Consider the following 115,343-nt stretch of genomic DNA (forward strand, 5'->3'; position numbering starts at 1 on the left):
CGAAGTTTTGCACTTTTTCAGGGCGACGCTTCTTAACCTGTAGGATGCTGTAACCAAGGAACATACCAAACAATACCGTTGATAGCGTTGAAGTTCTTTCAGAACCCGTCAGCATATCGAATATGTTGGTAGGAATGATGGATAGCGCTAGTGCTGCCAAACCATTGCTTGACATGGATTCTTGAGTAGAAATCAGACGGTCGCCACGAGCTTCAATCGCACCGTTGGAACCGATTGAACTCACCATTGCATTCGCATCAATACCAAAGATATAGATACTCGCTATGCCAATAATTGCAGATATTGCACACGTAAACAGCAAGATTCCGATGATTTTTGGAGCAATCTTGGAGAGTGCGCCGGCACCATCTACGTTCATGACTGATGAAACCATAGCCACAAACACTAATGGAATAACAATCATCTGTAGTAACTTGATATAACCTTTACCGAATACAGAGATAAATTCACCAAAACTCGCTATAGCACTGTGGTCAACACCGAGTGAAAGTTGAATAACACCACCAAATAAAAGCCCCCCTACTAATGCGCTTAATACTCGATAGTTAAATGTTTTCTTTTGCTTTTTGAAATTGGAAAGTACTGCGTAAAAACCCAAAAACAGTACAGAAAGTACAATAAATTGGAAACTCATGATTAAATCCTATTTAGTCTATTATTATTTGCGAAACGCTATAGCTTCGACTTCTACAAGGGCATCTTTAGGCAGGCGAGCTGCTTCTACACAAGAACGAGCCGGAGGGTTAGCAGTGCCAAACACTTCGGTATACACTTCGTTAAATTCAGCAAAATTCTCCATATCTGATAGGAAGCAGGTGGTTTTTAAAACGGTTTCAATACTGGCTCCACCGGCTTCTAACACTTCTTTAAGATTGAGTAGCGACTGTCTCGCTTGTTCTTTGATTCCGCCTTCCACAAATTCCATCGTCTCAGGATTTAAGGGCAATTGGCCCGAAGTTAGTACTAACTCTGAATATGCAGTACCTTGAGCATACGGTCCAATTGCTGCTGGAGCATTAGGGGTTGAGATAAGTTGTTTCACGACTTTTCCTTAATTTTATATTTCAATTGTTTCTGATTTGAATTCTCTGAGGAATTTATAAATTGCCTGACGAGTGATTCCAAGCTTCTCTGCTACTTGTGTTGTAGTCTCTTTCAGCTCAAAAATCCCATTATCAAACAGGTGCTTAGTAATGGCTTTATTACGTCCTTTCGAAGTGATGCTTGAATCACCATCCACTTCACGAATGGCTTGTTCAAGTGCTTGATAAATCACGTCACCAGCAGAGGTACTAAAGTGTTCGTTCTCTAAAAAATTGCTTACTGACACATCTGGCATCAGTGTTTTCATGATCTCAGGGAAGGGATGAGACAAGTTCATATTGATACACAGCATGCCAATAGCTTTGCCATTCTCACCAGCCAACACACATGTAGTCGATTTCATCATTGCGCCATCACTTCTCTTAGTGAAGTAGCATTTAGGTGAAACCTCTCCGGTTCGCTCAAACTCGCTCCACATTCGCAGACCGAGATCCGTAATTGGAGAACCGATTTCTCGCCCGGTATGATGCCCATTAACAATTTTTACGACTGAGTTTTCGAGGCTCTCAAAAGAGTGAATCAATACTTCGCAATGTGGACCTATCAAATCTGCAATGGTGTCGGCAATGCGAAAATAGTGTAGAAGGCTATTCTTGTCTTCTTTTGTAAACTGAACTTGTTGTACATTCATTGCTTAGGTTTACTTTCATTAACTCGATAGAAAAAGAATACTCCTATAGTAGTAGATAGCAAAACTCACGAAATATCATTAAGCGCATGATAAATATAGATTTAATTCGATTTATTGATCTAAGACAAAAAATATTAGCGAGTTACCTCACATAAAGCAGCCTCTTTAGGTTTAATTTTATTAACTTCGTCAAGGTTTAAAAATGTAAACTAAGGTTGTGCTAATTGAAATGAAGCAAGCGAAATGTGACCGTGTTCAACGTTGCTTAAATTTAGGGCAGAAAATACGTTAATCAATAACACTCAGTAGGTAACTTTGACAATAAAATAGCTATCAAAGTCATATCGTTAGCCAATTTTCGCCTAAAATAAGGCTACACAGTCAGTTTTTGCCTAGAGGCAAGGAGTTTCAATTAAATGCGCAACAAGCCGTTAGCCTACATCGGTATTGCAACGATCGTTGTTTCCAGCGCCGCGGTGTACTTATTAAGGCAACCCACTTCGCCAGAAACGTACCGTGACGCAGCCACGACGGTAAAGCAAACGTATGAACAGGCACTGTTTACTCTATCTCCCTACAAGCAAGGTCATTTTGGTCTGCGAATGTTTCGTCAAACGCAAGACCCTAAGTACCTAGTCGTAATTCAAGAAGACATCGGCATCATGTCTATCAGACTTAATCAGTTACATTCTGACTTGGATTCTCAGAAAGCGATGAGTCAATACGCTGAGCAGCGACTAGCACAATACCGTAAAGGCAAAGATGAACGTAGCAAAAGGCGACTCGTTGCAACAGAGGATAAACCTGAATATTTTTACTTAGGATTGGACTTGTTGCGATATATGGCTCGAGTTGACGACTACGGTTTAAAGTACAAAGACGATAGGACCCTTCGAAACTACCTTGAACGCTACCCCTTTAACACCCTTTTCACGGACAAAACCATGATAAGAGCATGGGCTGCGCAACTGGCCAATCAAGTATACTGGCTAAAGCAACTAGGAATGGGTGACTACGTCAGTGAATTTACTGCAGCACTGCGCGAAACCTATCCAGATCATGATGACTATCGACTGTCGTTACAGCAATATGAGAACAAACTGTACGGCATGACACATGTCATCATTGCAGACTCTGGTTATTATCAGCGGCTAGTGAACGTTGCAGATCACGCTTGGATATACGACTATTTTAGAAAAAACATCGAAGATATCATCACTTATACCAAGCAAGATGTTATCGCAGAGGTAGGCATCAGTTTTCTTCTTGCAGGACTGGACGATGACCCCGTAGTCTACAAAACACGAGAGGCCATCAGACAGTCTATCGATGAAACTGCAGGGCGCATTCCCTCTGCATCAGGAAACCTCGATTTTAGTTACGGTGAGCATCGAAATGTTTTGGCGATCATGCTACTCGACTGGCAATCTCCAAACCCTGGGCCAAACACAATAACTCACCCGAAAATGTTTGAATCTACGCCTTTTGGCTTGATTAAAGCAACTGAACAATAATACCCATCGTAGTAAATAGTTACGCATAATAAGTGTTGTTTATCAGTGATATATCATTTAGTGATTATTGCTTATATTTTAATTACCGTATAAAGGCTCGGAACAACTGCATGTGTTTACTGATGTGCAGCTTTCTTACATCATTCATTGTTGAGAGCCAAGATGAAACGTTTATTAAGCATACTTCTTTTCACCTCCTTAGTAGGGTGTAATTCTTCTAGTAACGATAACGCGTCACAACAAATCCCACCGACTCACCTGCCCGAGTCCTCTGTTCCAGAAAGACCGACTCCAGATGTCGATTATCCAGAGCACTTACCTGGTGATATGGTTCCAGATAGATTACCGATTGACTGGTATGGAGAGGCATCGTCGCGCTACGGAATGACCATTGAAGATCTAGATGCAGTATGTCGATACAATAACTTCCATCCGCAATTGGCCATTCACATATCCTGTCTTTGGGATAATGAACAACTGACTATCATTTACTATGTATCTCGCCACACTAGCGAACCAGAGCTGCTGTTCGAGCATTCCTTCATTTGGGTAATTAATGACGCTCGAATTGATCATGGCCTAATTTGGCCAATGACCAACCACACAGCAACAGGTTTAGAAGGACGTAATTTACGCGTGAGTTACGATGATGTGAGCCTAAACATTAGAACGGGTTGTGAAGCGGGAGAGTGCACTATCATTAATCATGTGTTGACGCACTTAACAGAAGACAATCGTATTCTATCCAATGGAATTCCGTACAATTACACTACTGATTTTGTTATGGATTCCTACCAAGAGTCAGAGCGCTTTTACTATCGCGCTAACTTTACTGACAGAGAGAATGGTGAGACGTTCAACAATACATTGCATTTGCACGATGATTTCCCACGCCTAATGCATAAGGTGTTGGCCCCTGCATTTGGTTATTAAACGTCTATAAGCTCCAATCAGATAGTGCCGATGGTCATCGGCACTATCTCAGTTCTAAAACTCGATTCTATTACTCAACTCCCCGACTTTCTCTATTGAAACTGTCACCACATCCCCATCATTGAGAGCTTTCGTTCTTCCCGGTGTTCCCATAAAGACAAGATCACCCGGCTTTAGCGTAAAATACTGGCTAAGGTAACTGACAACCTTCGCAGGACTATGAATCATATTCTTAGTCGATTCCTGCTGTACAACCTCTCCATTTAAACGAGTAGTAAGAACGACGTTGTTGTAGTCTACTCCACGCGTTATGGTGGCCCCTATTGGACCAAATCCATCGGACGCTTTCGAACGTAGCCATTGCAAGTCTTTCCCCTGCCAACCTCGCTCAGTAATATCGTTACCAACCGTCACACCAAAGATCGCATCACGAGCTTCTTTCTCAGTGGCGTAACGAATTTCTTTTCCTATCACAAGAACAAGTTCCCCTTCAAAATGCACATTACTGGCACCTTTGGGTACAACAACTGGTTCACCAGACAGTACTAGAGAAGACGGTAACTTAAGAAAAAGTGGTGGTGGCTTGTTCGAAGGTGAGGATAGATGACTGGCAAAATTCATTCCCACCGCGAACACTTTCTCCGGCTCGACGGGCAGCAATAATCTGACGTCCTTTTTCTTTATAGATTGTGTCGACAGGCTGTATTGACCGAAAACATCCCCCTCAATAGGGTAGATATCTTGTTGTTTCAGCTGTCCATAACTAGCTTCATCTTGATACTCATAACGCACAAATTGCTCACTAGTGGCAAATGCCGCTGTGGCGAAACAAAGCCCACTGACAAATAAAATCCAGTTCATATATACCCTCCTATAGACCTCAACTCTACGCAACAACGAAGAATATCGATCATAGTCGAGAATGATAGCGGCTGAGATTATTCACTCGCCAATAAGGTTACCGGTGTTTCGTCCATCAGTTCGTTTACATCACCAAAGGCCAATATTGTTTGATTTATATCGTGAGATACATACAAGAATGCACCCAATATTAACAACACAACAAGTAGTATCGCTATTCCTTGTTTAAACACCAAAATGAAATCTGATTCATAACGCATAAGCACCTCAATCCTTTGAATTTGCTAATGAATACACATGTAATACTAAGCGCTTTTATATTGATGGATTAGCGATGAAAAAAGGTTTTGTGAGGTTCGAGGTGAGCGTAAATAAAAACTGAAGACTGAGTCACTTTTAGCGCAATAAATAAGCCAGTTTGCGTGATCTAGGTATATGCAAACTGGCCAATAAATCCAAGGTTTATTTCTAATCTCTACTATCCAGGTTACTTCGCCGTAACAGGGGTGTAGTTAGATATGACACTACAATCTATAAGTAAGCATGAGTAGTGGAAGGTACTCAGTAACCAAATAACCACCAATACCTGCAAATGCAGCACCAGCGTAATTTAAATATTCTGTTGTACGTTCATTTCTTTCCGCTAATTTGCCTAGTATTACACCAACGAAGTGAATCAATGCAGTTCCAAGTAAAAATCCGGATACGAATAGCTCAGGGTTAGCGATTCGAGGTAGTTCAGAACCATGAGCATAACCATGGAAGATACCGAAGAAACAGCTTCCCAATAACCCTATAATGATAGCCGGCTTATAGCGTGTGAAAATAGCAATACCCAACACAAATACTGAAAGAGCAATGGCGAACTCTGATAAAATAAGTCGCACGCCCATCAATGCAAAGCCAGCGCCACAAACCATCGCTAACATGAAGCAGGCAGGAATTGTCCAAACGTATCGCCCACCCAACCGAGCACTGACAATGCCAACAGATAACATTGCCATCAAGTGATCAATCCCAACAACAGGGTGTAAAATACCCTCAAAAAAGCCCGCATCCATCACACGAACATGCGCATATGCAGGTGCTGATGCCAACAGCAGTAAAGTAGCTAATATTTTCATGTTAATTGGCTGCCAATAAATGGCAGCCATCTCCTTAATTATTTTTGTTGGTTGTGGATAGCTTTGATTTCTTTGTCGCTCAAGGCACGATCCCAAACCATGGCATCAGACATATAACCTTGGAAGTAACGTTCGTTATTGTTGCTACTGTCAGACCACCCCGAAGCAATATTGAATAGGTTTCCGTTGCCATCTGAGTTCCACTTCAGTTCAGCTCCTTTCTCTTCTTCGGCAATTAACTCACCATTTAGATATAGACGAACCATTCGATTGTCATAGGTAGTCACAAGGTGTGACCAAACATCTACATCAGCTGAGTAGTCTGTTGCTCGTAAATAGGTAAACCCTTCATGATCGCCAGCTTCAGCGCGCTCTGCAGCGATACCTGTAGCCCACATGGTTCTTTGGCGAGAGCCTAAACAGAATCCGCTCTTAGTTCTTTCTCCGTTACCCATATAGCAGCCCCAATCACCAATAGAGTCAGGCTTTAGCCACACAGAGAAGGTGATCTGGTCATCGCCTAGCCATTGGTTTGGAGTATCCAATTCCGAGTCCACGGGAGTATATGAAATCTTCGTTTCTTGGTTGTAGCCAGTATGCAGTACAGAACCACGTTCGCTGTCATTAACAAACTCATAGTCACCCTCTACGGTAACAGTCAGTCCATGCTTAGCAATTGTAGGCTCTAGATCGTCTGCTAATGGCAGTTCAATGGTGGCATGCAAGTGTTTAGCTTCAACATCACTGTTGTACACTTCAAATTCTTCTGGATTAGACCAAGCAGACCAACGTTGCATCTCATCTCTGTAGCGACCAATGACGCAGAAGTTGCCCTCTGGAAGTTCGTAGTCTTTGTAAAAGGTATGCTCAGTTCCGATATATAGCTTAGATATATCTTGGTCTTCGTTGCGGTCAATGCCTCTTAGATCTGCATCGCTCTCCGCACCAAAAATGTTCTCAATATCGCGCTTAACATTAAGCTCAGCAGTATTGATCTCACAAGAACTGGTGTATGGGTTTGGCTTTCCAATAACAAACTCAGTACTGAACATATCAGTACCAGCAGTGCTGTAATACTCTGACAGAGCCAATTCCAAAGTATCGTTTTGCATATCAAGCTGTGAAGTCGACAATGATATAGAAGGTTTATCTGGCAATATGCCACTCTTATTCAAACGGAATTCATCCTTTAAAATTGGCGTTGTTAATGGATTAACAACATTGCCAGTAGACCAGGTTTGAATAACTACTTCATCGGTCTCCAAATTAATATCAACCAATTGGAAATTGTGTAATTGCTGAGTTCTGGAAACGTCCGGATAATCGTTTACTGAACCGTGAGCGACCAATTTGTCATAATCAGAAGGGTCATCGACGCGCTTAGTCCAATATTCATCGAAGGATGCGCCACCACTGATCAAGTGATAACCACTATGGTCACGGAAAGTACCTCGAGCATAGTTGTGAGTGTGCGCACCAATGTACATAGCAAACTTATCTGATTTATTCAGCTCCGCGGTATACACACGTTCTACAAGCTCTTCAGCATCACCCTGACCAAGCTCGGAAAGAAGTGGGTGATGTCCTACTGCAAAAATCCAATCAATAGCATCATCTTGATCCGCTGTTTCAACTAGCTCTTTCACCCACTGACCTTGACGAACCATTTCGTCACCAGTCATATTGCTGAGTTTTACTTCAGTGTTCAGCATGACAAACAGAGCGCGCCCTTTTTTGAATGCATAGTATTCTTCAACATGATCGGGAAGTGGCTGGATACCCTGATAATCTAGATGGTCGTACTTAAAGTGTGCGAAATAAAGTGATGCTGTAGGGTCTTGATAATATTCATGATTCCCCAAAGCGGTATAAAAAGGTAATTCACCTGACAAGTACTTCATTTTGCCAAAATGGGTATCCTGATAATCTTGCAAAGTACTTCTATCAACCTGATCACCATTGTTGAGGACCATAGTGGCTGCATGAACTCCCTCTTCTGGGTATTCAGTTTCCAGAACATAACGTGCGCCTTTTACTAGACGGTCTATACGGTCGTCCTCAGCGTATTGGTGGTCTCCAATCACAAGAAAGCGCAGATTTCCTTGTTTATCGTCGCTTGGTGCAGCTACAAAGCTAAATTCTTCAGAGGCGGTATGATCTGTAATTACTCGATAATAATAGGTAGTACCAGGGGTTAGGCCTTCAATGCTCGCTGTATGATAATGATATTGGTAACCAAGGCGCTGTGAATCACCGTATATCTCATTGGTATACAAACCAGGCTTAGGTCCAAACAAAACTTTTGATTCGTTGCCAGCGTCAGTGCGCCAACTCACCACAATACTGTCGTCTTGTGCCGACATTAAATAAGGGTCGTTAATCAGTACATAATTACTCGGGTCAAAAGGGATTCCACTCCCATCCTGAGAATCATTACTTGAACTCGATTTACAGCCTGTTAACGCCAAAGCTAGGGTAACGCTTACTGCCAATACCTTTAAATTGGGGGTTTTCATCATTTCTCCAAAATCCATAGAAACCAATCTGATATAGACCAGATGAATTTAGATGATAATAATTGAAGATTTCATATTGATTGCGCGAATGTGGAATTCATTTAATATTCATACACACACATAAACTGTCACTTACCAGTAACACAAGTCCAGTTTAGCTAAGGCAATAAGATAGGTGTAATACCTCTGTCTATGGTTAAGAAATTCAAACTGACACCCACAAAAAAGGAGCGCCAATGCGCCCCTTACTGAGAGTTTTGACCGAATAGCTTAACTCAATGCATCGCCAGCCTGCTGCAGACTAAATGCGGTCAATGGATCTATTTCACCGACGAGTTTCTCAACTTGTTTAATCGCTTCAATAGAGGTGCTCGATCTTCGATAGCTTAAATATATAGGTCTGTTCCAGTCTTCAATTTGATCTACTTTATGAAGTTGACCGCTGGCTATGAACGGCTCCACAACAGACTTTGGTAGATACGCTGTACCACCTTTTTCTAAGATAAAATCCAAAGCAATACGGCCTGTAGAGGTGCGTAAATACGGGGCTGGTATCTGTGGATGTCGCTCAGCGTGCTCTGATGCGAATTTGGTTCCCCAATCAACATAAACATAGTTCTGTTGGAACACATCTTGTTCTTTGCTAGGTAAGGTTGAAACCATGGTTAATACCAGATCAGCAATTTTACTGCATTCCAACTCGTCAGACTTTAGCGGATCTAATGCAAAGGCCATGTCTAAAGTACGCTCTAACAAGTTTCGGTTTAATTGCTCACGTGACAATGACTCAGCAATAAAGCCATATCCGGAGAAGGAATCAGTGATAACACTCAAGCCGTTTTGTAGATATGCATCCCAGATGTTAGGTGTGCCACCAATAGTCAATTGCAATGCTTTACCGCTGTCTAGAGAGAGTTCAAATTTTGCCTGTTGTAGAGTGTTTACCATAACCTCGGCATACCCTATTAAGCGCTCTCCAGCACTGGTCAATTTAATCGCATTACGGTCTCGAATAAACAGGGTAGTATCAAAGTAGGATTCAAGCTGTTTTATACGAGCACTCACCGCTGCCTGAGTAATATAAAGATTCTCAGACGCGCGGCCAAAATGTCTCTCTCTAGCCACTTCTAAAAAGGTTTTAAATACCTTTACATCCATAACGTTATTCTCTTATTAGGCCCTATATTGTTTTGATTCTGGGCAAGCACCTACTAACACTGTAGACCTACACAATACCGCTAACAAATAGCTTAAGTACATAGTGTTGCACCGTAAATATGAACTTATTCTTTACGACAAATTTCCCTTATCTTGTCGACAAAAATTATTCGCTTACGTTTAAAGAACAATACGACTACATTGCGCGCAAATTAACCGTAACTGTAGGAATCGAAACCATGCGTATTGCAATCTTATCTCGTAATGAATCTTTGTACTCCACTCGTCGCCTTAAAGAAGCAGGTGAAGCGAGGGGACATCAAGTAGATATTATTGATACTCTGCATTGTTATATGGACATTACGAGTAATAGTCCAAAGGTTCGCTACCAAGGTGAAGACTTGCCTCATTACGATGCAGTTATCCCAAGAATTGGATCTTCGATTACCTTTTACGGTACAGCAGTAGTTCGTCAGTTTGAAATGATGGGAACCTTTGCTGTCAACGAATCTGTAGCGATCAGTCGTTCTCGCGACAAATTACGCTCATTGCAGTTGTTATCACGCAAAGGCATTGGTCTACCTCGCACCGGATTTGCTAGCAAACCAGACAACATTCCTGATGTAATCAAGAACGTCGGTGGTGCTCCAGTAGTCATCAAACTTCTGGAAGGTACCCAAGGCATTGGCGTTGTATTAGCAGAAACTAACAAGGCTGCAGAGAGCGTTATTGAAGCGTTTATGGGCCTAAAAGCGAACATCTTAGTTCAAGAGTTCATTGAAGAAGCAAAAGGTGCTGACATTCGTTGCTTCGTAGTAGGCAACAAAGTAATAGCAGCGATGAAACGACAAGCAGGTGAAGGTGAATTCCGCTCGAACTTGCATCGTGGTGGCACAGCGCAACTTGTGCGCTTGACTAAAGAAGAGCGTCAAACTGCGATTAATGCTGCGAAGGTAATGGGACTTAATGTATGTGGTGTAGACATTTTACAATCTAAGAATGGTCCGGTAGTGATGGAAGTAAACTCCTCACCAGGCCTAGAAGGTATCGAAAAAGCAACTGAGCAAGATGTTGCTGGGATGATTTTCGATTTTATTGAAAAAAATGCCAAGCCAAACGCAAACAAAACCAAAGGGAAAGGCTGATGAGTAAGGCACTTACTATTGCCGGTGTAGATATTCTGCCTGGCGAGCAATGCCAGATTGATGTGCCTGTTGCGAAGTTGTATACCGATACAGAACTCTCGCTACCGGTACACATTCAGCGAGGTAAGCGCCAAGGACCAACCGTGTTTGTCAGTGCCGCAGTTCACGGTGATGAGCTAAATGGTATTGAAATCATTAGGCGCTTAATCTCGGCTAACTTAGATGTCATTCGAGGCACCTTAATCTTGGTACCTATGGTGAACGTCTATGGAGTATTAAGCCAGAGCCGTTATTTACCGGATCGCCGCGACCTCAACCGCTGTTTTCCGGGTTCAGAAAAGGGCTCAATGGCCGCGAGATTAGCGCATACTTTGATGGAAAATATTATCAAACACTGTGACTACGGCATTGACCTGCATACTGGTGCGATTCATCGGTCCAATTTGCCACAAATCCGTGCGGATCTCAGTGATGGTGAAACACGCGAACTTGCAGAAATATTTGGTGTCCCAGTACTGTTGAATTCAGTATTGAGAGATGGTTCTTTACGTGAAGCGGCTACTAACAATGGCACTCGAATCTTGCTGTATGAAGCAGGCGAAGCATTACGTTTTGATGACTTATCTATCAACGCCGGTTATCAGGGAGTGCAGAATGTACTCATGAAGCTAGGTTTGATTCGCAAGCGTCGAATCAAACGTAAAATTGAGCCATTTATTGCCAACAAAAGCGAATGGTTACGAGCAAGTGGCAGTGGCTTCGTTAACGAGATGTTCGAGCTTGGAGAGCAAGTTACTGAAGGGCAAACCTTGGCCGAGATACACTCTCCGCTTGGCGAGTTAATCCAAAAAGTGACTTCCACACGTTCTGGCATCATTATTGGCAAGCAGAACATTCCTTTAGTTCAAGAAGGTGATGCTATGTACCACATAGCTTACTTTGGGCAAAATGATGACGGTGTAGCAGAACATATAGAGCTGCTACAAGACACTTTAGGTGAAAGTGATAATGGATAGATTGATAATAGGTAATCTTGAACTGTGTAGCTTACCTGACTTAGGCATTGATGATCTTGAAGTGCGAGTAGATACTGGAGCTAAAACCTCATCGCTACACGCGGACAACATCCGTAAATTTCGTAAAAATGGTAAGCCATACGTAGAGTTTGATCTCCACCCAGACATCTACAACTTAGAGAAAATCATAACCTGTCAGGCTAAGGTAATTGACTCACGTAAGATCAAGTCTTCAAACGGAGAAGCAGAGCAGCGCTGTGTCATTAAGACTTCATTCTGCATTGCTGGCCACTGCTGGCCAATCGAAGTGACGCTAACCAACCGTAAAGATATGTCTTACTTGATGCTGCTAGGGCGTGAAGGTATGGGTAATAAGGTGTACGTTGACCCTAGTCGCGCATTTACGCTAGATACTGAAGATTAAAGCCTCTAATCCAAGATAAAAGAAGGAAGCCATCGCTTCCTTCTTTTGGTCATTAAATCTAAAGTATTTCCTTTGTTGTCATTAATACACTCATCTTTGGAAACACCTTCTCACAACTATGCTGATGGCAAGCAGAGTCCATGTCAGCGATAGCATCTTCTACAATCACGACGTTGTAATCTAATTCAAAGGCTTGTCTAGCCGTCGATTCAACGCCAACACTAGTAGCAATTCCAGTGAGATAGACGTGAGTAATTCCCTGTTGTTTAAGCTGCTCATCTAAGACAGTGTTGGTAAATGCGCCCCACGAGTATTTTGTCAGGCACTTGAATCTAGGCTTATTGCTAAAGCTTTCAATCACGGTTCCCCAAACAGTTTCAGGTGACGCTTGATCACTTTGGGACGCTCTTTGTTGCAACTCGGTGAGCCCCTTTGATCGACCTGCTACGTTAACTATGAAAACCGGCAACTTTGCTCGTTCAAATGCTCCACATAGTTCGAGGCTATTGTTAACCACTGGCGTTGCTACTTCTGTTGGCACTTTATCAACAATGCCTTCTTGTAGGTCGATGACGATAAGTGCTGAATGCTTCTTTATACCCATTAATCGATGCCTTATTGCTACGTATACTAAGAATTAGAATACACCCAGTTCGTGATTTTTGATTGTGAAGCATTCTAATACCAATCGTACTAAATAACTGGTCATCCTAACTTGTTAAATTACTCTATGATTGCGTTAGAATTTTTGATTGTAGAATAACTACTTATCAAAAAATTCCGTCTTGTCCTCGAGCATTTTTCCTACGCTATTTCAGATCACCTACTTAGTTTGATTGGTATAATCAGCTACCTTAACTCCCTATCCCGGTGCAATTGCACCAATTGGAAAATACGCAACTTTCATCTAGAAACACTTTAACCACAATCAGTTTCAAAGCTAATCTTGACTCTATAAAAACATGAATTACACGGCTTATTTTTCACTTAAACAGATGAAATAATCGTTTAATCGTAGAAGTGGCACCGATTGTGCAATGGGTTAGTGATACCCATTTAGTTCCAGAGGAACCCATGAAAAAACTTACTACAGCCCTAATCATTTCATCTCTATTTAGCTTGAACGCCATTGCCCAAGAACTGCCGAATATCACCATTCTAGGAACAGGTGGCACTATTGCGGGCTCTGCAGAGAAATCAACGGATGTAACCGGCTATAAAGCAGGAGAAATTGCGGTATCTACTCTCATTGAAGCGGTTCCGCAAATTGTTGATGTAGCTAACGTAGATGGTATTCAAGTTGCTAATACCAGTAGCTCTAACATCGATAGCAAGATATTGCTTGAGATGGCAAAGACGGCTAACTCTCTATTGCAAAAAGACACCTCAGGCGTGGTCATTACCCACGGCACTGATACCACAGAAGAAACCGCCTTTTTCATGGATCTAGTAAATCAAACCGACAAGCCAATTGTTGTTGTTGGTGCTATGCGCCCAGCAACCGCTATTAGTGCCGATGGCCCAATGAACCTATTGAATGCTGTTAAACTAGCTTCTGATGAGAGTGCTCATGGAAGAGGCACTATGGTGCTTTTGAACGATAATATTGGCGCGGCTTATTACACCTCTAAAACAAGCTCTATCTCTTTAGATACCTTCAAAGCACATGATCAAGGCTTCTTAGGAACCTTCGCCGGAGGCGAGCCTAAGTTCTATTACGAGCCAGCTAAGGTCATGGGGAAACCAACATTTGATGTATCCAAGTTAGAGAGCTTACCTAAAGTGGATATTGTATACAGCTACCAAAATATGGGACCTGAGATCATTGATGCTATCGTAGAATCTGGCGCAGATGGCATTGTGGTTGCGGGCAGTGGTAATGGGTCAGTTCCTTCTGCGGTTCGAGAGAAGATTAGCCAGCTAAACGAAGACGGTTACCCAGTGGTACTTTCTACACGCACAGGCTCTGGCTTTGTCACTGCAAAATCTCACGCTATCGGTTCTGGCGTACTAAATCCACAAAAAGCACGAATCATGTTAATGCTTGCACTGACTGAAACTCAAGATGTGAAAGAGTTACCTGTTTACTTTGGCACACAAAGCTAACCTTAATTATAATCCTCGCCAGCTCTAGGTTTATAGTTAGAGCTGGCTTATTAAGGTTGAGCGCCCTTTTCTCTATTTCACCAACTCAGATTAGTTTCAAATTTCAAAAATGATTGGGCTCTCGCAAAATTTGATGCCTATTCTCAATTGACTCTGTATGAAGGTGATGGCGAAGGTTACATCGATTATCCTAGAGACCAAACATAATGAATTCAACGACAGCCTTAAGGTTGCCGTTATTGTTTAAGAGGCTATATGGACGTTACCTTTACGAGAGTCACCAATCAACAACAAGTAGATGCTATTGTCGACCTAGCGAATATCATATGGACTGAGCACTACACACCCATCATAGGCGCAGAGCAAGTTCACTATATGCTCACTCACATCCACTCGCCTACGACAATCGCGACAGAAGTAAAAGATAAGAACATTCACTATTACCTAATTCATAAGGATGGAAAAACAGCCGGGTATGTTGGTGTAAAACTGCAATCTGACCAGCTGTTTTTAAGCAAGATTTATGTTCTCTCTAGTCAGCGGGGTAACGGTATTGGTGCCCTCTCGATTAGCTTTATCAAGGACCTAGCTAACTCCAACAATTTGAATAAGATTTTTCTTACCGTCAATAAATACAATGCCCACTCCATTGCAGCCTACCAGCGTATAGGTTTTGAAATAACAGAAGAAATCGTCGCCGATATTGGTGGGGGATATGTCATGGATGACTATAAGATGGAGCTAAATCTCTAAAAACTGCAATAAAATCGAAATAAAGAATCATTACTATCAGCGTACGCTGAGGCATAACTACGCCCTCATAGCTATATCATCACTAAGAACATCGTCAAAGAGAGCAAGAAATGGCAAAGCCCCTATATGTATTTGATATGGACGAAACGCTAATCAATGGCGATTGTGCAATGATCTGGAACGAATTTCTCCTTGAGAAAGGCATAGTACAAGACCCTAAGTTTTTGTCTGAAGATCAGCGACTGATGGAGCTCTATTCTCAAGGAAAACTTGATATGGACCAGTACCTTGAGTTTGCAATGGCACCACTGCTTGATATGCAAAAGGAAGATGTTGATACCTTAGTGGATGAATGCGTAGAAACTCAGATTTTGGATCGCCAGTTTGGCGAGTCTAGGGCTTTAATACAGCAGTTAGAAAACGATGGCATCGATATGCTGATCATCTCAGCCACGGTGACATTTATAGTGGAAGCGGTTGCCAGACGTATTGGTATCAAACATTGCTTAGGTATTGATCTTACAGAAAGTAATGGTAGATATACAGCAAAGATAGACGGGATTCCTAGCTACAGAGAAGGTAAGGTTGTCCGCCTTGAACAATGGCTGTCTCAAAACAATCACAGCTACTCAGGCATTCACTTCTATACAGACTCCATCAATGACCTTGCTCTGTGTGAGCATGCCGATTACACCTATCTCATAAACCCTTGCCCTCGCCTTGCAGCGATGCCACAACGAGACAACTGGTCGACTCTCAGCTGGAGTTAATCTAAGCATAAACAAAAACCCCAAGCGTATTGCTTGGGGTCGGTCAGTTAACTATCGGTTAGCTGTACTATTGTCGCTAAATTATCGGTCAACTCAGTCGCAGACACTCCTTGCAGTTCAATAGTGAACGACTCTTCACCTCTTTCGACCGTCAAGAAGGACTGCGTATCATCACCTGTGATAGTACTTTCTAGTTGAGTCAACAAAGCATCAAGATCAATGCTATCTGAAACATCTGAGAATACCTCGCTAAGGTCTAGCTTATCTCCATCGTCAATTGAAAAGTCTATGATAGTGTCAGTCTCATTGAAAACACGTAAATCAGATTGAGTCCATACAAAGGTGTCAGCACCTGTGCCTCCGGTCATAATGTCTTCACCCAAACCGCCAAACAGAATATCGTCCCCAGAGCCGCCAAGTAATAAGTCATCTCCAGAGCCACCGACTAAGATATCATTACCACCTTGTCCGAATAGGATATCGTCATCAGAGCCACCATCTAGAACATCGTCTTTATGTGAATCTAAAGATTGGTCAAATTCATCGGTATTTGCAGAGATGTAATCGAACATATCTTTTGCTTCAACATCAGTTTGGAAAGCACCGGTTTTATCCGCTACATACTGCTGAATGGCTGAGACACCCTGTCCCTGTATATCAGGAAAAGACACTGTATCGCCAAACAGGATGTCAACGCCGTCTCCTGAACTGATAGTGTCTGAACCAGGGTCTAGGGACGTTGCCTTACCTAAGATGGCATCTTTAAGATCATCTACGTCAACGTTAGCATCTACCTGCCCAAAACTATCAAATTTAAGCAATGTGTCTTGGTCAACACCATCACCAAGCCCAATCGCTTCAACCGCTGAGATTGCCGTCAAAATAGCAAAGTAATGCTGACCTTGTTTCACTACCTCGGTGCTATCACTCCAATTATCTTGGAATACAAACTTCTTGCCGTTGCTGTGCAGGCTAAGGTAGCCAACAGTCTCTCCAGTATACGGTGACACTACATTTACTTGGCCATTCTCTACCGAAGACTCGATGACTAGTCGTCCATCCCAACTAACTTCCTGTCCAAGAGCAAAATCGACTGGCAAGATATCAGCAAGGGTAATAACTTCCTTCGTATCTTGGTCATAGCCAATTAAAAACTCTTCAGGAGAAGCATTCTTAAGGCTAGTCGCTCTTGTTGGTTCACCATCTGTAATGAAAAAGGTTTGATTAGTCGCTTCGTTACCCGCCAAAGCTAATGATTCAAACCACTCAATAGCAGTCTCAAACCCTGCTTCGTAGTTAGTTGATGACTCCGCATTAAGTGCGCCAACTTTCTCAGCAAATTCATCTTTTGCGTCTTGGGCTGACATCGTAGACAGATCGATAGACACAACTTGCGTTGCACCGCTCGCAAACTCAGACAACATCACGTTGACCTGGCCAGAATTATCTTCCTTAGCAACATCCACTATTTCATTGAATGCAGCAATTATCTGGGCCTTCGCCTCATCAATAACACCTTTCATACTGCCTGAAGTGTCTAAAATAAATGCTATGTTGTAGTCTTCCCCGGCAACAACTTGGAAGTCTTGCACATCACCAACAATTAACTCATTCGCCTCTGTACCTTGAATGTCGTCGGCACCAAACGAAGCGGTTTGAACTTTGTATTCAGAACTTTCAATAATAAGAGGAAGAGTCGCGCTAGAGGATGCAGTATCTCCAGTGCTGGTTTCCGTGGCAGTAGCAGTAAAGACCACATCATAGTCTCCTGCTTCCGTCACATTCGCTTTTAGTGTGGCAATATCAAGGCCAGTGATATCCACCCAACCGTTAGAATCAACAACGACTTCGTTGCCGTTGATATCTTTAATAATTGTGCCTTCAGGAAGACCTTCTAAAGTTAGCGTTAGCGTCTCGCTGCCATCAGTGTCCGCAAGGCCGGCACTCAAGTCCCATAAGTCTACAAACTCCCCTTCTACACCTTTGGCATCAGACGATTCCAAGATTAGATTATCGACGATAGCACCGTAGCTGTCGGCATCTGTTGCTTGAAGGATCAATCGGTAATCACCCTCTTGATCAGACGGCAAAGTGACTTGGATATTACGCTCCCAAGAGTTGTCCGTTGGGCGGAACTCATACAGGGTCAACGCTTCTTCCATAATTGGATTACCTTGGTCGTCCAATCTCACCCACAATACGTTAAGGTCGCTGTCTCCATCTTCCCAACGACGAGCTGCTGCATCAAAGGTGAAGCTATAGTAACGCCCTTCTTCAACCGAAATATTGGTGTAGATAGAATCATCTCCATCATCGGCCTCTATCTCTAATACTAAATTGCTATCGCTAGCACCAGAACGGTAAGTAGACTCTTGTCCTATTTCAACTTTATTGTCATCGTTCGCGTACCATGTGCCTAATGTGTTGCCACCCAAAACAGCACTGACATCAATATCTGAACTCCAAGTTTTTCCATTAGGAAGAACTGTATCTTGGAAGTTAATTGAAGCCTCTGTACGATCTTGTAAAACTAAAAGGTCAGGCTCATCAACTTTAGGAGTAATATCAATTGTGATTGAAGCTTCTGTACTCTCAGAGCTTCCATCACTTATTGCAAAATCAAACTGTGCGTAATCAGATTTTTGATCGCCGACTCCTGATTCAGAGAAGCCGTCAAAGCCGGATTCATTGGCATCTGGAGTAAATCTCAAACTACCTGCGTCAATGTCCGCTTTTGAGATAGAGTCATTGACACTCACCTCCTGCCAGACATCGTTAATCAACACCTCCAACGTACCATCAGCAGGCAAAGTTTTAATGACAACTGATAGATCTGCATCAGCAGTATCAATATCGCTCGCATTGAACTGGCTCCAGTTGAAAACAATTGCAGTGTCTTCAGTACCGGTGATTGCATTGTTTGAGGTTGTTGGGCTGTCATCTTGCGGCTCAACCGTTACTGTTACTTCAGCGCTGGAGTATTCTTCATTGTCGTCAGTGATGGTATAGCTAATCGTTGCATCACCATTGAAATCTTTAGCAGGAGTGAACACCAACTTACCGTCGACGATTTCTACCGTACCTTGCTCTGCAGGCACTGACGCAGCGGTGATAGTCAACTTGTCGCCATCAATGTCTGTATCGTTCGCAAGAACATCAATCGTAACCGGAGTATCTTCATCCGTTGCCACAGAGTCATCGACTGCAACTGGGCCGTCGTTTTGAGGCGCAACTGCGACTGCCACTTCAGCGCTAGATTCTTTATCACCATCAGTGATGGTGTAGCTAATGGTAACCGTTGTATCTTCATCGGTTGATGTCTGTATCGTTCGCAAGAACATCAATCGTAACTGGAGTATCTTCATCGGTCGCAATACTGTCATTAACAGCAACTGGGCCGTCGTTTTGAGGCGCTACTGCGACTGCCACTTCGGCGCTGGATTCTTTGTTGCCATCAGTAATGGTGTAGCTGATGGTTGCATCACCGTTGAAGTCTTTGGCAGGTGTGAACACCAATTTACCGTCAACGATTTCAACCGTACCCTGGTCAGCCGGAACAGTGGCTGCGGTGATAGTTAAATCATCGCCATCTATGTCCGTATCGTTCACCAACACATCAATCGTAACCGGAGTATCTTCATCGGTCCCAACACTGTCATCAACAGCAATTGGGCCATCATTTTGAGGGGCTACCGCAACGCTCACTTCTGCGCTGGATTCTTTATTGCCATCGGTAATGGTGTAGCTGATGGTTGCATCACCATTGAAGTCTTTGGCTGGTGTGAACACTAACTTACCGTCAACAATCTCGACTGTACCTTGGTCAGCAGGGACAGTGGCCGCAGTGATCGTTAAATCATCGCCATCGATGTCAGTATCGTTCGCTAACACATCAATCGTAACCGGAGTATCTTCATCGGTCGCAATACTGTCATCAACAGCAATTGGACCATCATTTTGAGGTGCTACCGCTACGCTCACTTCGGCGCTAGATTCTTTATTTCCGTCAGTAATGGTGTAACTGATGGTTGCATCACCGTTGAAGTCTTTGGCCGGTGTGAACACCAATTTGCCGTCAACGATTTCAACCGTACCTTGTTCTGCAGGCACTGACGCTTCAGTAATGGTTAATGAGTCACCATCAATGTCCGTATCGTTCGCAAGAACATCAATCGTAACCGGAGTGTCTTCATCCGTTGCTACAGAGTCATCGACTGCAACTGGGCCGTCGTTTTGAGGCGCAACTGCGACTGCCACTTCAGCGCTAGATTCTTTATCACCATCAGTGATGGTGTAGCTGATCGTTGCATCACCATTGAAATCTTTGGCTGGGGTAAACACTAACTTACCGTCGACGATTTCAACCGTACCCTGGTCAGCCGGAACAGTGGCAGCGGTGATGGTCAGTGAGTCACCGTCAATGTCCGTATCGTTCGACAGAACATCAATGGTAACCGGTGTGTCTTCATCCGTTGCCACTGAGTCATCTACTGCAACTGGGCCGTCATTTTGAGGCGCTACCGCTACGCTCACTTCAGCGCTGGATTCTTTATTGCCGTCTGTAATGGTGTAGCTAATGGTTGCATCGCCATTGAAGTCTTTGGCAGGTGTGAACACTAATTTACCGTCTACGATTTCAACCGTACCTTGGTCAGCTGGCACGCTAGCTTCGGTGATAGTTAAATCATCGCCATCAATGTCCGTATCGTTCACTAATACATCAATCGTAACCGGAGTATCTTCATCGGTCCCAACACTGTCATCAACAGCGATTGGACCATCATTTTGAGGTGCTACCGCAACGCTCACTTCAGCGCTGGATTCTTTGTTGCCGTCAGTAATGGTGTAGCTAATGGTCGCATCACCGTTGAAGTCTTTCGCTGGTGTGAACACTAGCTTACCGTCGACGATTTCAACTGTACCTTGGTCAGCAGGGACAGTGGCCGCGGTGATAGTTAAATCATCGCCATCGATGTCTGTATCGTTCGCAAGAACATCAATCGTAACCGGAGTATCTTCATCGGTCGCAATACTGTCATTAACAGCAACTGGGCCGTCGTTTTGAGGCGCTACCGCTACGCTTACTTCAGCGCTAGATTCTTTGTTGCCATCAGTAATGGTGTAGCTGATAGTTGCATCGCCATTAAAGTCTTTGGCAGGAGTGAACACTAACTTGCCGTCGACGATTTCAACTGTACCTTGGTCAGCAGGCACTGATGCAGCCGTGATAGTCAGCTTGTCACCGTCAATGTCCGTATCATTAGCCAGCACATCAATCGTAACCGGAGTATCTTCATCGGTCCCAACACTGTCATCTACAGCAACTGGACCATCATTTTGAGGCGCAACTGCGACTGCCACTTCAGCGCTGGATTCTTTATTGCCATCGGTGATGGTGTAGCTAATGGTTGCATCACCGTTGAAGTCTTTGGCAGGAGTGAACACCAACTTACCGTCAACAATCTCGACTGTACCCTGGTCAGCAGGGACAGTGGCCGCAGTGATAGTTAAATCATCGCCATCAATGTCCGTATCGTTCGCCAGCACATCAATGGTAACCGGAGTATCTTCATCGGTCGCAATACTGTCATTAACAGCAACTGGGCCGTCATTTTGAGGCGCTACCGCTACACTCACTTCAGCGCTGGATTCTTTATTGCCGTCAGTAATGGTGTAGCTAATGGTTGCATCGCCATTGAAGTCTTTGGCAGGTGTAAACACCAACTTGCCGTCAACTATCTCGACCGTACCTTGCTCTGCAGGGACGCTAGCTTCTGTGATAGTCAGCTTGTCACCGTCAATGTCTGTATCATTAGCCAGAACATCAATCGTAACTGGAGTGTCTTCATCCGTTGCCACTGAGTCATCGACTGCAACTGGCCCGTCATTTTGAGGAGCTACCGCAACGCTCACTTCAGCGCTGGATTCTTTGTTGCCGTCAGTAATGGTGTAGCTGATAGTTGCATCGCCGTTGAAGTCTTTGGCTGGTGTGAACACCAACTTGCCGTCAACGATTTCAACTGTACCTTGGTCAGCCGGAACAGTGGCTGCAGTGATAGTTAAATCATCGCCATCAATGTCAGTATCGTTCGCCAGAACATCAATAGTTACCGGAGTGTCTTCATCCGTTGCTACAGCGTCATCTACTGCAACTGGACCATCATTTTGAGGTGCTACCGCTACATTTACTTCAGCGCTGGATTCTTTATTGCCGTCAGTAATGGTGTAGCTGATGGTTGCATCGCCATTGAAGTCTTTGGCAGGTGTGAACACCAACTTGCCGTCAACGATTTCAACTGTACCTTGGTCAGCCGGAACAGTGGCTGCGGTGATAGTTAAATCATCGCCATCAATGTCAGTATCGTTCGCCAGCACATCAATGGTAACCGGTGTGTCTTCATCCGTTGCTACAGAGTCATCGACTGCAACTGGACCATCATTTTGAGGCGCTACTTCGACTGCCACTTCAGCGCTGGATTCTTTGTTGCCGTCAGTAATGGTGTAGCTGATAGTTGCATCGCCATTGAAGTCTTTAGCAGGTGTGAACACTAACTTACCGTCAACGATTTCTACTATACCTTGCTCTACAGGAACAGAAGCATCTGTAATGGTTAGTGAGTCGCCGTCAATGTCCGTATCGTTCGCCAGCACATCAATGGTGATTGGGGTGTCTTCTTCGGTCGCAATATTGTCATCGACAGCCACTGGCGCATCGTTAACAGGAACAACGACTACAATGGCCGTTGCGCTGTCTTCGTTTCCGCTTCCATCTTTGATGGTGTACTCGATCTCGGCTTCACCATTGAAATCTGGAGCGGGCTTGAAATAATAACTACCGTCTGGGTTTTGATGGATGGTTCCCTGGTCTGCCGGCACTGAGATATCGACAATCTCAATATCATCGATATCAACAAAATCGTTTTCTAATAAATCTAGGGAGACGTTCTGATCTTCTAGTGTCTCTAAAAGGTCATCAACAGCAGTGGGTATAACGATTATGTCGTTTTGAGAACCAGAATCACTGTTGGGTGGGAGTATAGTGTTGGCATCAGTGATAAATTGCGTGAAGGCACTTTTTTGTTCTTCGGTAAAATTGTAACTTGAGAAGCCTTCTGTATCGAAAGTCGTCTGCGCAATAGTTTCTGCATTGTCACGTGCAACAGCACCCGTCGAAGTTAGGCTAGAACCCGACTGGTCGCCAGAACTCGGTTCTGAGCCTTCCAATTGGGAAGGGTCATCGCCTTGTTGAACATTATTGATAACACCTTCGGCATTAATATCATTCAAAGCGCCATCTTTGGCCTGAGATATTTTTAGTTCTCTTACAAGGTCCTCAGAGACGGTAATTGCGTTGTTACCCACAGAAAGAACAAGCTCTCCGTTTTGAGGAGTATATCCTTCCGATGCCAACTTTAAATTACCATTTGCGTCGATGATTAACCACGCGTCTCCAAGAATGACTTCTTGAGCAAATGAGATACTATCCATGTCTTCTCCCGCTAAACTTCTTCATTAGCTTTTGTGTATTTAATGTGCAAATCCTTCGCACCTTCGTGAAATTTACCATGCAAGTGTCAATAACTCTATTGTAAATTCTCATTAACAATCGATTTTTTATTAAAATACAGCATGGATACCGGTATTCGTATGAGAACAGGTTATGCGGGTTATAACAGGCTCTGTTAACCATAATTTTGACGAATATTACCTGCAATTACTCTATGGAAAGTTGTTACGAATATTTTGAAAAAAAGAGTCAAACCCATGGTTTTGTGGAGGGGGCAAAAGGAAAGGGAATTAGCTTCGCGAAGATCAAAAAAGCCAGCACTTAAAATGCTGGCTCAAGAAAAATTCCGTTTTGTGTTGTTACGCTAGACTAGCTTCATTTCTTGGATAATATCTGATGCTATTTCTGGCTTTGTGCTTGTGGGCTTTTCGTGAAGATCCGACTTTAATTGCCCTTTACGGTTTCGTAGACCGGCTTCTAGCTTCTTGAGTGCTCCTGCAATGGCTGGATACATTACGTCATTGTTTGACTTTGCTGAAACTCTGACGCCTTCGTAATTGGTAAAAATCTCTACTTCGTGTTCGCCATGTTCTTTAGTGATAATGATGTCGCAACTGATGAGCTGCGGAAAATGACTTGCTACTTTATCAAATTTCCCTTCAATCTCTTTACGTGAATCTTCGGTAATTGATACGTGATGCGTTTGAACATTTATTTTCATTGATTATACCTTTCTTATCACTCTGTAACTTAAACGTAGCAAACGACTGGCACTTCCACCAACAAAACTGAGAGACATCTGTGATTAGCTTCCCTGATATAAAATAATCTTAACTATACCCCTTGAATATCACTTCAATAGACGGAATATGTTTGTCACCGGATATTTTCACTCTCTTTACTTCTATCGATTTCCTTACAAATCACCACCAGTGAAAGTGTAACAAGATACAAATCATCGATACGCTTCACCGATCCTTTCTCTTAATGAGATAAAAATGCACTCGAAGCTCTTAAACTGATCACGCCCTGCAAATTTCGACTATCTTTTGACTCGGTTACTAAAAACTCCACCCCATAAAACCAAGTGAATAGTCATACTATATAAGGGAATCCAGTCACATTCTTGATCATAAAACACCTAAATCTAAATACCAAAATTAACATTGTTTCATCGAAAATAACTTTGTGAAAATACTCCGTAGGTTCATATAAACATTGCTATTTTTTAATCAATAGTTTGCATAGAGAAACGCTAGACCTGCGGAGGGCGTCACAAAATGAACAATTTTGTGAAATGACAATCGTGATTTTTGTGCAATTGTATTACAATAAGCTTTATAAGAATTTTATTTGTTCCCCCAAACACACTTTACGGGAGTTCGTATGAGCAACGACAAAGCGCTTGATGCTATCAGAAAGATGAAGCTTGAGAATGATACCTCAGCTGGCAACTTGGTAGACCTTTTACCAATCGAAGTTCAAAAAAGAGACTTTGACCTTTCTTTCCTAGAAAACCTATCTGAAGCACGTCCACGTCTTCTAGTACAAGGTGCAGACCTAGCTGAATTCAAAGCGAAGGTTAAAGAAGATTCTTCTTTCTGCATGTACAATGATTTCATCAAGAACTCTACTGAGAAGTTCTATGAAACAGCACCATTCGAAGAGCCACAGCCATACCCTGCAGAAACTGTAGGTAAAGCATCTCTTTGGCGTCCTTACTGGCGTCAAATGTACGTTGACTGCCAAATGGCACTTAACGCGACTCGTAACCTAGCAATCGCTGGTGTCGTTAATGAAGACGATGACCTAATTGCTAAAGCTAAAGCTTGGACTCTTAAGCTTGCTTCATACGATCCAGATGGCGTAACGTCTCGTGGCTACAACGATGAAGCGGCTTTCCGTGTAGTTGCTGCTATGGCTTGGGGCTACGACTGGTTAAACGCTCACTTCACTGATGAAGAGCGCGAAATCGTTAAGAATGCACTGATTACTCGTCTAGACGAAATCATGCATCACCTGAAAGTGACAGTTGATCTACTGAACAACCCACTAAACAGCCACGGTGTTCGTTCTATCTCTTCTGCTATCATCCCAACGTGTATCGCGCTTTACCACGATCACCCGAAAGCAGGTGAGTACATCGCATACGCACTAGAATACTACGCAGTACACTACCCACCATGGGGTGGTGAAGACGGCGGTTGGGCTGAAGGTCCTGACTACTGGAACACACAAACAGCATTCCTAGGCGAAGCATTTGACCTATTGAAAGCGTACTGTGGCGTAGACATGTTTAACAAAACATTCTACGAAAACACAGGTGACTTCCCACTATACTGCATGCCTGTTCACTCTAAGCGCGCAAGCTTCTGTGACCAGTCTTCAATCGGTGATTTCCCAGGCCTAAAACTGGCTTACAACATCAAGCACTACGCAGGTGTTAACCAGAAGCCTGAGTACGTTTGGTACTACAACCAACTTAAAGGTCGTGATACTGAAGCGCACACTAAATTCTACAACTTCGGTTGGTGGGACTTCGGCTACGACGATCTTCGCTTCAACATCCTTTGGGATGCGCCAGAAGAGCAAGCACCGTCAAACGATCCATTGTTGAAAGTATTCCCGATCACTGGTTGGGCTGCATTCCACAACAAGATGACTGAGCGTGATAACCATATCCACATGGTATTCAAATGTTCTCCGTTTGGCTCTATCAGCCACTCTCACGGTGACCAAAACGCGTTCACTCTACACGCATTTGGCGAAACTCTAGCTGCAATCACTGGTTACTACGGTGGTTTCGGTGTTGACATGCACACTAAGTGGCGTCGTCAAACGTTCTCTAAGAACCTGCCTCTATTCGGTGGCAAAGGTCAATACGGTGAGAACAAGAACACTGGCTACGAAGGTCACCAAGATCGCTTCTGTATAGAAGCTGGCGGTACAATCTCTGACTACGACACAGAATCTGATGTGAAGATGGTTGAAGGTGATGCAACGGCTTCTTACAAGTACTTCGTTCCTGAAATCGAGTCTTACAAGCGTAAGATCTGGTTCGTTCAAGGTAAAGTATTCGTAATGCAAGACAAGGCTACTCTTTCTGAAGAGAAAGACATGACTTGGCTAATGCATACTACTTTTGCTAACGAAGTCGCTGAGAAAGCATTCACTATCCGTGGTGAGAAAGCACACCTAGACGTGAACTTCATCAACGAGTCTGCTGACAACATCACTTCTGTGAAAAACGTTGAAGGCTTTGGCGAAGTTGACCCATACGAGTACAAGGATCTTGAAATCCACCGTCACGTTGAAGTGGAATTCAAGCCTTCTAAAGAGCACAACATCCTGACTCTTCTAGTTCCTAATAAGAACGAAGGCGAGCAAGTTGTAGTATCTCACAAGCTTGTTGGTAACACGTTAGAACTAACTGTTGATGGCGAGACAGTAACTATCGAGCTGTAATAGCTTGATATAATCCCCCCAAAAACATCTAAATCCCAGAGTGATTCCCCTCATTCTGGGATTTTTTATGCGTCATCTTAAATTCAAACAACTTATCATCTTACCTTCATATTCAATTCCATTATTGAGATTGTAGCTTCTAAAATTTTATATTTACGGAACCCATGGCGAGGAGTAATATTTTCCTATCGGCAGGGACTGCGGAATATCAACTTTAAATAAATTTATAAAGGTGAACGTATGAAAACCCTATCAACGCTATTAATCACAACCCTATTTATCACCCCTGCTGTATTTGCAGCTAATCAAGACGCAACTCAAATCACCGTTCAACAAACCAAAAGTTCATTCATGGACTACAGCAAAAAAACTGGTGGCGGATACACTTTGGAAGACCCTAGTGAAAAAAGCGGTGGTGGCTACACTTGGGAAGACCCAAGCGACAAAACCGGTGGCAACTTTGCTTGGATAGACCCTAGTGAGAAAAGCGGTGGCGGTTACACTTGGGAAGACCCTAGTGACAAAACCGGTGGGAACTTTGTCGGTGACGAAGAGGGTAAACGCAATGGCGGACGCTTCTCATAACCCTGTGTACACGCTTTTCTAAATAAATAAACTCGCACCCTCAGCGTCTGTAATGTATTTTTAAGACAGATACTTACAGACGTTGTATGGAACATGGCACGTAACCTAGATGACTTCTACCTATTCTGTCAGGTAGTAAAACTTGGCAGTATGAAAGCCGCAAGTGAAGAGCTCGAAATTCCACTTTCGACTATCAGTCGACGCATCGCCAACCTAGAAGAGCAGGTAAGATCTCCTCTATTTATCCGCTCTAAAGCTAGCCTCAAACCCACGAATACAGGCAGGCAGTACTACGAACGCCTTTCTTCTCATTTTACTAGCCTTTGTGATGAACTAGAAAACATCAATAGCGATAAAGACGACGTATCTGGGCGAGTAACGATTGATTGTACTGACTTTGTATATCAGTATTTCATTAAAGATAGAATGGAAAGCCTGCTTCGAAAATACCCAAAACTAAAACTAAAATTTATCCCAGCTTCTGATACCTCAGCCTTGGATCCAGATGCCGATATAGGCGTACTAGTGGGTGATCTTCCAGACAGCAACTTAGTTGCAAAAAAGCTAATGTCTATTAAAGTTAGGGTCGTTGCTTCACCCACGTTTTTGACATTGCCTCCCACAACATTATCTCAGCTCAAAGAGATCGACTATGTTGGGCACCTTCAGCATCAATTAATTACCGGCTACAACAAAAATACACATAATCTCGAAACCGTTAAACTTTACCCTAAGATATCCCTAGCCAGCGCAGAATCTGTAGTGCAGATGGCAGAAAATGGCTTAGGGTTCGCATTTGTATCTGAATACTTTGCAGCACAAGCCCTTAAAAATGGTAGCTTGGTAGAGTGGCTGCCAGATTATGATTTCTCTCACCGTGATATATCCTTGGTGTATCGACATAGAACCCGTAAAACTAATGCTCAGCAAGTGGTCATCGACGCTATTCTCGCTGAGTTTAAAGACTATCGGAATCGACTTACTCAACAATAACGACGTAACCATATTTGCCATCAAAAAACCTTAGTAAATGGAAGGATATTCTCTAATGTGAGAGATTTCCTACACTCTTTCTTTGCAAAAGTGTCTATTATTGAAAGTGTTACTAAAGAAACAGGGTGCCGTTATGAAATACAAACATATATTAGTCGCGCTGGAGCTTGCCGAAGACAGCAAGGTGCTTATTGATAGAGCCGCGATTTTGGCCAAAATATTCGATGCCGAGGTTTCGTTTATTCACATCGATGGTTCACATGGAGAGATTTATCCAGATTTGGTAGATATTCAGATGGATGAGCAAGAACCTCCGATAAAACGTGCTTCTCTAGAGCAGTTGAAACAACTCACCGAATATACTGATCAACCTATCAAGCACTTCCTAATTGGTACAGGGGATCTAAGCGATAAGCTACCTGAAACCATAGCAAGTTACGGCTGTGACCTTCTAATTTGTGGACACCACCATGACTTTTGGAGCCGAATTATCTCCTATTCCAAACACCTCATTCACAATTCACCGGTCGATATCTTAGTTGTTCCGTTAGGCCAGAGTAACTAGAGCGTGGTGACTCCACATGGAAAACATCTAACGTAATAGAAATGCTCAACGAATAAAAAGGTCCTCTGAAGCATAAAGCCTAAGAGGGCCTTTCTATTTACATCACATCCAAATTTCGAACTGAAAAACACACAATCACCTAGTGAGACGTCTAACTAGGTGATGAATTGCGCATCACATTGTTAATAACAGCTAAACTCTTTATTAGCAGAGCATTTTTCGCAGTAATCTAACTTTTACACCCAGTCATCGCTGCACTCACTTGTTATCTTGCTCCCCTCTCAGGGAATAATTGCGAGCAAAGGGTTTATACAATGAACTTTCTATTTAGGATGATCACCGGACAGTATCGGCTTATATGGTTATGTGCCATCGCCTACTCCGCACTCTTCAACTTTTCATTTTTTAAGCATTTCACTGATGCCTTTCCTACAAGTGACGGTAATACCGGGTTTTTAATCAGTATTGTCGTGTTTTTGATTGCTGCCCATGCCTTAGTACTTTCTATATTAGGTGGACGACTATTCACCAAGTTAGTGCTTATTATTGGGTTCTTAATTGGCTCAGCTGCAGCGTATTTCTCTTGGACTTACGGCATAGTGGTTGACACCGTCATGCTAAGAAACATCATCGAAACAGACACCAGTGAAGCTTTTGGTCTGCTCTCTGTAGAACTTATCATTGTCATGCTGTTAGGGGCTCTAGTGCCCGCATATCTTGTCTACAAAGCACCTGTCGGTTATCAAAGCATTTTAAAAGAAATTAGAGCGAAGCTTTTCTCTATCATGTTAGCTGTTGTGATGATAGTAGCGGCACTCGTGCCTTATAGCGCGAACTACGCCTCGTTCTTTCGTGAATACAAAAGTGTTAGATTTTACTCTGCTCCACTTTTCCCACTCTATTCCGTTGGTAAATATTTTGGTAAAAGTCATGTCAGTCCTCTAAAACCAGAATCTGAGATGATCAATGTTGCTCCAGATGCCAAAGTAGAACATAGCGATCCAAACCAACACGATCTCATTGTATTGATTGTGGGAGAAACAGGACGCGCCGACCATTTCTCACTTAATGGTTATAAACGCCAAACTAATCCTAGACTAAGCAAACGTAAGGGTGTCATTAGCTTCACACACATGACCAGTTGTGGTACCTCTACCGCTGTATCTGTACCTTGTATGTTCTCGCCTGATCCGAGAGATGAGTTTGACAGTAAGTCGATATACAACAAACTCAATGCTCTAGACACACTACATGAAAATAATGTGGCTGTACTTTGGAGAGATAACAACTCTAATTCTAAAGGTGTCGCTGAACGCGTTGACTATCAATCATTTAAGTCTTCAGATCTAAATACGATTTGCGATCCTGAGTGCCGAGATACCGGAATGTTAGTAGGCCTAGATGATTATGTGGATAAGCATCCAAATCAAGATATAGTTATTGTGCTTCATGCAATGGGCAGTCACGGTCCCGAGTACTTTAAACGCTACCCACAGGTCTTTGAGCAGTTCACTCCTGTATGCAAAAGCAATCAATTAGCTAAGTGTAAAACTGAAGAAATAATTAATGCCTATGACAACACCATGCTTTTTACTGATTTTTTCATCGACAGCAGTATTGATTGGCTAGATCAATATTCAAACCAATACAAAACAGCCCTACTTTACGTCAGCGATCACGGTGAATCTTTAGGAGAAAACGATGTTTACTTACACGGAATGCCGTTTTCCTTTGCTCCAGAAGTACAAAAACACGTCGCCGCAGTTGCTTGGTTAAATGATTCATCAACATTCAAATATCAAGATGTGGTCAAAAACAAAGAAGTCCCATTCACTCAAGACAATTTTTACTGTTCCGTGCTCTCTCTGCTCGACGTAAATACTAAATTTTGTCCTCACGAGAAATCTATTTTCTTTGAGCACTACAAAGCTCAATAGTCGCAGGGCTTCTTAATCTGCAGATTTCATTGAACTCTCAATAAGAGAAGATTAGAAATAGGATTTTTGATGGATTTGATCCGTCATATATGAGTTTATTGATAGCACAGCCTTGATTACACTCACTCGTGAACCTCGCCTAGTATTTGATTAAGCCACAAATATTAGGCAGTTCGACCTACAAAGTTAACGCCTTGAGCGTTTTTGGTTATTTTGACCACCATCTCTTATTGAAAAGTCCACACCTGAGACTCCCTTTGCCCTAGCTAGTTTGCTAGGGCTTTTTTTTGCTTATAGCCGATTTTAGGGGATAGTTTCGGTTAACCCTCCCTATAGAATAAATACAACTTATTCAAATTAAATCAGCAACTTATTAACAATAATCCATTACATATATTGCTTAGTAAATATGAGAGTTGATTTGCATTTTTACTCATCTAAATAAATATCCCGCCTTTCTATTCACTGCATGAATACACACTTACAATGAAATATTTCACTGTACATAAATAAAACTTGTGACAAAGGACTGCTATTACGGATAAAACAGCAATTAATCAGTCTTTGTGAGAGTTAGCTCGAAAATATCCGTTTATTTGTAATATAAGATGACATTGCTTTTACATTGACGGTGTGAATTATTCCACCGGATACACGAATAAAAATCCATAACGATAAGAAAGGAAATCGTAAATGAAAAAGACTCTCGTAACCCTAGTCGCTACCTCGGTTCTTGCCGCTTTCGGCGTTAACGCAAAAACCCTAACGTTAGGTCATGCAATGAACCTAGACAGTGCCGCTCACGCTGGCATGGTTATCTTCGCAGACAAAGTCAAAGAGAAGTCAGATGGAGATATCAATGTTAAGATCTTCCCTAATGGCATGCTAGGATCTGAACGCGACCAAGCAGAACAAGTGGTCACCGGTGCTTTAGACATGGCCAAAATCAATGGCTCATTAGCAGAATCGTTTGAACCAACGTACAAAGCAATTTCTATTCCCTATTTATTCCGCGATTCAAACCACATGCACACCTTCATGCGCAGTGAGTCTGCTGAAAAGTTACTGGCTTCAAGTGCAGGCAAAGGCTTTGTCGGCATTACTTTGTATGACTCTGGCTCACGTAGTTTCTACAGCTCAAAACCTATCAACACACCAGAAGATCTAGCTGGTCTTAAAATCCGCGTACCTGAATCACCAACGATGATGGAAATGGTTCGTCTTCTAGGTGCTCGCGCAACACCAGTGCCATTCACAGAAGTCTATACCGCTCTTCAGCAAGGCGTTATCGATGCTGCTGAGAACAACATTTCGAGCTTAGTTGAGATGAGACACTCTGAAGTAGCTAAATTCTATTCTATGGACCAGCATATGATGACGCCGGATCTCATCATGATCTCTGAAGCTACCTGGGCAAGTCTAAATCCTGAACAGCAAAAAATTGTTAAGGAAGCAGCGATCGAGTCTATGGAAGAAGAAATCAAAATCTGGGCGGCAACTGATGAAAAGAACATGAAGATTGCTAAAGAATCTGGCGTAACCTTCATTGACGTCGACACAAGCAAGTTCCGTGAAAAAGTGCTTCCTATGATTGAGGATGCAAAACAAGACCCTACATTGAAATACTACATCGATTCTATCGAAGCGATGTAATTACCTTTAGCTCTCATTTATTGCCCTCTTTAAAGAGGGCTTATTTTACAGATTTGACGTGGAGGGAAGATGTACTCAGTTTTACGTCAGTTTAAAACAATCCTAGACAAGAGCATTCTCACCTTCTGTGGAATAGCAATCGTCACACTCGTTGTTACCGTGACATGGCAAGTTTTTAGCCGCTATGTACTCAACGATCCAAGTTCTTTTACCGATGAATTAGCGCGCTACACCATGATTTGGTTTGGGCTTGCGGGAGCCAGTTACTTATTTGGTAAAAATGGTCACCTTGCTATCACCTTGTTCATTGGCTCAGTCAAAGCAAAGCATCGCAAATACTATCACGTACTAATTAACTTAGTTTCTGTGGCATTTATCAGCCTAGCTATGGTCAAAGGTGGTCTGCTGCTAATGAGTCGCACTATGATGCAATTCTCTCCAGCACTGCAAATCCCTATGGCTTATGTCTACCTAATCTTGCCGGTTTCAGGAGTCATTATGCTCATCTACCTTGCATTAAATACCGCTGAAGTCTTTGCGCCTACTCAAAATATCAAGGAAGGCCAATAGTATGGATATTTCAATCGGCTTTTGGCTACTGTGTTTATTTCTATTTCTGATCGCATTCAGTGTTCCTATCGCTATAGCCATCGCAATGTCTTCACTCGTGATCATGTGCACTATTTTGCCTACCAATGTCGCTTTCATGACCGCGGGACAAAAAATAGTTACCGGTATCGATAGCTTCAGTTTACTCGCGATTCCCTTTTTTATTCTCGCAGGTAACATTATGAACCGCGGCGGTATCGCATCGCGGCTCGTTCAGTTTGCCAAGATCTTGGTTGGCCGCTTACCGGGCGCATTGTCTCACGTGAACGTACTCGCTAATATGCTGTTTGGTTCAGTATCTGGCTCTGCGGTTGCGGCCGCGGCCGCAGTAGGCAAAACTCTTGAACCAGAGCTTGAAAAAGAAGGCTATGACAAGTCTTACTCAACCGCTGTGAACGTAGCCTCCTGTCCTGCAGGTTTGCTAATTCCACCAAGTAACTCACTCATTGTTTTCTCTGTTGTAAGCGGTGGAACATCAATCGCTGCTCTTTTTATCGCAGGTTATGTCCCGGGTATACTAATGGGCTTAAGCTGCATGGTAGTGGCTTACATCATTGCCAAAAGAAAGGGCTACAAAAGTTCTGCAGTCGAGCTTACGTTGCGTGAAAAGCTCACCATCACATGGCGAGCTATACCTAGCTTAGGCTTAGTTGTTGTAGTCATTGGGGGCATCATTGGCGGCGTCTTTACGGCAACAGAGGGCGCGTGTATCGCCGTACTCTACTCATTTGGTCTGTCTCTTTGTTATCGAACATTAGGTGTCAAAGAGCTCAAAACTATTTGTGTGGAAACGGCAGAAATTACAGGCATCATGCTGTTCTTGATTGGTGCTTCAACCATTATGTCTTGGGCAATGGCCTTTACTGGTCTCCCTAGCATGATCAGTGAGTGGATGCTGTCAATCTCAGACAATCCAATAATCATCTTTATCCTAATGAACATCATTTTGCTCATCGTCGGGATGTTTATGGATTTAACCCCTGCGGTATTGATCTTCACTCCAATATTTATGCCTATTGCAACACAGCTTGGCATGCACCCAATTCACTTTGCAATGATGATGATATTCAACTTGTGTATTGGTATTGCAACGCCGCCGGTGGGCACTGCACTGTTCGTTGGCTGTAGTGTTAGCGGGGCAAGAATCGAGAGTGTCATTCGCTCCATTCTGCCATTCTGCGCCGTGTTGATCGCCACTCTATTGCTAATCACTTTTGTACCAGCGATTAGCTTGGCACTACCGAAAGCATTTGGTTTAATTAACTAGTCTTCGTTTATAAAACCGCACTAACAAAAACGCCTCTTGGCTAAATTAGCCAAGAGGCGTTTTCATTGTCAGTAAGATTTAAGAAAGCAACTTCACTAAGGCTTTACCCACTGCGCTCGCACTAGTCGGGTTTTGCCCGGTGATCACTCGCTCATCAACAATCACCAACTCTTGCCAAGGCTGAACCTTGTTATAACGAGCTGCATTTCTCGCTAAAGATTCTTCTAATAAAAATGGAATATCATTGATAGTGCCAAAATCAATTTCCTCTTCTCGAGTAAAGCCTGTCACTGATTTCGACTGTAACAGTGTTTCACCATTACTTAGCTTAATTGGTAGTAGCGCTCCAGGGCCATGGCATACCGCCGAAATGATGCCGCCAGCTTCATAATGCTTTGCTGCAATGCTGGCAAAATCTTCATTCGTCGCAAGATCTGAAAGCAAACCAAATCCACCTGGATAGAAAATAGCGTCATAATCCTCGATATTCACTGCGGATACTGGAATAGTATTGTTGATGCGGTTCTGAAAGCCGCTGTTAGCTAAAATATCTGCATTCACGCTATCACCCTCAATATCAGTCCCATAAAGAGGAGCTTGACCACCTTGTATAGAGGCAATGTCATAGTCAATACCAGCGGCAAGAAGAACATGCAATGCATGAGTCAACTCTGGTGCGTAAGTGCCATTGGCTTGGTCGGTTTCGCCCAATGTAGCGTGGTTAGTAACGGGAATAAGTATTTTGGTCATTGTCTATCCTTTAGAGCTAGATGGAGTGCTATAGCATTAGAGAGTAGTTGCTAATTCATTGATGAGTCATTGAAATGTGTGTAATTACCCTCAACAATACGTGATCATATTCGTAGAATTGACAACTATTTCCTCTCGCCAATACCTTTAAACCTCAGTACCCTATAACGAAAGATTAGCCAAATGGAATTCTAGCGTGTCCCTACCTCCTTGCCCAAACTGCAGTTCAGAATATGTTTACAAAGATCAGAGCAATCTTGTTTGCCCTGAATGCGCCTATGAATGGAACCCCACTCAAGATGCTATAGAAGCAGAAGCCTCTGCTGTTCGCGATGTTAATGGAAACAAACTGGAGCAGGGTGACAAAGTTACTATCATCAAAGACCTAAAAGTAAAGGGGAGCTCTTCGGTAGTAAAAATTGGTGCGAAAGGAGTAATCAAACGAGTTACCGTTGCTAAAGATCATCAACTGGATTGTAAGATTGAAGGTTGGGGCGAAATATTAATAACGGCTAAATATGTGAAGAAGGCATCAGCAATATAGAAAGTGAATCCACATTAGAAGTGAATTCACTATAAAAGTCGCTAAATCGCTTTAAAAACCCAGTGTATGCTCGTATTTTCACCAAGATCACTTAGTTTGAAATGGCTTCCACAATTGTTTACCAAGCACATTGATTAAAGCCCCTGTCACGATCAAACTGCCACCGATATAAGTCCAAAACGATGGAATCTCATTAAAGACCCAAATACCAATCAGAGCAGAAAAGATAATTTGCACGTAGGAGTAAGCGGAGGCTTTTCCTGCATCTTGAGTTCTCATGGCTTTAGTTAAACCGTATTGACCAATTTGCGCAAAGATACCCACCAGCACGAGCATGGCTGTGATAAAGAGACTTGGCCATACAAAGTCCCCTCCAATCAGAAATATAGAGACGGGCAATGCAATCAATGGGAAATACATTATGATGACGGAACTGTCCTCGGTTTGACTGAGCTTTCTCACGATCACGTAAGCAATAGAACTGCCAAAGGCCCCACACAAAGCAATCATGACGCTAAACATCGGCAGTTCACTATGATCGCCCACTATACTTGGCTGAACCATCGCTACTAAACCAGCCAAGCAGAAAGCAATACATATCATGGTCGATTTCTGAACACGTTCTTTGAGTAGTAGTAAGCCAAGTAAAGCGGTAAATACGGGATGAACATATTGCAAAATGGTGACCTCAGCCAGAGGCAACGTTGTCACTGCGTAAAACACACACATCAAGGCACATGTACCAACAGCACCACGCACAAACAACAATGGTTTATTATTTCCCCATGGTGAAATACCCTTTCGTTTCACATCAATGTAGCTGATGACTAGAGAAACTAGCGCCCTAGCCGCTACAATTTCAAAAACAGGGATGCCATAGTTACCTACATATTTCACACAAGCAGACATCAGCGCAAAACCAAATGCAGATAAAAGCATAAATCTAACCCCAACAGGGATCAGAGAAAAAGTAGAAAAAGGCATAGTACTTACAGACCGAAAGAGAAAGTGAAGAATCATATACTAGATCATGAAAAGCAACCTAGGCGTTTGTGTTGAAAAAAGCACAACGTATAAAATCAGCACTAAATTTAGTCTAGTACTGATTTATTTATAATGGATCGCTACAGCGTTCGGTACAATCTAATGTAGAACCCACCGATAGCTAAACAGACCCCTACAACAGTCAACATTGTGATTGGAACAGTCAGTGAGTAGCTAGGTGTTAAGTACAAAGCACTCATTGTCATTACCATCAAAAAGTTTACACCTAATACTCTTTGAAGCGCCAATGACGGTTGTGACGTCACACGCCATATCAAAAATACATTAATGAAATAGAACGCCCCTAGTTGCCACAATTCTGTAAACGAAGGCATTATCAGTACATATTGAGCTAAGAAAATAGCCGCCCATACCAGAACGCCCATTACCATTTGCCCAAAAAGCTGATTGGGTAAGGTAACCAGTACATTCGCAAATACAGATACCATCATTGGCATCATATAAGAGCCAGGAATAGGGACGTACCACCAGACAGTAAAGCCGGTCAATAAAATACTTAGTGAACGAACAACATTGGCAATACGACCTTCTAATGGCAAATCAAACGCACTGTACTTAATTTTAGGAACCGAATATTTACATTCCATTCTTTCGACCCACAATTGCAATTGATTTCTACCATTCATCGGATTGGAAATCGTATGAGTAAGAATTTCCTCACCTATTTTAATATCGTCTCTTTGAATAGAACGACTGAGTTTCGGCGACTCCACTAAGACTTCCATGAGTTCCATCGCCTGAATGACAACTCGCCATGCGTTGCGTTCATACGACAGTCTGTGACTACCATTTAACGGAAGCTCAAGAATTGCTTTCAAATGACTTAGATTGTTCCTTAGTGATTTATTTGATTTTTCATCCGATACAGATTGGTTCCACGTTATTTCCGCGAGTTTTTGCTTCAGGTTATCCGCTGTCGGAGACAGTAGCTCAAAAAAACTATCTTCTGCTTTTCTCGGCCAAAGCACACTAAACACCAAGCCAAAAACAAATAAACCTAACATTGTTTCTTGGATACGCAGCACGGCAATGTGGAATGTCGTCGCACCATCAAACGACCCCATAGCCGCTATCAGCGCACACACCGTTGCGCCCATAGTGAATGCATAGCCGTATTTCTTATGCGAAGCCATATACACGCAAAAGCAAAGGAATATGGTATACAAAGAGATAAACAAAGCGTGATTTTGCGGAAAATACATCAGTAAGATCATCGCAAAACCAATACCAACAATCGTTCCAAGTAAACGATTCCGAGCTTTTCTAATAGAATGAGAGTAAGTTTCGTTGGCTGCTGCAACAATAACAGTAATTGCAGCCCAATAAGGTTTTTCCCATCCAAACCATAATGCCAAAACAACTGATATCGTTAATGCGAGCGCAACTTTAATCGAGTCCTGCGTTGACCGACTGAACATTGACGCCTCCATCATTTAGACTCACTGCCCTTCATGATCTTAACGGATGCAGTCATACCAATACGCAACTGAACATCATCTGGCACACTTGTCAGCTTTACTTTTACTGGAATTCTTTGTGCCAAGCGAATCCACTCAAAGTTAGGATTAACCACAGGGAGCAAGCTATTGCCTGTGCTTCCATCCTGCATAGAGATGCCATACCCAATACTTGTAATCTGACCTTCTAGAACGTACTCCGAGTGCGATAGCAAGGTCACCAAAGTCTGATTACTATCATCAACACCTTTCAGATCGGTTTCTTTAAAGAAACCTTCAATCCAGAAGCTATGTTCATCAATTAGTGCCACAACAGGTGTATTTGCTGTCACTTGAGAGCCCTGACGAAGCTGTAGATTAGTAATATAACCATCCGTCGGAGCATAGACCTTAGTGAATTGAAGATTCAAAGCAGCCTCTTCGACAGCTGCTTGCATCACTTCCACATTCGCTCTAGCGGTTTCCACCGCATTACCTAAGTTATTGAGAGTCAAAACAGGCACTGCACCCGGCGCTCTTTTTTCTAGGTTGACGGCTCTTCGCTCTTCATCACGAGCTTTTTTTAATAAAGCACTCGCTTGTTTCTGGCTCGCTTTCGCTTTGTTCAGGGCTGCCTGATAAACACTCTGGTCAATTTCAAATAGCAAATCTCCCTTTTTCACTTGGGAGTTGTCTTTGATAAGAACGTTAGTCACTTGCCCTGTCACTCTAGGAGTAACCTCTACGATATAAGCACGAACCTGTCCATCCCGCGTCCACGGATTTGAATCATAGGTAGAATAAAGTGAATAGCCGACACAACTAGCGACGACAACGAAGATTAGGGTTGTGATATAACGCATTACTATGCTTACCTTAAACTAAATACCAAAAACGACTGATGATCCCAGTAATGATCACTACTAGACTCAGTTCAAAAATCGCGGGCACAGCAATATACCGATAAAGACCGATACGATTACCCACATAAGAAAATAATGTTGTTGTGCAATAAGAAATCAGCACCGCCAACAACAAAGGAGGAAAGTACATCTCTCCTAGTACCACTTCACTTGGCATAGGTTTCGACCTCTAGCTCTGTTCAATGGCGCTAAGAATAAATGTCTTTAAGCAACTGCGTTAATCACGATTGACGGATAGAACCCATCATAAAATCAAATATAAGTGCGGGATTTACATTCTTTGAGGGAGGATTAGTGGTCAAGTTTGTTTTTAATTGTTAATGTTTATGTATGAATTTGACCGAATAGAACTCTGTATATGAATTTCAGTCTCGAACAACTGCTTGCCTTCGTCAACGTCTATGAACAACTCTCTTTTAGCAAAGCAGCCGTTAAATTAAACAAACACAGAACTACCATTGGACAGGTCATCACTAACTTGGAAGACCAGTTGGCGGTTACCCTTTTCAACAGAATTGGGCGTTCAGTAGAACCGACTGAAGATGGCCATCTACTTTATCACTACGCAAAGCAAGCCATTGAGCAGGCAAGGACCTTTGATAAGGTTGCACTTAGCCTTGCATACGGTCAGCTAGAAAGTATCAATATCGCCTACTCGAACATTCTGCCTCAAAAAGTACTGGCGGATATTCGCGTGCAATTGGCTAAAGACTTTCCGAATATGCGAGTGAACTTTGAATCTAAGACAAAATCTGAAGTTAAAGAAGGTTTTACCAGTGGTGAATTACACTTTGCCCTAGTGAATATTCACGAAAGTTCAGCAATACATAGCTTAGACTCTACCTTCTTAGGAAACCTTGAGTTTATGCCGTTTGTGAAAAAGGACAGTGAAATAGCAAAACTTCCATCGGACAAAATGCGAACCGCATTACGAAACCAGAGGCAGTTTATTTTAAAAGCGCTTATCCATGATGGGATGAAGGACAAAATATTACTCTCCGCAAATCACGAAGAAATCGACCAACTTTCTTTGATTGTTCAACTTGTACAAGAGGGAATGGGCTGGGCATTGCTTCCTAAATCTCTAATGTCTTCTGACTATGTCAACGCAGATATGCAGTACATTGCCATGGACGAAATGAAGCAAGGCTTTAAATTTGGCTTTTCTCTTTGGAGTCCTCACTCTAAGCAGATTGCAATAGTGAAGAAATCCATACTTGTGGCGATAAATAGCTTCATTGATGAACATATCAAATGAGCCTCAACAGCCTTGATGTGCTATCAAGGCTGTTTTATTTTTCATTTGTGACCTTTTAGAAAGATTCACCATCGCCTACAAAGTATTTCATTAAGATCAGTCTTTATTCCCGAGATATTTAATTCAAACCAACCGTCGTTCCCAAGGTCTTTTATTGGGAACCTTTTGACTTTTATCACTGAAGAGATCCCCGATACAAGACTTCGGGGATGACGATACACAGGCCATTGAGACACATAAGCTAGACTAAGCTCAGCTCAGCATTCAGTCTTCACTACTGCCATTCCACAGCAGCTAAACCCATCGTTGCTCCCAAAGCATTTAATTCAAACCAACCGTCGTTCCCAAGGTCTTTTATTGGGAACCTTTTAACTTCTACCGCTTAAGAGATCCTCGATACAAAACTTCGGGGATGACGATACGCAAACCATTGAGACGCATAAGCTAGACTAAGCTAAGCGAAGCATTCAGTCTTCACTAGTGCCATTCCACAGCAACTAAACCCATCGTTGCTCCCAAAGCATTTAATTCAAACCAACCGTCGTTCCCAAGGTCTTTTATTGGGAACCTTTTGGCTTCTACCGCTTAGGAGATTCCCGATACAAGACTTCGGGGATGACGATACGCAGATCATTGGGACGCATAAGCTAGACTAAGCTCAGCGAAGCATTCAGTCTTCACTACTGCCATTCCACAGCAGCTAAACCCATCGTTGCTCCCAAAGCATTTAATTCAAACCAACCGTCGTTCCCAAGGTCTTTTATTGGGAACCTTTTGGTTTCTACCGCTTAAGAGATCCCCGATACAAGAATTCGGGGATAACGATACGTAGGTCATTGAGCTTAAGGGGTTAAGTTATCGAAAATCACTGTCTAACCGGTAAATACAGGTTCTTCTGGGTACCTAACGAGTGTTTTCTCAGGCCTTGCAAGCATATAAGCTAGAGTCAAAGGTCCAATACGTCCGATGATCATCACCACTACCATAATCAGCTTACCGGGCTCTGAGAGTTGTGCCGTCAAGCCGGCACTAACACCAACGGTTGCAAATGCAGAGATCACCTCAAAAATGACCATTTTGAAAGGAGCCTCTTCGGTAATCATCAGTGCAAACATCGCCAAGAATAGAAGAATACCGCTGACCACGATAATGGCGAGCGAGCGAACAATGGTTTGTGCGCCAATGGTTCGATGAAACAGTACTACGTCTTTCTTCTGTCGCAAAAAGCTCCATGTGGCTACCGCTGCGACCACAAAGGTAGAAACCTTAATTCCTCCCCCCGTTGACGTTGATCCTGCGCCGACCAACATAAGTAACATCATAAACAGCATCGCCGGAGCGGTCAGAGAAGCAAGATCGATACTATTAAAGCCTGCAGTGCGAGCCGTTGCCGATTGGAAGAAAGCCGCTAGCCATTGTTCCGAGGTGGACAGATGACCCAGTGTTGCGCCGTTATTTCGTTCAAGGAGCCAAAACATCAACGTACCAACAATTAGCAAGGTTGGTGTGCCAATCAGCATGATCTTAGTATGCAATTGAAGTTGTCTAAACCCTTTGTGCAAATTAGTCGACAAATCCCCCACGACAGTAAAACCCAAGCCACCTAAAATGAATAATGCCGCCAAACTACTGATAATTACAGGGTCGCCCACAAAGCCAACTAAGCTATTGGAAAACAATGAAAACCCAGCATTATTAAAGGCGGATATAGAATGAAACAGAGCGTAGAACATCCCCGTACTCCATCCCATCTCTGGTACCCACCTAAAGCTCAAGACTAAGAATCCAACAAATTCCGCAACTAAAGCAAATATAATGATCTTTTTGACTAAGCCTCTAAGATTTATTCTTCTATCTTGTCCCAATGCTTCTTTTGCTAGTGCTTGTTGCTGCAAAGACAGCCGCACACCAAACATATATAGCAATACGGCAGACAATGTCATTTGCCCCAGCCCACCAATTTGCATCAGAATCATCAATAAAATCTTTCCATTGAGCGTAAAATGTTGGCCTGTATCCACTACGCCTAGGCCTGTCACGCTAATGGCTGAGGTTGCAGTAAATAGAGCATCTGTCATAGAGAGTCCTGAAACGGAAAAAACAGGTAATGTCAGCAGAACGGCAGAAGGAAGCAAGATCATTAAAAAAGTAAGTACAATTATCTTGGGTTCACCCCCTTTCCCTCCCTTTCTTTCAGGGCCTAGGGTATAAACTCGGCTTTGATGAATTCTTGGGATCATAATGCACGCAATTTTTGAGCAAGTTCAGCCTCAGGGCCGACCACAATGATGACATCACCTATCTCGAGGCTTTTTTCGAAACTAGGTGAAGGAATGACTTCAGGACCTCGTTTTAGAGCAATAACGCTGACCTCTTTTTCACGGCACAAAGACATGTCAGACAAGGACTTTCCAAGTAAGTTTGCGCTGACCACGAGTTCTGTCAATGCTAGGCCACTACCCAACGGGTGGAAGTCTTTAACGCGTTTATCGATCATCTGATTCGCAATACGAATGCCCATTTCCTTCTCCGGCATGATCACTCTATCCGCACCCACCTTAGTCAATATCTTGGCATGAAACTTATCATTGGCCTTTACCCAAACACTCTTACAATGAGCTTCTTTCAGAACCAAAGTAGTTAGGATACTGGCATTAATATCGCTACCTATTGCCACCATCACCATGTCATATTCTTCCAGCTTTAACTCAGCAACCGTTTCTTCTTGGGTACAGTTTGCAACGATCACTTCTGTTGAAAATTCTATTGCGCTCTTAACTCGATCTTCATTTAAATCGACAGCTAATACTTGTGCACCTGCTCGGCTTAATTCTTGACAGACCGATAAGCCGAAACGACCCAGACCTATCACGGCGTACTGCTTTTTCGCTGATCTCATTTATTCCCTCCAATGACAGTGTTTTGGTTAAACAAAAACCACTACGATTTGAAGTATAGTAAACATATGATTTACATAACGAAATATCGAAAAAATAAAATATAGTTATCAAAGTTAGAAGAGAAAAGAAGAAGGTATTTAAGGAGTATTTAAGGAGTATTTACAGTGTAAAGAAGATAAAGCCCCTGCATATAGTTGAACAGGGGGAATGCCTATTTTAGGTTAGACTCTCGCCAGTCTTGCCTGCTTGCCAATCAAGGAATCCAACGCACTTTTGCTAGTTTTAGCGATTTTTTGCATGAATGCGAACTCAGGCTCCATAACGCCCCTAGTTTGCAGCTCCTGCAACATAACCATCCATAGCTTAGCCGTCATCTCAGAGTCAGCCAACGCACGGTGAAAAACACCATCATGTTCAATATTTTTATATCGAACCAAATCACCGAGTTTATGCGTCGGTGCATCTTGATAAAGACGTCTTGCGATCAGCATAGAGCAGGCAAATTGCCCTTGGTATTCTATGCCCAAAGGCAAAAGCTCTGCGTCTAAAAAGCGTTTATCAAAAGAGGCATTGTGCGCCACCATATTGCTCTGGCCAACGAAAGAAGCAAACTCACGCATGACCTCTGCACAACTTGGCGCTGTACGGAGCATATTGTTGGAAATGCCGGTATACCTTTCAATAAAAGAACTAACACGAAAGCCAGGATTCATCAATTGTTGAAAAGTATCTGCAACTTCGCCATTTAGGAGCTTAACCGCACCGATCTCAATAGCTCTGTCGCCCATATTAGGAGACAAGCCTGTAGTTTCGAAATCGAGAACAACAACGGAATTAGCAGATAAAGGCATAAGAACTCTGAGATAGTAGAATGAAAACCGCGATATTCTAACACGTACAGAAACCAGTTTCTTGTGGCTGTTACTTGGAAAGTAAGTCAACAATCAGTAGGGTAGAGAAAAAATACACCCAAGGAAAACCAATGCACGGACATACTTTTATCAACGATGGTTGCTGCTATCAAAATTACACCTTCGAAGCGCCGCTTAATTACAGTGATTCTGAATCAGGAACACTATTTCTTTTCGCTAGAGAAGTTCGCTTAGTGGGTGACGAAAATAGCACTAAACCTTGGTTGATCTTTTTTCAAGGCGGACCCGGTTTCCCTTCCCCTCGCCCTAACGGTCACTCCGGTTGGTTAAAAGCCGCCTTACAGCGATACCGCGTTCTGCTACTCGATCAACGTGGCACCGGTTACAGCAGCGTTATCACCCACCAAACCTTGGCACACCTGAACAGTGAAGAACAAGCCCAGTATTTAACACACTTTAGGGCTGACAATATAGTTCGTGATGCTGAACTCATTCGTGAAAAACTAGGCATAGAAAAGTGGGCTACGCTAGGGCAAAGCTATGGCGGGTTCTGCACATTAGTTTATCTTTCCTTATTTCCAGAAAGCCTACTCCAGTGTTACGTAACCGGTGGGATCCCCTCTATTGATAGACCTATTGATGATGTTTATGAGGCGACATTCAAGCGCACGAAGGACAAAAATAATGCATTCTTCAGGCAGTTTCCATTGGCACAGCAGTTGTGCCAGAAAATCGCTAACCACCTGGTTAATAATGAGGAATTCCTACCTAACGGGCAAAAATTCACTGTTGAGCAATTTCAACAAGTTGGTATTAATTTTGGTGTCAGCGATACCTTCTTACCTATCTATTACCTACTAGAAAATGCATTTGTCACAGCCAATGGCAAAGAATTCCTTAGCTACGAGTTCCTAAATGCAATGCTTTCTGAGCAAGCATTCCAAACCAACCCTATTTATGCCATCTTGCATGAACCTATTTATTGCCAAGGGTTTGCCTCTCAATGGAGCGCGCATCGAGTTCGACAAAAGCATAAACAATTCAATTATCAACCGGGTCAGCCATTTTACTTCACTGGAGAAATGACCTTTCCTTGGATGTTTGAACAATATACCAACCTTCAACCACTTCAAGGCGCCGCTACTCTTCTTTCAGAGAAAAGTGACTGGGGAGATCTCTATAACCAAGGTGTGCTATCAACTAACAAAGTTCCTCTAAGCTGCGCCGTTTATGCCGACGACATGTTTGTTGAGATGGCACTGAGCTGTGAGACACTCAGCAAGATACCAAACTCACAGGCATGGATCACAAATGAATACGAGCACAACGGTTTACGTGCTGATGGAGAGCGTGTTTTAGAGCGATTATTTACCATTGGCGATCAAATCGAAGCGACCTTGGTGTAATTTCTTTTTCTTGGGTAGAAGACTTTATTGCGTTTTCTACCCAAAAATAAAGTAATACAAATTAACGTAAAACTGCGCCTAATTGCTGTAAACTCCTTTCATTCTGATGTTTACTTCGTCACGCAATTGCTACAAATCTAACGATATAAATTGCCCTCGTTCCCCAAAAACTTCTACTCTTACCTCGAATCCATTACCCCGTAGAATTATTTATGGCCTATGCATCTAAACGATTTCTTTTACTCAGTCAGGAGCAGCAGCAAGAAGCACAAAAACGAAAATTATTTATAGAAAAGTACCTTTCTTATGCAGAACCTAGCCAATTTTTAGAGTCTAGGAATTGGGAGCGATTTTGCGAAGATTATTGTCACTCCATGCAAATGAATAGGCCAGATAGAGAAGAATTTGCGAAGTGGTGCTTTGATTACAAAATGTGGCAAGGAGACCTGTTTGTTCTTGCTCCTCAAGTCGAGCAAACAAGTCCATATCAACGTGCAAACTCATAAGCTTTATAAAGGTATGACCCTATATGTCCATAATAGAGACTTATCAACCAATTTGTAACGTCATAGGAATCATGGTGGCGTTTGTTTTAATGTCAGGAATCATTTTAGATAGAGCGACGCGCGTGAGAACACGTAAAAGTAGTAATGAAAGGCAAGAAATAAAAATAGAACGAGATCCTAGAGATTAAAAACCTCATAAAATTAATAAAATACACATCGCCTATTTATCGCCTATAAACTAGTGAATCTAAAAATAACAGGAACAGTATTATTACCTTTGTTCCTGTTATTTTTATAATTGTAAAAAAACATATCACAATAAGAAAAAAAACGCTTCACTTTCGCAATAAAAACCCTTTTAAATCATACTGATGACTGAAAATTACATCAATGTGGACTTATTTGTAATTATTATTTTATTTTGTTAGTAAAGGTTATTTACCATTTTTAACAGTTATATTAATTAAGTTTTGCATTTAATATTAACCTCATCGAACAGCAACAAATTTAATATTAATATGGGATGGGTTAATCATGAAAAAAGTACTAATCGCTACAGCAATTGCAGCTTCAATGGCGTCTTCATTTGCTTTCGCTCAGACACCAGTGATGTTCTCTACCATCGATATGAACGCACCACAAGATAACTCAGTTCAGGGTGTTCGCTTATCAGTATTACACGGCAAGACATCAGAAGTGAAAGGTGTCGACGTTTCTCTATTGGGCATGTCTGAAACAGACCGTACAACAGGCCTAAACTTAAACCTTTGGTTTGGTGCTAACAAAGTGAACCAAGAAATGAAGGGGTTATCTTGGGGTTGGTTTAACTGGAACACAGGTAAAACGACAGGCGTAAACTTGGGTTTAGCAAACATTACTCACAATGTAGAAGGCTTAAACTGGTCAGCGGTTAACTACTCCGATGGTACAACCATGGCAGATGTTGGTTTAGTCAGTCTTTCTAATAAATCAAATATTCAAGTTGGTATCTTCAATAAAACGAAAGACATTGATGGCGTTCAAATTGGTTTGATCAACTGTGCTGACAATGGTTTCTTCAAGTGCTTCCCTATTGTTAACTTTGCTAAGTAGTTAATTAAACCTCTGAGATGATTGTCAAAGATCATCTCAGAACTCTCTCTTATATCTACCAAATTTCTTACTTTCTCAGCACTCATCATTGCCTGAAATATCTCTCCTGTTTCTTAAATATTTCTTTGATTTCATTATGCTTTTTCTTTGAAAAAGAATGATTTATCTACAACACTTATCTTGCTCACTCTGGAACTAGTCCATACAAGGAAGGTAATATGAAGAAAATAACTATTAGTGCAGTAGCAATTGGCTTAACGCTCTCTTTCAATGCCTTGGCAACAAGCGCGCTAGATTCTTTAAATATAGAATCTATCAAACAAAACATGACCACAGAGCAAATTCAAACTGTACTCGATGATTGGAAAACAGAACAACTCTCATTAGTCCCGAATCCAACATTTACACAATCCTCGTCAAAATAGAGAGTTATTATTCGGACAATAGTACGTAGTTTTGTGGGAATTTTCAGTATGAAACCTTAGTCAGTTAGTATACTGTCCTAAACTGATCGTGAAATTCTGATTTACAAAAACGCTTTATGGTGATTTAAACTCAAATACTGCCTAGTGCCTAATATTAACATTAGGCACTGAAAATAATCTAAACGTGGCAGTTTTATCTATCTGAAATAATTTAATTATATGCGCGTGCTAATCTACCTATACCAGTGTATCTGTAATGAGTTGTTTCATTACAAATAAATACTGAATCCCCCGGAGCTAAAATTGTTTGATGACCATTATTTTCAATAGTAACAGCACCATCTATACAGAAAACTATTTCAGCACTACGGGTGTATTCTTCATTCCATTCTTCTCCAGAAGTTAATATATCAAATCGAAAGTCATCAACCGGTATTGGATAGACAAGCTTATTTTTTCTAGAGATCGGCTCTAGTAGCAAACGTTCAGGAAGCATAGAACTAAAGTTTATATTTGCTATGAGTTCATCTCTATCAATATGCTTTTCTGTTAGCCCTGCACGCAAAACGTTATCTGAGTTAGCCATTATTTCTAGCCCTGTCCCTTTTATATATGCATGCGGAGTTTCTGCATGCAGAAACATAGCGTCTCCAGGACAAAGATGGAGAGTGTTTAAAAACAGTGGAGAAAAGACCCCAACATCAAATGGGTACTCAACATGAAATTCCGTACAAAATATCAGTGCGTCTGAGAGTGACTCATTTGTTTGGCTTTTCTCAGAAAATCTCAATAATTCATTGATTGCTTGGCGTCTTTTTTTTTCTTCTAAGTGCATAATAGTCTTAAAAAAATCTTTCAGACCATCATTGTTGGGCCTATTCCTGAAGTCTTTCAAACTTTCAGATAAAGAGGGTAAATCAATTAGAGTAAACATCTGTAAAATATTTTCAATGGGTCGAAAGCCATTGAGCGCTTTATACGGTGTTAAGGCATAAACCAGTTCTGGTTTGTGATTTCGATCTTTGTAGTTTCTATTGCTCGCCCCTAAAGGAATACCTAATGCATTCTCTCGATCATAGCCTGCTTCAGAGTTTATTTTGTTTGGATGCACTTGAATTGACAATGGGGATTTAGCTGATAACACTTTAAAGAGAAAAGGAAGTGTTCCAAATCGTGCTGTTGTATAAGTCCCCAAATTCGCCGTTTTATCTGTATCTATAAAAGTTGACAGTAAAGTATCTGTACCTGCTAATTTCGAGCACCCGTTAGGATGCACTCCCATCCATAATTCAGCTTGAGGTTTAGATTCTGGGTTTGCAATACCAAACAATTCTCGCATGTCATTCTTGCTTCCCCAAGCATAATTGTGAATTTTATTATCTAGAAGGTGTATAGTCATTAAGTTTTCCTGCCATTAAAATAAAGAAGTATTAGTCTTTATTTTAAATTTAATGATCACTGGCATTGCCTATTGTTCACTTGTTTCAAGATTACAAATTGAACCTCTTTCAATAAGTTCAACACCAAGATTTGATCTTATTGGCAGAGAGTGTTTATCTCTTGCTGATTGTATTAATAAGTGAATTGTTGATGCTGCCAGTGTTCGATAATTAGTACTAATGGTGGTGAGTGGCGGATTAGTCATTGATGCAATCTCAATATCATCAAAACCAATAACGGATATATCTTCAGGAACACGGATCCCTCTTGCTGACAGCTCATCTATTAATGAGATTGCCATCATATCGCAAATACAGAAAACAGCGGTGCAATCGTCAAACTCACCTTGTTCAATAAGATAAGGAAGTATTTGACGCGCACCAAAATCCATACCAGCGCTTCGCGACCTAATAGATGCTTGTAATCTTCCGGAAGGATCAACTTCATCTGCACGTTGAACAATATCCAATACATTTTTAGCATAATCAAACTGTAAACCTGATGTTAGAAGAGCTCTTCTAAAACCATCCGTTCTGTCATAGATTGAATGTTTGATTTCAGCTGTCATTATCTTAATGTTTCGATGATTATGCTTGTAGAGTTCACGTGTAGCCATATAGGCGCCTAGCTCATAGTCAGGGGATATACTAGAAACCTTCATTTCTTGGTCTACCCCATTCATTATCACTACTGGAAGATTATGTTTTTGTATCTGATGCAGAAGTTCATAGTTTTCCATTCCCAACATAATAACCGCTTCGCTATTGTTAAGCCTTTCCTCTAACACGCTTGGCGTTTTTATCTGGTTTTTTAGTATCCATTCGATTTGTAGTTCAAGTTTGTTGGCTTCATGCTTTAAACCGTCAACTATTGAACTAAAAAAGCTGCTTGGAGTTGATACATCTTCTTCATCGCTAATAATAGTGATCTTTCGAAAATCTAATGAGAACTCCATTTTTTGCGGTTTCTTCTGATACCCAGAATCTTCCAGCACTGCTTCTACTTTTTGACGAATAGTGTCACTAACCTGAGAGCTTGAGTTGAGAACTCGAGAGACTGTAGTCTTTGATACACCACTCAGTTTGGCTATATCGTCAAGTGTTGTTTTTTTCATGAGAGTTATTCCTTAGAGTGAGAAGCTGATTTATTAATCTAGCACGACACTCCTGATTGTAACGGGAGTCATTTTCAGAAATATTACACAACAAATGACACTGTTTCAATGAAGTGTAGAGCATAACATTAACAATGAGAGCTCTACGTTATTCTATGGAAACTAGTTAGCCAACTGATACCTAAAGCCTAAACGTATTTGATATTCAGTATCATCAAATCGCTCGTTATAGCCCAGATCACCTAGTTCAATAAATGGTTTGAACCGTTCCGTAGCATCATATTGAACGGTTACATTATGCTCTAAAATGTCGTTTTCGCCATTTCGATTATGGTAGTTATCTGTTTTGACATAATATGTCGGGTTGTATTTAATGTTGACACTATCCGTTAAATTATACGATATGTAGAGATCATAACGCTGAGTGCGGTCTCTATCCGTTTCACCGTAGATATCAGTAGAATCGTAAGTGTTAATATTGTAACGAGCTCGTATTGCAGTCGAAAAATCTTTTGTCCATCTACGATCAAATTCGACATACGGATCTACACGTAACCCACTACTATTCCAACTAAACACCGCTCCAGGTTTGATGGCATTCTTACCAAAATAGAAACCTTTGTTAAACTCAGCTTCGTTGTACGAAGATTTAAACTCGCTAAAATCATTACCCATAGAGGCATTAGTCTCTATGCTCCAGTACATACCGCGTAGCATACTATCCTGCTCTGTAACCACTCCCGCGATACGAAACATTTGAAGAAACTGATCACTAGCGGTTCGATATTGGGTACGAGTTACTAGTTGCACCTTTGAGTAATTATCTTGTACTACACCTTCAGTAGCTGCAACAGTAGTTATTGGAGCAAACATACATACAGCTGGAAGTGTTAAAAGTAATTTTTTCATTCTCTTGCTATCCTATATTTAATTTTGATTTTTATTGTTCTTAATTACTGAGTGTTAACTTATTGTCATTCAGCGTCAGTGTTCTAATCCAGTCAGGTCCCTTGACTACCCATTCGTTAATACCCGTCTGTTCAACGGATTGAATTTGCGATCCAACTTCTGAAATGTAAGGTTCATAAACCGCGACGAATGGTTCATCCCATGCATCACCTTTCTGGCGGACCATTAGGGATTTTGTTGGTTTGTTCCAAATATTCTCATCGTAGTAAAAACGTCCAGCTCTATTCGCAGGGCTATCAACAGTGAATACCGTTCTATTGGATGCCTTCGGCATTAGGATATTAATAGCAATATCATCTTCATTTATTTGGGATTGAAAAGTGACCAAAAGTGACTCGGTAATCTCAGTTGACTGTTCATTACTAAAATAGTCATAGCCTTTATGGTTGCCATTCTTGCTAGTTAAAACCTGGCTAGGCTTGAGTGCTCCAGACTTGAGCATACTTTTATCCGCCATGCTGTGGAAAAACCAATCGTGGTACTCGTTATTAGAAGGTTTTGTATTCTTAGATCTAAATACATCAAAGAAAAATGCGGTATCTTCATCTATTCGAACTTGAGCAAGGGTTCGATTTTGAATAGCTTCGGGATAAACCATGCTTGCGTTTACATAGTTGTATGGTGTGACCTCAAGAGAGCCAATATCCGGATATGTGGTATTAACAACCATCTCCTGCTTCTGACCTGTTGGTTCCAATGCGTTAGGTACAACAGCCTCATATCTCAGGTTACCATTTGGTATTACGGTATTGTGTGCAGGTAATTGTGCGTAAAAGTCTTGATGATCCCCCTGCCAATAACTACTTCCACGACCTGGGTCAATAGCTTGAACATGGCCGGCACCGAACAGTTCAATAGCTAAACCGTTAGCTTGCATATGCTTGCCCTTAGTGCCGTAGATAGCTGAACCCAATGATTTATATTTATCATTGTTGTCAACTAAACTACGCTGAAGCACTAAATTAAGCGGTTTAATAAAAGAAATGGTTGGATAGTCAACCTGATGTGTATCAGTTTCGTGAAGCTCACCAATATATTTAGTCAATGCAAAAATGCGGTTATCTATTGTATGCCTGTCGTAATAGCCGCCATCAATTTCACTACCAAGCACACTTGATACATACTTTGCTACTTGCGGGTTTCGTTCGTTATTCCAGGCTAAAATGTTTTCGAGAAGTTTTGCGTTAACTCTTTGGTATGTGCTATTCCCAAGACCATGAGATTGACCTGATGGATACGTTTGCTGCACCTGACTTTGAATTGCGGCAGAAATAGTCGGGCTATCTAAGACTGCAGCACCGCCATCAGTGCTAGATAAAAGTGATGCAATTTCAATAATGTTGCTCGTTGTATCAAATGCATAACTTGGAGCTTCTGGCCACACTCCACTGTCAAGATCATAGCCAGTCTTGATGACCTCATTAACGCCCATTTGATTAATTAAATCTGCATCAAGAACGATAGAAATATAGTACTCACGACCTTTCTTATCTTCATAGTGGTCATTTGGTTTCAATGCCAATCCACCATAAGCAATTTGAATCGCTTGATGTAAGTTCCAGTTACCGTGCGCTTCTCCACCAACAATCACTCTATCGATTATTCGCTTGATACCTTGTTCAACAACAACAGCTTCGTTTTGATCAACGTAATCCCTCAAATAATCGTAGGCAACTGCTATAGATTTAACTATGTCTTCATGAATAACTTCATGTGAAGTAACACCAATTATCCGTGCAGTGGTCTCATTATTATCGATGATCCTTGGCTCATTTTTTTGCGCAAGTCCGGCCATATAAGTCCACAAAATATCCTTTGAAAACTTAGCGTATTTTTCATCATTGGTGATCCAGTAAAGAAAGGCTGCCTCAGAAGCTACTTTCATTATGTTTCTATTAATGATTTCTATTGAGTGCCCTGATTTTTGCGGCTCTACGAGACTTTGAACTCCAGTCACCTTATGCTCAAGGTACAATTTTCCATCTACATCGTTATATGGCCTCAAATCTTCAATACTTGGGGCCTGGTATTCAGTGTTCCAGTCCCTTGAACCAGCAAATCGTGGTGTTGCTATCTCAGCAGAACCCTCCCCTGACACCATTTTTTGATCAGAGATAATTGGAGTCGTGTACTTAGTATCCCAGTTCATCGCTAGGCGAGAATACATCCAGTCTTCTTGTTCTTGAGTCTTCGCAACATATACGTCGACGTCAGACTTCATCTGCTCAAAAACAGAGGAAGCCCAACTGGCATCACTAATCTTGCTCAATACTGCAGGCTTGTCTGTGTCTGAACTTAAAAGCAATGGGCCTGAATTCGCAAAAGTAGTTTGGGAGGCGAGAATAGACGTGCCAAAAAGTAAGGTAACGAGTAGTTTTGGTTTCATGATAATCCTATTAGCTAGGTGACTATTATTGTGTTTTCGATGGGCATGCTATTGGTAGATGAGCTAGAAAACTGTGATATCGATGATAGTAATCAGAAATAGTTCCATTTAATGACTCTTTTTGCGCATCAAGCCTCATTATCCTGAAACGTTTCATCACAACAAGGTAGGAGGCGAGAGGAGATAAATTACAAAAAAGATAAAATCAAGATTTATCGTTGAATAAACCATGATGAACACCATAAAAAACTACATATATGCATAATTAAAACTATTTACAATTTGTTACGTTCAAAAAACCCTCACTCAAGCATGATGTTTTATTTCATAAAATAATGGAACGTTTCATTTATGTGAATCCAATCACGGTATAACAATCGCACTAAAGGCAATAATACTGGCAGTTGAACGCGGCTAGCTTTTAGTGCCGTGCCCATATTAGTTTTGGAGATAACATGCTTAAGCAACTTTTAGAAATTCAAGCTGACATCGTTAGCAACATTGAGCGAAACGCTCCAATTATCGGACTTCGCAATCCAATGATCGGCGCCGGTGCCGAAGACTTCACATGGCTTTATCCGGAGGATTACTTTTGGACCGATTCATTTTGGACCGGAAATCTATGGCTAGCTCACATGCTCACAGGAAAGGATGAACTCAAGAATCTAGCAAGAATGCGTTACGCCCACTTTAAAGACATTCTCGACAAACCTCTTTGGCTGAATCACGATTTAGGATTTGAGTACAGCCTCACAGCTGTTGCTGATTATAAGTTGACAGGAAATAGGAACGCCCGTGAATTGGCATTGAAAGCAGCTGATGCTCTGCGCAGTCGCTTTAATTGGCACGGAAAATACTTAGTCGCTTGGGAGGCTGGTGCTGAAGATACAGCTCATGCCGAGTCAGTGCAGGGAAAAATCATTATTGACTGCATGCAAAATCTATCATTACTAATGTGGGCATGGAAAGAAACCAATGTTCAAGCTTATAGGGATGTTGCTATTGCGCAAGCTGATACAACATTAAAATACATAGTAAGGGATGATTTTAGTACTTATCACACTTTTGATTTTGATACTTCAACTAATAAGCCAATCAAAGGATGCACCCATCAAGGTTATGCCGACGAATCTTGCTGGAGTCGTGGTCAAGCATGGGCTATTCATGGTTTTGCACAAATGGCTTTGTTAACTGGAGATGAGCGATACATCGAAGCAAGTATGAAGCTAGCTGATTATGTTTTTGAACATATAACTCCAGACTTAGTTCCGGTCTGGGATTATTTACTCCCAGAATATGAAATTCAATATAAAGATACCTCTGCTGGTTCGATTACCGCTGCTGGCCTATTTCTTTTAGGTGAAGTATTACGGTCTTCTAACCACATCGAAAAAGCCGTGCATTATGAATCTTTTGGTAGAGATATGCTTTTTGCACTGAGGAAAAAATTTGATATTTCAGCCGTTCCTGATTCGCAAGGCCTTTTGTCAAATGCAGCTTCGCATCTCCCTCAAGCTAATGAAAAAGATCTAGATTATATGGCCAATGCCATGCTTCCGTATGGTGACTATTACTATTTTGAAGCTGTCCTTAGAGCAATGGGACACAAGAAGCTTTTTTGGTAATTAACTCTAGAACTCTACAAGGATAATAATAAATGAATAAAATTACTTCTGCCCTACTCGTCGTTGGTTCACTCACTTTGCTATCTTTCAACGCAAATGCCCGAGTATATAAGTTAGCAACCAACGTACCTTCCGATGGAGCACCAGGGCAATTATTGACTCAATTTGCCGAAGCTGTTGACCATAGAACTGAAGGTCGAGTGTCATTTCGTATTTACTGGAACGGAACTCTGGGTGGCCAAGAGCAATACATTCAGCAAGTACAAAGTGGTGTTATTGATGCAGGCCTAATCAATAGTGGAACACTTGAGAATTTAGTCCCTCAGATTGGCGTATTGAATCTACCTTATATTTTTCGATCGACAGAGGAGTTTGAATCAACAATGACAAACCCAGAGGTGACGCAGTTAATTCAGGAAGCAACTTCCGATCGCAACCTCAACACTTTAGGTTTCCTCAACAATGGTTTTAGAAGCGTTTACACTACTAAAAACGTCCAAAATCTAGACGACCTTAAAGGTTTGAAAATCAGAACGGTTCCTAGTGATACTTATATAAAGACGTTTAGAGCGTTTGGTGCTGTTGCGACACCTATGGATTTTTCAGAAATTTACTCTGCGCTTCAACAAGGAGTAATTGATGGCGCAGAAGGTGGTTTAGGTGCGCTTTGGGAACTCAATTTTGGTGAAGTAACAAAGTATGCAATTCGAACAGAGCATACTCGTTTAACCGATTTTGTTTTGGCTAGTCCACGCTTTACAAAAAGAGTAGGCGAAGCGGACTATCAAATTCTACAAGAGGAATTCGATAAAGTAAGCATCAAGTCGATCAGCTTTATCGAAGAACAAATAACTGAATCTGAAAACATGGCAATGGAAAAAATGAACGTTAAGTTCACTTCCATCGACAAAGATGAACTCATCGAACGCATTGAGCCACTGTATGAAGAAGCGCAAGATGATTCGAACAAGAAAGAGCTGATCAATAAGATTTTAACAATCCAAAACCGAAGCTAACCATATATGACTTAACTGTTCTGTACTCCCTTATCCTTACATATTTAGGGTGAGGGAACACTTACTTCTATCTTGGTATTGAATTATGACTAACTATGCAAATGCATTAAAGCCAGCCCAAAAATTTAATTTTAAACCACTAAAGTTTATAGAAAGCACTGTTGGTCACCTTCTGACCTTATTGCTTGCTTTCATGAGTGTAATGATTGTATATCAGGTATTTTGCCGATATGTTATCGATTCCCCGAGTAATATATCGGAAGAGTTATTACGATATTCACTCATCGTTCTCGGGATTTTAGGTGCTGCGCTTTGCTTTATGAAAGATAAGCACCTTAATCTGCCAATTCTTTCTGATAGGTTGAGCGAACCTAAGAGATCAATGCTGGAAACTGTGAATATCATTCTAAACTTGGTATTAGCTATTACGATCATTGCTGGGGGGTGGTTCGCAGTTCAAAAAAACATAAACCTTACGACTCCTATATTAAAGATTTCAGTTGGTCTTGTTCAATCTGTTCTAGTTGTATCAGGCGTCATTATTGCAACCCATTTACTTCAAAAGTTATTCAAAAAAGTAACCAAATCCAAAGCAGATCTAATCACAGCCGTCACAACAGTCCTAGTATTGGGAGCAATCACTACAGTATTCTTATACTTAAAAGACGTGCCCGCCTTTGATGACTACCTGTATGACAACCTAGAAATGCTGTCATTTTTAGTGCTTTTTGTGACTTTTTTTACTTTTTTGTTTCTCGGTACGCCAATATCAGTCGGGTTAGCAATTTCGGGTCTAATGACTCTCGGACTTCAAATTGATGTGCATAACCTAGTTGCAACGACTGGCGAAAAGCTGTTCAGCGGATTAGACAGTTTTGGATTTCTAGCTTTACCTTTCTTCATTCTTGCTGGCAACATAATGAATCAGGGCGGTATTGCTGAACGTTTGATTACGTTAGCTATGTTATTCGGAAAACGAATTCCTGGTAACCTTTGGCAAACCAATATTGTTGCTAATATGATGTTTGGGTCTTTATCTGGGTCTGCAATTGCTTCCTCCTCTGCTATCGGTGGCATTATGACACCCATGGCTAAGGCCAAAAATTACAATATGCCATTTACTACCGCAGTCAATGCGGCCTCATCGATCTGTGGCATGCTTATCCCACCTACTGGTGTATTCATCGTTTACTCATTGATAACTGGCGGATCTGCATCAATCGCAGCTCTATTCTTAGCTGGTTATGTGCCAGGTATTATAATGGGTGTCAGCGTTATGATTGTTGCATATATTTACGCTCGCAAACATAACTACCCCGTCGACGACACCAACCATACTGCCTATGAGGTGGGCATTATTGTTTGGCGTGCAGTACCAAGCTTATTCCTTATTGTGGTTGTGATTGGAGGGATTATCGGGGGGATTTTTACAGCCATTGAAGCTTCAGGAATCGCAGTGGCTTACAGCTTGGTGCTTTCAATTGTTTATAAAAATATTACATGGAAAAGCCTAGTTAGCATTGTAAGCAACTCAGCAATCAACTCTTCTGTAATTTTGTTTCTGATCGCTTGCTCCGGGCTAATGAGTTGGAGTATGACTTTCGCAAGCATCCCAGACACTATAGGCAACTTTCTCATTCAGATAAGTGATAACAAATATACAATCCTTCTTTTAATAAACTTAACTCTATTGCTCGTCGGTGTATTCATGGATATGTCACCAGCTGTACTTATTTTTACACCGATTCTATATCCAGTAGTTACAGGGCTTGGTATAGACCCTGTTCACTTTGGCATCATTATTGTTTATAACTTATCTATGGGGATAGTAACCCCTCCGGTTGGAACAGTATTATTTGTATCTTGCAATATAGCGGGAGAGAAAATAACCAATGTAATCAAACCATTACTACCAATATTCCTTGTTCAGCTCATAGGTTTACTTCTGATTACTTTCTTCCCTGCCATTAGTTTGACATTACCAAAGTTCTTTGGGCTACTTTAACCCTTTAGGAGATTTATATGTATATTGGATTTGATATTGGCGGGACTAAAATAGAAGCATGTGTTTTAAATGATGCTACTGAAATATTATATAAAGAAAGAGTATCGACACCTCGTAACTATGATGAATTTATCCATACTATTGTCCACTTGGTACACAAAATAGAAACCGAGTTACATATCGATGCCAAAGTTGGCCTCGGCCTTCCGGGTTCCATAAGCCCCATTTCTGGATTGGTCAAGAATGCAAATTGTACATTTCTAAATGGCCATGACCTAAAAGGCGACTTAGAAAGATTCTTATCGCGAGTAATCTCAATCGAAAATGATGCAAATTGTTTCGCATTGTCTGAATCTGTAGACGGAGCAGCAGTCTCAGGGCGTCTAGTCTTTGGTGCTATTCTTGGAACTGGATGTGGTGGTGGATTAATAATAGATAAGCAAATTTGGAGAGGACGCAATGCAATCGCAGGCGAGTGGGGGCATAACTCTTTACCATCGTACAGTTTAGAAAAAGACGGTCCAAGTAGACAATGCTACTGCGGTAAAAGTGATTGTATAGAGCAGTATATTTCCGGAACTGGACTAGAGCTTAGCTATAAACTAGCGACAGGAATTACCTTAGGTGCCAAAGGAATAATTGAACTAGTCAAGCAAGATGAAGAACAAGCCGTACAATGTTATAAGCTGTTTATAGACCAAGCAGCACGAGCATTCTCTCAATTAATCAATGTGATGGACCCTGATGATATAATAATAGGCGGCGGTTTATCTAACTATGATGCAATCTATAACGATATTTCAGTCGCCATACAAAAGTACCTCTTTACTGATGTTGCTACGGTATCAATCAAAAAGGCTAAGTTTGGTGATAGTAGCGGAGTTCGAGGTGCTGCTTGGCTCTCTCGCTCGTAGTAAATTAGCGCAATCTAATCAACACTTTTGAGCTTTCCCTTCGAAAGAGAATAGAATGTAAATTGGCAAGGCGTTTAATTAATATAAAGCAACCGAGGAAAACCTCAGTTGCTTTATATCAGCACAACACAATTAGAATTTCACAAACTCATACAAAGGAAATGCATACGGCGAATTGGACAAAATCATAAGCAAAACGAGATTTTTTACATAGATTCATTCTGGTACGCCTTTAGACAGAAACGTGTCAGATGTTTTACTAAGATAGCAGTCTTTGGATTAGCTGAAGTATTGCCAAGCCTCTAATCGTCTGACCAAAATCACTCATACGTTACAATCCCCACTCTTTTTCGGTCATTGTGTCATCTCTATAATAATGAAATGAGCATGCTCGTCTTTCAGGGTAAACTTTAGTTTCCCTGGTTGAGTGAGCTCTAATGTATCTTGCTCTCCCAAAGAAGGATGACCTTCCACATGCACAGTCCCTTCGATATTGCTTATGTATGCTTGGCGTCCAGGCTTTAGCTCAAACTCTACTTCCGCTTTTTTATCGGTCATCTCTGAGGCGTAGAAATTCACGTCAGAATTAATATAAAGTGGCGATGTGTCCTTATTCTCTGGGTTGCCCACTATATGAAGAAGTTTGTTCTCTCTATCGGCAAGTTCAAAACGTTGGTGGTTGTATCGAACTGGACCTCCGGCTTTATTTGGCATCACCCAAATCTGCAAAAAGCGTACCCAGTCATCGTCCTTATTCAACTCGGAGTGCCAAACGCCAGAGCCAGCAGAAATCGCTTGAACGTGTCCACGGCCAATAGCTTCCTCTTTTTGTGTCACGCTGTCCCAATGAGTCAGTTGACCTCGAACGACATAACTTACAATCTCCATATCTCGGTGTGGATGACGGTCAAAGCCACTATGCGGTTTTACATCGTCATCATTGAATACTCGTAGTGCACCGAAATTCATACGATTAGGGTTGTAGTAGTTCGCGAACGAAAAATGAAAATAGGTATTCGCAGGGTGTAGATCACTGCTCGGTAAATAATGTAAATCAGATTTTTTAATTAGATTAAAGTGTGTGCTCATTTTTAACTCCTTAAACTAAGTTTGATTCGTAGTCTTATGCAAAACGGCATTTAATCTCATTATCTAAAGCCAAGTTACCTGCACCGCTAATGAACAATGAAACAGAGGCAGCCAATAGTGCTAATCCAAACTCATAACCGTTGTTCGCCATAAACAGGCCATTTTCAAAATGAACACTCAATATTGCGACCATCATAGTGAATGCCAATATCAATGCTGCTGGACGGGTTAGTAGGCCAATTAAAATAGCCAGACCACCGAAAAACTCAGCACTGCCCGCTAGTAACGCCATCAAAAAACCAGGGCCTAAGCCGATAGAATCCATCCATTGCCCCGTACCTTCTAATCCGTAACCACCAAACATTCCAAACAGTTTTTGTGCGCCGTGAGCCATAAAGATCAGACCAACAGGCAAGCGTAGAGCCATAGTTGACCAAGTTGCGTTTGACTCAAGTGTTTTATTAATAAGTGGCGTAGACATAATAAGCTCCAATATATTTAAATTTAATGGTCACTGTGTTTGACCAATGGAGCCATTGTATTTAAAGAGTACTACAAAAAATAACGCAAAAATTCGAAGATATAGAACAGTTATTTTGAACTATAGTATTCTTACGCTGTAACAAGCGAGTAGCTGATAAAAGCGATCGCACTTAAGCAATAAATTTGAAATAAGCATCGTTAAGAGCTTTTAAAAAAACTTAATTTGAAGTTGTGATTGTCAGATGAGTGAAAAACCTTAAACCTATGCATTTGCCATCAATGGAGTTGAACAGATGAATTCTCCAATTACGTTGGATGCACTTAAAGTGCTCGATGCCATCGACAGAAAAAAAAGCTTTGCCGGAGCGGCGGATGAGCTGTTTCGAGTCCCGTCGGCTATTTCCTATACCGTCAATAAGCTTGAAGAAGACTTAGGGGTCGCCCTGTATGATAGAACCAAGCGAAAGGCTGAGCTTACCGATATTGGTCGTATGGTATTAGAACAGGGACGGCTTATCTTAACCGCTACAGAAACGCTGACTAACGTGGTAAGGCAATCCGCTAGTGGTTGGGAAGTAGAGTTGCGCATAGGTGTAGACAGCATGCTGAGCTTTCGTCCCCTTTATGATCTTATTGAAGCATTCCAAATGGAACACCCCTGGATAGCAATCAAAGTGGTAGAAGAAGTACTGGGTGGTAGCTGGGATGCATTAACTGCAGACCGTTGCGACTTGGTCATTGGCGCTGCCGGTTCAACGAGTGATTCATCTATTGCTACCTCTCCTCTTGGTACATTAGAGCTCATTTTTGCTGTTTCACCACACCACCCGCTGTGCAAGGCTGTTCAGCCCCTATCTGAGCAAGTGATGAAGGAATACCCCTCGGTGGTGGTCGCAGACAGTTCGAGAACACTAGAAACACGCTCGGCGGGCTTGCTCGATGGACAGTCTCGCATAACTGTTCCTAGCATTTCTAAAAAGATAGAGGCCCAATTACAAGGTCTCGGGGTAGGTTATTTACCGGTTCATCGTATTCAGCAAGAACTGCAATTGGGGCAATTGGTTGCTTTAGAAGTGGAGCGCATTGATCAAAGAGAGCCCGATATACATCTGGCTTGGCATAAAAACAACAAGGGCAAAGCCTTGTCTTGGTTTGTAAAAAAGATCCAATCATTCGAACACAATCTATTCTTAAGTGCTTAAGTTAAAACCTAAACTAAGGTTTTGCGGTTGAATTTAGTTCGGGTAAAAAGCGATTTAATCGCAGCGAGAACCTTGTCGCCTTATCATCTAAGCAAGAGAGGCTTAACAAAGAGTAAACTGTTTCTAGCCTAGCCCTTCGGATAGCGTTTGTTGGGCATTTCTATTTCATCTCTCCAACACAAAGGACAATACTTGAATCGCATATCAATACAGGTGTATTAATGAGCCTAATCTTAGTTATTACGTTAATGGACTCCAACTTGGAATGAGTCAGATACGTGTTGGCGGATAATGAAGTGAGAACATTCAAATAAACCTATGACTGTTGTGACCATGCCCTTATCTGCTTGATTTCATCTTCATCTATATTCAAAGATTGTAGAAATTTTAGGTGTCCTAAAGGTTCCATTTGCTCAAAACGTTTGTGCCAATTAATCATATCCTGCTCATCCATTCCAGACTCCTTGAGTATTTCTGTCCAACGTTCTTTAGTAAGCAAACCTTGGTTAAGAAGTTCAGGCTCTTTAAGTAAGGTCATGATTGAATGTTGCTGCTGACGCAACTTTTTAATCTCTAAATCAAGAGCAGAAAACTGCTGTCTTAATACCGCGTCTTTATCTTGAGGTTGCTGTAAAAGATTCTCTATTTCACTAACGGGAATACCGTAAGAACGATAGGTAAGAATCGTTCGAAACCTTTCAAGTTCTCCTTCTCCATATTGGCGATAACCACTAGATGTTCTCGATGTGGGCGTGAGTAGCCCCCTTCGTTCGTAATAGAGAACGGTTGTTCGAGACACCGCAAGCTGCTCACAAAACTGTTTAATGCTCAACATTTAGGGTTATCCTCATTGGTTATTTGATAGTGAGACCAAATCAATGGAATCAACGCACTAGCAAGAATAATGAATGCGCCAACCATTGACCATAAATCAGGAATTTCAGAAAAGATAACTAAGCCAATAATAAGTGAGTAGATTATCTTTACATACTCGACATTGGCAATGATGTTAGCTTGCGTCCATTTATATGCCGATATACCAACATACTGCGCAAACGAGGAGATGATGCCAACTAGCAGCAGTAACATAAAGTCTTCTATAGTCGGCGTGCGCCATAAATAGAGAGTTGGTATTAGTGCAATTAACCCAATAGCCAGTGCTTGGTATGCCATCAATGTTATCTTCGGCTCACTTTGTGCCACTTTTCTCACACACACTACTGCTACCGCAGCTCCTAGTGCGGCAATCACACCAGATAAAACATAAAGGCTATTGCTTTCAGCAAAAGTAGGTCTAACAACCATCATTACACCGATAAACCCAACTACAATCGTGAAAGTGCGAGTGCTAGTTATCTGCTCTGCCAATACGAAACGTGCTATCAGAGCCACAAAGAGTACCTGTAAGAAACCGAGTGCTATCGCATCAGAAAATGGAATATTACTCACTGTTATAAAACCAAAATACAATGCAATAAAAGCTCCTATTATCCTTAATAGATGAAGGGACAGTTTATTGGGTTTAAGTAACACACCCATATTTTTGCTAATTGCAGGAATGAGCAAAAGCATAAAGATCAATTGCCGAAAGAACAGGATCTGAAAGGTGTCGTAGTCTGCACTGAGTTGTCGAACAAATACCCCTACTATAGTAAACAATGCTGTAGATATAAGGGCAAATGTGATCCCTTTCATTGTCGATGGCAGATGGTCGAAGAGTTGATATATCTTTGACTGGCGTAAGTCTCGTAATGATTGCAACGAAATGTACCTCTTTATTCAGGGGGTATGAGGTTTAACATTCTAAACTCGTTACTTATAGACAGGTCAAATGATGGTAGTCACCTATAGGCATCAATAGTCAACCCTCGCTCTCTCTCATAGGTTTTGGGAGTAAAGCCAAATTAACGTTGCATGTACCATTGGCATCATTGGAAACTTAAAAAATCCGATTTTATTAATGTTCTCAAACGGCATTATCCTCGGGCCACACTATTGCCCAAGGCTCTCACATCAAAGCTTTAGCTCACCCTCATTCGCTCTAGATCATAAAAAGCTGACTTCCTTTCAATAATTCGACTCAAAAGCTCACTATTCACCCAATAAAGGCACATAATTAATAGGGGAATATCCGCAGGGGTAACACAATGAAGAATCCAAAGAATGGTCCTTCTCCGAGTAGAAGACGCTTTTTGCGTGATGCGGCACGCACGGCTATTGGGGTGGGCTCCGTGGCGACACTCCTTGGTATACAGTCCCGGCAAAGCCAAGCTGGTGGTTCCGGTGTACCTATTCGCCCACCAGGAGCACTTCCTGCCGGTGACTTTGAGGCAGCGTGTGTACGATGCGGGCTTTGCGTTCAAGCATGTCCCTACGATACTCTCAAACTTTCTACTCTAATGTCCAAGTCTGCTTCTGGTACACCTTATTTCACTGCGCGAGATATACCATGCGAGATGTGTGACCACATACCTTGCGTTGTTGCCTGTCCGACAGGTGCTCTTGATCCTGCATTAACTAACATCGACGATGCTTTAATGGGAACTGCGGTGCTTATCGATCACGAAACCTGTCTCAATTATCTTGGTTTACGCTGTGATGTCTGTTATCGAGTTTGCCCATTGATCGACGAGGCAATTACCCTTGAATACCAACGAAATAACCGCACGGGTATCCACGCCAAAATGATCCCCACGGTGCATTCAGAGTCATGTACCGGATGTGGTAAGTGTGAACAAGCTTGCGTACTGCCAATAGCAGCAATCAAGGTAGTGCCAACGGAGCTGGCTAAAGGTGAACTAGGCCATCACTACAAATTGGGCTGGAAGGGTGATGAAACCATTCCCGTACCCAGCCTAAAAGAAATGCGGGAGAATAAATAATGGCTAAAAACCTCGCAAAAGATGCTGGTAAAGAAGCAATAGAGGCACTCGGGTGGTGGCAAACACATCGCTTTCTAATCTATCGCCGTTTGTGCCAAATCTCTATTATGGCTTGTTTTATGCTTGGTCCGACACTAGGCATACTTAAAGGAAATCTCTCTTCAAGCTTAGTATTGGATACAATCCCCCTTAGCGATCCACTGATTGTTTTGCAAACCTTAGCAACAGGGCATATTCCTGAAATGACCACCTTCATTGGTGTTGCTATTGTAATCGTGTTTTACGCGATGTTAGCGCCAAGGGTATTTTGTGCTTGGGTATGCCCTTTAAATATGGTGACAGATTTAGCCGCTTGGATGAGACGAAAACTCAACCTAAAAGCCAGCTATCGCTGGCCATCAACTCTTAGGTACTGGCTGATCCCTGTCATTCTTATTGGGAGTGCCATTTCAGGAACCACCTTGTGGGCATGGATAGATCCCGTAGCAACGCTTCATCGTGGACTTGTTTTTGGCATGGGTGCCGGCTGGATCCTCATCGTATTGGTGTTTCTACTGGATCTTGTGCTCGTTGAACACGGATGGTGCGGACATTTGTGTCCCTTAGGCGCAACTTACGGAGTGATTGGAAGCAAGAGCGCACTGCGCATTACCGCAACAAACAGAGAAGCTTGCACGAAATGTATGGATTGTTTCTACGTCTGCCCCGAACCCGAGATTCTAAAGCAGCCTCTGAAAGAAGGGGATCGCAGAGTAATGAGCCAAGATTGCATCAGCTGTGGTCGCTGCATAGAAGTGTGCCCGACTAAGGTATTCGAGTTTAAGTCACGTGGCTCACATCAGGTTCAGGTAAGCACAAAGAGCCCAAGCATTACTAAGTGAGAAGCGAGCACGACACTCGTTAGAATAACTCTTAACGTCTGATAGCTCGGGTTATCTCGTTTCGGCTCAAACATCAAATTAAAGCCGTGAGCCAAGCCTATGCCGATCAATAAGACGACTGGACTGTGATAGGCAAGTAGCCCTAAACCAATAACAACTAACGTTATGACGTTTGATGCCACCAGCGGCAAAGATTTAGGCTGTTTTGAATCAACACATCTTCCCCATACCGCTCCCGCCATAAAAATGGCAATGCCTCCGCTGTATACCAAAAATGTCATCAAGAAATGAAATGAGTAATCATTTACAGAATAACCGTACAGCAGTGGAAGGAAAATGAAGGGAATAAGTCCCATGTAACCGAGAGTAGTCGTCATGTCTTTTGTTACGCATCCAAATCGTAATAGATCAATTACTTACCAGTCTAGTGCACCCACGCCATGTGTAGAAGAAAGTCTGCATCCCTTTTCTACTCAACTACAGTTTACAGTGTAAAAACCTCTTAAAGCGACATGATGAATGATCACTTATTTGACAAAATTGGTATCAATTAACAGCCTCTTTTAAAAGGGAAATTAAATGTCCAACCCGCTGGTGCAACTTCAGAACGCAACGAAGCAGTTTATTGATGGTAAGCAAACACACAGAGTTCTTAACGCCGTTGACTTCTCTCTATGTAGCGGAGAAAGTGTTGCCTTAACCGGAGCCAGTGGCAGCGGTAAAAGCACTCTTCTCAACATTATCGCGGGATTTGAGTTCCTAACCGAAGGCACTCTGTTGATCAATGGTGTAGATGCCAAAACATGGCGCGAACCAAAGTGGAGTTCGTTTCGCCACCAGCAGTTAGGCGTAGTCTTTCAACAGTTTAACCTCCTCACTCCGCTCAATGTCGCGCAGAATATCTCTTTTCCTCTTAGCCTCAACAAACAGAAGTGGAACTCTTGGTGTGATCATCTTGTAGAAAAACTGGAGATTGACACCCTGTTAGACAGGCAGGTCGCATCACTCTCTGGAGGTCAACAGCAGCGCGTTGCTATCGCTAGAGCTTTAGCTCATAAACCATCACTGTTGTTAGCCGATGAACCCACCGGCAATCTAGACCAAAACGCAGGACTGGAGGTTATGCAACTGCTCACGGAGATCGCCTCCGACGGCGACTGCGCGATAGCGTTGGTAACGCACAGCCTTGAATGCGCCGAATTTATGCAAAAACGGTTTCACCTCACCAACGGGCAATTGCATGAATCACACTAGCCACAGACATACATGGGTCGTGTTAAAGCTATTTGTGGCTCACTACCGCCAAGTCCCTCTGCAAGCCGTCGCAATATTGGTAGGGATCATTCTGGCGGTAACCCTGTTCGTGGCGGTTCAAGCCATCAACCTCAATGCCAAACGCAGTTACAGTGAATCAACAGAGCAGCTCAGTGCTCGTGCGCAAAGCCTGATTATCCCCTTATCAGGACAAAACTTCTTACCCGAATCGCTGTACTTCGAACTACGTCAATCTGGACTTAGTTCCTCCCTGCCGGTCATTGAAGGGAAAGTGCGAGATGAGCAAGGTCGCCGCTGGACAGTTCAAGGCAGTGAACTTGTTGCGGCCATTACATCAGGATTACATTACAGTGAAACCCACACGCAAGTCTCTTTGTTTAATGGATCGTTTCCACTGCCTAGGCTATTAGCAGGCGAGCCCATTGTGATGATGAGTAAGACTGAAGCACAACGTAAAGACATTACATCACAAATTACACTCGATGGTGTAACGGTAGAGGTTGTGATATTACCCGATGAATGGCAACTAGGTAGCCGCTTGTTAATGGATATTGGCTTTGCACAACGCCTGCTCAATTCCCCTTCAAAACTCAGTTATATCGCCGTTTTTCAGCCCATCTCAAATACTGCTCCTGATTTCATTGCTGGCAAAGCGCAATGGATCACTAATACGCAAGAAACGGATCTTGACGCTCTTACAGAGAGCTTTCATTTAAATCTCACCGCAATGAGTCTGCTCGCCTTTGTTGTTGGGTTATTCATCGCCTACAACGGTGTAAAATATAGCCTACTGAAGCGCAACCGTTTGTTAGTGCAAATGAGACAATCTGGCACACTCGCCAGTGCAATTTTAACTGGGCTATTACTCGAATTATTCGCACTTGTTGTCATTGGGTCCAGCATTGGCTTCGTTCTAGGAATCCAGCTGAGCCATTGGCTGCACCCAACTGTCGCTCTCACCCTTGAACAGCTATATGGAGCCACACTACTTCCTGGCACGTGGCAATGGCAATGGTGGGGACAAGCTCTGCTGCTCACTTTGACCGCAACATCGATGGCATGCATTCAGCACTTCAGGCAACGCATTAATCAGCCTCTTTCTTCTCATGGCGGTTACTACCAAGCACCAGAAAATAGTAATTCAACCAAGCTGTTTGTACTTGGCTGCTTGTTGTCTATTACCGCACTACTTGGCTTGGGGTTAAGCCAACATTTTCGCTTCACGATGGCATGGCTTGGTCTATTTATTGTCTCTATACCCCTCTACTTACCCAAGGTGCTGCAACAGCTTGCTTTGTGGAGTGAGATACACACACAAGCAGGGCTCATTCAGTACCTTTTTGCTGAGTTAAAAGAGCTCATCGCCCCCTTGTCACTCGCCATGATGGCGCTATTGCTCGCCGTTACCGCCAATATAGGAATGAACACCTTGGTCGGTAGTTTTGAATTTACGTTAAAGCAATGGTTAGAACAGCGATTACATGCCGACATTTATGTCAGCCCATCTCAAAAAGATATGCGCAATGTAGAGAAAAAGCTTGAGGACTTTGATGGCATAAGCACAGTCTATAAACAGTACTACGTTGATGACACAACTCGAAGCACCTCAATAATTCTAGGTACAAAAGATACCGCGACTTTAGAACAAACTATGATATTCAAATCATCCGTCGATGATTTTTGGCAAGGTTTCTATTCTGGCGAACTGGCTGCCATCAGTGAACCAATGGCAATAAAGCTAGATTTAGACTTAGAAGATGAGCTAAAGCTGGATGGACTTCCCAATCATCCCCTGAATGTTGGCGCTATATTTCACGACTATGGTACGCCGAAGGGTGAAGTGCTTATTTCCCCTACTCTCTGGTTTGAACAAGGCTTTACTCCTATTCCAACCAGTTTAGGGGTTAAAGTGAATAGCGATAAAGATAAGGTATACCAGGCATTAAAAGAACAACTACAGCTCCACCCCAATCAGCTCTACGACCAAGCTCAAATCAAATCTATTGCTCTAGACATATTTAGCCGAACATTTTCAGTTACCAGTGCGCTCAATGCCGTGACCTTAATGATTGCGGTCATTGGTTTATTTAGTGCGTGTTATATGTTGCTTGATGCCCGCAAGGCAGCCATTGCTCGACTTTATGCGCTAGGGGTTCGACGCCGAAATTTAATGGCGATGATGATAGGCCAAATAGCCGCTTTAGTAGGATTTACGCTGGTTATAGCATTGCCATTGGGGGCAATTGTTGGCTACGTGCTCACAGACATTGTCACACTGCGTGCCTTTGGTTGGAGTCTAACCTATTTATGGTCTTGGGAAGATGCTGTTGCGGTCTGTGTTATCACTTTGATCGTCGCTGTCGTTGCCACCTTCTTACCTCTGTGGCGCTTAGTAAACCGCCCGGTCGTGAGCAGCCTACAAAGCGAGGTGCTGTGATGCGACATTCAATAATGCTTGTCCTAGCACTATCTTCTGCGTTACTCATAGGTTGTGAGAAAAAAGCGCCCGAAGAAAGCCTAGGGAGCTGGCTAGGACAAAGCGAACAAAACTACACACCAGTAGTAAAGGGAAAAGCGATTACATTTCCCAATGATCATGACGCTCACCCTGACTTTAGGCATGAGTGGTGGTATTTGACTGCCAACCTAACCGATGAGCAAGGCAAAGCTCTCGGTATTCAGTGGACACAATTTCGTGTCGCGGTAGACCCGCAAGAGAAGCCCACAAATGGAAATTGGCACGGCCAGCAAATGTATATGGCACACAGCGCCGTCACCACAGATACTGTCCATTACGCCGATGAAAAATGGTCTCGCGCACATCCTGAATTGGCTGGTGTAGAAAGTACCCCATTTCGAGTATTTATCGACGATTGGCAATGGCGATCATCCACTCAAGATATGTTCCCAGCAACACTCAACGCCAGGTCTAAAGAGTTTAGTTATTCACTCACACTGACAAGCTCAGCACCTTACCAAAAGCAAGGTGTACAAGGCTATAGCGTTAAAAGTTCCGATAATAGTGTTGCCTCTTACTACTACAGTCAACCCTTCATACAGGTTTCAGGTGAGGTCACTATTGATGGTCATCGCCATAACGTAACAGGACAAGGTTGGATAGATAGAGAATGGAGCTCGCAGTTTTTACTAGACAGCCAGCAAGGCTGGGATTGGTTTGCCCTTAGACTCAATAAACAGACCAGTTTAGTGGTCTTTCAATTAAGAGATTCAAGCACAGGCGAGACCAACTATGCCCATGCAAAACTAATGAATGAAGACGGTAGCGGACAAACCTTTTCCCAAGATGAGATAACGCTCAGTGCCAAAGAACACACCAGCATAGAGGGGAGCTCCTACCCCACCATTTGGCACATTCAAATTCCATCGCAACAAATTGATGTATCAGTCACTGCACTCAACCCAATGGCAAAGATGCCCCTCACAGTCCCCTACTGGGAGGGGCCTGTGAACATATCTGGCAGTCATTCGGGCAATGGTTATATGGAACTTACAGGGTATAACTAAGCAGTAACCTCTCATGCTTTACAGTACTGCCGATAACTACTTTTCATCCTTGCCAACCACTTGCTTCCCCGTATCCATTAGTATGTCGACTGGAGATAAGATCACTCCCTTCACTGCTCCTTTAGAGGCTTCCCTACCAAGATCGTGACTCTTATTCAACAGTTCATCTACACTGGCAATTACAATGGGGACGTCTTTACGCAAAGCCTGCGACTCAGTTAACACTGCAGGGATAGTTTGTTCGCGATATTGCTTAGACTCAATTAATAAAGGGGGAATAACGGTCTCTCTATATGCCTGAAGCTCTTTTTGAGTGCTAGGTATTACCGTTTCTCGATATAGGGTTAATTCTTTCTTTACCTGAGGGATTTTTTCATCAATAGACGCGATTGTTTTATTAGAGCTTTCTATGGCCTTGATGGCTTGATCTGCGATTTTCACCATCTCAGGAAGCTGCTGATTCACCGCATCTGCAATGGTTAGCCAATCATCTATCTTTAACTGCCCAGATAACTCGTCTAACTGAGTTACCATCACAGGAAAATGTTCAATAACTTCATCGACTTTGTTGATGACAGAGTGTACGGAATATCCAAGATAAAAAATGGATACTGCCAGCGTAGCCTGAACCCCTGTCGCTATTGCACTTTTCATACTTTTCCCTAGTTTAAAATGCGGTGATTATTTGCTGGTTTTCTAAATTGAAAGACGCTCAATTCACTGTCAATAGAAAGAAGATTAATCATTACACTGAGTGTGCTTGTTCCTTATTCTAGCAAGCACGACTAATGCCCCCCAACCAATCACTTGTAGCAATAGAACAAAGTATTGATGAGTCACCTGAGAAAAGTCCGCCCCCATCTGATTGAGCTTTAAAAAGCCTTGGATAGCGGGTGTGCTTGGGAACAAATTTGATGCCCAAACAAGGGGAGTAGGAATCGACTCTAGCGGCCATATAAAGCCAGCACTAAACACTAGTGGCATGGAACTCATCAACACCAACACAGTCACCAACTCTCTTCGTGGCACTATCATTCCAAGGAATAGACCAATCATGCAGGCAGACAGCAGAAACGGCGTACCAAACATGAACAGTTCGAATGGATTAGCAAGGCGAGATACTGAGTAGAAGTCAAAGCTCCAGCCAAAGTAATAAGCACTCAGCACATAGTAGAAACCCGTAAAGCAGACTACACGTGCCAATAATCGAGCCCATGATTCACGCTTCGCTATAGTTGCCCCTACAATGCCAACACCCATTACCAAAGTTTGTTGTAGTATCAGAACAAACACGGCAGGGACAACATAGTTAACGTATCCGCCTGTCACATTGAAGGTAGGTTTCATGTTCACATCAATAGACGCATGATGTTTAGCTGCGCTCTCGATTGGCTCCCCCTCCATCACTAAGCGAGCTACCTTTGCCTGTGCCGCTAAAGTGCCTCCGGCTCTGGCTAAGCCCTCGACTATAGTGCCGTAAACAAGAAAGTAGGACGCATCCCCAGCAAAGGATAATGTCGGGCTTTTGCCCAACAGCAAATCACGATAGAAATGTTCAGGAATGACAAGCACGCCTCTTACGTCACCATCTAAGAACTGCTGTTTAGCATGCTCAATGGTATATGCCCTTTCTACAATGCGGATTTGAGAGGTTGCATCAACCATTCGCTCTAAGTCGTAACTGACCTTGCTCTTGTCCAAGTTCACAATGGTAATGTGTTGCTCATTAGGCGTCTGATTGGCATACGGTAATGGGTACAAGAACGAGTAGAATACAACCCCTCCAAAGATAGTGAGAACTACCACAGGGTTGGTTAGAATTGCTTTCAACTCTAGCTTGAAGATCTCGCACCAATTCATACTTTGGCCTCTTGTATCTTCTTAGGTGCAAGCTTCATCAATACGAAAATTATAAGCAAGTAACCTAACATTGGAACCAGGTAGTGGAGCGTTTGCATATTGGATGCACCGTAGGATACTTGGCTTACCTGAGCCTCTATATAATGGCTTATAGGTAACAAACTACGCCAAAACTGAGCCAATGTAGTCATATCCGTTACTGGGAATGTAATCCCCATAAAAGCAAACCCTGGGGCAGTAAAGGCGCCAGCGAAGCTCAATGCTCTGGCCGCATCATAGGTAATAAAGAAAAACACACAACCAACAAGGATACAGGCGATAATCGTTGCCAATTGTGCAGCAATCAATACCGTATAACCCCCTTGCATTGGCCATTCAAGCCATGCATAAAACCATAGCAAGTAACCTACACCAAGCAAAAGATAGATCGGTATGTAACAAGACAAGGTCTTCGCCATACAGGTTAAAACCCCTTGCTCAGGCCACTGCTGTAGCAACCCTTCCCGTTTGTGCATAGCTAAGGTCAAAATAGTGCCTACAACAATGACTATTTGCCAAATGGCGGGAATAATTGCTGAGACCAAAAATTGCGCGTAATTGCTGTTGAGATTAAACAGTGGGGTGACCTGAGTGCGTACATTCACTGCTTTCCCCAATGCACTCTTAAGGGTCGCACCTCCAGATGATAGATTCTTTAATGTCTCAATTTGAGCATCAAAGGTGCCAACCGCACGCAATACAGCAGAGTTAACCAACTTACCGACTAAGATGTACTGACTGTTGTAAAACACACTCACTTGAGGAGGGTTTGAAAGATAGATGTCTCGGTCAAAGTCACGAGGGATAACAACATAAGCGTAAATATCACTACCGCTAAGTGCCCTTTTTGCCTCATGCTCACTTTGAAAGTAAGTACTAACCTTCAAGGTATCACTAGCATCTAAGTACCGAACCAAATGTTGCGAAATCAAGCTTTGTTGATGATCAACTATGGCAATAGGCAATGAGCGTGCAATACCTTGCGAGAATATCCACCACACACTAATCGCCACTAGCACTGGTATCCATGTTATGGAGGCAAATAGCCACTTATCTCGGCGTAGTCGCTGCCACTCATCAGCAATAAATCCAAGCATGAGAACTACTCAGTCTCATCTAGTGTCAATACAACACTCATACCGATGCGAAACTGTTCTGGTTCTTCAATCGGGCGAGCTTCCACTTCAAAGGTGCGCAAGTCAAAGCCTTGACTACTGTCTGTCGCTCTCCAGGTTGCAAAATCGCCCATTACAGAAATGTGTGCTATACGAAAGCGAACATCCTTATCCAGTGCAGGTACAAAAGCACTAATTTCAGAACCCTTTTCAAAATGCTGTAGTAGGTCTTCGCGAACGTTAAATACCGCCCATGAATCTTGCGTATCAATCACAGTGACTACAGGGAAGCCTTGCGGCGCCAATTCACCACTGTGGAGTAATACTTGAGATACCTCACCATTAAACCAGCTCTCAATTTGAGTATCAGCGGCATACGCTTCCACTTCAGCTACCGCTCCTGCGGCCATACGCGCTTTTTCACTGGCTGCCTTCTTAGTCTCTGTACGTGCGCCTTCTTGAGCTAAAAGGTACATTTGATAGGCCGCATTTTGAGTATATTTTGCTGCCTGCCATTGAGTGAAGGTTTCATCACGCTTTTGCTCTGCCACTACACCATCTTGATAAAGATTATCGACTCGGCGATAGGTCTTTTCCATTAGCTCAGCAGCCGCCTTAGCTTTTCGCCATTGGTCACGCGATGCGGCAATTTGCTGAACTCTAGCTCCATTTTCAGCTTCTTGTGCCAATGCACCTGCGGCTTCTTGGCCCGCTTTTGCCTGCTCTAATTTAGCCTCAATCTCCGGGCTATATATGGTGAAGATCAGATCGCCTACCTTGATGTTATCACCGCTTTTCACATTGATAGTATCTATGCGCCCCGGCACTTTAGAAGAGATACTGTATTGCTGTGCGGTCATTTGACCCTGAATACGTATTGGCTGTGGCTTGTATGCCTCATAAAAGCCATAACCAACAAGGCCCACAAGGGCAATTGCCACTACTGCAATAGAGGTTTTAGTTGACATTGACTTCTCCTTGGGCGCCTAGCGTTGTTGAGGTTACACTCTTATTTGGACGGCTTTCATATTGACTAAAGGTGTTCATTTTCCCACTTAAAGCAAGTAATTTATTCAGTGAAATTAGATAGTTAAACCTAGCTACATGCTGTTGGGTTTGAATACTGGCTAAATAAAGCTCTGCATCAACCACATCTAAAGAATTGGACAGTCCTTGGCTAAACATTTTTTTACGCAGCCGAAGGTTTTCTTCAGCCAGTTCTATACTGGTTTCCAAGCCTTTTACTTCTTCCATCGATTGCTCAGCCTCTAAATACGTTTTTTGCACCAAAACCGACAAATCTTGTTTTGCTTGAGCACGTAAATGGGTAATTTGTAAAACCGCACTGTGTGCCGCTTCAAGTTGACCCGAACGACCACTTGTTTCTATCAATGGAATACTTACACCTACACCCACAAACCAATCAGGTGTCAGTTGCGCAGCCAATGAATCATCTTCGTAAAGGCTGTAATCACCATAAAGGTAAACATCCGGATAGTATTTACCTTTCTGAACATCCGTCAGCCCTTTAGCTTGCTTCTCTTTGGCATCGAGAATCGAAAGTCCCGGGTATGTGGCAAGCGTTTCATTGGTATAAGCACTGAGTGGGGGAAGGTTTTCATTTATGAACAACGCACTTTTAGGCGTGACCGTTTGAGACTGATTCAATATTTGAGTCAGTGCACTAACCGCAATTTCTAAGTCTCTTTCCGATTTTTTTCGATCGACACGTGCTTTGGCTAAGGATGCATCTGCTTGAAGTTTCTCAACTCGAGCAATTTGCCCTTGCTGCTCCAACTTAGAAGCAAAGTTGGCATGTTGCTCTAAACCCTCTTCAACCGATTGATACGTTTGAACCACCCGTTTAGACAGCACAACACCAAAATAATATTTAGCCAAATCCTCAAATCGAGCTTGGCGGTCCATTTCAAGTTGGGCACGTGCTTCATCGGTTTGTGCAGCAGCAATTGATTGTGCTGAGATGATCTTACCACCAGTGAAAATCGGCCATACCGCCCTAATAGAGGAGGTAAAGACATCTTTCTCTGCAATTGTAGAATAGGAGTTGGCCAAAAATGGAATTGAAATTGGCGGCAAAGCAGTAGGTGTGGTGATACTGTCAGCTAGTTGCTCCCCGCTAAGCGTGACATCATCATCGAGGCGCGTATAGTTTGCATTCAAAGTGACAGATGGAAGGTTTAAACTCTTTTTAGAACTTTGAAGGTTTTGATAGCGGTCGACATTCGCTTGACCTGCAGCCAATGAATTGTTTTGTTGTTGAACCAAATCCCAAGCTTGGGAAAAGGAGACCTCTTGAGCACTTGCTGGGAATGTTAACCCACACGCTAACGCAATAATGATACGTTTATATTTCAACTTCACACTTTTCCTTGTGGTGTTCACACCTCAAAATTAGAGCATATACTCTAATTTATATCAGGTACTAAAACAACGAGACATACAGATATCTGATAAGTGTAGTTCGTTATTGCCCAAACTTACGCCATCAAATAGTGAAAAGGTAGAAATTTCATGCAATTAAACAAACATTGATAACTATATAGCAACGATAGAACGCTGATAACTGCCCATCGAATCTTAAAAGTTAAAGTAGAACCCGACTTCCGTATAGCTCGAATCTTGTATAGGTCGCCCCGGACGTACTCGATATTCACCCTTTGTGTACCTTGCATAAGGCGTAACATAAGGAAGATTTAAACTCACAGATACATCAACGCTGTCCCTCAAACTATCTTCATAAGGATGATCGCCCAATAAAAGATCAAAGTTGTAGCTTACTCCAAGGCTTAACCAGTCTAGAGGGGTATAGTCGACAGCTAACGTGTTGTTCCATTCCGTCTGCTGACTCAACTCGTAAGCAAGAGTGTTGTCACCAACCAAAGCCGGCAGAGCTATATTATGGTGAGGGGCACGATACTGAAGAGAAGTATCTAAATACGCAAACACGTTGTTAGTTAGTACTTTTCCCGCCAAGAAACCAAGGTCGTAGATATGCATTTGATATACCAGTTCATTTCCATCTGATGCCTCGGTAGTTAGCTCATCACCAAACCCATATCGAACGTAAGTCTCAAGATACCAAGTATCAATAATAGTCGAGTAAGAAGCGCCAATTTCAATGTATTTATCTGTATCAATATCAACACTGGTAGAAAATTGCTCTGTGAAATCATAGCCAATGCCAACAACACCCAAGTACTCTCCATCATATTGAGATGCTTGCAGATTAACGCTAATATCCTCGAGAGCTGCTAAGGCATTTGACGAAAAAACAGTACAGATAAAAATAAACAAAAAAGACTTCATTCAAACCCCATCGACAAGAAACAAAAAAGGCTCTCCAGATGACGACCTGTAGAACCTTCCTTAGCGAGAATATGCCTTGGATTATTAGCCGTTAATACGGTGTGCCTGTATTTTGTTCTTCACTCTTTGAGCCTTGCGCTTCAGTTGCTGTTTATCGATGGCATTCATATTTTCTATATGGTCACCATCTACTTTGATTGGTTTTCCATTGATAACCACGTAGTCATTACCGGCGTCACCAGCAACGTAATACGCATTGTAGCCATCAACCTTCACAACCTCAGCAATAACCTTAGTTTCACGAATATTGTCAGGATCATTGATCGTAATAGTGCCTGTACCGTCTGTTTTCATCTCTACTTCAGCAACAGGGGTTCCATTGTTGTAAATCATGTAGATCTTAGTCCCATCGACTTCAGTCCTATATAGCTCACCTCTCCATTGCAACTTAGGGTTCTCTTTTGGCAGATCGTTTTCAAAGCTGCCATCATTTATTGCAATCACATCTTTTGCCGCTTGTACCGCTTCCTTTACTTCATCAATTTTTTCAGTATCGCGAATGGGAGTTTCAGTAGGTGGCAGGGGCGCATCATTGCCGTATTCAGGATCATATCCGTATGCTTCAACCACGTTTTGCACCTTATCTTTAGCCTGCTCCGCACGTGTAGGCTCAGAAGAAGAACAACCTGTAATCACGGTTACAGACACTAAAGCTATCAGAGTTAAAGACTTTTTCATTTTCATTTCCAAACTAGTGTATCGACTTGATGACGCTATTTTGCACAGATATTGAGTTCATAAAAACAAGCCAAAGTACAAACCTGACATTTCAAATATAAATATCTGAATCGATATCATGCTATTTCTCTCTTTGATAGAGGAAGAATAGTTTTTACTCTAGAGACTCTGCTAAAGTGAGACTAACTCGACGAATGGAATAAAAAATGAAGATAGGAATCATTGGTTTAGGTGATATTGCACAGAAGGCATACCTTCCGCACATTACCCAACTATCTGGTATAGAACCGATATTTTGCACTCGCTCACAACAGGTACTAGACGAGCTGCGCCAGCAATACCGAATCAACCAAACGTGCAATGATTATCAACAGTTGCTTGCACTTGGAATCGATGCGGTAATGATTCATGCGGCAACTTCTGCACACGCCACAATAGCTAGATTCTTTCTCGAGCGCGGAGTACCCACGTTTGTTGATAAGCCTTTAGCGGACAACATTAGAGACGTTGAGATGCTTTACGAAATTGCAGTAAAGAACAGCGTCCCCCTTTATGTGGGTTTTAATCGTCGGTACCTACCACTTTATAATCAATACATACCTGAGCTTAAGAGAAATGAATTAGGGGAACTTCGTTCATTACATTGGGAAAAAAACCGATACGATCTTATTGGGGATATTCGCACCTTTATCTTCGATGACTTTATTCATCCCCTTGATAGTGTGAACCTCAATGCTCAATCGACGCTTGATGGCTTACATATTACTCATCAAATGACAGATGAAAAACTCGCACGTATTGATGTGCAATGGCAAACTGGAGAAACATGGCTTCACGCGAGCATGAATCGACAATTTGGCATTACCCGAGAGAGAGTAAGTGCCTGCTATCAAAACAAAGCCTATGAATTCAACTCTTTCGTTTCAGGTAAATGCTGGGAAGAAAACCACGAAATGAATATCAGCCTTAAAGACTGGACACCTATGCTGGAAAGTAAAGGCTTTCATCACATGATGGCTGACTGGATTGAAGTGGTGAGAACAGGGCGGCTAGAAACAAATATTATTGATAGAAATATCGCATCACACCGCCTTGCAGACGCTCTCTGTGAACACGTAACACAGCAAGTATCACGTAAATAAAGGATTATAATCGTGACCATCAAAAACAAGCTTAAGCTGCTACTGGGAACCTTGTTCTTTTTCTCGATAGCCAATATCGGCTTCATCTATTTTCTTGAATCCCGCAGCGAAAACAAACTGCAATGGGTTATCCACACCAATGAAGTCATGCAAACCTCAGGAGAATTGCTCAACGCTATCTCTGATGCAGAGACAGGACAAAGAGGCTATTTTCTCACAGGCCAAAGCTACTACTTAGAGCCTTATTTTCGCTCTCGAGATGAAATTAAATCTATCTGGGGAGAGTTAAAAAGCCTCACCGCTGATAACCAACAACAGCAAGAACTGCTTGATGAGCTCGTTGAGGATATCGACAGCAAGCTTGAAGATTTGGCGACCACTATTAGCCTCTACAATGAGCAACCTGCAGAAGCGATAGAGATGGTTCGTACCAATGTAGGCAAAAAATATATGGATGATATTCGCCGCAATCTGTCCTTGTTTAATAGCGAAGAAAGACGACTTTTAGAAGAGCGTAAAGGTGACTATAGAGAAGCCCGTGCGTATATCACCATGATGATAGTAATCGAAACCATTGTTATGTTATTTCTAGCCTTTTTCACTATAGTCACGGTCAATCGCACGCTGTTTAATCCGCTGACCAAGCTTATGGATGCCACTCAGAAAGTTGAACAAGGAAAGAGGCAAGACGTGGTGGATTACCTTCCTAGGGATGAGATTGGATACCTTATGGGACGCTTCTACAAAATGAGCGAAAGCGTCCACCAGCGCCATTCAGACCTTCACACCAAAGCTCATACAGATGAACTCACGGGTGCCTACAATCGCATTACTCTTTATACCGATATAGAAGAAGCCATCACCTTAAGCTTACTTAACGATCAAGTGGTTGCACTGTGTTTTATTGATATGGACGGATTTAAAGACATCAACGACAAGTTGGGTCATGAGTATGGTGACATATTATTGCAAACCGTAGCCCAAAGGCTCAAAGAAACCGTACGCAACTCAGATAGAGTGTATCGATATGGCGGTGATGAATTTGTTGTATTACTGCCCAAGGTTCGCTTTCAAGAAGATGTTTCACAGATAGTCGGGAATATTGTTAAACGCATTCGCGCTCCAATCACTCACAAAGGACAGCACATAGAGGTGCGGTTTAGCATTGGGGTTTCTATTGCACCTAGCGACACCACAGAGCCTTCAACTTTAGTCGACAATGCGGACAAGGCAATGTATCGCTCAAAACAAGCTAAGCAAGGAAAAATTGAATTGTATAGCGCATAGATACAATACCAATCGTAGTAAATAGCGGATCAGCCTAGCTATCCAGTGCTTTTCCTGCACTATTTCTGATCATTTACTTACTGTGATTGGTATAACGGAAATATAAAGTTTAAAGGTCAGTTCAAGCTGACCTTTTTATTACTGGCGCTAGCCATCAAACGGCCATTCACAGAGCCCATTTAAACACACGAGCTAGAATCAAAACTCGCTGAATTTATACAAAACTTCGTCAATAAACACATTCTAGCCTCTAATAGTTGTATGTATACCAATACATACTTTGACTCTAATTGCAGTTGCAACCATCATAAATAGAGTTACTTTGATCAAGGATACGGACGTTAATGAAAAAGTACGCACTGATTGCCTTCGTTATCGCCTTCTCAGGCTGTGCTTCTTATGTAGGACTGAACTTTGAAGAGCTTTTTGGCCCAGAAAAGGTTCAAGACAGAATGGTCGCTCATGACTTCTCTCAAGCCCAATACTTCATCGATGAGGTTCAACCGATTCTCGACAAGCGCTGTGTGGTTTGCCATGCCTGTTACGACGCACCATGCCAACTAAAACTGACCTCTCCTGAGGGCATAGATCGCGGCGCAACTACCGCATTGGTATATCAAGGTGCTCGTCTGACTGCAACCAATCCCACGCGCTTATATGAAGATGCTCATTCTACTGAAGAGTGGCGAACACACGGGTTTTATCCTGTGCTAAATGAACGCCTGCAACGTAGAGATGCCAACATTGAAGCAGGAGTGATGGCGCAGCTACTGATTCAAAAAGAAGAGTTCCCGTTACCTGACGACGTGATCTTGGACGATGATGATTTTGATTTCAGTCTCGATCGTACCTTTGTTTGCCCTACCTCTGATTCAATTCAAGCATACAAAGAAGAACAGCCGCTCGCAGGTATGCCTTATGGCATGCCTGCTCTTGCCAATGATGAGCAACAAACCCTACTTGCATGGCTGCGCCAAGGAGCTAGCATGTCTAAGCTTCCTCCTTTGACTAAAGAACAGCAGGATGCCGTTGAACAATGGGAAAGCTACTTCAATCAAGATGATCTTAAGCGCCAACTAACTAGTCGCTATATCTATGAGCACTTATTTCTTTCTCATCTTTACTTCTCTGATCACAAGGAGAAGTTATTCTTTAATCTTGTTCGCTCTTCAACGCCTCCAGGTGAGCCTGTCAAACGTATTTCCACTCGCAGACCTTATGGTGACCCAAATGTTGATAGAGTTTACTACCGATTGATTCGCGAGCGCGAAACGATCGTTGATAAGACCCACATGCCGTTTGCACTAAACTCTGAAAGAATGGGTAAGTGGCTGAAATGGTTTGATGAGGAAGACTACACCATCACTAAGCTACCAAGTTATCAGCTAAAAGTGGCATCCAACCCTATAATGGCCTTTGCTGATATTCCGGTGAACTCTCGTTATAGATTCATGCTTGATGAAGCCCAAAATACCATTATGGCCTTTATCAAAGGTCCTGTATGTCGGGGGCAGTTGGCACTCAACGTTATCAACGACCATTTTTGGGTATTCTTTGCCAACCCAGGACAAGTTGATAATAAGATTGCTACGAATTTTCTTCGCTCTCAAGCGGAGAATATGAAGCTACCAGGTCAACTCGACAGCAATACTACTCCACTCTTCAATTGGATAGAGTTTTCTAAGGCACAGTCTATCTATTTGACCGAGAAAACCAATTTTATGAACAACTATTTCAAAAATGGCGAGCATCTAGATATTGATATCGTCTGGGATGGTGGTGCAGAAAAAAATCCTAATGCAGCACTCACCATATTCCGACATTTTGATAGTGCTAGTGTCACCAAAGGCCTCGTTGGCAATCAACCCAAAACAGCATGGGTTATCGATTATTCATTGCTTGAACGAATACATTACCTATTAGTTGCAGGCTTTGATATCTACGGCAATTTCGGTCATCAGCTAATCACGCGTATGTATATGGATTTATTGCGAATTGAAGGTGAAACTAATTTCATTGCCTTATTACCGAAAGAATCACGGCACAAAATTTTGTCTAGCTGGTACGAGGGGCAATCTATTGAATTCACCGACTACCTTACGCGCAATGCTAAGCCGTTCAATCAGGAATCCGGAATTGAATACCGCACTAATGACCCGAAAACGGAGTTACTGACTCTACTCACGGATAGAGTTTCCCCAGTACTCGATAAACGCTACGAATTAACGGATACTCCGCTAAAACGAGACAGTGAGTTAATGCTACAAGAAGTAAGTAGCTTCGTTGGAGGAGGAATCGAGTATTTCCCACAACTGATAACGATCAACATAGAAGCCGATAATGGTCAGCAGCATGTATTTACCTTAGTTCACAGCAATGCGCATACCAACATCTCTAGTTTGTTTAGTGAAGAGGACAGTCGAAAGCCTGAAGCCGATACGTTAACACTAGTGAACGGCATTTTGGGAAGCTACCCCGCGACTTTCTTGAGCCTGCAAGAGCGTGAAATACCAGAACTGGTAAAACGGATCCGGGAGGTAGAAGATGATGACGACTACGAGGAACTACTAGACCGCTTTGCCATCAGGCGCACCGATCTTCGTTTTTGGCCTTTTAGCGACAAGATCCATGCGTGGTATGAAAATGACCAACCGATAGAATATGGCTTACTGGACTACAATCGCTACGAAAATAGATAGCAATCTTCCTGATAGATAAACAAAAACCTGCGCTATGCAGGTTTTTTGTTATGTTTTTTGTGTGACTTTTCTCGGTAACTCGCCACAATCTGTGCCGCTACATACACATAGACTACCGCCATAAAAACACTAACAAGCCGTAACTGATAGTTATCAAAAATGTTGAAATCAACTCTATCCGACTGAACAAACAGCAAAGCAAATGGTGATAGTACAAACTGTGCGATTGAGTTGAATTGAGTGCGGTATATGATGACACCAAGCAATGTACTCATCAAAAATGTCACACTGAAAACCAGTAGCAACTTTGCATCAATATAAGGCTCAAAAACGGCATAAAGAGCATACCCACCTAATGCAATTGAGCATCCTAATAGGTTAGCTACTAAATATTGTTTGCTGTTATTTCTAATAAATGCCAAATCAGGATTGAGCGTCAATACACAAATAGCCACTAGAGCAACGTAGTAGTAAAACAACTCCAGCCAAATAAAAATGAAGGTAGCGGGAAGGAAAATGAGCAACGCCTGCCATTCGTTAGTTGGTTCATGTGCGGTGGCTTCATGATGATGTTCGATAGCCGACATATCTTCGTGTTTATAGAAATAAGCCACTAATTTATCTAACACATAGCAAAGCATCATAGCCAACAATAAGCTGACGACTAAACTTAAAGTAAAAAGAGGCACAATTGAGTGGTCTGCCATCGTGATTGCAGACACCAAAACCACACTTATCACTCTTAGTGCTGTATGCAGTTGATGAGGTTTCTGCTTGTCCCAAAAATGCACCGAGAAAATTGAAGCACCTAATACAGCAACAAACAACGCTGGGGAGATAGGATAAAGAAAGCTAATGCCAAAACCAAAAGCGATACCACTGAACGCTACAAAAAATAAGGTGACATACTCTCGAAGCGGCATCGCTGCCAGTTCATAGAATCGAATGTGTAAACATAGCAATGGAAAAAGAAACGCAAATGGCCATGAGTACACATATAAAATACTGGTAGAAATTGTAAACACTAAGGATAGTTGAGCGATTTTGATACAGGTCGGGTTCTCAAGCATGCACAGCTACCTTCAGTTCGTAAATTTTTCTATACCTAAATATGCTTTTATTTGGACGAGAATTACCCAACACCCAATCATGTTTTATTAAAGTGATACTTAGAAAGTAAAAGGGGAATTCAGAAAATAAACATCAGAATACGACTCAATATCAGTATGTATGCCTCGATGAGATATTTGCCGAATTACGCTGATGGGAGGTTTGTATTCCTTGAAATCTAGGTCAGAAAAATGGCCTTGACCCACTGATATAACAGCGTTATCAGATATGGGTACCTGTTCAAAAGAGGTCACTACAATACATTGATGACCGGAGTTGTGCTTTATGTGAAAAACGTCTTCTGCAGAGGCAGTATTTCCCTGAAAAGTCACCATTAGCAATATGATTTCGCAGTAAGTCATCATGGTCTTCGCTGTGCATCTCATCTAACTCAAAAACTAATGAGATATCCTAAGAGCTGGGCATAGCAAAAACGAGGAAATACAGATTTTCCATTTAGGCGTTTAGACCATTCGGTCATTACTGGTTTCGAATAGCTCTCAGTATTTTATCAAACAGCCATTCAGTTTGTGGATCGTTTCGCTGGGCACGACGACAACTCATCACATAGTTGATATCCATACCCTCAATTTTCGGAATATCAATAATCCGGCAACCCTCCGGCACATTATCAACAGTGGTAAGTCCAAAATGATCCGATTTACGCACAATGTTATGGCTCATGACGGGGTACTCAACTTCAACTTTAGGAATAATGTGGTAGCCAATGTTACTTAATCGTTCAAGCATTCGGTATTTATTGTGATCATTCCACCCAGAGATCTTTAGAACAACCATAGGGTATTTAACTAGCGTTTGAAGATCTTGCGCCGGATGATCATTGCGTACAAAAAATACGGCTTTGTCGTAAACCAGCTCTTTTTGTGCGACCGATTGAGGCAAAGACTCATCAAAATTATGAATTGCAACCGACTTCTCACCATTGATCATTCGCTCTTTAGGGCCTATTCCCCACGGAAGAAATGAAAATTTAGCGTTCGGTGCCTCCTCAATCAGGGAAAGATATAAGTCACCTCCATAGCGGTCCCAAAATAAGGTATGCGCATAGATACTTATGGAGCTGTTTAGGTTTGCGGGTGAGAATTCCTTGTGCTGAACTAAATCCACGTACGCCAATATCTTCTCAAAATTGCCAATATTTGCTTCAACAAAAGCTGTTGGATCAAAGCCTGTCCTTGTTTGAATAAACAAAGGGTCATTTAACTGTGTTTTTAATTTAGCTAGATTTTTGCTAATCGCACCGGAAGTTTTTCCTAAAGATTCAGCCACCAACTTTACATTGCGAAGTTCGTACATTCTCTTTATGACTAGGATATTGTGAATATCAAGATTTAGGCTCATCACCAACTCCGTGTTATTAGGGTAAGGCTAGGGTCTGGCGACCTAGTCATTTTGTTTCACTTTCTGAATTTCCAATTAGTAAATCTTGACTTTCCTCGTCAAGAAAACGTGTTGAACTTATGATGAATCCAGTTGAGAAGCTTACCCTCAAAATGGAAGATGATGGATTTGCTAAGCAGTCTCGCATCGTTCGTTTAAAGTCTGACATCAAAGCTTTAAACGAGAAAGGTACAGACCTAAATTTTTAGAGGTACTCAGCATGAAAAAGATATTCATTAACGCACTTATACTATCAACCATCACTATTTCTTCTGTTTCTTTAGCGAGAAGCGGTAGTACTACTACCGGACCAATTGTCGATTGTAAGATTGGCTTAGACGTTGCTAAAACTACCCGTGTACTGTGCGAACACGCAGATAGAAACGCGAAATAACCTGAGCCTTCAGCTCAAAATACCTGAATGTTACTGTACCTCAATACAAAACCGTACAGTGTGAATTACTAGGGCTGATCTTTCAGCCCAGTGAAATAACGAGCTAGATGTTTAAATATCTCATGTCCACTATGGGTTTATCAATTAGTTGATGAACGCTAACTCGTTTACCTTGTAGATAGTCCTAGACCTATCCTACTTAGTGTTTATTACACTTTTGGCCAACTTGATGTTGGCCTTTTTTTGTTCCAGCGATGATGTTCAACCAAACTGCACTCGATACTGCCTTGGCGTCATTTGTTTGTATTGCTTAAAGAGTCGATTGAAGTTAGCTTGATTGTGATAGCCAACATTCTCAGCAATCAATTGTATAGGTTGCTTCGTCTGCACTAATAATTCTGCAGCATGATTAAGCCGGAACTTCTTTAAGTACTGGCTAAAACTCTCACGAAAATGAGCTTCAAACATGCGATGAATCGAACTTTCACTAGTACATAAATGTTTAGCCAAATCGCCTAAGGTTATTGGTTTGTGATAGTTGCTGTCTATAAAATGGCTTAACTTTTCAATTTTTTCAGCTGTGTGTATTTTATTTGCCTTATGATCTGATGCGCTGTCTCGAGCAAAAGACAGTAAGGTCGTCGCTTGCTTATCCTCAGAGATAATACCAAGCAGCGTAATCAATGAAGCCAGTTGTTCAATGTGAGTGATATTATCCAGTTTGCTCACTACTCGATACACCCGCTCAGCCGTTTCTTTAGAGAGGCAGATCCCCTTTTGAGCACGCTTTAATAACGCCTCTAACTTACGTAATTCAATGCAATTGAACATCATGTTGGCTAGCCATTCTCGTTTAAACCACACACTAATACGTTGTGCTGGCTTATCTTTAGAGTCGGACTGACAATTAAATGCATGTGGTGTATTCGGTGCTATTAGCCACAATGAATTATGTTCCACAACGCCTTCATAATGCCCTATCGACCCTTTACCAGCAGTGTTTCGATGCAGCACCAGTTCATATTCATGGTGATAGTGCCGCTCACACAGCCCTTCACAATTCCAAGTAGCAAGGCATCGCCAAGAAGCTCCTTGGCGCTGAGGTACTTTTTCTAGTTTTACTCTATCCACCACGAACGAACCCCCTTCAATATAGTATTCATTAATGACTGAATAGTACTTAATAATAACAAGAGTAATAGCTATTGATAGAAAAGTACCAATACATGATGAACAAATATTAGTTCTCAGACTCAATAGTCGTACCCTGCTCAAGTCACAACATAGAGGGTTTCGTAGTGGAAAAATATTTAAAATCCATCCAAGAAAGTATTTATCGGACTCGAATGGATTGGGTTGCGCTATTGGTCAAGGGATATGGAGTGCAACACTCTCACCTTTGGAAGCAATTAGGTTATGCGTCTGAAGAACAACTTCAAGGCGAACTCAAAATTGCCGCAATGGAATTGCCCACTGTCTCTACTGTATCTGACAAGTTTGAACAGGATTAAAAAGCCTGAAAGAAACTCCCCTTCTAGCGGTGCTAACTAGTCACTAGCACTGCTAGACCCCTACTTTATATCACTAGGTAATTGTTATGTTTACGTATATTCAACGTTTAGGCAAAGCTCTAATGCTACCGATTGCGACCTTACCCGTCGCAGCATTACTGCTTCGATTTGGTCAACCGGACCTACTCGATATCGCTTTTATCGCCAAAGCTGGAGGCAGCATTTTTGATAATCTGGCTCTAATTTTTGCAGTAGGTATCGCTATCGGGTTATCTGAGGATAATTCAGGTGCTGCGGCTTTATCCGGTCTCGTGGGCTACTTCATTTTAACCGAAGCAACCGTCGCTATTAACCCAGATATTAAGCTGGGATTCTTCGCAGGTATTATATCGGGCATTATTGCCGGTCATGCCTACAACCGATTCTATCAAGTTGCCTTCCCCGATTTTCTTGCCTTTTTCTCCGGAAAGCGACTAGCGCCAATTATGGCTGGCTTGTTTTGTCTTATTGCCGCATTTGTTTGTGGTGAAATATGGCCAACTATCCAAGCCAATATTGATGCGTTTAGTTACTGGATATCAGAAAGTGGCCCTATTGGTCATTTTATTTACGGCATAATGAACCGTGGACTCATTCCATTTGGATTGCATTACTTCCTACATTCTGTGTTCTGGTTCAGTTTAGGAGAGTGCGTACGTGTAAGCTATGAAGTGGCTTCTTCACTGCAGTTCGTTTGCCTCAGTCCAGACATTGTGGCTCCTCTAACCATTGGACAATCGGTGCCCGGAGTAGCTGGTTCAGTTATTACAGAAATCTCTGAAAACGTAGCGCGTGGGGATTTGAATCGATTTTTCTCAGGGGATCCTACTGCTGGAGTTTATATGGCATGGGCATTCCCTATTATGATGGGAGGTTTACCTGGCGCAGCCCTTGCGTTTTACATCGCCACGGCAAAAGAGAAACGCCCACTTGTCGCAGGTTTACTTTGCTCATTGGCGCTAACTTCATTTCTAACAGGTATTACCGAACCCATTGAATTTAGTTTCCTATTTATGGCTCCAGCCCTGTATGTCGTACATGCTGTTATGAGTGGCATCGCGATGATCATAACGAACTCCCTAGGGATTCTGCATGGCTTTGGATTCTCTGCGGGCTTTATTGATTTTGTACTCAATTGGGGCTTAGCTACCAACGCGTGGATGCTAATACCGCTGACAATTGTGTTCTTTTTAGCCTACTTTGCTGTTTTCCTAACATTGATTAAGGTATTCAAACTGCCAATCCCAGAAGCAGAAGAAACAACGAATGAGAAAAAGAATGACTCATTGGAAACTGTCGATGTTGCTGCCTATGTTGAAGCCTTGGGAGGAAAAAACAACATCAAAAGTGTCGACGCATGTATTACGCGCCTAAGGTTACAGGTTGTTGATACTGAGACATTTAACGAAGATAGACTGAAAGCGTTAGGTTCGAAAGGAATCATCAAAGTGGGTAAGTCAGGAGCTCAAGTTGTTCTAGGACCCAAGGCCGAAGTAGTCGCAACTAGCTTGAAGGCAAGCTTGTTCTAACTCTAAAACGGCAAAAATAAAAGCCCCTTAAACCTAAGGGGTAAGGGGCTTTTATACAGTACTACAATGTGGCTTTAAACTGCTCTAGGAGCTCTTTTTGTTGGTCGCTAAGGTTGGTCGGGGTTTTGACATTGATGTTAACCAACAAATTACCCGTGTTTCCTTTTCGATCCGTTGCTCCCTTACCTGTCACTTTAAACTTACGCCCTGTTTGTGTACCAGCAGGGATCTTTAGCTTAAAGCGGCTATCCAGTACCGAAACTTCAACCTCTCCTCCCAAAGCTGCTGTTGTCATATCAACATCGGCTTTATAGATAAGATCGTTGCCATCTCTGTGTAAAAAAGCGTGTTCTCTTATTGAAATGGACAAAAGTAAATCGCCGGCAGGTCCACCATTTAGTCCTAAGCCGCCTTTACCCGAGAAACGGATTTTCTCACCTTCTTTAATACCAGCAGGGATCTTTACATTGATTTTCTTTTGCTCGCCATTTACTGGCAACTCAACTGGAATTTCAGTCCCTTGAATGGCGTCAATGAAATCAACACTTAACTTGAACTCATGATCCTGTCCTTTTCTTGGCACAGGTCCCCTTCGGCCACCTTGAGTTTGCCCGAACATATCTTCAAAGCCGCCAAAGCCTCCGCCATGAAAGCTTTGTCCACCACGGCGAAAAGCACCACCAAAAATATCCTCAAAACCAGCGCCACCAGCATGATTTCCTTGAAAACCGCCACTTTCGAATGCTGCATGGCCAAATTGGTCATACTGTTGACGCTTTTCTTTGTCCGTTAAGACCTCGTAAGCCTCTTTGATTTGTTTGAACTTATCTTCAGCTTCATCGCTAGAGTTTTTATCTGGATGATATTTCATCGCTAAGCGCTTATAGGCTTTTTTAATCTCTTTTTCTGAGGCAACCTTCGAGACGCCTAACACGTTGTAATAGTCTGGTTTAGACATGCGAATCCTCACTCCAATCTTTATATCCACAAAAAGGGCGCTTGAGTTCCCTCTCGCGCCCTTGATATCAGTAATTTTAAATTTTACATAGCGTAATTCAACTGCTCACTATGCTCAATTCATTTAATCGCTGATTATTTCACTTCTTCGAACTCAGCATCAACAACATTATCATCTTGAGGCTGTTGTTGGTTTGCATCAGCATCTTGTGTTTGCTGTGTTTGAGCTTTCTGTTGTGCTATTTCCATTAACTTTTGAGCTGCCGTTATTAGAGCTTGAACTTTAACGTCGATAGCTTCTTTGTTGTCACTAGACTTCACCTCTTCTAGTTCAGTGATAGCCGCTTCGATCTTAGTTTTCTCATCCGCAGGAAGTGCATCGCCCGCTTCTTCGATTTGCTTACGGGTGCCGTGGATCAATTGATCGGCTTGGTTACGAGTCGTCACTAACTCTTCAAACTTCTTATCCGCTTCCTTGTTAGCTTCCGCTTCTTGTACCATTTTCTCGATATCGTCGTCGCTTAGGCCACCGGATGCTTGGATAGTGATCTTCTGTTCTTTACCCGTTTGCTTGTCTTTCGCTGAGACATTCAAGATACCATTGGCATCAATATCAAAAATCACCTCAATCTGTGGCATACCACGTGGCGCAGCTTGGATGCCTTCAAGATTAAACTGCCCAAGCGACTTGTTGTAAGTAGCCTGTTTACGCTCACCTTGAAGAACGTGAATAGTCACTGCACTTTGGTTGTCTTCCGCTGTAGAGAACACTTGATTCGCTTTCGCTGGAATCGTGGTATTTTTCTCAACCAGCTTGGTCATCACGCCACCCATTGTTTCAATACCCAAAGACAATGGCGTTACATCAAGTAGCAGTACATCGTTTACATCACCGGAAAGCACGCCACCTTGAACCGCTGCACCCATTGCTACGGCTTCGTCAGGGTTAACGTCTTTACGTGGCTCTTTACCGAAGAACTCAGTTACCTTAGCTTGAACCATAGGCATACGAGTCTGACCACCTACAAGGATTACGTCAGTAATTTCGCCTACAGATAGGTCAGCATCTGCTAGAGCTACTTTTAGTGGCTCAAGAGAACGTTGAACTAGGTCTTCAACTAGAGATTCTAGTTTCGCACGCGTCACTTTAACGTTCATGTGCTTAGGACCTGTCGCATCTGCAGTAACGTAAGGTAGGTTTACGTCAGTTTGAGTAGTAGAAGAAAGCTCAATCTTCGCTTTTTCTGCTGCTTCTTTAACACGCTGCATTGCTAGTGGATCGTTCTTAAGATCGATACCTTGCTCTTTTTTGAACTCATCAACCAAGTAATTGATCATGCGAGTATCAAAGTCTTCACCACCTAGGTGAGTGTCACCGTTAGTGGCGAGTACTTCAAACGTCTTTTCACCTTCAACTTCGTCAATTTCGATGATAGAAATATCAAAAGTACCACCGCCAAGGTCGTAAACCGCAATCGTACGATCGCCACCTGACTTGTCTAGACCGTATGCTAGAGCTGCAGCTGTTGGTTCGTTGATGATACGTTTAACATCAAGACCAGCAATACGACCCGCATCTTTAGTTGCTTGACGCTGTGCATCATTAAAGTAAGCAGGAACGGTAACAACAGCGCCAGTCACTTCTTCACCAAGGAAGTCTTCTGCCGTTTTCTTCATTTTCTTAAGAACTTCAGCAGATACTTGAGGAGCAGCCATTTTTTGGCCTTTCGCTTCTACCCATGCATCACCGTTGTCAGCCTTAACAATTTTGTAAGGCATGATTTCGATATCACGCTGAACTTCTTTATCTTCAAAACGACGACCGATTAGACGCTTAATTGCAAATAGCGTGTTTTCTGGGTTGGTTACTGCTTGACGTTTCGCAGGCTGGCCAACCAAAGTCTCGCCGTCTGTATAAGCGATTACAGATGCGGTTGTGCGCTCACCTTCCGCATTTTCAATAATACGTGGTGCTTTACCATCTAAAACCGAAACACATGAATTTGTTGTACCTAAATCAATACCAATAATTCTACTCATAATAAATATCTCTCCTATCAAGCATTAGAATAAATAATGCTTAATTGATTTAATTTTTTAACTTTCAGACGCGCACAATTGAATCAATGAGATTTGCGCTTCTGTTAGGATTCCATCGAACAGCATCAGACTCTTGCACCTTCGGTATTCGATTGTTCGAACACAAGGACAATTGCCTAAGGCGTTAAGATCGTTGTTTATTTGTTGATTGAAATCTTACGCGGTTGCGCAGACTCTGGAATTTCACGAACAAGATCAACATGCAACAACCCGTTTTCCATACTTGCGCCTGTTACAAATACATAATCGGCAAGTTGGAATTTTCGTGTAAAGTTTCGCTCAGCAATACCTTGATATACATAATTGGTTTGTACATCACTTGGCTTAAGTTCACCGGATACGATCAGCATATTTTCGTCTTGCGTTATAGACAGTTCGTCTTCTGCAAAACCAGCAACAGCCATTGTTATACGGTAGCTGTGCTCATCTTTTTGTTCGATATTGTATGGAGGATATCCATTGGAGTTAGACGTTTTCTTGTTATTGTTTTCAACAAGGTTTAACAAACGGTCAAAACCAATAGCTTGACGATAAAGAGGGGATAAATCTACGTTTCTCATAATACTATCCTTTTCAAAAGCAATAGTTCTCATTGCATTGGCAACAAGACTGAAACCTTATTCCAAAGCCGGATTAAATGGCATAGTACGGACATAAGTTTCTTGTTAAACATTCCGATCTTTAACAGAAGCAGCGCTACTATTACCGATCGATATTAGTGGCATATCGATTCCCTCGTAAGGCAAATCCAACCACAAACAAACTCCGTTAGGCAGTTCGTGTAAACAATATATGCTTCCGAAGCAATGGTGTCAACATTAAATTAGTTTTTCTAATCTATTATTGCTACTTTCAATAACCAACTGTGGTTTATCAACATACAAAAGACAGAGCGCGCTCAGCTAAACTTTGTCTTTAGGTTTACTGCTCTCCAAGCAAAAAAAAACCACTCTACGTTGTAAAGTGGTTTCTCTAAAAGTTTAACTATAAAGGGCGAGTGCTTAACTGTTTGAAGTTTGCTTAACTGGTGCTTGTTCTTTATTTTCTTTCGGGCTCAATTCAACAACATGTTCTTTCTCAGATGGTTTAGTGTCGCCATTGAATTTTCCACCGCGCTCAATGCTAAGATCATCAGTGTAGATAGTGCCTTTTACCTGGCCATTTTCTAGAATTTCGATTGAGGTTGCATGACATGAACCATCAATAATGCCATTCACAATCACCTTACCTGCAAAGATATCACCGATAACTCGACCTGATTGACTCACGATTAAAGATTGCTCAACACTTACTTGGCCAATGACGGTACCATCAACATGCATGTCACTCTCTAACTTGAATTGGCCTTCGACTTGGCAGCCTTTTGCGATGAGAGTTGTAGCTGATTGCTTGCTCGGTTTTCTATCCTTTTGACCAAAGAGTCCCATCTAATACCTCGTTCTTTTTCAAATAATGTTTCAAAATTTACTGCACTCCATTCGTGGAATGCCAATGGATCCAACGCGCGACCTACAAAACGAATTTCATAGTGAAGATGTGGGCCGGTCGAGAAACCTGTATTGCCTGAATAGGCGATCAGCTGCCCTTTCTCAACAAACTCTCCCGATTTAACCTTAAATTTCTGCAAATGAGAATAAGACGAAGAAAACCCATAAGCATGCTGTAGTCGTAGGAAATTACCAGAACCTGTTTTACTTGGTCTAACTACCTCAACAACACCGTCTGCAGTGGCATAAATCGGAGCCCCTGTATTCACGGCATAATCGATACCACGATGCAGGGTTTTTCTACCTGTCTTAGGGTGAATTCGATAACCATAATGTGAAGAGACTCGCACGTCACCTACAGGGGAACCATTTGGTATATTATTTAGCATGTATAGGCGTACAGATGATGTTACCGCAGCGGCATCAAGGCGACTTTCTAGTTCGCCATCTTTTTCAGCCACTCCAAGTACAACTTCTAAATCCCCTAACCTATCAGAAACCTGCTGCAACTGCTCTTCGCGTGCACCGAGGTCTCCTTCAAGCTCTACCTTAAGGTTTTGTAGTTGTTCAACTTCTTCGCTTAACTCCAAAGAACGGTTTTGCAATTCACTCTGCTTTAATAGGGCAAAATCGACTTCGTTGTTCAGATAGTAAATAGCAGCGCCAGCCGCAACAATTGCAGCAATAAAAAAATAGCCAAAGCCCTTAAGGCATTGTTGTAATAACTTCCCCAACTGAAAATGACGAGTTCCGTCGACAGTGGAAACCGTGACTATTACATGCTCTTTCATTCGCACCTTACTGACTGTTTATTTTTTGACCGGACGCGTATTTTACTCAAAACGACAAGATCAGCAAGTTTTACCTGTCATCTATGGCGGGTTAAGGTAATTTAAGCGAGTTTTTAAAATTAAAACTCTTTTTCAGCAAAGCCTGTCACTTCATCGATACGCAGTGCTTTACCTAATTTCGTCAACGGATGAACAACAACAATACCTTTAACACGGCGCTTCAATTGGCCCATGTCAGCTTGCTCTTTCTTGGTGATTGGACGAGAAAACGGCTTATCTGATAGCTCTTTACGTTCTTTATTTAAATCGTAGCTTTCTTTGTGCTTCAGTTGTGCAACCTGCTTCTCTAGTTTATTGATCTCTTGTCCAAACTGATGAATCATAGTTTGATCACGACGAGAGGTGGCAGCCTCTAGTTTATGCTTGCATTTATCAATACGGTTGTTCAGGTTTTGGATTTCTTTTTTTGCAGACATTTGCCGCTCCTAGTAAAAAAACGTGCCGTCATAGGACGGCACGTTGAATGGAATACGGCAAGTATATAGTGTGTTTGCCTAGGAGACGACAAATTGATTAAGAAAAGCTTATGATTCCGCTTGTTTACGTATCGCCCTAAGCAATACCGAGGTATCCATACGGCCTAAACCTTCGGCTGAAAGCGCTTTGTAAGCCTCTGTGCTTGCCTCTGTTAATGGCAGTTTAAGATCGTGTTGTTTGGCTTCTTCTAAACAAAAATTAAGATCCTTGATCATCCAGTCAATTGCAAAGCCAAAGTCGAATGTATCTTGCGCCATAGTGTTGGCACGGTTTTCCATCTGCCAAGATCCAGCTGCTCCATTCTTAAGACAATCTACCAAGGTCTGAACATCCAACCCTGACTTCTCAGCCAACAACAAACCTTCTGAAAGGCCAGTCAACACACCTGCAATACAGATTTGGTTAACCATCTTTGCTCTTTGTCCCTGCCCTGCCTTGCCCATCAGCACCGACGACTTTGCGTAAGCATCAAACACAGGCTGCATCGCATCAAAGTCAGACTGAGTGCCACCACACATCACGGTAAGCACACCGTTCTCTGCGCCCGCTTGACCGCCCGACACAGGGGCGTCGATAAATCTCAGACCAGCTTGAGTAGTTGCTTGGAGTAGCTCTTCAGCGAGGTTGGCAGACGTTGTCGTATGGTCAACTAAAATAGCGCCCGCTTTCATATTAGCGATAGCACCGGTCGCTGACGTAGTAACACTACGAACATCATCGTCATTACCTACACACACCAACACTACATCGGCATCTTCAACACACTCAACCACAGTAGAGAACGCTTGCCCTGCATACTCGTTGGCCCACTGCTCTGCTTTAGCTGTAGTGCGGTTGTAAACACGAACCTCAAAGCCCGCCTTCACCAAATGACCTGCCATTGGGTAGCCCATTACACCCAAGCCTAGAAAACTGATTCGCATTACTCACTCCTGTTTATGTCTGCAACGACATTCAGATTAACACGAGACACGGCAAATTAACTTTTCAGAGATGATTACTTTGATTTAATTACTGCACTTAATTTTGAGGGAATTCGTAAGAAAGCCAATACACAGAGGATTTAATATGAAGTGGATTATAATAGCGCTGTCTTTACTCATCTCACCCTTTACAAAAGCAAGCTACGGTACGGGAGGCGTACCCTCAGTGCCTTGCTACATCGATAAGGAATACAAAGGAACCATTCCAATTAACGAATGCAAAAGACTGGGTGGGGAAATTCCGGGAAAAAAAAAGAGCAAACCTTAGGCTTGCTCTTAGAGTCGCTAATAGAAAATAGTCAACAATTTAGTGTTTTGTCCTATCTGCTACTCAATATTACAACTCAGCGTTGTGGTAAACCTGCTGAACGTCATCACAGTCATCAAGAAGGTCTTGGAACTTCTGGAACTTCTCTGCATCTTCACCCGTTATCGGGGTGTGAGTCTGTGGAACGAAAGTGATTTCTTCCACATCCATGATTAGCTCAGGGAATGCTGCATTCAATGCAGTTTTTGTCTTAAAGAACTCTGTGTGCGGAGCGAATACAGTCACTACGCCGTCTTCTACTTCAACGTCAGTTACATCAACGTCTTCCATCATCAGAGCTTCTAGAATCACTTCGTCATCATCACCCTTAAACTGGAATACAGCTTGGTGGTCAAACATATGAGATACAGAACCTTCAACACCAATTTTCGCACCCACTTTAACAAAGCACTGGCGTACGTCTTGGAAGGTACGGTTGCCGTTATCAGTTAGACAGTCAACGATGACACTCGTGCCGCCAGGACCAAAGCCTTCGTAACGAGCTGGTTGGTAGTCTTCACCGCCACCACCACTCGCTTTATCGATCGCTTTATCGATAACGTGTGCTGGAACTTGGTCTTTCTTTGCTTTCGCGATTAGGTGCTTTAGAGACAAGTTCATGTCCGGATCTGAACCACCGTTTTTCGCTAACATGTAAATTTCTTTACCGTACTTAGAATAAACTTTAATTTTTGCGCCAGCTGTTTTGGCCATTGAGGCCTTGCGCACTTCAAAACTTCTTCCCATCGGGATCTACTCTCTAATTCTATGTGTCTCAGAAAAAGTCACACTCATCGGCCTAACCAATGAATGATAAAAACTACCCTAAATTCATCATCTGTCGATACTTCGATACAGACTCGTCAAACCAAAGCACGTGTTGTTCGGTCTTAAGCTTGCTGCGTTGCTCTGAAATATCAAATTCAGAGCCTTGCGAGTGTTTAACTTTCCACACCAAATAAGATGCTTGTTTGTCCAACTCTACGCGGTATTTATCTTCAGCAGGAAGATCAGAAAGATTTATCGACATGTGAGGTTTTTTACTACGAATTCGTGACGCGTAATATAACACAAATCTAAGATGAGAAAAAATGCGTTAATTTACACTGTAAATGGAAAATTTGATCTTAAACGTAGGAGGTATCAAAGATGACAGCAGAAACTTACCCACTAACAGCAACACATCCAGTAGCAACAGAAGTTATTCGATTCAAGAGTTGAGTGTTTGCTGTCGCACTGTCATCTCCCAAGAGGAAAGCAGCGCATAAAAAAACGCATGTATTCTTGTTTTGAGTACATGCGCCCTTGTGTCGTATTTTAAGTTGAAAATAAAAACAATACGACAACGTTATCTTGTCATATGCCCATTGCAGAGCAATTAGATTCGACGAGGGATTAGTGTAACAATCCCAACTCTCGAGCCTCTTCCAGTGTCAATCCGCTTTCCCTGATTTCTCGCATTTGTTCTATTCGGCGTCTTGCCTCTGCTGATTTTAACTGTTTATTCGAAGTGGCTTCGGGGGTGGCGTTCAATTCATCCCACGAACCCGTGAGACCTTGCATCTCTTCTCGGCTGATAGAATTAATAGACATCACTTTGCTCCTGAAATAACAATAAAATTTAAGGCTCGTTGGCCTGTGATATACAAAGAAGCGGACGACTGCCATACATGCGCTCAGCTCCTCTGACCTCTGTATTGATAGCAATCTAGCAATCTTGTGTTAAGAAAATTTGAATCGTTCTGTGATGGGGCTATCACCGCCTTTTTTGTTTTGTGGGCAGTGTCTGTATTTGGTCACATTTTAGCCAGAATTGATTTACACTTACACATGACAATGCTTATTAAAGGGATAATTCTTGTGACTCGGCTAGATCAATGGCAACAACAGTTTTCGCTGTGCCACAAAACGCGGAAGCATGATCAAGTGAAGGTTCTGGCTCAATTGATCAATGATCCTCCCCATGAATTATGGGGACCTGAACTATCGATCGAACAGAGTCAAGGGTTAGGATGCTGGCTTGATGGTTGTGCTCGTATGTACCAGTATCACTTAGAGCAAGCAGAACTTGAGGCGGCCTACTCATATCTGTGTCTAGCACAAGGCCGATTAGAGCAGGTGATTAGTAGGGCTGAAGTGGATCAAAATATTCGTTTATGCTGCTGTCGAAGATTAGAACAAGTCATGGTGTTGATCGTCGAATTTTGTAAAAAGCAACACGGGAAGGCATGGCGCGCAGAGTTAAGCAATCAAATAGAATCACACATTAAGTTTTTAACGCTCTATCCACTTAATGAAGCCCCGATCCCAATATTAAAGCCTTCAAGAGGGGCCAACAAATCCGCATAGATCTTTGATCGACAAGATCTATACGGAAGCATGATCAAGCGCCTGATGCGATCTCGCGCAGTACTCGCATAACAATTTCATCATAGTGACCGTCTAGGATCTGACGACACACTTTACGCCTAACGGCTAATCCAAGAATCAATCGTTCGATTGTCAAATGAGCGCCAGATGAATCTTGATTGTATAATTCAATAGTGCGACTCAAAGCTTCATAACTAATCACTCTATCCCCTACCTTTAGCCAGTCTAGCTTCTCTAAGAGCTCCTGACACTCTTCTCTGATAGAAGTAGGTGAATGTCCAGTCATCGCAGATAAAGCCGTTATGCTACGTTCTAGAGCTTCTGGTGAGGTATATTTTGTTAAACTGATGGTGATCTCTTCAGCATTGATCTCTACCAGATGTTTGCGCAGCTTCACCCGACGACCAAGATTTCCTCTTGGAGAGGATTTTTTACGCTGAATTGGTTCGAATTCACCGTCAATGATCTCGGCCAACTCTTCAAGTTTCTGTTTGGATACCATTTCATGCCTAAGTGGGTTAGGCAGTGTTGGCGCCATGTTACGTTTACCAGCGTTAGTAGTACGAGCTCTCGCGTAGCGAACAACCTCTTCCGCATTGCATTTAATATCTACCTGGTAATCTTTAACCTTACCTTTTGGTTCTAATGCGCTTAACGTCAAGTGGTAACCCCATAAGTTAACGACAAACAGTTCATCGTTACCCTTACCTTTAGACAGTTTCTTCAGCTCTCTAAGCAAATCCATTGAGAAACGTCGCCATTCTATGTTACGTGCAAGCTTTTGATTTAATTCGCTTAGTAACATCATGTCGGACGTGCGGCGTGACATACGACTCCTGAAGTAGGAATACAACTGGAACACTAAGGTATGTTGGCGAAGGATTTCTGGTGGAAACAAAAAGAAGTAATCTTTAGTCAGCAGTTCTTCATAAAACGAGGGCTCCCATACCAAGATATATAGGTTTGGCTTAATTCTTATCTCGCCAGCTTCATTTTCAGTAGGAGCTTCTTCAGATGCAGTTATGGTTCGCGCTAGAAAACGGAAGCGATCACTCTTAAAGCCTTCAGGCATGTTTTCACTTAACCATTGCCCTGTTAATTCGTGTAACTGGAAATCAGTGTATTCAATTCGATCAATACTATCGCGGATAGAATCTCGTGCCGGCCCACTGTCCTTTTTACCTCTCAAAGAGAGGATATCAGTGATATACAGAGGCGTTTTATTTGGCGCTACCTGTGCATTAATGTGGTAATTATCTTGATGGTGATCGTGGTATTGCACGGTGAGCGTAAACAAAGCAAATAGCGTCATAAGATCATCGACTGTCATGATATTCTTAGACGATCTTGTTTCGATAATAGCGCGTGTACCAGAGATCGATACCATTGATTTTTGGTAGTTTTTACGAGTTCTTGGCGGTGCTAATGCTTGATCAATGATACCAGCCCAGTTGGTTGGTGAAACAACAAATTGCTCGGCTTCGTCCAACATTGCTGGTGGATTATTTAATCCATGTTCATTTAAAAGTTGCTTGTTAACGTGTGTTTGAGCAAGCGATTGAGTCTTTTTCTTTTTTGCAGTCGTTTTTGTTGATTCGGTTTGTAAACTTCCGGTGCCTAAAGCTGTGATAAGCAGTGATGGGTTGACGAAGTGGTGTAGCATCGTCTTACCAGCAAGGCCAGTTTCAAATCTAACGGGTGTTTGTTTGAATAAACCAATAGTTACCGCTGCTCTAAGCCGCTGCTGGATTGCAGCCCTAGTGATTTGTCCATCTGTAGCATCAATTAACTCTGTTGTTGAAACAAGAGCATCTTTGCTGGTCATGCCACGTAGAGAAATAAGATTAAGTAGTTCAACGATGCTTTTAGTCACGCCCTTGAAGTGTTGATACTGTTCTATCCATTCAACGGCATTGTTATTAACTTCAAATAAATGTCCATCTTTATGACTTCGAGGTTGTTTTATCAGGATCTTGTCTTCGTTGGTCATTTAGTATCCGTCTACACTTTATCGTAACTTAATCATTGTTCCGTATAGCTTAAGAAAAATTCTTTTAAAAAGAAAGAAAAAAATCTTGTTGCTCGTAAGACTGATCTTTATGTTTAAAACTGATCTTATTGATATAGTGATCTAATGATCCGGGCGGCAAATTCAATGTAAGATTATGTTTTATAAGGGATTAAATTCACTAAGGATCGGAACTATGATCATAGAGTAAACGTAAGCATGATCAAACAAAGCCAGTAAACATGATCAAAGAATCTTGGAAGTGTGATCAACGCAATTCTAGATAGATGATCAAGAATACATTGAAAGCATGATCATTGAATACAAACAACTTATCCACATGCGTATTGTTCATTAAGTGCCCAAAGATCATTGAATGCACTCTGTTGCAATAAAATCGCTTCTCTAGTCCCCTGCCCCATCGAACATTTTTTGTTGTTTTTATTATCCTTTCATCTCGGAAAAATGATCAAGAAGCTTGTTGATCTATCGTTTCGACGATTCTAATGTTTTTCAATCATTTAATTTTCTGAGTTTCTGGCGAACGATTGCTAGTAAAGGTTGCCTTGTTACTCTCAATATTTTCGATAGTAACAACTTAATTGGCGGAAGCATGATCAAGAGTTCTTCGGATTGATGAGTTTCTATGCTCAATGCAGTTGAATAACCGATGATATTATCAAGATTTAGCTCCATTCCCCATTCTACCTAATGTTTTCCGTAATCTAGCGGAACATTTACATGCTTCCGAGGGCTATAAGCACTTGATCATCGATCCGTAAAGGATCCTTCATATCCGTTAAATGTCCCGGTAAAATCGACTTTAGTTTTTACGGGATGGTCACCTTGATCATTGTTCCATGATCTCCGATTTTAGTAGAGAAAAAATTTTTTTCTATTGGAACGATGATCAAGATACATCCTTGATCATTGTTCTGTAAGTTCTCATGATGTCTTCAATGAGCTTATGCTCTCATCAACCAACAGTTATCTGTTTCAGTTAAATTAACTTTCAGCCTGATAGTGATAAAGATTGAAGAATCACGAGATAGTAGAAGATTGATTTACAAATGGCCGTAATTCATACAGTTCTTTGCATCGTTCCGAATTTATCCTAAATATTATTTATGTTATTGAATAATCTCATTCGATAATTTACCCATTGACCTCCCCCTGCTTGGTATACCAGAAATTATGTCTTTACAATGTAAATACGTGACACATGTAACTTTTTAAATCTGAGGATCATTACCTGTCATTCAGCATATAAATTTGTGCGTTACTATGGCTAATTAACAGGCTATTTATGTGATACAACTCATTAATAATCGTTCAGCATTTTATTGTAATAATATCTATTCGCTGTACAATTATCTAAGTCATACATTTATGGGAAGAATGATGAAAAGAGAATCAACGATAGATAATCTTTACCAATTAGCTGAACAGACAAAACAGGTTCAAGCTGATCGTATTGAAATAGTGTTGGAAGAGCGAAATGACGAGCACTTCCCGCCTATGTCAAAAGCATTGATGGAAACTCGCTCTGGTTTGACTCGAAGAAAACTAGACGACGCTATTAGTAAGATGGAAGCCAAAGGCCATCAATTTACTAAAAATAACGCTAATCACTACTCAATCTCACTTGAAGAAGCTCATCTTTTGATGGAGTCAGCAGGCGTTGAGAAGTTTCACCAGCGTAAGCGCAATCAAAACAATAAGCCTTGGGTTGTAAATGTTCAAAACCAGAAGGGTGGTACTGGTAAATCAATGACTGCCGTTCATCTAGCTGCCTGTTTAGCTTTGAACCTAGATAAGCGTTACCGTATTTGTCTTATCGACTTGGATCCACAAGGTTCTTTGCGCTTGTTTTTGAATCCTCAAATCAGTATCAGCGAGCATGACAATATCTATTCTGCTGTCGATATTATGCTGGATAACGTGCCAGACGAAAACGAGGTGGACCTAGAGTTCTTGCGTAAGAATGTGTTGCTTCCGACTCAGTATCCAAACCTGAAGACCATTTCAGCTTTCCCTGAAGATGCAATGTTTAACGCTGAAGCGTGGCAATCACTTTCTCAAGACCAATCATTGGATATCGTTAAACTACTCAAAGAAAAGTTGATTGATAAGATCGCTGACGACTTTGATGTGATTATGATAGATACAGGTCCGCACGTAGACCCACTGGTATGGAATGCGATGTATGCATCAAATGCGTTATTGATCCCTTGCGCTGCTAAACGCCTAGACTGGGCATCTACAGTAAACTTCTTCCAACACTTGCCAACCGTTTACGAGATGTTCCCAGAAGACTGGCATGGCTTGGAATTTGTCCGCATGGTGCCAACTATGTTTGAGGATGATAACAAGAAGCAGGTTTCAGTTCTTACTGAGATGAACTATCTGCTTCAAGATCAGGTGATGATGGCAACGATTCCGAGAAGTCGAGCATTTGAGACCTGCGCAGATACTTACAGTACCGTATTTGATCTCACTCCAGGTGACTTTGAGGGGGGTAAAAAGACACTAGCAGTTGCACAAGATGCCGTTCAAAAAAGTGCATTAGAGCTAGAGCGAGTGTTACATAGTAACTGGGCGTCATTGAAACAGGAGGATTAAGAGTATGGCGATAAAAACTTCCGACTTGAATGCCAAGTTATTTGGTAAAGCGAATAAGCGCAGGGCAACGACGCCTGCTGAAGCTCAAACTGCAGCTAAAGACAATGCTCAGGTTATCGAGCTTGCTGTGGCAGGGCAGGACATGGTTTCTTTTGAGTTGCAGCGTATTCCAGCAACGGAAATAGAGCAAAAGACTATAGTTTTTTCTGATAACTCTCGTGAGCAGTCGTTTCTAAACGAACACGCCTTGTCTGATATTTTGGTCACGCTTAGAGAACGCGGCCAACAGTATCCAGCAGTCGGTAGAAAAAACAGTGAAGGCAAGATTGAAGTTCTCGACGGTAGCCGTCGTAGAATGTCGTGTATTTTGGCCGAAAAAGATTTTCTTATCTACGTGGCAGAAGACATCAATGGCGAACACGCTAAGTTTTTGTCTGATGTGGCTAATGCACATAAGCCTCTTTCTTTGTATGAACGAGGGCGTGAGATGCAGGCAAAACTTGATTCTGGTGAGGTAACTGACCAGAAGGGCCTTGCTGCCTTGTTCCAATGCAGTGAGGCGCTTGTTAGTGGTGCGCTTAAGGCTGCATCTTTACCTCTGCCACTACTTCAAGCTTACCCTAATGTCACTGAACTAGGACGCCCAACCATCGTTAAACTGCATAAGCTATTTAACGAACTTGATGAAGCGGCTCAGAAAGGCATTCTAGATAAGTGTCAGAAAGATGGGGCTTATGTTTGGCAACGTTTTAGCGATATGAGTGAGGCTAAGATCACCAAGCAAGTCTCAGTACTACTTGAAGGCTGGATTTCTGACGTTAATGAGACTGTTGAAAAACCAGCTAAGAAGCCTGTTGAGCTTGTCAAAGGCAAGGCGAGTTACGTGAGAAAAGGTCAATCTTTGGCGTTGAACCTAAAGAAAGTGGACGATGTATTGGCACAGGAGATTATCCAGTTTATCGAAGATAAGCTGAAGTAAACTTTTGGTAATTTAGATAGAGTGGGGCGGGTATCATTAGTTTGGTACCCGCTTTTTTGTTAGTGAATAGTCGAAACTGGTTTAACCGTTTTTAGGTTAAACTCTTTCATGATTGAGTAAATATGGTCAAATAAGTCGGCCTGTGCACGCTCGTAATCTTTGATATTGGTTTTATTGACGTAGCAATAAATTTCAACGGGTAATCCAAAGCGATTGCTTTCCAGTTGCCTTACTACAATAGTCAGATCTTTAATTACAGCAGGGTGAGTCGATAAATAGCTTGCGATGTACTCTCGAAAGCAACCTAGATTAGTGAGTCGCCTAAAGTTAATCGGATCTGAATCATGAGGAAGAGTGTGGTTGTACTCTTCAATTTCTTGTTGTTTACGCATAATATAAGATTTAAGCAACCTGAACTTACCCATGTGCTCAAGCATATCGGCATTGATAAAGTCTATCGTTTCCGCATCAATGAATATGGCCCTTTTAATTCGTCTTGCACCTGTTTCATCTACACCGTACCAGTTGATAAAAGGCTCTGATACAAGTGTTTGGGATGGGATCATTGCAATGGTATTGTCCCAATTCTTCACTTTTACCGTAGTCAGTGTTACTTCTTGTACTGTGCCATCCACTTTATGATTATCCAACTGAATCCATTCTCCCGTCGATATCATCTTATTGGCAGCTAACTGAATACCGGCAATGAACCCTAGAATTGTGTCCTTCATAATAAAAGCCAGCATACCCGCCATTACGCTGACCCCCGAGATTAGATAAATTGGGGTTCTGTCTAGAATATGAGAGGTCGTAATGAGTGCGGCAAGTGCTACAAAACTGAGTTTAAAGAATTGGACAATGCCATGTAATGGTAAACGATGCGCAAAGTGTTTGTTTGCAATTACAATGAGCAATAGGTCAAACACCGTAAATAAGGCTCTTAGAACCAATATTGCAGCGCCAATCTCAAGTACACCATCGATGAGTTGCCCAGGAATAGTGGCTCTTGGAACGATTAATTCACATGTAGACATGAACAAATAATAGGGAAATAGAACAGATACTTTTTCAGGCAGATGCTTACGCCTAATTGTGAGCTGTGTTTTAGCATTGTAATGTTTGCTGCTGGTATGAATAAACTTACGCATGAAGTGGCGTACTGCGAGATAAACCAATGTAGCGACCAGCAAGGTAATGATAAGCAACGCTATGTCTGCAAAGAAACTGCTTCTGTCAAATTGGATAGAGAATAACGAAAGCAAATCAATTAAGAGGTGCCCTAGGTGGTCGACGATGCGCTCTGATACTACTTGTTCATTTTCCATAAATTAAAACCTCCATGTTCTAGCTCTATCGTATATTAAGCTGAACTGATGTAACGAATTAACTTGCCTATTTTTAGTGCTCTATTGGAATTTGTGATTGCTGCAGATATTTTGTTTCGGGAAGTCGTTGTAATAGTCACTCTGATCGTGATTCTGCTATTCTAAGCACAATGATTCTCTGTCACTTAGGCGATTACTTTGTCACACCATCCTCATCTTCAAACCTTGATTTCACTAAAATTCAAAGCCGCTAAATCTAAACATCGTTATGGGGTAGTGCTTGACGGAAGTAGAGAGTGGCAATTTGAGTTACTGGAAGCGTTTAGAGCGATTGTAGAGCACCACAGAGCATTAATTGTTGGCAATGCTAGTCTCAGCTATGGCGAAAGCCTTACGTTTAAGCAGGCGCGCCAGAAGTTGGGACAGGAATCCGATCTCATTGTCGTTGATCTCAACTCACCTTTTGATGCTAATGGTTTTACCGCTGTATGTGGCACATTGATTGGCGGTGGTTTGCTAGTTGTATTGCCTTCGAGAGAGAAAGTCACTGGAATTTACTCATCATTATGGCTTGAACGTGCATTGGAATCCTTTCATCACTTGAAGCAAGGTGAAAACACACCCTTGGGTGTCACTGTAGTAGAGCCCATTTCAAGTTGCGACCGATATGAGCAACAGCAACAAGCTATTCAAGCTATTGGGCGCGTGCTCAGCGGGCATAGGAAGCGTCCTTTGGTGATAACTGCAGATAGGGGGAGAGGAAAGTCTGCTGCCCTAGGCATCGCTGCAGGACAAATCATTCATGACTCAGCCAAAAAAATTGTCGTTACGGCTCCTAGTACTCAAGCGGTTAAAACATTATTTAAACATGCCAAGTCTGCTTCTGGTTGCGAAAATCAAAAGCCGCATATCGCAACTTCAATGGCGGGTGGGAGTGTCGAGTTCATTGCACCGGATGAATTGCTTCGTGAACATCCAGAGTGTGATTTATTGCTCGTCGATGAGGCTGCTGCTATACCGTTGCCGATTCTTAAGTCTATCGTAGAGCATTATCATCGAGTGTGTTTCGCGACTACTGTGCACGGCTATGAAGGTTGCGGACGAGGGTTTGGCATTAAATTTGAAGCTTGGTTAAGTGATCATCGACCTGGATGGAATTCTATTAGGCTTACTCAACCTATACGTTGGAACCCAGACGATCCAATGGAAGCATGGTTATTTGATACTTTCTTACTCGATGCGGAGATTGAATCTCCTGTGTTGGATAACGGCCTGAGTATCAGTCTGAAAAAAATAGAAGCAGAACGTTATTCTTGCACACCTGATATTTTGAGAAAAGGATTTGGTTTGTTGGTGAACGCTCATTACCAAACGACTCCAAACGACCTATTTCAGCTATTAGATGATCCCAATATTGTTTTGTACCAAGCACTACAAGGTGAGCATGTCGTTGGTGTTATTGTCGGGTATCTAGAAGGCGGCTTAGATGAACTAACACTTTGTGATGTTCAGTTAGGGCAAAGACGCCCTGCAGGGCATATGGTGCCGGTTTCTTTAGTGTCACAACTTGCTGATAACGAGCCTGCATTAAGACGGAGCCTTAGAATCATGCGAATAGCGGTTCACCCAGACTTGCAAGGACAAGGTATTGGCGGTTGGATGTTGTCCCAGTTAACTGAGAATGAAACCAATATAGAATATTTATCGACGAGTTTTGGAGTGACAGCAGAGCTTGCAAGATTTTGGACTAATAATGATTTTCAATCGGTGCGCTTAGGCAGTAAACAAGATCAAGCGAGTGGCTGCTACTCTGTCACTATGGTTAAGCCACTAAACCGTTCTCTACCTTGGCTAGAGGAAGCTAGAACTCAGCTAAGAGAGTGTTTGCTCGACACTGCATCAGATATTCACCGTAACCTTCTGAGCGACGTGCTTATAGGGCTGCTGAGCGAAGGTGCAACTAACCTTGCTTGTCATGATGAATCGTTTTATCGAGTGATTCTTAATTACGTACAGGGGGGGGCAAGCTTTGAAGGTACTCGCTTTAAAGTTAGAACGTTATTAATCGAAAACTTACATAGAGTTGAGTTTGAAAGAATTCATATTATCTCTGACTTAGTGATTAAAAAGTTGGAGTGGTCGGAAGTTTGCAAGCAACATAGTTTCACCGGACGAAAACAAGCCGAGGCGAATTACCGTCAGGCCATACAAGAAACACTGCTAAGCATTTAGTAGAACACGTAATTTACAGTGTAAATTCAATGATTTCTGGTTCCTGGGTCAATTTACACTGTAAATTTCACCTCGCTCCTCTTAACTTTATATAAATGAATTGACTGAATAACATGAACATCGCCAATGACCCTGTTCATTGTGTTAGGCATCTTTGCATTGTTTGTGTAGGGCTACTTTATAGAAACCAACACATATCATTAGATGAGTTTATGGCTATTGCTGGATTTGGTGTTTTAATCGAAAGTGCCCTGTTTATTATCTATCGCAGTGTAAAGTTCAAATAAAAAAAGCAGCAACTTGGATAAGCTGCTGCTCTGAATTTACAGTGTAAATTATTTACTTATTTACTTATTTACTGATTTCAGATTTCCCTTCTGAAGTTCAGCAAGTACTTTTTCTTTTGGACCATCCGCGACAATAGAACCCGCGCTCATCACAATCAATCTATCAACCACTTCGAGCATTGATGTCTTATGAGTGATGAGAATTAGAGTTTCGTCTTTAGACAAATTTTTCAATTCATTTTTAAACAACGCTTCAGCTCGGTTATCCATCGCACTGGTGGGTTCATCAAGAAGGAGGATAGGAGGTCTTCCTAGTAGTGCTCGCGCTACTGCTACTGCCTGACGTTGACCACCTGATAACAATAAACCGCCTTCGCCAACTTGTCTTTCCAGACCCGCAGGGTCTTTCATCGTAAACTCAGTCACTCCGGCACGTTTGGCTGCTATCATCACTTCGTTGTCTTCAGCGAGTTGCTTTCCTAGAGTGATGTTATCTCGTATGGAACCGTAAAAGAGCGTAATGTCTTGAGGAACACAGCCTATATTGCTTCTCACATCGGTGTGGTGCAATTGTTGAATATCAGTGTCATCGATACGTATGTGACCTTCTGTTGGCTTATATAGGCCCATAATCAGGCGCTCTAGAGTTGTTTTACCAGAGCCTATACGTCCGATGATGGCAACTTTCTCTCCTGGTCGAATGGTTAAGCTAACGTCGCGAATTGAAGAGACTGGCGCTTCTGGGTAGTTAAACGTTACTTTATCGAGTTCAATCTTGCCTTGCAGTACAGGGCGGTGAATGTAACGTTTATCTTCCTCTTGCTCATCAGGCATGTTCATCACTTGCTCGATAATAGTCATTGAAGACTTTGCTTGGTTGTAACGAGTCGATAGCAAAGCAACTTGAACTAAAGGCCCAATCGCTCGACCACTCAACATTGTTGCTGCAATCAAGCCACCCATGGTTAAGTCTCCTTCGGAGATTAGGTATACGCCCACAATCAGCATGCCAACGTTTGAGGATTGTTGAAGGAAACCCGCAGAGTTTTGAACGCTATCGGTAATACGACGGCTTTTGATATTCCAGTTTGCCATATGTGCAACGGCTTCTTCCCAGCGGTACTGAAATTGGCTCTGTGCACCAAATATTTTTAATGACTCCAAACCAGAAAGGCTTTCAATTAAGTTCGCGTATTTTTGAGAGGCTAGGCGAGACCCTTCTTCAATACTATTTCGAAGTGGCCTTTGAATCAGTAGTGAATGAATAATTAGTAGAGTGACACAGACGATAGGTACTAACACGACATTGCCCGCAATAAGCCAAATCACTAGCAGGAAAAGTAAGGCAAAGGGTAAGTCGATGAGTGCTGCAATGGTCGCTGAGGTGAAGAATTCCCTGATTGATTCAAACTCTTGTAGATGTCTTGCGAAAGCTCCTACTGATGGTGGGCGAGCCTCCATCCGTATACCCATTACTTTGCTGAACAACTTTGATGAAATAATGATGTCTGATTTTTTCCCTGCAACATCGATAAAGTAGCTGCGAAGGGATTTCAGTATGAGATCAAAAATAAATATAACGACGATACCGCTCGCAAGCACCCATAAAGATTCGAAGGCTAGGTTGGGAACAACCTTGTCATAGACAATCCGAGTAAAGAGCGGCGTGGCAATCGCGAATATATTGATCAAAATAGTGGCGATAAGAACGTCTCGGTATATAGAACGAGATTCTTTTAAGGTTCCCCAGAACCAATGCCCTTTACGTGTTTTTAGTATTTCAGGGGAGCGTTGGTCAAAACGAAATTGTTTCTTGATTAGAAAGTAACGCCCGCTGTAATCCTTTTCTAGGTCTTTGAGTGTTGTGGTTGTTGCTACAAATCCAGTTTCTCGCCCTACAATTTCGGCCTGCCCATTTTCATGGTCAACACTGAGTAACACACAGGCTTCATTTTCACCAGTGAGGAGAATAGCCGGAAGAACTAGGTCGGATACTTTTTTCAAAGAGGCTGACTGTTCTTTTGCAACTAGGCCCGCTCTTTCTGCGGCTCTAGCAAAGAGGATAGGTGTGAGTTTTCCGTCAGGTAAAGGTAAACCGTTGAGTAGTGCTTCTGGCGAATTTGAGAGGCCGTAGTACCGACTAACATAAATTAGAGAGTGAAGTAATGAGTCTTTCATTCATTGTCATCCTTGGTATCAATAGCGAAACCTTGCAGTCCATTGACGTTGTGCATGGCTAACTTATTAATTTGTCGTTGATTTTCTATTCTAGTAGCTATAACAAATGCACCAATATCATGAGCAAGTTTAGCCACAGAAGATAAGGTTTCCGCGGTTTTGTCATCGTCTAGGTTAAGAGTAAATAAGTAGTCTAGTTTGACGTAATCAGGCGAGAACTCAGGTAAGTAGTCGAGAGATTCCAGGTGGTGTGCATAGTTATCGACACCAAATTTAGCGCCATTGCGACGAATACTAGAGATCAATAGTCGAGTCATTTCTTTGTGATAGATGAATACAACTTCATGTAGCTCGAAATGCAAATAAGCCGCGAGTTGAGGAATTTTCTGAAGTCGAGTCTCTAACCAAGTAATGAACTCTGGAGAAGTCACTGTGGCTGGTGCAAGATTTATGGCAACAGGAACGGGTGAACTGTCATTGCTTAGTTCCTTGATCATGCTTTCGATAATGTATTGATCGTAGAGGTGTGCTTTGCTGAGCTTTTCCATTGGAGCAAGGAACATAATTGCGGGCATGTAGTTACCCTCATGTTTGATCCCAGAGAATATTTCTCGATGATATGCTGAACTTGCAATCCCTTTTACGAGTTGCGACTTGGTGATTACAGCATTGTGCTCCATGGCATCTTCTACTAGCTCTACCCATTGTGTCGTTGTGATAGGTAAGCCTTTGTTTTCATATTGAATATACTGACTGTCTGGCTCTAATTTAGCTTTAATTAATGCAGTATCAACAGAACTTAAAATAGACATAGAATCAGTGAATCCATCTGTGATTACTGCACCAATCTCAAACGTTATCTCAGTTGCTGATTGGGATACTCTCGATAGTTGCGCAAGAAGATCGTTCGCTTGTTGTTCGTCCAAATAAGGCGCAATAACGCCTATTTCATCATCGAGCAAACGAGCACAGATAATGGAATTGTCATTGGCTAGTGTCTTAAGTTTTGGACCAACCAGTTTCATCAGATCTGTTACTGCATCAAAGTCATGTCTTGCCTTTGCTTGGGTTGCTTCTTCGTAACGGATAATGGCGATTAACAGCGTTTGTCCTTCAGATTTTTTTGATTCAAGTTGACTGATAAAGTAATTGCGATTGCCCAGTGTAGATGCTTCATCGACAAAGGCTTGAGTACGAAGAATATCTGCTTGCCTAGTTTGCTCTTCTACAAAAGCTTTTATACGAACTACCATAGACTCAAACGCGTTGAAGACAGGAATTAATTCCTGAGTCTCTGGTTTGCTTAATGAAATATTGAAGTCCCTATTAGCGATTTGTGTCGCTGCCGCTGAAAGTTGATTCAATGGTTGAAGAGAACGTTTTACGAAGTAACCAATGAGTAATAAAGAAAAAATAAACGAAGCAATACCTACTCTAAAGGTAACCACCATATTTCTCCAAAGAGCAGCATAGGCGACCCCTGGATGGCTTATTATTTCTATTTCGGCGAGTTGTAACCATCCACTGGTTACCACACGCTTCTCATGAATAGTTTGGAAAACATCTAGATTGACTAGCCATTTAGGCACATTGTCACCTCTAATTGGATAGCTTCTTACTATTTCTTCGCCAGTTTGCAGCATAACGACTCTGACTGACGAAAAAGAGCTTCCATCAAATAAGGCATTCACTGCAGTTTCTACCGCAACAGGGTCATTCTCCTTTAGATAAGGAGAAAGGGCGAGGCCAACAGTATTGATGGCATTCTTCACCTCAGAGAATTGCTTCTGCGCAATAAATTGACGAGATTGGTGATAATCGACGTAGAACAAGCCCACAAACAATAAAACGAAGGCAAGCGAGATACTGATAAGCAGTTTTCTATATAGTGTCATAATGTTATTCGTCCAAATTGATCAAAGGCTGGTTTAACACGAGCTTTTTTTGTCGTTCTCGAACTTGGTTCCACAAGCTTAATCGGGAAGACTTTCCAGCCACTTTTCCTTGGATACTTTCTTTAGCGAGCCACAAATGGTCACCGTTAAAGCTGTAAATAGGCACAATGTCAGGGCGCTGAGAGGCGGGCAAAATACGGAAATCCAAATTATCTAGAACAAGAGGAATAGAGTTTGGAGTAGGGTAGTAGGCGACTACCATATGAAATTGGTTATATTCAACAGCTTTGCCGTAGATAAGCCTTAGCTTCTTTTCATCAATGCCAAGCTCTAGAAGGCTAAAATATTTGGCTATAGTGAAATCTTCACAATCTCCTGCGCCCACACCAACAAACTCCATAGGGGTTGCCCAATAGTCCTTTTTCCCCCACAAATAGATATCATCCACATACATGAATTGATTGAAGAAGTCGTTGATGAGTTTTAACTGTTCTAATTCGGATTTTCCTGAGGCATCCGATACAGCATTACGCCATGCAACGACTCGTTTCCCTGCTCTTTCGCCATAGGCAGAGACGACCTTGGACTTCCAGAGTTGCTCTTCTTTGTTGAGCGCTGAAATACTAAATGTAAGAGTACCTGCAAGTACTAAAATGATTAAGGGTCTAATCATTTTAGTTATTCACGTAAGGCGCGCCCTTTGGCGCTTAACACAGGTTTTAGCAAGTAGTCGAGTACGGTTCGCTTACCTGTGATGATATCTACAGAAGCAGTCATACCAGGGATTATTGGCAATTCTCCGTCACTACCAAAACCGGTTTTTTCAGTGTGAACTCTAACTAAGTAAAAACTATTCCCTTCTTCATCTTGAATGGTATCGGCACTGATGTGCTCTAAGCGCCCCTCAAGGCCACCGTATTTGGTAAAGTCGTAGGCACTAAACTTGACGATAGCAGGTAGACCAGGACGGAGGAAAGCGATGTCTTGAGGTGCGATCTCTGCCTCAACCACCAGCACATCTTCTGTAGGGACAATTTCTACAAGGTCCATTCCTGGCTGTATAACACCGCCTACAGTATTGGTGTAAAGTTTCTTAATCGTTCCTGTTACCGGCGAAGTGACGATCGTGCGGCTTACTCTATCTTCTAAACCTATAGTGCTTTGCGTAATCGCTGATAGTTCATCTTGACTGAGATTAAGCTTCTCTTGTTGTTCAGAGCGAAAACCTAAAGCCGCATCGACTCGACTGAGTAATGCCTCTCTAATTGACGCATTTAGTACAGGTACACGCCCTCGAGCAGAGTCTAGTTCACGTTTGGTATCGTTAACTTGTCGTTTCAGTTTAATGAATTCGATCTGCGGTACGATGCCTTCTTCGGCTAGAGGTGCCATAAGCTCATACTCTTTCTGAGCAAAGTCATAACCCTGCTGAAGGTTAGAGATTCGGCCTCTTACTTCATTAAGATCTTGGATTTTCTGATCAACTTGTTGATCGAGTACTCTCAATTGGTTTCTAAGATTATTAAGATCTTGACGGTATTCAGCGCGTTGTCTGGCTGCCAATCTAGGTTGTGTCTCTTCAAAATTAGCTGGATAGATGAGCTTATCTGTACTAATCGTAACGCTATTACGCCAATTTCTTAGAGTGACATTTTCTATGACTTCAATACTGGCTACCGAGGCTGACAATTGCAGAACTTTAGCGGTCAGGTTGTAAATTTGTTGTTCGCGTTCTCTAAAGTCAGAGCGAAAACGAGTATCATCAATAAGCAGAAGTTGTTGCCCTTGAGTGACCTGTTGACCTTCTCTTACGAGAATTTCTTTAACTAGACCACCCTCTAGGTTTTGCACCACTTGTAGTTGACTTGAGGGAATAACCTTACCGCTGCCAACAGTGACCTTGTCTAATTCAGCCCAACTAGCCCAGCCGATAGCACAGCCGAAAAATAGAAGAACAAACCAGAGTAGTAACCTAGCATTTGAAGGGGTGTTTAAAAGAAGAGCTGCGGTTTTATCATCCACATACTCTAACTCGGTGCGACCGAGATTTTTGAGCTTCTCTTGACTCATAGGCCATCCATTTGCGCATTGAGTGAACGAAGGAAATTGAATCTATAACTAGCTTGATAGATATAGTTAACGTTTTCTCTATAGTATTCTTATTTGTTGTTAATGTTAAGCGTGTAAGCAATTCATTTACTCTATATTTACATCCAGTAAAGCTCAGTAGGTTGTTGAATTATCGAGCGAATATTTGTTGTGTTTATGTTTCGTTACATAAATAACCGCTTTTAAAAACGGTTAAAAGAGGCTCATGCATGTGTTTCATTTGAAAACGCTCTTGAGTTCTTGTGCAGAGGCGCGCAGAATTTAGCAAATTCGATTTGAGGAAGTGAAATGAAGTTAACGGATATACGTCGAGATTATACCTTGGGTGGTCTTCGCAGAAAGGATTTGAAATCAAATCCAGTTGATCAATTTAACCTTTGGTTAGAACAAGCTATCGAAGCTCAGTTAACAGATCCTACAGCAATGACAGTCGCAACTGTTGACGAGCGGGGCCAGCCTTATCAACGAATCGTATTACTGAAAAGTCTGGATGATCGTGGCTTTGTGTTTTACACCAACCTTGGAAGTCGTAAAGCGATACATCTACAAGAGAATAATAGAATTAGCCTTCATTTCCCTTGGCACCTATTAGAACGTCAGGTTCATGTTACGGGGATAGCACAGAAACTCACTGCAGCAGAAAACTTCAAATACTTCACGTCTCGTCCTAAGGAGAGTCAACTTGCCGCTATTGCTAGTAAACAAAGCTCTCGTATTTCCGCTCGAGGCATTCTTGAAGGTAAGTTCCTTGAACTGAAAAAGAAGTTTTCAGAGGGAGAGATTCCAATGCCCTCTTTCTGGGGAGGATATCGAGTGAAAATTGAATCTATCGAGTTTTGGCAAGGTGGTGCGAATCGGCTGCATGATAGATTCATTTATACCGCAGAAGATAAACCTGAATGGGATATTGAGCGCCTAGCGCCTTAATTTACACTGTAAAGCTAGGAAGTTACAAGTCGTCTCTTTTTCACTAGTTCGACTCTAAGTTAGTCGTCATACCCGAGTGCTTTTATCGGGTATCTACTTCTATAAATGCATCTGCTTCTAAAAAGATCCCCGATAAAAAACTCGGGGACGATGATTATTATTCGCATGAGCACTAGTAGTGATTTAATTTGCTAAGAATCTGTTAGGCCACATTTAGATGAATGGGCAATGCTACTGTATGAAAGTCAGGTGAGAACCTAAGGAAATAGAATGTCAGGAATTAAAGAGTTAGATTTACTTCTTAAATCAATGAAACCGCACTTAGTGAAAGGTGAGTTTGTTTTTTGCACCGTGGCAGCAGGCAAGCTAGGCGACTATGTTGAACTTAACCCTATTGGCACTTTTATTGAACCTGAAG

Annotated in this window: 100 protein-coding genes and 1 pseudogene (2 of these 101 only partly in view); 46 read left to right on the top strand and 55 right to left on the bottom strand. The window is 42.1% G+C overall.

Going from position 1 to position 115,343, the window contains the following annotated elements:
- The 3 genes in view from OCU48_RS18470 to OCU48_RS18480 are tightly spaced (at most 24 nt apart) and all read right to left on the bottom strand, a layout consistent with a single transcriptional unit that may run on beyond the window.
- Positions 1 to 655 carry the 5' portion of a cation:dicarboxylate symporter family transporter gene (locus tag OCU48_RS18470; RefSeq protein ID WP_141347184.1) on the bottom strand. Its footprint begins 758 nt before the window's first position, so 655 of the gene's 1,413 nt are visible here — the first part of the coding sequence; it begins with the start codon at positions 653 to 655; the stop codon falls past the left edge of the window.
- Between the two features lie 24 nt (positions 656 to 679).
- Positions 680 to 1,063: a RidA family protein gene (locus tag OCU48_RS18475; RefSeq protein WP_141347183.1), complete on the bottom strand. Its 384-nt coding sequence runs from the start codon at positions 1,061 to 1,063 to the stop codon at positions 680 to 682.
- Between the two features lie 15 nt (positions 1,064 to 1,078).
- Complete coding sequence (locus OCU48_RS18480) at positions 1,079 to 1,756, bottom strand: helix-turn-helix transcriptional regulator (protein ID WP_141347182.1); 678 nt, start codon at positions 1,754 to 1,756, stop codon at positions 1,079 to 1,081.
- 416 nt (positions 1,757 to 2,172) lie between these two features.
- Between OCU48_RS18480 and OCU48_RS18485 the strand changes: the two genes are divergently transcribed.
- Complete coding sequence (locus OCU48_RS18485) at positions 2,173 to 3,270, top strand: DUF3541 domain-containing protein (RefSeq protein ID WP_141347181.1); 1,098 nt, start codon at positions 2,173 to 2,175, stop codon at positions 3,268 to 3,270.
- A 162-nt stretch (positions 3,271 to 3,432) separates the two neighbouring features.
- Positions 3,433 to 4,203, top strand: a complete 771-nt coding sequence (locus tag OCU48_RS18490) for a hypothetical protein (RefSeq protein WP_141347180.1) — start codon at positions 3,433 to 3,435, stop codon at positions 4,201 to 4,203.
- A gap of 54 nt (positions 4,204 to 4,257) precedes the next feature.
- Here OCU48_RS18490 and OCU48_RS18495 read toward each other — a convergent pair whose 3' ends face one another.
- From OCU48_RS18495 to OCU48_RS18515, 5 genes are all read right to left on the bottom strand, one after another.
- Complete coding sequence (locus OCU48_RS18495; RefSeq protein WP_141347179.1) at positions 4,258 to 5,064, bottom strand: fumarylacetoacetate hydrolase family protein; 807 nt, start codon at positions 5,062 to 5,064, stop codon at positions 4,258 to 4,260.
- A gap of 77 nt (positions 5,065 to 5,141) precedes the next feature.
- On the bottom strand, positions 5,142 to 5,324 hold the full coding sequence (locus OCU48_RS18500; protein ID WP_244312390.1) for a hypothetical protein: 183 nt from the start codon (positions 5,322 to 5,324) through the stop codon (positions 5,142 to 5,144).
- 264 nt (positions 5,325 to 5,588) lie between these two features.
- A complete protein-coding gene (locus tag OCU48_RS18505; protein ID WP_167496238.1) occupies positions 5,589 to 6,188 on the bottom strand; it encodes a HupE/UreJ family protein in 600 nt (199 codons plus the stop codon).
- 38 nt (positions 6,189 to 6,226) lie between these two features.
- Positions 6,227 to 8,704, bottom strand: coding sequence for a LamG-like jellyroll fold domain-containing protein (locus OCU48_RS18510; protein WP_167496237.1), 2,478 nt, complete (start codon positions 8,702 to 8,704; stop codon positions 6,227 to 6,229).
- Between the two features lie 270 nt (positions 8,705 to 8,974).
- Positions 8,975 to 9,862: a LysR family transcriptional regulator gene (locus tag OCU48_RS18515; RefSeq protein WP_141347175.1), complete on the bottom strand. Its 888-nt coding sequence runs from the start codon at positions 9,860 to 9,862 to the stop codon at positions 8,975 to 8,977.
- Positions 9,863 to 10,101: 239 nt separating this feature from the next.
- Between OCU48_RS18515 and rimK the strand changes: the two genes are divergently transcribed.
- From rimK to OCU48_RS18530, 3 genes are read left to right on the top strand one after another with little or no spacing between them, the layout of a single operon-like run.
- Entirely contained in the window at positions 10,102 to 11,007 is a 906-nt protein-coding gene (rimK, locus tag OCU48_RS18520; protein ID WP_141347174.1) for a 30S ribosomal protein S6--L-glutamate ligase, read from the top strand.
- Complete coding sequence (locus tag OCU48_RS18525; RefSeq protein ID WP_141347173.1) at positions 11,007 to 12,023, top strand: succinylglutamate desuccinylase/aspartoacylase family protein; 1,017 nt, start codon at positions 11,007 to 11,009, stop codon at positions 12,021 to 12,023. The genes rimK and OCU48_RS18525 overlap by 1 nt, the downstream gene beginning before the upstream one ends.
- Positions 12,016 to 12,447, top strand: a complete 432-nt coding sequence (locus OCU48_RS18530; protein ID WP_141347172.1) for an ATP-dependent zinc protease family protein — start codon at positions 12,016 to 12,018, stop codon at positions 12,445 to 12,447. The genes OCU48_RS18525 and OCU48_RS18530 overlap by 8 nt, the downstream gene beginning before the upstream one ends.
- Positions 12,448 to 12,505: 58 nt before the next feature.
- Here OCU48_RS18530 and OCU48_RS18535 read toward each other — a convergent pair whose 3' ends face one another.
- Complete coding sequence (locus OCU48_RS18535) at positions 12,506 to 13,051, bottom strand: cysteine hydrolase family protein (RefSeq protein ID WP_141347171.1); 546 nt, start codon at positions 13,049 to 13,051, stop codon at positions 12,506 to 12,508.
- Between the two features lie 470 nt (positions 13,052 to 13,521).
- Between OCU48_RS18535 and OCU48_RS18540 the strand changes: the two genes are divergently transcribed.
- From OCU48_RS18540 to OCU48_RS18550, 3 genes are all read left to right on the top strand, one after another.
- Complete coding sequence (locus tag OCU48_RS18540; RefSeq protein ID WP_244312388.1) at positions 13,522 to 14,553, top strand: type II asparaginase; 1,032 nt, start codon at positions 13,522 to 13,524, stop codon at positions 14,551 to 14,553.
- 255 nt (positions 14,554 to 14,808) lie between these two features.
- On the top strand, positions 14,809 to 15,306 hold the full coding sequence (locus OCU48_RS18545) for a GNAT family N-acetyltransferase (RefSeq protein WP_141347169.1): 498 nt from the start codon (positions 14,809 to 14,811) through the stop codon (positions 15,304 to 15,306).
- Between the two features lie 110 nt (positions 15,307 to 15,416).
- Positions 15,417 to 16,076, top strand: coding sequence for an HAD family hydrolase (locus OCU48_RS18550; protein ID WP_141347168.1), 660 nt, complete (start codon positions 15,417 to 15,419; stop codon positions 16,074 to 16,076).
- Between the two features lie 47 nt (positions 16,077 to 16,123).
- Here the strand turns inward: OCU48_RS18550 and OCU48_RS18555 are convergent, their stop codons facing one another.
- The 3 genes from OCU48_RS18555 to hpf form a co-directional block, all read right to left on the bottom strand.
- Positions 16,124 to 19,459: a cadherin-like domain-containing protein gene (locus OCU48_RS18555; protein ID WP_337983906.1), complete on the bottom strand. Its 3,336-nt coding sequence runs from the start codon at positions 19,457 to 19,459 to the stop codon at positions 16,124 to 16,126.
- Positions 19,383 to 23,564, bottom strand: coding sequence for an Ig-like domain-containing protein (locus tag OCU48_RS18560; protein ID WP_337983907.1), 4,182 nt, complete (start codon positions 23,562 to 23,564; stop codon positions 19,383 to 19,385). Before OCU48_RS18560 ends, OCU48_RS18555 begins: the two co-directional genes overlap by 77 nt.
- A gap of 383 nt (positions 23,565 to 23,947) precedes the next feature.
- Positions 23,948 to 24,304, bottom strand: a complete 357-nt coding sequence (gene hpf, locus OCU48_RS18565; protein WP_141347361.1) for a ribosome hibernation-promoting factor, HPF/YfiA family — start codon at positions 24,302 to 24,304, stop codon at positions 23,948 to 23,950.
- Between the two features lie 665 nt (positions 24,305 to 24,969).
- Between hpf and OCU48_RS18570 the strand changes: the two genes are divergently transcribed.
- The 8 genes from OCU48_RS18570 to OCU48_RS18605 all read left to right on the top strand — a co-directional run bounded on the left by OCU48_RS18570 (position 24,970) and on the right by OCU48_RS18605 (position 34,657).
- Positions 24,970 to 27,048, top strand: coding sequence for a DUF4962 domain-containing protein (locus tag OCU48_RS18570; RefSeq protein ID WP_141347362.1), 2,079 nt, complete (start codon positions 24,970 to 24,972; stop codon positions 27,046 to 27,048).
- 240 nt (positions 27,049 to 27,288) lie between these two features.
- Entirely contained in the window at positions 27,289 to 27,633 is a 345-nt protein-coding gene (locus OCU48_RS18575) for a hypothetical protein (protein ID WP_141347363.1), read from the top strand.
- Positions 27,634 to 27,726: 93 nt separating this feature from the next.
- Complete coding sequence (locus OCU48_RS18580; protein ID WP_141347364.1) at positions 27,727 to 28,626, top strand: LysR family transcriptional regulator; 900 nt, start codon at positions 27,727 to 27,729, stop codon at positions 28,624 to 28,626.
- Between the two features lie 133 nt (positions 28,627 to 28,759).
- Positions 28,760 to 29,191 (top strand): universal stress protein, encoded by a 432-nt coding sequence (locus OCU48_RS18585; RefSeq protein WP_141347365.1) that lies wholly within the window; start codon positions 28,760 to 28,762, stop codon positions 29,189 to 29,191.
- A 314-nt stretch (positions 29,192 to 29,505) separates the two neighbouring features.
- The gene (locus OCU48_RS18590; RefSeq protein ID WP_141347366.1) at positions 29,506 to 31,128 is read left to right on the top strand and encodes a phosphoethanolamine transferase; all 1,623 of its coding nucleotides are present in this window, start codon (positions 29,506 to 29,508) and stop codon (positions 31,126 to 31,128) included.
- Between the two features lie 693 nt (positions 31,129 to 31,821).
- Positions 31,822 to 32,781: a TRAP transporter substrate-binding protein gene (locus OCU48_RS18595; protein WP_141347367.1), complete on the top strand. Its 960-nt coding sequence runs from the start codon at positions 31,822 to 31,824 to the stop codon at positions 32,779 to 32,781.
- A gap of 69 nt (positions 32,782 to 32,850) precedes the next feature.
- Positions 32,851 to 33,351 (top strand): TRAP transporter small permease, encoded by a 501-nt coding sequence (locus tag OCU48_RS18600; protein WP_141347368.1) that lies wholly within the window; start codon positions 32,851 to 32,853, stop codon positions 33,349 to 33,351.
- A 1-nt stretch (position 33,352) separates the two neighbouring features.
- Positions 33,353 to 34,657: a TRAP transporter large permease gene (locus OCU48_RS18605; protein WP_141347369.1), complete on the top strand. Its 1,305-nt coding sequence runs from the start codon at positions 33,353 to 33,355 to the stop codon at positions 34,655 to 34,657.
- A gap of 78 nt (positions 34,658 to 34,735) precedes the next feature.
- Here the strand turns inward: OCU48_RS18605 and OCU48_RS18610 are convergent, their stop codons facing one another.
- A complete protein-coding gene (locus OCU48_RS18610; RefSeq protein ID WP_141347370.1) occupies positions 34,736 to 35,407 on the bottom strand; it encodes a type 1 glutamine amidotransferase domain-containing protein in 672 nt (223 codons plus the stop codon).
- 196 nt (positions 35,408 to 35,603) lie between these two features.
- On the opposite strand from OCU48_RS18610, the gene OCU48_RS18615 reads away from it, so the two are divergent.
- Positions 35,604 to 35,951 (top strand): zinc ribbon domain-containing protein YjdM, encoded by a 348-nt coding sequence (locus OCU48_RS18615; protein ID WP_141347371.1) that lies wholly within the window; start codon positions 35,604 to 35,606, stop codon positions 35,949 to 35,951.
- Positions 35,952 to 36,038: 87 nt separating this feature from the next.
- On the opposite strand, the gene OCU48_RS18620 is transcribed toward OCU48_RS18615, so the two are convergent.
- From OCU48_RS18620 to OCU48_RS18635, 4 genes are all read right to left on the bottom strand, one after another.
- Positions 36,039 to 36,935 carry a DMT family transporter gene (locus OCU48_RS18620; RefSeq protein WP_141347372.1) on the bottom strand — a complete coding sequence of 299 codons (897 nt, stop codon included), beginning with the start codon at positions 36,933 to 36,935 and terminating at the stop codon, positions 36,039 to 36,041.
- A 140-nt stretch (positions 36,936 to 37,075) separates the two neighbouring features.
- Entirely contained in the window at positions 37,076 to 38,434 is a 1,359-nt protein-coding gene (locus OCU48_RS18625) for an FUSC family protein (protein ID WP_244312394.1), read from the bottom strand.
- Positions 38,435 to 38,445: 11 nt separating this feature from the next.
- The gene (locus OCU48_RS18630) at positions 38,446 to 39,321 is read right to left on the bottom strand and encodes an HlyD family secretion protein (protein ID WP_141347374.1); all 876 of its coding nucleotides are present in this window, start codon (positions 39,319 to 39,321) and stop codon (positions 38,446 to 38,448) included.
- 7 nt (positions 39,322 to 39,328) lie between these two features.
- Positions 39,329 to 39,532, bottom strand: coding sequence for a DUF1656 domain-containing protein (locus OCU48_RS18635; protein ID WP_141347375.1), 204 nt, complete (start codon positions 39,530 to 39,532; stop codon positions 39,329 to 39,331).
- Positions 39,533 to 39,733: 201 nt separating this feature from the next.
- Between OCU48_RS18635 and OCU48_RS18640 the strand changes: the two genes are divergently transcribed.
- The gene (locus OCU48_RS18640; protein WP_141347376.1) at positions 39,734 to 40,633 is read left to right on the top strand and encodes a LysR family transcriptional regulator; all 900 of its coding nucleotides are present in this window, start codon (positions 39,734 to 39,736) and stop codon (positions 40,631 to 40,633) included.
- Between the two features lie 872 nt (positions 40,634 to 41,505).
- On the opposite strand, the gene OCU48_RS18645 is transcribed toward OCU48_RS18640, so the two are convergent.
- The 3 genes from OCU48_RS18645 to OCU48_RS18655 all read right to left on the bottom strand — a co-directional run bounded on the left by OCU48_RS18645 (position 41,506) and on the right by OCU48_RS18655 (position 44,384).
- On the bottom strand, positions 41,506 to 42,873 hold the full coding sequence (locus OCU48_RS18645; RefSeq protein WP_141346566.1) for a TrkH family potassium uptake protein: 1,368 nt from the start codon (positions 42,871 to 42,873) through the stop codon (positions 41,506 to 41,508).
- Positions 42,870 to 43,532, bottom strand: a complete 663-nt coding sequence (locus OCU48_RS18650; RefSeq protein ID WP_141346567.1) for a potassium channel family protein — start codon at positions 43,530 to 43,532, stop codon at positions 42,870 to 42,872. The genes OCU48_RS18645 and OCU48_RS18650 overlap by 4 nt, the downstream gene beginning before the upstream one ends.
- 222 nt (positions 43,533 to 43,754) lie before the next feature.
- A complete protein-coding gene (locus OCU48_RS18655; protein ID WP_141346568.1) occupies positions 43,755 to 44,384 on the bottom strand; it encodes a 3'-5' exonuclease in 630 nt (209 codons plus the stop codon).
- 131 nt (positions 44,385 to 44,515) lie between these two features.
- Here OCU48_RS18655 and OCU48_RS18660 point away from each other — a divergent pair, with 131 nt between their 5' ends.
- From OCU48_RS18660 to OCU48_RS18675, 4 genes are all read left to right on the top strand, one after another.
- Positions 44,516 to 45,811 carry an alpha/beta fold hydrolase gene (locus OCU48_RS18660; RefSeq protein WP_141346569.1) on the top strand — a complete coding sequence of 432 codons (1,296 nt, stop codon included), beginning with the start codon at positions 44,516 to 44,518 and terminating at the stop codon, positions 45,809 to 45,811.
- A 212-nt stretch (positions 45,812 to 46,023) separates the two neighbouring features.
- Positions 46,024 to 46,317, top strand: coding sequence for a hypothetical protein (locus tag OCU48_RS18665; protein WP_141346570.1), 294 nt, complete (start codon positions 46,024 to 46,026; stop codon positions 46,315 to 46,317).
- 534 nt (positions 46,318 to 46,851) lie between these two features.
- On the top strand, positions 46,852 to 47,409 hold the full coding sequence (locus tag OCU48_RS18670; protein WP_141346571.1) for a VC2662 family protein: 558 nt from the start codon (positions 46,852 to 46,854) through the stop codon (positions 47,407 to 47,409).
- Between the two features lie 218 nt (positions 47,410 to 47,627).
- Entirely contained in the window at positions 47,628 to 47,834 is a 207-nt protein-coding gene (locus tag OCU48_RS18675) for a hypothetical protein (RefSeq protein ID WP_141346572.1), read from the top strand.
- 211 nt (positions 47,835 to 48,045) lie between these two features.
- Here OCU48_RS18675 and manA read toward each other — a convergent pair whose 3' ends face one another.
- The 4 genes from manA to OCU48_RS18695 all read right to left on the bottom strand — a co-directional run bounded on the left by manA (position 48,046) and on the right by OCU48_RS18695 (position 53,743).
- Positions 48,046 to 49,233 (bottom strand): mannose-6-phosphate isomerase, class I, encoded by a 1,188-nt coding sequence (manA, locus tag OCU48_RS18680; RefSeq protein WP_141346573.1) that lies wholly within the window; start codon positions 49,231 to 49,233, stop codon positions 48,046 to 48,048.
- 69 nt (positions 49,234 to 49,302) lie between these two features.
- Entirely contained in the window at positions 49,303 to 50,388 is a 1,086-nt protein-coding gene (locus tag OCU48_RS18685; RefSeq protein WP_141346574.1) for a LacI family DNA-binding transcriptional regulator, read from the bottom strand.
- A 162-nt stretch (positions 50,389 to 50,550) separates the two neighbouring features.
- Positions 50,551 to 51,297 carry an oligogalacturonate-specific porin KdgM family protein gene (locus tag OCU48_RS18690; protein ID WP_141346575.1) on the bottom strand — a complete coding sequence of 249 codons (747 nt, stop codon included), beginning with the start codon at positions 51,295 to 51,297 and terminating at the stop codon, positions 50,551 to 50,553.
- A gap of 40 nt (positions 51,298 to 51,337) precedes the next feature.
- Positions 51,338 to 53,743 carry a heparinase II/III family protein gene (locus OCU48_RS18695; protein WP_141346576.1) on the bottom strand — a complete coding sequence of 802 codons (2,406 nt, stop codon included), beginning with the start codon at positions 53,741 to 53,743 and terminating at the stop codon, positions 51,338 to 51,340.
- 455 nt (positions 53,744 to 54,198) lie between these two features.
- On the opposite strand from OCU48_RS18695, the gene OCU48_RS18700 reads away from it, so the two are divergent.
- The 5 genes and pseudogenes from OCU48_RS18700 (at position 54,199) to OCU48_RS18720 (ending at position 59,303) form a co-directional block, all read left to right on the top strand.
- Positions 54,199 to 55,368, top strand: coding sequence for a glycoside hydrolase family protein (locus OCU48_RS18700; protein WP_141346577.1), 1,170 nt, complete (start codon positions 54,199 to 54,201; stop codon positions 55,366 to 55,368).
- A gap of 32 nt (positions 55,369 to 55,400) precedes the next feature.
- The gene (dctP, locus tag OCU48_RS18705) at positions 55,401 to 56,384 is read left to right on the top strand and encodes a TRAP transporter substrate-binding protein DctP (RefSeq protein ID WP_141346578.1); all 984 of its coding nucleotides are present in this window, start codon (positions 55,401 to 55,403) and stop codon (positions 56,382 to 56,384) included.
- A gap of 202 nt (positions 56,385 to 56,586) precedes the next feature.
- Positions 56,587 to 56,904: pseudogene (locus OCU48_RS18710) on the top strand (TRAP transporter small permease); the annotation flags it as partial.
- A gap of 186 nt (positions 56,905 to 57,090) precedes the next feature.
- The gene (locus OCU48_RS18715; protein ID WP_244312361.1) at positions 57,091 to 58,389 is read left to right on the top strand and encodes a TRAP transporter large permease; all 1,299 of its coding nucleotides are present in this window, start codon (positions 57,091 to 57,093) and stop codon (positions 58,387 to 58,389) included.
- A 17-nt stretch (positions 58,390 to 58,406) separates the two neighbouring features.
- The gene (locus OCU48_RS18720) at positions 58,407 to 59,303 is read left to right on the top strand and encodes an ROK family protein (RefSeq protein ID WP_141346580.1); all 897 of its coding nucleotides are present in this window, start codon (positions 58,407 to 58,409) and stop codon (positions 59,301 to 59,303) included.
- Between the two features lie 354 nt (positions 59,304 to 59,657).
- Here the strand turns inward: OCU48_RS18720 and OCU48_RS18725 are convergent, their stop codons facing one another.
- Both OCU48_RS18725 and OCU48_RS18730 read right to left on the bottom strand, forming a co-directional pair.
- Positions 59,658 to 60,392 (bottom strand): pirin family protein, encoded by a 735-nt coding sequence (locus tag OCU48_RS18725; RefSeq protein WP_141346581.1) that lies wholly within the window; start codon positions 60,390 to 60,392, stop codon positions 59,658 to 59,660.
- A gap of 34 nt (positions 60,393 to 60,426) precedes the next feature.
- The gene (locus OCU48_RS18730) at positions 60,427 to 60,873 is read right to left on the bottom strand and encodes a DoxX family protein (protein WP_141346582.1); all 447 of its coding nucleotides are present in this window, start codon (positions 60,871 to 60,873) and stop codon (positions 60,427 to 60,429) included.
- Between the two features lie 295 nt (positions 60,874 to 61,168).
- Here OCU48_RS18730 and OCU48_RS18735 point away from each other — a divergent pair, with 295 nt between their 5' ends.
- Positions 61,169 to 62,077 carry a LysR family transcriptional regulator gene (locus OCU48_RS18735; protein WP_141346583.1) on the top strand — a complete coding sequence of 303 codons (909 nt, stop codon included), beginning with the start codon at positions 61,169 to 61,171 and terminating at the stop codon, positions 62,075 to 62,077.
- Between the two features lie 316 nt (positions 62,078 to 62,393).
- On the opposite strand, the gene OCU48_RS18740 is transcribed toward OCU48_RS18735, so the two are convergent.
- Together OCU48_RS18740 and OCU48_RS18745 are read right to left on the bottom strand one after the other, a co-directional pair.
- Positions 62,394 to 62,912, bottom strand: a complete 519-nt coding sequence (locus tag OCU48_RS18740) for a MerR family transcriptional regulator (protein ID WP_141346584.1) — start codon at positions 62,910 to 62,912, stop codon at positions 62,394 to 62,396.
- On the bottom strand, positions 62,906 to 63,772 hold the full coding sequence (locus tag OCU48_RS18745; protein ID WP_141346648.1) for a DMT family transporter: 867 nt from the start codon (positions 63,770 to 63,772) through the stop codon (positions 62,906 to 62,908). The genes OCU48_RS18740 and OCU48_RS18745 overlap by 7 nt, the downstream gene beginning before the upstream one ends.
- 452 nt (positions 63,773 to 64,224) lie before the next feature.
- Between OCU48_RS18745 and napG the strand changes: the two genes are divergently transcribed.
- Both napG and napH read left to right on the top strand, forming a co-directional pair.
- Positions 64,225 to 64,959 carry a ferredoxin-type protein NapG gene (gene napG / locus OCU48_RS18750; RefSeq protein ID WP_141346585.1) on the top strand — a complete coding sequence of 245 codons (735 nt, stop codon included), beginning with the start codon at positions 64,225 to 64,227 and terminating at the stop codon, positions 64,957 to 64,959.
- Positions 64,959 to 65,840 (top strand): quinol dehydrogenase ferredoxin subunit NapH, encoded by an 882-nt coding sequence (gene napH, locus OCU48_RS18755; protein WP_141346586.1) that lies wholly within the window; start codon positions 64,959 to 64,961, stop codon positions 65,838 to 65,840. Before napG ends, napH begins: the two co-directional genes overlap by 1 nt.
- Here napH and OCU48_RS18760 read toward each other — a convergent pair.
- Positions 65,804 to 66,217, bottom strand: coding sequence for a DUF3429 domain-containing protein (locus OCU48_RS18760; protein WP_141346587.1), 414 nt, complete (start codon positions 66,215 to 66,217; stop codon positions 65,804 to 65,806). The two genes, napH and OCU48_RS18760, sit on opposite strands and share 37 nt — an antisense overlap.
- 202 nt (positions 66,218 to 66,419) lie before the next feature.
- On the opposite strand from OCU48_RS18760, the gene OCU48_RS18765 reads away from it, so the two are divergent.
- From OCU48_RS18765 to OCU48_RS18775, 3 genes are read left to right on the top strand one after another with little or no spacing between them, the layout of a single operon-like run.
- Positions 66,420 to 67,094 carry an ABC transporter ATP-binding protein gene (locus OCU48_RS18765; protein ID WP_141346588.1) on the top strand — a complete coding sequence of 225 codons (675 nt, stop codon included), beginning with the start codon at positions 66,420 to 66,422 and terminating at the stop codon, positions 67,092 to 67,094.
- Positions 67,081 to 69,552 (top strand): ABC transporter permease, encoded by a 2,472-nt coding sequence (locus OCU48_RS18770; protein WP_141346589.1) that lies wholly within the window; start codon positions 67,081 to 67,083, stop codon positions 69,550 to 69,552. Before OCU48_RS18765 ends, OCU48_RS18770 begins: the two co-directional genes overlap by 14 nt.
- Positions 69,552 to 70,640 (top strand): lipocalin-like domain-containing protein, encoded by a 1,089-nt coding sequence (locus OCU48_RS18775; protein ID WP_141346590.1) that lies wholly within the window; start codon positions 69,552 to 69,554, stop codon positions 70,638 to 70,640. Before OCU48_RS18770 ends, OCU48_RS18775 begins: the two co-directional genes overlap by 1 nt.
- 36 nt (positions 70,641 to 70,676) lie before the next feature.
- On the opposite strand, the gene OCU48_RS18780 is transcribed toward OCU48_RS18775, so the two are convergent.
- The 7 genes from OCU48_RS18780 to OCU48_RS18810 all read right to left on the bottom strand — a co-directional run bounded on the left by OCU48_RS18780 (position 70,677) and on the right by OCU48_RS18810 (position 77,719).
- Positions 70,677 to 71,294: a hypothetical protein gene (locus tag OCU48_RS18780; RefSeq protein WP_141346591.1), complete on the bottom strand. Its 618-nt coding sequence runs from the start codon at positions 71,292 to 71,294 to the stop codon at positions 70,677 to 70,679.
- An 84-nt stretch (positions 71,295 to 71,378) separates the two neighbouring features.
- Positions 71,379 to 72,500 (bottom strand): ABC transporter permease, encoded by a 1,122-nt coding sequence (locus tag OCU48_RS18785; protein ID WP_141346592.1) that lies wholly within the window; start codon positions 72,498 to 72,500, stop codon positions 71,379 to 71,381.
- Positions 72,497 to 73,636: an ABC transporter permease gene (locus tag OCU48_RS18790; RefSeq protein WP_141346593.1), complete on the bottom strand. Its 1,140-nt coding sequence runs from the start codon at positions 73,634 to 73,636 to the stop codon at positions 72,497 to 72,499. The genes OCU48_RS18785 and OCU48_RS18790 overlap by 4 nt, the downstream gene beginning before the upstream one ends.
- Before the next feature lie 5 nt (positions 73,637 to 73,641).
- Positions 73,642 to 74,622 carry an HlyD family secretion protein gene (locus OCU48_RS18795; protein WP_141346594.1) on the bottom strand — a complete coding sequence of 327 codons (981 nt, stop codon included), beginning with the start codon at positions 74,620 to 74,622 and terminating at the stop codon, positions 73,642 to 73,644.
- Positions 74,612 to 76,036, bottom strand: coding sequence for a TolC family protein (locus OCU48_RS18800; protein ID WP_141346595.1), 1,425 nt, complete (start codon positions 76,034 to 76,036; stop codon positions 74,612 to 74,614). The genes OCU48_RS18795 and OCU48_RS18800 overlap by 11 nt, the downstream gene beginning before the upstream one ends.
- A gap of 216 nt (positions 76,037 to 76,252) precedes the next feature.
- Positions 76,253 to 76,981 carry a hypothetical protein gene (locus OCU48_RS18805; protein WP_141346596.1) on the bottom strand — a complete coding sequence of 243 codons (729 nt, stop codon included), beginning with the start codon at positions 76,979 to 76,981 and terminating at the stop codon, positions 76,253 to 76,255.
- Between the two features lie 84 nt (positions 76,982 to 77,065).
- Positions 77,066 to 77,719 (bottom strand): hypothetical protein, encoded by a 654-nt coding sequence (locus tag OCU48_RS18810; RefSeq protein ID WP_141346597.1) that lies wholly within the window; start codon positions 77,717 to 77,719, stop codon positions 77,066 to 77,068.
- Between the two features lie 206 nt (positions 77,720 to 77,925).
- Here OCU48_RS18810 and OCU48_RS18815 point away from each other — a divergent pair, with 206 nt between their 5' ends.
- The 3 genes from OCU48_RS18815 to OCU48_RS18825 all read left to right on the top strand — a co-directional run bounded on the left by OCU48_RS18815 (position 77,926) and on the right by OCU48_RS18825 (position 82,847).
- Positions 77,926 to 78,861 (top strand): Gfo/Idh/MocA family protein, encoded by a 936-nt coding sequence (locus tag OCU48_RS18815; RefSeq protein WP_141346598.1) that lies wholly within the window; start codon positions 77,926 to 77,928, stop codon positions 78,859 to 78,861.
- 12 nt (positions 78,862 to 78,873) lie between these two features.
- Entirely contained in the window at positions 78,874 to 80,148 is a 1,275-nt protein-coding gene (locus OCU48_RS18820; RefSeq protein WP_141346599.1) for a diguanylate cyclase domain-containing protein, read from the top strand.
- Between the two features lie 344 nt (positions 80,149 to 80,492).
- Positions 80,493 to 82,847 (top strand): fatty acid cis/trans isomerase, encoded by a 2,355-nt coding sequence (locus OCU48_RS18825; protein WP_141346600.1) that lies wholly within the window; start codon positions 80,493 to 80,495, stop codon positions 82,845 to 82,847.
- A gap of 32 nt (positions 82,848 to 82,879) precedes the next feature.
- On the opposite strand, the gene OCU48_RS18830 is transcribed toward OCU48_RS18825, so the two are convergent.
- Both OCU48_RS18830 and OCU48_RS18835 read right to left on the bottom strand, forming a co-directional pair.
- Positions 82,880 to 83,917, bottom strand: coding sequence for a hypothetical protein (locus OCU48_RS18830; RefSeq protein WP_141346601.1), 1,038 nt, complete (start codon positions 83,915 to 83,917; stop codon positions 82,880 to 82,882).
- Positions 83,918 to 84,437: 520 nt separating this feature from the next.
- A complete protein-coding gene (locus OCU48_RS18835) occupies positions 84,438 to 85,319 on the bottom strand; it encodes a LysR family transcriptional regulator (RefSeq protein ID WP_141346602.1) in 882 nt (293 codons plus the stop codon).
- Positions 85,320 to 85,438: 119 nt separating this feature from the next.
- On the opposite strand from OCU48_RS18835, the gene OCU48_RS18840 reads away from it, so the two are divergent.
- Together OCU48_RS18840 and OCU48_RS18845 are read left to right on the top strand one after the other, a co-directional pair.
- Positions 85,439 to 85,567, top strand: a complete 129-nt coding sequence (locus tag OCU48_RS18840; protein ID WP_280176881.1) for a hypothetical protein — start codon at positions 85,439 to 85,441, stop codon at positions 85,565 to 85,567.
- An 11-nt stretch (positions 85,568 to 85,578) separates the two neighbouring features.
- On the top strand, positions 85,579 to 85,752 hold the full coding sequence (locus OCU48_RS18845; protein WP_167496218.1) for a hypothetical protein: 174 nt from the start codon (positions 85,579 to 85,581) through the stop codon (positions 85,750 to 85,752).
- A 261-nt stretch (positions 85,753 to 86,013) separates the two neighbouring features.
- Here OCU48_RS18845 and OCU48_RS18850 read toward each other — a convergent pair whose 3' ends face one another.
- On the bottom strand, positions 86,014 to 87,009 hold the full coding sequence (locus tag OCU48_RS18850) for an AraC family transcriptional regulator (RefSeq protein WP_244312357.1): 996 nt from the start codon (positions 87,007 to 87,009) through the stop codon (positions 86,014 to 86,016).
- Between the two features lie 41 nt (positions 87,010 to 87,050).
- Here OCU48_RS18850 and OCU48_RS18855 point away from each other — a divergent pair, with 41 nt between their 5' ends.
- Complete coding sequence (locus tag OCU48_RS18855) at positions 87,051 to 87,263, top strand: hypothetical protein (protein ID WP_141346603.1); 213 nt, start codon at positions 87,051 to 87,053, stop codon at positions 87,261 to 87,263.
- Positions 87,264 to 87,343: 80 nt separating this feature from the next.
- Positions 87,344 to 88,831 carry an N-acetylglucosamine-specific PTS transporter subunit IIBC gene (gene nagE / locus OCU48_RS18860; RefSeq protein ID WP_141346604.1) on the top strand — a complete coding sequence of 496 codons (1,488 nt, stop codon included), beginning with the start codon at positions 87,344 to 87,346 and terminating at the stop codon, positions 88,829 to 88,831.
- Between the two features lie 61 nt (positions 88,832 to 88,892).
- Here the strand turns inward: nagE and OCU48_RS18865 are convergent, their stop codons facing one another.
- The 10 genes from OCU48_RS18865 to OCU48_RS18910 form a co-directional block, all read right to left on the bottom strand.
- Positions 88,893 to 89,789, bottom strand: coding sequence for a DnaJ C-terminal domain-containing protein (locus tag OCU48_RS18865; protein WP_141346605.1), 897 nt, complete (start codon positions 89,787 to 89,789; stop codon positions 88,893 to 88,895).
- Positions 89,790 to 89,923: 134 nt separating this feature from the next.
- A complete protein-coding gene (dnaK, locus tag OCU48_RS18870; RefSeq protein WP_141346606.1) occupies positions 89,924 to 91,828 on the bottom strand; it encodes a molecular chaperone DnaK in 1,905 nt (634 codons plus the stop codon).
- 197 nt (positions 91,829 to 92,025) lie between these two features.
- Positions 92,026 to 92,448: an Hsp20 family protein gene (locus OCU48_RS18875; RefSeq protein WP_141346607.1), complete on the bottom strand. Its 423-nt coding sequence runs from the start codon at positions 92,446 to 92,448 to the stop codon at positions 92,026 to 92,028.
- A gap of 441 nt (positions 92,449 to 92,889) precedes the next feature.
- Complete coding sequence (locus OCU48_RS18880; RefSeq protein WP_244312358.1) at positions 92,890 to 93,210, bottom strand: bactofilin family protein; 321 nt, start codon at positions 93,208 to 93,210, stop codon at positions 92,890 to 92,892.
- A gap of 8 nt (positions 93,211 to 93,218) precedes the next feature.
- Positions 93,219 to 94,166, bottom strand: a complete 948-nt coding sequence (locus OCU48_RS18885; RefSeq protein ID WP_167496219.1) for a M23 family metallopeptidase — start codon at positions 94,164 to 94,166, stop codon at positions 93,219 to 93,221.
- A gap of 119 nt (positions 94,167 to 94,285) precedes the next feature.
- On the bottom strand, positions 94,286 to 94,642 hold the full coding sequence (locus OCU48_RS18890) for a YibL family ribosome-associated protein (protein WP_141346608.1): 357 nt from the start codon (positions 94,640 to 94,642) through the stop codon (positions 94,286 to 94,288).
- A 108-nt stretch (positions 94,643 to 94,750) separates the two neighbouring features.
- Positions 94,751 to 95,626 (bottom strand): NAD(P)-dependent oxidoreductase, encoded by an 876-nt coding sequence (locus OCU48_RS18895; RefSeq protein ID WP_141346609.1) that lies wholly within the window; start codon positions 95,624 to 95,626, stop codon positions 94,751 to 94,753.
- A 397-nt stretch (positions 95,627 to 96,023) separates the two neighbouring features.
- Entirely contained in the window at positions 96,024 to 96,740 is a 717-nt protein-coding gene (locus tag OCU48_RS18900) for a YebC/PmpR family DNA-binding transcriptional regulator (protein ID WP_141346611.1), read from the bottom strand.
- A gap of 73 nt (positions 96,741 to 96,813) precedes the next feature.
- Complete coding sequence (locus OCU48_RS18905; RefSeq protein WP_141346612.1) at positions 96,814 to 97,023, bottom strand: DUF3283 family protein; 210 nt, start codon at positions 97,021 to 97,023, stop codon at positions 96,814 to 96,816.
- 365 nt (positions 97,024 to 97,388) lie between these two features.
- Positions 97,389 to 97,586 carry a PA3496 family putative envelope integrity protein gene (locus OCU48_RS18910; RefSeq protein ID WP_141346613.1) on the bottom strand — a complete coding sequence of 66 codons (198 nt, stop codon included), beginning with the start codon at positions 97,584 to 97,586 and terminating at the stop codon, positions 97,389 to 97,391.
- Between the two features lie 267 nt (positions 97,587 to 97,853).
- Between OCU48_RS18910 and OCU48_RS18915 the strand changes: the two genes are divergently transcribed.
- Complete coding sequence (locus OCU48_RS18915; protein WP_141346614.1) at positions 97,854 to 98,342, top strand: hypothetical protein; 489 nt, start codon at positions 97,854 to 97,856, stop codon at positions 98,340 to 98,342.
- 34 nt (positions 98,343 to 98,376) lie between these two features.
- Here the strand turns inward: OCU48_RS18915 and OCU48_RS18920 are convergent, their stop codons facing one another.
- Entirely contained in the window at positions 98,377 to 100,353 is a 1,977-nt protein-coding gene (locus tag OCU48_RS18920; protein ID WP_141346615.1) for a replication initiator protein RctB domain-containing protein, read from the bottom strand.
- A 1,419-nt stretch (positions 100,354 to 101,772) separates the two neighbouring features.
- Between OCU48_RS18920 and OCU48_RS18925 the strand changes: the two genes are divergently transcribed.
- On the top strand, positions 101,773 to 102,993 hold the full coding sequence (locus OCU48_RS18925; protein ID WP_141346616.1) for an AAA family ATPase: 1,221 nt from the start codon (positions 101,773 to 101,775) through the stop codon (positions 102,991 to 102,993).
- 4 nt (positions 102,994 to 102,997) lie between these two features.
- Positions 102,998 to 103,972 carry a ParB/RepB/Spo0J family partition protein gene (locus OCU48_RS18930; RefSeq protein WP_141346617.1) on the top strand — a complete coding sequence of 325 codons (975 nt, stop codon included), beginning with the start codon at positions 102,998 to 103,000 and terminating at the stop codon, positions 103,970 to 103,972.
- Between the two features lie 59 nt (positions 103,973 to 104,031).
- Here the strand turns inward: OCU48_RS18930 and OCU48_RS18935 are convergent, their stop codons facing one another.
- Positions 104,032 to 105,297, bottom strand: a complete 1,266-nt coding sequence (locus tag OCU48_RS18935) for a mechanosensitive ion channel family protein (protein ID WP_141346618.1) — start codon at positions 105,295 to 105,297, stop codon at positions 104,032 to 104,034.
- Between the two features lie 198 nt (positions 105,298 to 105,495).
- Here OCU48_RS18935 and OCU48_RS18940 point away from each other — a divergent pair, with 198 nt between their 5' ends.
- Positions 105,496 to 107,529, top strand: coding sequence for a tRNA(Met) cytidine acetyltransferase TmcA (locus tag OCU48_RS18940; RefSeq protein WP_141346619.1), 2,034 nt, complete (start codon positions 105,496 to 105,498; stop codon positions 107,527 to 107,529).
- Between the two features lie 347 nt (positions 107,530 to 107,876).
- Here the strand turns inward: OCU48_RS18940 and OCU48_RS18945 are convergent, their stop codons facing one another.
- The 4 genes from OCU48_RS18945 to OCU48_RS18960 are packed head-to-tail and all read right to left on the bottom strand — an operon-like array spanning position 107,877 to position 113,959.
- Positions 107,877 to 109,994: a type I secretion system permease/ATPase gene (locus OCU48_RS18945; protein WP_141346620.1), complete on the bottom strand. Its 2,118-nt coding sequence runs from the start codon at positions 109,992 to 109,994 to the stop codon at positions 107,877 to 107,879.
- Positions 109,991 to 111,889 (bottom strand): bifunctional diguanylate cyclase/phosphodiesterase, encoded by a 1,899-nt coding sequence (locus OCU48_RS18950; protein ID WP_141346621.1) that lies wholly within the window; start codon positions 111,887 to 111,889, stop codon positions 109,991 to 109,993. Before OCU48_RS18950 ends, OCU48_RS18945 begins: the two co-directional genes overlap by 4 nt.
- A 4-nt stretch (positions 111,890 to 111,893) precedes the next feature.
- On the bottom strand, positions 111,894 to 112,562 hold the full coding sequence (locus tag OCU48_RS18955; protein WP_141346622.1) for a transglutaminase-like cysteine peptidase: 669 nt from the start codon (positions 112,560 to 112,562) through the stop codon (positions 111,894 to 111,896).
- A gap of 5 nt (positions 112,563 to 112,567) precedes the next feature.
- Positions 112,568 to 113,959 (bottom strand): HlyD family type I secretion periplasmic adaptor subunit, encoded by a 1,392-nt coding sequence (locus tag OCU48_RS18960; RefSeq protein WP_141346623.1) that lies wholly within the window; start codon positions 113,957 to 113,959, stop codon positions 112,568 to 112,570.
- 327 nt (positions 113,960 to 114,286) lie between these two features.
- Between OCU48_RS18960 and pdxH the strand changes: the two genes are divergently transcribed.
- Together pdxH and OCU48_RS18970 are read left to right on the top strand one after the other, a co-directional pair.
- Positions 114,287 to 114,925, top strand: coding sequence for a pyridoxamine 5'-phosphate oxidase (gene pdxH / locus OCU48_RS18965; protein ID WP_141346624.1), 639 nt, complete (start codon positions 114,287 to 114,289; stop codon positions 114,923 to 114,925).
- Positions 114,926 to 115,195: 270 nt separating this feature from the next.
- A protein-coding gene (locus OCU48_RS18970; protein ID WP_141346625.1) for an ACT domain-containing protein crosses the window boundary here: on the top strand, positions 115,196 to 115,343 show its 5' portion. It continues 251 nt past the right edge of the window; only the first 148 of its 399 coding nucleotides appear in the window; its start codon is at positions 115,196 to 115,198; its stop codon lies beyond the right edge, outside the window.

This window comes from Vibrio inusitatus (assembly GCA_024346935.1).
Taxonomy (GTDB): domain Bacteria; phylum Pseudomonadota; class Gammaproteobacteria; order Enterobacterales; family Vibrionaceae; genus Vibrio; species Vibrio inusitatus.

What these genes read in the sequence shown, in the direction of transcription:
- OCU48_RS18780 (WP_141346591.1), bottom strand. Translation starts at nt 71,294, where the DNA reads ATGAAAAGTGCAATAGCGACAGGGGTTCAGGCTACGCTGGCAGTATCC.
- OCU48_RS18810 (WP_141346597.1), bottom strand. Translation starts at nt 77,719, where the DNA reads ATGAAAAAGTCTTTAACTCTGATAGCTTTAGTGTCTGTAACCGTGATT.
- OCU48_RS18640 (WP_141347376.1), top strand. Translation starts at nt 39,734, where the DNA reads ATGAATTTCAGTCTCGAACAACTGCTTGCCTTCGTCAACGTCTATGAA.
- OCU48_RS18650 (WP_141346567.1), bottom strand. Translation starts at nt 43,532, where the DNA reads ATGAGATCAGCGAAAAAGCAGTACGCCGTGATAGGTCTGGGTCGTTTC.
- dnaK (WP_141346606.1), bottom strand. Translation starts at nt 91,828, where the DNA reads ATGAGTAGAATTATTGGTATTGATTTAGGTACAACAAATTCATGTGTT.
- OCU48_RS18665 (WP_141346570.1), top strand. Translation starts at nt 46,024, where the DNA reads ATGGCCTATGCATCTAAACGATTTCTTTTACTCAGTCAGGAGCAGCAG.
- OCU48_RS18595 (WP_141347367.1), top strand. Translation starts at nt 31,822, where the DNA reads ATGAAAAAGACTCTCGTAACCCTAGTCGCTACCTCGGTTCTTGCCGCT.
- OCU48_RS18835 (WP_141346602.1), bottom strand. Translation starts at nt 85,319, where the DNA reads ATGAGCCTAAATCTTGATATTCACAATATCCTAGTCATAAAGAGAATG.
- OCU48_RS18740 (WP_141346584.1), bottom strand. Translation starts at nt 62,912, where the DNA reads ATGTTGAGCATTAAACAGTTTTGTGAGCAGCTTGCGGTGTCTCGAACA.
- OCU48_RS18950 (WP_141346621.1), bottom strand. Translation starts at nt 111,889, where the DNA reads ATGACACTATATAGAAAACTGCTTATCAGTATCTCGCTTGCCTTCGTT.
- OCU48_RS18545 (WP_141347169.1), top strand. Translation starts at nt 14,809, where the DNA reads ATGGACGTTACCTTTACGAGAGTCACCAATCAACAACAAGTAGATGCT.
- OCU48_RS18675 (WP_141346572.1), top strand. Translation starts at nt 47,628, where the DNA reads ATGAAGAAAATAACTATTAGTGCAGTAGCAATTGGCTTAACGCTCTCT.
- OCU48_RS18910 (WP_141346613.1), bottom strand. Translation starts at nt 97,586, where the DNA reads ATGTCTATTAATTCTATCAGCCGAGAAGAGATGCAAGGTCTCACGGGT.
- OCU48_RS18905 (WP_141346612.1), bottom strand. Translation starts at nt 97,023, where the DNA reads ATGTCGATAAATCTTTCTGATCTTCCTGCTGAAGATAAATACCGCGTA.
- OCU48_RS18610 (WP_141347370.1), bottom strand. Translation starts at nt 35,407, where the DNA reads ATGACCAAAATACTTATTCCCGTTACTAACCACGCTACATTGGGCGAA.
- OCU48_RS18645 (WP_141346566.1), bottom strand. Translation starts at nt 42,873, where the DNA reads ATGATCCCAAGAATTCATCAAAGCCGAGTTTATACCCTAGGCCCTGAA.
- OCU48_RS18720 (WP_141346580.1), top strand. Translation starts at nt 58,407, where the DNA reads ATGTATATTGGATTTGATATTGGCGGGACTAAAATAGAAGCATGTGTT.
- OCU48_RS18890 (WP_141346608.1), bottom strand. Translation starts at nt 94,642, where the DNA reads ATGTCTGCAAAAAAAGAAATCCAAAACCTGAACAACCGTATTGATAAA.
- OCU48_RS18555 (WP_337983906.1), bottom strand. Translation starts at nt 19,459, where the DNA reads ATGACAGTATTGCGACCGATGAAGATACTCCAGTTACGATTGATGTTC.
- OCU48_RS18695 (WP_141346576.1), bottom strand. Translation starts at nt 53,743, where the DNA reads ATGAAACCAAAACTACTCGTTACCTTACTTTTTGGCACGTCTATTCTC.
- OCU48_RS18790 (WP_141346593.1), bottom strand. Translation starts at nt 73,636, where the DNA reads ATGCTTGGATTTATTGCTGATGAGTGGCAGCGACTACGCCGAGATAAG.
- OCU48_RS18660 (WP_141346569.1), top strand. Translation starts at nt 44,516, where the DNA reads ATGCACGGACATACTTTTATCAACGATGGTTGCTGCTATCAAAATTAC.
- OCU48_RS18885 (WP_167496219.1), bottom strand. Translation starts at nt 94,166, where the DNA reads ATGAAAGAGCATGTAATAGTCACGGTTTCCACTGTCGACGGAACTCGT.
- OCU48_RS18805 (WP_141346596.1), bottom strand. Translation starts at nt 76,981, where the DNA reads ATGAAGTCTTTTTTGTTTATTTTTATCTGTACTGTTTTTTCGTCAAAT.
- OCU48_RS18510 (WP_167496237.1), bottom strand. Translation starts at nt 8,704, where the DNA reads ATGAAAACCCCCAATTTAAAGGTATTGGCAGTAAGCGTTACCCTAGCT.
- OCU48_RS18900 (WP_141346611.1), bottom strand. Translation starts at nt 96,740, where the DNA reads ATGGGAAGAAGTTTTGAAGTGCGCAAGGCCTCAATGGCCAAAACAGCT.
- OCU48_RS18830 (WP_141346601.1), bottom strand. Translation starts at nt 83,917, where the DNA reads ATGCTTGAGAACCCGACCTGTATCAAAATCGCTCAACTATCCTTAGTG.
- OCU48_RS18725 (WP_141346581.1), bottom strand. Translation starts at nt 60,392, where the DNA reads ATGAGCACACACTTTAATCTAATTAAAAAATCTGATTTACATTATTTA.
- OCU48_RS18500 (WP_244312390.1), bottom strand. Translation starts at nt 5,324, where the DNA reads ATGCGTTATGAATCAGATTTCATTTTGGTGTTTAAACAAGGAATAGCG.
- OCU48_RS18570 (WP_141347362.1), top strand. Translation starts at nt 24,970, where the DNA reads ATGAGCAACGACAAAGCGCTTGATGCTATCAGAAAGATGAAGCTTGAG.
- OCU48_RS18625 (WP_244312394.1), bottom strand. Translation starts at nt 38,434, where the DNA reads ATGTTCAGTCGGTCAACGCAGGACTCGATTAAAGTTGCGCTCGCATTA.
- dctP (WP_141346578.1), top strand. Translation starts at nt 55,401, where the DNA reads ATGAATAAAATTACTTCTGCCCTACTCGTCGTTGGTTCACTCACTTTG.
- OCU48_RS18490 (WP_141347180.1), top strand. Translation starts at nt 3,433, where the DNA reads ATGAAACGTTTATTAAGCATACTTCTTTTCACCTCCTTAGTAGGGTGT.
- OCU48_RS18925 (WP_141346616.1), top strand. Translation starts at nt 101,773, where the DNA reads ATGAAAAGAGAATCAACGATAGATAATCTTTACCAATTAGCTGAACAG.
- OCU48_RS18715 (WP_244312361.1), top strand. Translation starts at nt 57,091, where the DNA reads ATGCTGTCATTTTTAGTGCTTTTTGTGACTTTTTTTACTTTTTTGTTT.
- OCU48_RS18600 (WP_141347368.1), top strand. Translation starts at nt 32,851, where the DNA reads ATGTACTCAGTTTTACGTCAGTTTAAAACAATCCTAGACAAGAGCATT.
- OCU48_RS18955 (WP_141346622.1), bottom strand. Translation starts at nt 112,562, where the DNA reads ATGATTAGACCCTTAATCATTTTAGTACTTGCAGGTACTCTTACATTT.
- OCU48_RS18535 (WP_141347171.1), bottom strand. Translation starts at nt 13,051, where the DNA reads ATGGGTATAAAGAAGCATTCAGCACTTATCGTCATCGACCTACAAGAA.
- OCU48_RS18580 (WP_141347364.1), top strand. Translation starts at nt 27,727, where the DNA reads ATGGCACGTAACCTAGATGACTTCTACCTATTCTGTCAGGTAGTAAAA.
- OCU48_RS18825 (WP_141346600.1), top strand. Translation starts at nt 80,493, where the DNA reads ATGAAAAAGTACGCACTGATTGCCTTCGTTATCGCCTTCTCAGGCTGT.
- OCU48_RS18775 (WP_141346590.1), top strand. Translation starts at nt 69,552, where the DNA reads ATGCGACATTCAATAATGCTTGTCCTAGCACTATCTTCTGCGTTACTC.
- OCU48_RS18550 (WP_141347168.1), top strand. Translation starts at nt 15,417, where the DNA reads ATGGCAAAGCCCCTATATGTATTTGATATGGACGAAACGCTAATCAAT.
- OCU48_RS18945 (WP_141346620.1), bottom strand. Translation starts at nt 109,994, where the DNA reads ATGAAAGACTCATTACTTCACTCTCTAATTTATGTTAGTCGGTACTAC.
- OCU48_RS18930 (WP_141346617.1), top strand. Translation starts at nt 102,998, where the DNA reads ATGGCGATAAAAACTTCCGACTTGAATGCCAAGTTATTTGGTAAAGCG.
- OCU48_RS18495 (WP_141347179.1), bottom strand. Translation starts at nt 5,064, where the DNA reads ATGAACTGGATTTTATTTGTCAGTGGGCTTTGTTTCGCCACAGCGGCA.
- OCU48_RS18730 (WP_141346582.1), bottom strand. Translation starts at nt 60,873, where the DNA reads ATGTCTACGCCACTTATTAATAAAACACTTGAGTCAAACGCAACTTGG.
- OCU48_RS18515 (WP_141347175.1), bottom strand. Translation starts at nt 9,862, where the DNA reads ATGGATGTAAAGGTATTTAAAACCTTTTTAGAAGTGGCTAGAGAGAGA.
- manA (WP_141346573.1), bottom strand. Translation starts at nt 49,233, where the DNA reads ATGACTATACACCTTCTAGATAATAAAATTCACAATTATGCTTGGGGA.
- OCU48_RS18845 (WP_167496218.1), top strand. Translation starts at nt 85,579, where the DNA reads ATGAAAAAGATATTCATTAACGCACTTATACTATCAACCATCACTATT.
- OCU48_RS18505 (WP_167496238.1), bottom strand. Translation starts at nt 6,188, where the DNA reads ATGAAAATATTAGCTACTTTACTGCTGTTGGCATCAGCACCTGCATAT.
- OCU48_RS18530 (WP_141347172.1), top strand. Translation starts at nt 12,016, where the DNA reads ATGGATAGATTGATAATAGGTAATCTTGAACTGTGTAGCTTACCTGAC.
- pdxH (WP_141346624.1), top strand. Translation starts at nt 114,287, where the DNA reads ATGAAGTTAACGGATATACGTCGAGATTATACCTTGGGTGGTCTTCGC.
- OCU48_RS18485 (WP_141347181.1), top strand. Translation starts at nt 2,173, where the DNA reads ATGCGCAACAAGCCGTTAGCCTACATCGGTATTGCAACGATCGTTGTT.
- OCU48_RS18685 (WP_141346574.1), bottom strand. Translation starts at nt 50,388, where the DNA reads ATGAAAAAAACAACACTTGACGATATAGCCAAACTGAGTGGTGTATCA.
- OCU48_RS18920 (WP_141346615.1), bottom strand. Translation starts at nt 100,353, where the DNA reads ATGACCAACGAAGACAAGATCCTGATAAAACAACCTCGAAGTCATAAA.
- OCU48_RS18935 (WP_141346618.1), bottom strand. Translation starts at nt 105,297, where the DNA reads ATGGAAAATGAACAAGTAGTATCAGAGCGCATCGTCGACCACCTAGGG.
- OCU48_RS18590 (WP_141347366.1), top strand. Translation starts at nt 29,506, where the DNA reads ATGAACTTTCTATTTAGGATGATCACCGGACAGTATCGGCTTATATGG.
- hpf (WP_141347361.1), bottom strand. Translation starts at nt 24,304, where the DNA reads ATGAAAATAAATGTTCAAACGCATCACGTATCAATTACCGAAGATTCA.
- OCU48_RS18575 (WP_141347363.1), top strand. Translation starts at nt 27,289, where the DNA reads ATGAAAACCCTATCAACGCTATTAATCACAACCCTATTTATCACCCCT.
- OCU48_RS18525 (WP_141347173.1), top strand. Translation starts at nt 11,007, where the DNA reads ATGAGTAAGGCACTTACTATTGCCGGTGTAGATATTCTGCCTGGCGAG.
- OCU48_RS18785 (WP_141346592.1), bottom strand. Translation starts at nt 72,500, where the DNA reads ATGAATTGGTGCGAGATCTTCAAGCTAGAGTTGAAAGCAATTCTAACC.
- OCU48_RS18585 (WP_141347365.1), top strand. Translation starts at nt 28,760, where the DNA reads ATGAAATACAAACATATATTAGTCGCGCTGGAGCTTGCCGAAGACAGC.
- OCU48_RS18560 (WP_337983907.1), bottom strand. Translation starts at nt 23,564, where the DNA reads ATGGATAGTATCTCATTTGCTCAAGAAGTCATTCTTGGAGACGCGTGG.
- OCU48_RS18895 (WP_141346609.1), bottom strand. Translation starts at nt 95,626, where the DNA reads ATGCGAATCAGTTTTCTAGGCTTGGGTGTAATGGGCTACCCAATGGCA.
- OCU48_RS18875 (WP_141346607.1), bottom strand. Translation starts at nt 92,448, where the DNA reads ATGAGAAACGTAGATTTATCCCCTCTTTATCGTCAAGCTATTGGTTTT.
- OCU48_RS18770 (WP_141346589.1), top strand. Translation starts at nt 67,081, where the DNA reads ATGAATCACACTAGCCACAGACATACATGGGTCGTGTTAAAGCTATTT.
- OCU48_RS18865 (WP_141346605.1), bottom strand. Translation starts at nt 89,789, where the DNA reads ATGTCTAAACCAGACTATTACAACGTGTTAGGCGTCTCGAAGGTTGCC.
- napG (WP_141346585.1), top strand. Translation starts at nt 64,225, where the DNA reads ATGAAGAATCCAAAGAATGGTCCTTCTCCGAGTAGAAGACGCTTTTTG.
- OCU48_RS18960 (WP_141346623.1), bottom strand. Translation starts at nt 113,959, where the DNA reads ATGAGTCAAGAGAAGCTCAAAAATCTCGGTCGCACCGAGTTAGAGTAT.
- OCU48_RS18605 (WP_141347369.1), top strand. Translation starts at nt 33,353, where the DNA reads ATGGATATTTCAATCGGCTTTTGGCTACTGTGTTTATTTCTATTTCTG.
- OCU48_RS18480 (WP_141347182.1), bottom strand. Translation starts at nt 1,756, where the DNA reads ATGAATGTACAACAAGTTCAGTTTACAAAAGAAGACAAGAATAGCCTT.
- OCU48_RS18840 (WP_280176881.1), top strand. Translation starts at nt 85,439, where the DNA reads ATGATGAATCCAGTTGAGAAGCTTACCCTCAAAATGGAAGATGATGGA.
- OCU48_RS18540 (WP_244312388.1), top strand. Translation starts at nt 13,522, where the DNA reads ATGAAAAAACTTACTACAGCCCTAATCATTTCATCTCTATTTAGCTTG.
- OCU48_RS18635 (WP_141347375.1), bottom strand. Translation starts at nt 39,532, where the DNA reads ATGCCAAGTGAAGTGGTACTAGGAGAGATGTACTTTCCTCCTTTGTTG.
- OCU48_RS18745 (WP_141346648.1), bottom strand. Translation starts at nt 63,772, where the DNA reads ATGAAAGGGATCACATTTGCCCTTATATCTACAGCATTGTTTACTATA.
- OCU48_RS18670 (WP_141346571.1), top strand. Translation starts at nt 46,852, where the DNA reads ATGAAAAAAGTACTAATCGCTACAGCAATTGCAGCTTCAATGGCGTCT.
- OCU48_RS18700 (WP_141346577.1), top strand. Translation starts at nt 54,199, where the DNA reads ATGCTTAAGCAACTTTTAGAAATTCAAGCTGACATCGTTAGCAACATT.
- OCU48_RS18620 (WP_141347372.1), bottom strand. Translation starts at nt 36,935, where the DNA reads ATGCCTTTTTCTACTTTTTCTCTGATCCCTGTTGGGGTTAGATTTATG.
- napH (WP_141346586.1), top strand. Translation starts at nt 64,959, where the DNA reads ATGGCTAAAAACCTCGCAAAAGATGCTGGTAAAGAAGCAATAGAGGCA.
- OCU48_RS18655 (WP_141346568.1), bottom strand. Translation starts at nt 44,384, where the DNA reads ATGCCTTTATCTGCTAATTCCGTTGTTGTTCTCGATTTCGAAACTACA.
- OCU48_RS18765 (WP_141346588.1), top strand. Translation starts at nt 66,420, where the DNA reads ATGTCCAACCCGCTGGTGCAACTTCAGAACGCAACGAAGCAGTTTATT.
- OCU48_RS18690 (WP_141346575.1), bottom strand. Translation starts at nt 51,297, where the DNA reads ATGAAAAAATTACTTTTAACACTTCCAGCTGTATGTATGTTTGCTCCA.
- OCU48_RS18735 (WP_141346583.1), top strand. Translation starts at nt 61,169, where the DNA reads ATGAATTCTCCAATTACGTTGGATGCACTTAAAGTGCTCGATGCCATC.
- OCU48_RS18795 (WP_141346594.1), bottom strand. Translation starts at nt 74,622, where the DNA reads ATGTCAACTAAAACCTCTATTGCAGTAGTGGCAATTGCCCTTGTGGGC.
- OCU48_RS18880 (WP_244312358.1), bottom strand. Translation starts at nt 93,210, where the DNA reads ATGCATGTTGATGGTACCGTCATTGGCCAAGTAAGTGTTGAGCAATCT.
- OCU48_RS18815 (WP_141346598.1), top strand. Translation starts at nt 77,926, where the DNA reads ATGAAGATAGGAATCATTGGTTTAGGTGATATTGCACAGAAGGCATAC.
- OCU48_RS18760 (WP_141346587.1), bottom strand. Translation starts at nt 66,217, where the DNA reads ATGACGACTACTCTCGGTTACATGGGACTTATTCCCTTCATTTTCCTT.
- rimK (WP_141347174.1), top strand. Translation starts at nt 10,102, where the DNA reads ATGCGTATTGCAATCTTATCTCGTAATGAATCTTTGTACTCCACTCGT.